This is a genomic window from Blastococcus tunisiensis (assembly GCF_900112815.1).
In the GTDB taxonomy this organism is placed as follows: domain Bacteria; phylum Actinomycetota; class Actinomycetes; order Mycobacteriales; family Geodermatophilaceae; genus Blastococcus_B; species Blastococcus_B tunisiensis.
In genome coordinates, this window is the sequence record NZ_FOND01000005.1 from 1 (window position 1) to 113,061 (window position 113,061).

Here is a 113,061-nt window from a genome sequence, read left to right on the forward strand (position 1 = left end):
CGCCCCAGCCGCCGGGCTATTTCTCGCACGCCCAGGCCGGCCGCCCGATCCAGGGCGATCTCCTCCCGCTCGGCGAACGACAGATAGCGGCCACGGGGCTCGACCAGACTCATCGGCGTCATGCCACCAGCCTCGGCGAACCACCTGCGACCGGTGGCACCAACCACGCCGACGGCAGCAGCGGCATTCTCGGTCGAGCTTCCAGCGGCGACCAGCCGCCAGAACCGACGATGAACCTGCTTCGGCACATGCACGGTTCCAGCCATCGAGGCCACCTCGTCTCATCGAGGTGTTGCGACGACCCCTAGAACCCAAGGTCCGGGAACTGCGCATCCGCGCACACCGTCGAGATCCGCAGTCCTCGCTGCCGGCGCTGGTGTCCCTGAGCGGCCCATTCAGGGACACGTGGCCAGAGGCTCAGCCGACTGGAGGTTGTCCGCCCGCTGTGGGTGGGTTGGGAACGTGGTCGACGGCAGCGGGCGGCGCGCCGTCCGGCTCAGGCTGCTGAAGCCGCTGGCGCAGGAAGTCCATCACCCGGTCCAGGGCGTCGCGGGTGGGATGCCCGGGCTCGTCGACGAGGTCGACGGTGAGCACCGCGTGCGCCTGGGAGCGAATGCCGTAGGGGTTGCCGGGCGAGGAGTCGATCTCGATGCCCTCGAAGGCCTCGCCCAGTTCCTGGCGCAAGGTCGCGAACCGTTCGGCGGGGCAGCCCTTGTCGGCGGTGAACCGTAGGCCGAGCACGCACAGGCCCTGTGCGGTTCTCTCCTGCACGCGGGCTAGGTCGTCGCCGTCGAGCCCGAGGGCGGCCCGCTTGCCAGCGTTCACCGGTGCGGGCAGGACGGGCTGGCTCAACACCGGCGCCAGCACGGCCGGGTCAACGGCCATCGCCAGCGCGAATCCGCCGGTCAGACACATGCCGACGGCCCCCACCCCTGGACCACCGCACTCGGCGTGCGCTCGAGCCGCCAGGGCGCGTAGCCACGATGCGACCGGGCTGGTGCGATCGGCCAGCACGGTGAACTCGCGAGAGACGCAGGTCCGCCCGATCGACCGCAGGATCGCTCCAGTGCTGGCCGGTGCGCCGGGGTGCCCGAACAACGACGGCAGGTACACCCGGTAGCCAGCGGCGATCAGTCGGCGCGCGAAGTCCAGCACGCCCGGATGGATGCCTGGCACCTCGTGCATGACAACGACCGCAGGACCGGCTCCGGCGGAGAAGACCTCATGCGATCGGCCGCCGTACTCGAACGTCGTCGCCTCGAACCCCTCGATGCCGTCCGTCTGATGTCCCCTGGGCATGACCCAATCGTCGCGCCGCGTCTCGTGGTCGTCGCAGGGGCGAAGGGCACCCGTCCAAGACCGCACAAGACCCCGACCGATCGACGAACCGCGTCCGCGCGCCCGGGCATGACGGTGGTCGACGTCGTGCCTCGCGCCTGTCCCTGAGGCCGCCTTCAGAGGCCGCTCCCGGTGCCGTCCTGACGAGCGAGCCTGTCGGCGGATCGTGCCATCGCCATCGTGACCGGGAGAGCCCGACGGCCCAGCGCATGCCGTTCGGGCCACGGCGACCCAGGATGCACTCCTCAGCTCGAGGCGATGCGGTCCAGGATCGCGCGGACCAGCTGCTCCGGGGCCTGCTCGGGGATCCAGTGGGTGATCCCGGCCAGCTCCACGAACCGGTAGTCGCCGGTCACGAAGTTCGCGCACGCCTCGGCGGCGGTGCGCCCGATCGCCATGTCCTCGTCGCTCCACACGTACGTCGTCGGCACACCCACCGGGTCGACCCGGGTGTCGGAGCTCATCGCCCGGTACCAGTTGAGCGCGGCGGTCAGCGCACCCGGCGCCGACAGCACGGCCACGTACTCGTCGATCGCTTCCGCCGGCACCCCGCTGGCCTGCTCGCCGCCGGACAGCATCCGGCGCAGCCGGCGCGCGTCGTCGGCCAGCAGCACCTCCTCGGCCTTGCCCGGCTGCCAGAACAGCCGGATGTAGGCGGACCGCTCCTTCTGCTCGGGATCGGCGCGGTAGGCCGCCGTGTAGGCGGCGGGGTGCGGCACCGAGACCGCCGTCAGCGAGCGGACCCGGTCGGCGTGCCAGGCGGCCAGGGTCCAGGCCACGTTCGCGCCCCAGTCGTGCGCGACCACGTCGGCCACCGGGATCTCCAGGGCCGTCATCAGATCGGCGGTCACCTGCGCCAGGTTCTGCATCGAGTAGGCCTCGACCTCGCCGGGCCGTGCGCCGGGGGAGTAGCCGAGCTGGTCGGGGGCGTAGGTCCGCAGTCCGGCCTGGGCCAGCAACGGGGACACGGCCCCCCACGACGCCGACGTCTCCGGGAAGCCGTGCAGCAGCAGCACCGGCCGCCCGTCCTCGGGGCCGTCGACGCGCACGTCGAAGGTCAGGTCGCCGACGTCGGTGCGCAGCAGCTCTCCGGACATGCCCAGGACGCTAACGCCTCGCCCGGGGGCGCCGCGCCGGCCGGGAACGGTGAGCCCACGTCGCCGCGTTGAACCACGCATGTCGCTGACCCGACGACAGTTCCTCGCCGCGGCCGCCGGCGTGGGCGGGGCGGCCCTCACCGGCGGGGTCCTCGCCGACCAGGTGTGGCCGCTGCTGAGCCGGGAGGACCTGGTCCCCGGCCGGACGCCCGAGCTCGTCCTGTCCCGGCAGGCCTGGACGACCACGCCCGACCGGCTGACCTTCGCCGCGGTCGGGGACACCGGCACCGGTGGCCGGCAGGCGGTGGCCGTGGCCGCGCGGATGGCCCAGGGCTACGAGCAGAACCCGTACGGGCTGATCACCCACCTCGGCGACATCTGCTACTACGGCAGGATCGAGGACCGTTTCGACGACGTCTTCCTCCGGCCCTACGGCCCGCTCGTCGAGGCGGGGGTCGACGTCGAGCTGGCGATCGGCAACCACGACGGCGAGGTGCACTTCAGCGACGCCCGGCTCGAGGAGATCGAGACCGAGCTCCGGCTGCTGGGGACACCGGCGCGCTACTACCGGACCACCCACGGCCCGGTGGACTTCTTCTACCTCGACTCCAGCACGCCCGGCCTGTTCGGCGACGACGCCTCCGCGCAGCTCGACTGGCTCGACGACGCGCTGAGCACCTCGGCGAGCCGGTGGAAGGTCGTCTGCCTGCACCACCCGCCGTACTCCTCGGGCCGGCACGGTGCGACGCCCGGCGCGGAGGAGATGCTCGTCCCGGTGCTGGAGCGGCACGCGGTCGACCTCGTGCTGGCCGGGCACGACCACAACTACGAGCGCACGCTGCCGCTGAACGGGATCACGTACGTGGTCAGCGGAGGGGGCGCCAAGCTGACCCCCGTGAACCGGACGCGGATCACCGCCGCCGCCGCATCGGTGCTGCAGTACCTGCACGTCGAGGTGGTCGGGGACCGGCTGACCGCCCGCTGCATCCGCCCCGACGGTGGCCTGGTCGACCGGTTCACCCTGCGGGCCCGCGAGGGCCGGTGAGCACGCGGCTGCGCGCGGTCCGTGCCGTTCGCGAGGGCGCGGCCGCGCTCTACGGGGCGGCGGCGGCCGCTGTCGTCGTCGCCCCCGCGCTCATCCTCGACTCGACGGCGACCGGGGGCGGGGTCGCCCCGTCGTGGCAGGCGCTGGACCTGCTGGCGGTCAGCGCGGTGGTCGGGCTCGGCTACGGGGTGGTCTGCTACCGGCGGCTGCGCCGGCAGTCGACGATGACCCGTTCCCGGCCGAACGTGTGGATCGCCGCCGTCCACGCCCTCGTGGCGCTGGCCCTGCTGTCCTCGGTGCTGCTGGCCGTGGTGCTGCACGAGCTCGGTTCGATGCAGGCGCCGCTGGCCGGTCAGGAATGGACGTTGCTGGCCCTGTGGGGCGGGGTTCAGCTGGTCGCGGTCGCGGTCGCGGAGGGCGTGGAGCGCGGCGTGTTCCGGTGGCTCACCAGCCCCGAGCGGCGGGCGCTCGCCGGACACGGCGAACGGCCGGTCCCGGCCCGCCACTACCGTCGGGGCCCGTGACCAGCAGTCCCGAACGCGAGTTCGTCCTCGACCACCTCGACGACCTGCACGCCGACCTCGAGGCGTGGGTGCGCATCCCGTCGATCTCGGCCGACCCGGCGCACGCGGGCGACGTCGCCGACAGCGCCGCCTGGCTGGCCGAGGCGCTGCGCCGCACCGGCTTCCCGACGGTCGAGATCTGGCCGACACCCGGCGCCCCCGCCGTCTACGCGGAGTGGCCGTCGGCCGACGCCGACGCACCGGTCGCGCTCGTCTACGGGCACCACGACGTCCAGCCGGTCGATCCGCCGGAGCTGTGGGAGCACCCGCCGTTCGAGCCGACCCGGGTCGACGGTCCGGACGGTCCCGAGTTGCACGGCCGCGGGGCCAGCGACGACAAGGGCGTCCTGATCGTGCACCTGCTGGGTCTGCGCGCCCACCTGGCCGCCACCGGCCGCGACACCCCCGCCGTCACGGTGAAGCTGCTGATCGAGGGCGAGGAGGAGTCCGGCTCGCCGCACTTCCCCGCGCTCCTGCAGCAGCGGCGGGACCGGCTCGGCTGCGACGTCGTCGTCGTCAGCGACACCGGCATGGCCGCACCGGACGTCCCGAGCGCGGTGACCGCCATGCGCGGGCTGGCCGACGCCGAGATCACGCTGCGCGGCCCGGCCGTCGACCTGCACTCCGGCTCCTTCGGCGGCGCCGTCCCCAATCCGCTGCACGCCATGGCCGAGCTGCTGGCGACGCTGCACGACGACCGGGGCCGGGTCACCCTGCCCGGGTTCTACGACAAGGTCCGACCGCTGTCCGACCGCGAGCGGGAGCTCATGAGCCGGGTGCCGTTCGACGAGCGGGCCTGGCTGGCCGGGCCCGCGGCCTCCCGCGCCACCTACGGCGAGGAGGGCTTCAGCACCCTGGAGCGCACCGGCGCCCGGCCGACCGCCGAGGTCAACGGCATGTGGGGCGGGTACACCGGCCCGGGCCACAAGACGATCATCCCGGCCGAGGCGCACGCCAAGGTCACCTTCCGGCTGGTCTCCGACCAGCGACCGGAGGACGTCGGACCGCAGCTCCGGGCGTGGGTGGCGGCGAACGTCCCGGCCGGCATCGAGGCCGAGGTGCACACCCCGCCCGGCGGGGTCTCGCCCTGCTCGAGCGACCTGGACTCCCCGGCGATGGAGGCCCTGCTGCGGGCCATCGGCCAGGCCTTCGACACCGCGCCCGAGGACGTGCTGCTCACCCGCGAGGGCGGCAGCGGACCGGAGGCCGATCTCGTCGAGGCGCTCGGTGCCCCGCTGCTGTTCCTCGGCGCCGGGCTGCCGACCGACCGCATCCACTCCCCGAACGAGCGCGTCCTGCTGCCGATGCTCTCCCGCGGGGCCGAGGCGGCGGCGCACCTGTGGCGCGAACTGGGCGCCATGCGGCTGCGCTGAGGAGCGGTCAGCGGGGGAGGGTCCCGACGACGACGGTGCCGCCGGTCCCGTCGTCGGTCGCCACCCGCGGGCGGAACCCCGCGTCGGCGAGCGCGCCCGTCGCGGTGCGGACCTGGGCCTCGCCGACCTCGAAGAGCAGCGAGCCACCGGGGGCCAGCCACACCCCGGCCTGGGCGACCACCCGGCGGGCGACGTCCAGCCCGTCGTCCCCGCCGTCGAGGGCGACGCGGGGCTCGTGCTCGCGGGCCTCCGGGGGCAGGAGCGCGATCGCCCGGCTCGGCACGTACGGCAGGTTCGCGACGAGGACGTCGACCCGGCCGCGCAGGTGGACGGGGAGGGCGTCGAACAGGTCGCCGGCGTGCACGTTTCCCCCGGGCAGGTTGCGCCGGGCGCACCGGACCGCGGCCGGATCGACGTCCGAGGCGTGCACCTCGGCGTCCCCCAGCACCGTCGTCAGCGCCGCGGCCACCGCCCCGGATCCGCAGCAGAGATCGACGACGACCGGGCGGCGGGGGGCGAGGGCCGCGGCCTCGGCGACGAGCAGCTCCGAACGGCGCCGAGGGACGAACACGCCCGGGGCGACCGCGATGCGCAGGCCGCAGAACTCCGCCCAGCCCAGCAGGTGCTCGAGGGGCTCGCCCAGGACGCGGCGACCGACCAGTTCCTCCAGGCGCCCCGTCGATCCCGCTCCCGCGAGGAGCAGGGCCGCCTCCTCCTCGGCGAAGACGCAGCCGGCGGCGCGCAGCCGGGCGACGACGGCGGTCGGTGGAGCAGCGGACACGGCACCTCCCGGCTGAGCGGGGAACGGTACCCGTCGTCCTAGGGTGGGCGGCGTGAGCGGACCTGGCCGGCAGGCCCCACCGCCCGGCTGGTACCCCGACCCGGACGGGACGCCGGGATTCGTGCGCTGGTGGGACGGCGGCACGTGGTCGGACGTCGCGACGCCGGCCGGTCCCGGGGTGGCGGTGCAGTCCTCACCGCTCCTGGCACCCCCCGAGCCGGAGCCCCCGTCGCTGCCGCCGGAGGAGGAGCCACGCACCGGCGGCGGGGCCCGCACCGCGTGGGTCATCGGCGTCTCGTTGCTGACGCTCGTGGCGGTGGTCGTCGCCGCGGTCCTGCTCGGCCGGCCCGGTACCGACCCGGTGGCCGGGACGCCGGCGCCCTCGGCCGCACCGCTGCCCCTGCCCGGCCCCGAGTTCCCGCCGGGCACCGTGCGGATCATCGACCAGGCCTCCGGCATCTCCTACCCCTACCTCGGCGAGAACTGGTACGAGTTCGACCTGGGCATGCAGGCCGAGGTCACCGCGATCGCCGGTCAGTACTTCATCACCCAGGACCTGACCCCCGAGGGCAGCACGTTCATCGCGCAGTGCACGTCGGGACCGCTGGCCGCGAACCTCGGGTGGGCCGGCCCCTCGACCCTGCAGAGCACCACCCGCACCGTGGCCGACAGCGTCCGCTTCAACTACTACCCCCGGCCCAACGAGCGGACGGTGCTGCGCGAGGAGCCCCGGACCGTCGACGGCCGGGCGGCGTACCTGTACGAGTTCCAGCTGGCCTGGGACGCGCCGGGGTACGACGCCAGCGGTGAGCGCGCGGCGCTGCTGCTCGTCGACGTCGGCCGCCCGGCCCCCGCGCTGCTCTACATCTCGATCCCGAACACCCACGCCGAGCTCTACGGCGTCATCGACCGCGTCGTCGACGCCGTCGAGGTGCTGTGAGCCCCGGCCACGATCAGCTCACCTGATCGTGGCGCGTCCTCCCGCACGGCAGACGGTGGGGGAGGACGCCGCGGGGTGGGGGAGGACGCCGCGGGGTGGGGGAGGACGCCGCGAGGTGGGGGAGGACGGCCCCGACGCCCCGACTGCCCTCCGGACGGCGGGGCGGGTCCGCCCGCCGTTACTGTCGGACGGGTGACGACTGCTGGTGCCGAACTGACCCTGCGGCACCCGGTGGAGCGGTTCACGCTCGACAACGGGTTGCGCGTGGTCCTCGCCCCCGACCGGAGCGTCCCCGTGGTGGCGGTGAGCGTCTTCTACGACGTCGGGATGCGCAACGAGCCGGAAGGCCGCACCGGGTTCGCCCACCTCTTCGAGCACCTGATGTTCCAGGGCTCGGCCAACGTCCCGAAGATGGAGCACGCCCGCCTGGTGCAGGCCGCGGGCGGCACCTTCAACGGGTCCACCCACCAGGACTACACCAACTACTTCGAGGCGCTGCCGGCCGAGGCGCTGGAGCGGGCGCTCTTCCTCGAGGCCGACCGCATGGCGGCGCCGGCGATCACCGAGGAGAACCTCCGCAACCAGATCGACGTGGTGAAGGAGGAGATCCGGGTCAACGTGCTCAACCGGCCCTACGGCGCCTTCCCCTGGCTGCAGCTGCCGCAGATCGCCTTCGAGAGCTTCGCCAACACCCACGACGGCTACGGCTCCTTCGTCGACCTGGAGTCCTCCACCGTGGACGACGCGGCCGATTTCTTCGCCCGCTACTACGCCCCGGGCAACGCCGTCCTCTGCATCGGCGGCGACCTCGACGTGGCCGAGACCGAGCGGCTGGTGCAGCGCTGGTTCGGTCCCGTGGCCGCCCGCGAGGTCCTCCCGCTCCCGCCCACCGGGGAGCCCCGGCCCACCACCGTGCGGTCGGCCGTCGTCGAGGACGCGCTCGCCCCGGCCCCGGCCCTGGCCCTCGGCTGGCGGGTGCCGGACCCGGTCGGCGACTTCGACCGCTACCTGGGCACGGTCCTGCTGGCCGAGCTGCTCAGCGAGGGCGACGCCTCCCGGCTGGAGCGCCGCCTGGTGCACGACGACCGCATCGCCATCGCGCAGAGCAGCTACGTCGGGCTGTTCGGTGACCCCTTCGACGTCCGGGACGCCACCCTGCTGACCACCCAGGTGCACCACCCCTCCGCCGTCCCGGCCGAGCGGGTGCAGGCCGCGGTGCACGAGGAGGTGCGGCGGATCGCCGAGGACGGCGTCCCGGCCGACGAGCTGCGCCGCGTGCAGGCCCGCACCGAGGCCCAGCTCCTGCGCCAGGCCGACTCGGTCCTCGGCCGCACCCTGGGCTTCGCCTCCGCCGAGCTCGTGCACGGCCGCGCCGAGCTGGCCGGTGAGCTGGCCGCGCGGCTCGCCGCGGTCACACCCGAACAGGTCCAGGCGGCCGCCGGCGATCTGGATCCCGGCACCGCCGCCGTCCTCGAGCTGCGCGCCACGGGAGGACGGCGATGACCCCCGACCTGTCGCTGATCCCGCCGCTGGGCGAGCCCCGGCCGCAGCCGGTGCCCACGGCGGTCGAGTCGACCCTGCCGAACGGGTTGCGTCTGGTCCTGGTGCCCCGGCCCGGCGTGCCGCTCGTCGAGCTGCGGCTCCGTGTGCCCTTCGCGGCGACGACGGCGACCGACGCCGCCCTGCACACCGCCCGGGGCGCGGTTCTCTCCGGGGCAGTGCTCCTGGGGACGACGTCGCACGACAAGACGGCCGTCGCGCAGCTGCTGCAGGGCCACGGCGCCGAGATCTCGGTCGCCACCGGCCCGGACCGCCTGCTGCTCGCCACCACGCTCCTCCCCGCCGGCCTCGCTCCCGTCCTGGGCGTGCTCGCCGAGCTGCTGACCGGCGCGACCTACCCCGACGGCGAGGTCGAGGGCGAGCGCGACCGGGTGGCCGAGCAGATCGCCATCGCGCTCTCCCAGCCGGGCGTCATCGCACGGGAGGCGCTGGCCGCCCGCCGCTACGGCGACCACCCGTACGCCATCACGCTCCCGGCGCCGGACCTGGTGTCGGCCGTCGACGGCGACGCCCTCCGCGACCTGCACCGCACCAGGGTGCTCCCGGCCGGCAGCACCCTGGTGCTGGTCGGGGACCTCGACCCCGACGCCGCGGCGGACGCCGTCGCGGCTGCGCTGGGGGAGTGGACCGGGGCCGGGCATGCCGTGGAGGCGCCGCCGGTCCCCGATCTGCGGCCGGCCGGCATCGAACTGGTGAACCGGCCGGGTGCCGTGCAGTCCAACATCCGGCTCGGCGGGCCCGCCCCCGGCCGCACCGATCCGGACCTCCCCGCGGTACGGCTGGCCAACATGATCTACGGCGGCTACTTCTCCTCCCGGCTGGTGGAGAACATCCGGGAGAACAAGGGCTACACCTACAGCCCCCGCAGCTCGGTGGACCACCAGGCGGCCGGCTCCTCGTTCCTGGTGGAGGCCGACGTCGCCACCGAGGTCACCGGGCCGGCGTTGCTGGAGACCTGGTACGAGCTGGGGCGCATGGCCCTGCTGCCGGTGACCGAGGCGGAGCTCGACGGAGCCCGCCGCTACGTCCTGGGCAGCATGGCGTTGTCGACCGCGACCCACGCCGGCCTGGCCAGCACCCTCTCGGCGCTGGTGGGTGCGGGCCTGCCGCCCGGCTGGCTGGCCGAGCACCAGCAGGCGCTCGCCGAGGTGACCGTCGAGCAGGTGCAGGAGGTGTCCCGCCGGTACCTGGCGTCGACCGCGCTCACCGCCGTCGTCGTCGGCGACGCCGACCGGGTCGCCGAGCCGCTGGGCGCCCTCGCGCCGGTCTCCGTGCGCCCCGGCGCCCCGCAGTGACGGTGCCGGGGTCGGCCTGGCCGGAGCACTCCGCGCCGTCCCGCGGCGACGTCCCGGTGCTGTCCCGCGTGGCGCACGACCGCGCCCACCTGGCGCGCTCCCTGCCCGACCCCGCCGGGGGCCGGCCGGTCCGCGTGCTGACCGTCGACCCGCGGCGCAGCGTGCCGGTGGTGGAGGGCGCGGACGGGCCGGAGCTGGTCTGGGACGAGCAGCCCGCGCTGCCGGTCGGGGCGGTCTACCTCGGGGAGGCGGACGGCGTCCCGTACGCCGCCGTCCGGGGTGAGCGCTCGCTGACCGTCAACGGCCGACCGGTCGACTCCTGGTCGGGGTTGCGCGAGGTGGGGGCGGACCTGCGCGATCTCGACGCCGGCCTGCTGGTCGAGGCCGTCGGCATCCTCGAGTGGCACGAGCGCAACCGGTTCAGCCCGCTGACCGGGGCGGCGACGACGATCGAGCGGTCGGGCTGGAGCCAGCGCGATCCCACCACCGGCACCGAGATCTTCCCGCGCACCGACCCGGCGGTGATCATGCTGGTGCACGACGGTGCCGACCGGCTGGTGCTGGGCCGGCAGGCGGTGTGGCCGCCGGGCCGGTTCTCCATCCTGGCCGGGTTCGTCGAGCCGGGGGAGTCGGCCGAGGCGGCCGTCGCCCGGGAGGTGGCCGAGGAGGTCGGCCTCGCGGTGACCGACATCCGGTACGTCGGCAGCCAGCCGTGGCCGTTCCCGCAGTCGCTGATGCTCGGCTTCGTGGCCCGCGCGGACGGCGGCGACGAGCTGGTCCTCGACCCGACCGAGATCGAGGAGGCCCGGTGGTTCACCCGGCAGGAGCTCCTCGGCGGCGGCGGTCCCGCCGCGCTGCCGCCGCCGGTGTCGATCGCCCGGCACATCATCGACCGGTGGTTGAAGGACGAGCTTCCCCCCACGCCTCGCTAGGAGAATGACCCGCCTGCCCCCCACCACTCGCACGCTCGCGGCGGGGCCCTGCAGGCGGGCCGTCAGGCGAAACGTCCGCCCAGCAGCAACGCCGGCCGGTCGGGGTGGTCGGCCAGCACCACGGCGTCCGCGAGGGCCGACGGGTCGACCTCCTCGTCGTAGCGGTCGAAGGCCGGTAGCTGCCACGCCTGGTCGGGGTCGGTCAGCCGCCGCCGTGCCGCCGGGGACATCCGGAGGTGCACCACGACGTCGAAGGACAGCCCCAGGCCCTGCAGCAGCGCCCCGGGCACGAGCAGCACGCCCTGCTCCGGAGCCGGGCGGCGCGGCGCCCGGGCCGCCCGGTCGCGCGCGACGTCCCACAGGACGGGCAGGTACTCCCCGGTGCCACCGGGGCCCACCGGCGCCAGGACCTCGCGGGTGAGGGCGCCGGCGTCCAGCCAGTCGGTGTAGCGGGCGTCGGGGTCGGTCCGCCCGCGCTCGAGCCGCAGGGAGGCCGGCCGGTAGAAGCCGCCGGCCGGAACGACGGCGGACGGGCGGCCCAGGGCGGGCAGGAGCCCGGCCACCGCGTCGGCCAGCCGGTCCGGGGCGGCCGCGGCCGGCCCGTCGACGGCCACCCGCAGCGCGGCGGCACCGGGTTCGGGGGCCAGCGGCGCGAGGAGGCCGGCGAGACGCCCGGCCAGCGCCTCCGGCGTCAGCGGCTCCGGACGGGTCAGCAGCCGCCGTCCCCGGCGACTACGGCGGCTGCGTCGAAGGTCGGCCGCGGGGTCGGCGGGGTCACGGGCACCACGAGCGTGTGCGGTCGGCGCAGGCCCGGGGCCGGTACCGCCCGGGGGGAGGAGCTGGTCGGCCCGGCGCCCGCCGGTTCGGGGGAGTCCGTCGGGAGCGCGTCGAGCACCTCGCGGGCGAGCTCGGCCACGGGGCGTCCCTGGGACCGGGCATCGCGGCGCAGCGTCTCGAACGCGGCCCGCGCGCTCGTGCCGCGCCGCTCGGCGAGCACGCCGATGGCCCGTTCGGTGGAGACCCGGGCGGCCAACGCGTGCTCGAGCTGGGCGACGGTCCGCTCCAGCTCCGCCATGCGCGCCTCCGCCGGGTCCAGGAGCACCTCGCCGGCACCTCCCGTCCCCCGCGCGGAGCGGCGGGCGGAGCGGCCGGGCTCGTTCAGCACACCCAGCTCCTCCGACACGAGGTCGGCGAGGGAGAGCCCCTCGACCAGGCCGCCGGCGACCTCCCTGCCGGCGGGGGACTGCACGCACCACCCGCGTTCGGTGCGGACGAGGGCCACCTGCACCGCACCGGGCGTGCCCGTGGCCGGGACGGGATCAGGCGTCGAACTCACCACAGCGGCCTCCACGAGCACGTCCGGTGCGGTGGGCCGGAGGACGTCCATGCCGCGGTCGCGGCCCGCTCCGGGGCGATTCTGCCCCTTCGGGGGCCGGGGACCGGGGATCACGGGCTGCTCATGCCTCCGGAACAGGGCCCAGCTGGGCCTTCACCTGGTCGATGGTCGGATTGGTGAGGGCGACACCGTCGGCGAACAGGAGGGTCGGCACGGTGCGGTTGCCACCGTTGGCCTTCATCACCAGCTCCGCCGCCTCGGCGTCGTGCTCGATGTTGACCTCGGAGAACGGGATCCCCTCGCGCTGCATGAGCTTCTTCAGCCGCACGCAGTACCCACACCAATCGGTGGTGTACATGGTCACGGCGGCCGTGGGGGTCGAGGTCATCGAGCGGGATCCTCCCTGGTAGTTCCGGACGGGTCCACCCCCCAGAGGGTGGCCCCGCGTGTCTCCACGGCAACGCAGCGTCGTTGGGGATGCTTCCCGGCGCCGTCCCCCCCGGCTGAGAGGATCAGGACACACGGCGGTGGTGATCCGGGGAGGGGGCGCAGATGTCGCAGTCGGAAGCGGTACGTGACGGTACCGGGTCGGGCTCCCGCGCGGACGCCGTCCTGGCCGCCCTGGACGAGGAGCAGCGCGAGGCCGCGCAGTCCGTCGTCGGGCCGGTGTGCATCCTCGCCGGTGCCGGGACGGGCAAGACCCGCACCATCACCCATCGGATCGCCTACGGCGTCCACACCGGGGTCTACGTGCCCGAGCAGGTCCTCGCGGTCACCTTCACCGCGCGCGCCGCAGGTGAGCTCCGTGGCCGGCTGGCCGCCCTGGACGTCGGCGGCGTGCAGGCCCGGACCTTCCACGCCGCGGCGATGCGCCAGCTGCGCTACTTCGCGCCGCGTGTCCTCGGCGGTCCCATGCCCTCGCTGGTCGAGAACAAGCTCCGCCTGGTGGCCACCGCCGCCTCGCGCGCCCGGCTGTCGACCGACCGCACCAGTCTGCGCGACCTGGCCAGCGAGATCGAGTGGGCGAAGACCACCCTCGCCACGCCGGACGACTACCCCGCACGAGCGCAGGCCGCCGGCCGGGAGCCACCGTTCGAGGCCGCCGCGGTGGCCTCGGTCTACGCCGGCTACGAGTCGGCGAAGCAGCGTGACGGCGTGCTCGACTTCGAGGACCTCCTGCTCGTCACCGCGTACGCGATCGAGGAGCACCAGCAGGTGGCACGCGAGGTGCGCGGGCAGTACCGCCACTTCGTCGTCGACGAGTACCAGGACGTCAACCCGCTGCAGCAGCGGCTGCTCGACGCCTGGCTCGGGGGGCGCGCCGAGGTGTGCGTCGTGGGCGACCCCAACCAGACGATCTACTCCTTCACCGGGGCCGATCCGGACTACCTGCTCGGTTTCGCCGACCGCTATCCCGACGCCGCGGTGGTGAAGCTGGAACGGGACTACCGCTCGACCCCGCAGGTGGTGGGCCTGGCGAACCGGCTGATCGGCCAGGCTCCCGTGCGCAAGGGGTTGCCGGGCCTGCGGCTGCTCGGCCAGCGTCCCGACGCGGGGGAGCCCACGTTCGTCGAGTACCCGGACGAACCCGCCGAGGCGGCCGCGGTCGCGGCGAGGTGCAAGGCGCTGATCGACTCGGGGCTGCCGGCGGCCGAGATCGCGGTGCTGTTCCGCATCAACGCGCAGTCCCAGGTCTACGAGGCCGCCCTGACCGAGGTCGGGGTGCCGTACGTGCTCAAGGGCGGCGAGCGGTTCTTCGAGCGGCCGGAGGTCCGCGAGGCGGTGCTGCTGCTGCACGGCGCGGCCGCCGGAGGCAGCGAGCCCGGTGCGCTGGTGCCGACCGTCCGCGACGTGCTCGCCTCCGTGGGGTGGGCCGAGCACCGGCCGCCGCCCGGTGGCGCGGCGCGCGACCGGTGGCAGTCCCTGGCCGCTCTGGTCGACCTGGCCGTCGACCTGGTGGCGGAGAACCCGGCCCTGGACCTCGCCGGATTCGTGGGGCACCTGGCCGAACGGGCCAACGCGCAGCACGCCCCCACCGTGCAAGGGGTGACCCTCGCGTCGATGCACGCCGCGAAGGGCCTGGAGTGGGACGCCGTCTTCGTCGTCGGCCTGGTCGACGGCGTGGTCCCGATCGCACAGTCGCTCAGCCGGCCCGTCGCGGTGGAGGAGGAGCGGCGGCTGCTCTACGTCGCGATCACCCGGGCCCGCGAGCACCTGTCGCTGTCGTGGTCGCTCGGCCGCAACCCGGGGGCCAAGCGTGCCCGTCCCCGCAGCCGCTTCCTGGACGGGCTCGCGCCCGGGTCGGGTCCGACGGCCCCGGCGGCGCGCCGATCCGTCAAGCGGCCCAAGGTGGTCCTCGAGGGGGAGGCGGGCGCGCTGTTCGAGCGGCTGCGCGCCTGGCGCAGCGAGACGGCGCAGTCCGCCTCGGTGCCGGCCTACGTCGTCTTCACCGATGCCACGCTCCAGGCGATCGCCGAGACCCGGCCCGCCACGCTGCGCGAGCTGGCCGCGCTCCCCGGGATCGGGTCGCGCAAGCTCGAGCTCTACGGCGCGGACGTGCTGGCCGCCGTCAGCGGGTGAGCGTGTGCGCCGGCGGGCCGGGTCGGTACCGAACGCGACGGCGGGCGGGAAGGAACGGCCGGCCGACCACCTCCGGAGGACGTCGGAGTTAATTCGATTGACCCGGTTCTCGCCCGGGTCCTAGTGTTCCGGCACACACGAACTGCGCCCCGTGCTGCTGGCCGTCCCGGCCCGCGCCGACCCCGAGGAAGGAGGGGCACTGATGATCAGCACGACCACGACCTGGGCCCCCGCCGATCTCCTCGGCCAGGGCGGCCTCGACGTGCGCCCGGTGTACGCCACCGGCCCGTGCGCGGGCCTCGCCGAGCGTGCGGTCGCGCCCATGACTGCGCCCACCGCCCCGTCGCGGGGGACCGGTCTGCCCACCGGCAGCGCCTCCGTCCGCCTCCGTCCCGACGCCCGCCAGGCCATCGGCCACGACGTCGTGACCACGAACGCCTTCGACAACAACGGCACCACCCTCGGGTACCACTCCTCGGGGAGACCGCAGAGCTAACCGCTCGACCGGTCCTCCTCGAGGCCGCGGAACCCGAACCCCGGGATCCGCGGCCTCTCTCTTTGTCCGCGGCGCCCCGGCACCGACTTCCGGTCGGCGGGCCTCCGCCGGCCGTCGCAGACGAGAGAACGAGGAGGAGCGGCAGTGCAGCAGACGATCGACCGCCCGACGTCCCACCGCCGACCCGGGCCCTGGACCGGGGGATTTCCACCGAGGCGCCCCACACCCCTGCCCCCCGCACCGGTGCGGCGGCCGCTGCCGTGCCGGGTGGAGGACCCGGAGCTGTGGTTCGCCGAGAGCCCGGGGCAGCTCGAGCAGGCCAAGAGCCTGTGCAGCCCCTGCCCCATCCGGGACGCCTGCCTCGCGGGCGCCCTCGACCGGGGCGAGCCGTGGGGGGTGTGGGGCGGCGAGATCTTCGAACGCGGCGCCGTCATCGCACGCAAGCGGCCGCGGGGACGCCCCCGCAAGGTCGTGGCCGCATGAGCGGCACCGAGAACGTCCCCCTGTCCGTCGGCAGGGGTCCGACCACCCATCGAGAAGGAACCGTCATGTACATGCTCGAACAGGAGCTGTCCCGCAGCCGGATGGGCGAGATGCAGGCCGAGGCCGCCGCGGCCTCCCGTGCCCGCCGCCTGTACCTGGCCCGCCGCACGGCCCGCCGGGCCGAGCGCGCGGTCCGCCGTGCCGCGCGGGCCAGCGCCGCCGTCTACTGAGGAAGGACCCCGTCCTCCTCACCCCTCGCTCCGCTCGGGGTGAGCCTCTGGACGGGGCCGCCGGAGCACACCGCGGCCAGGAGCTGTCCCCCGATGGCGCGGAGCCCACCGTCGCGCCATCGTGGGACCCTCCGGGCCGCACTCGACACGACACACCACGACGCCGTTCAGTCAGTCGCGGCTGCGCGGAACCCTCCGGGTCCCACTCGCCGCGATGCTCATTCCGCGAAGCCGGGCAGCCACTCCTCCAGGACGCTGCGGAAGTCACCGGCCGCGTCGAGCTGGCAGAGCACCCCGATCGAACCGATGGTCACCCGGTGGATCAGCAGGTAGGCCGGCGGCAGGTTCAGCTGCCGGCCGAGCCGGCTGGCCTCCGACCGGGGGTCGGCGATCCGGCCGGCCTGTTCCTGCATCCACGCGCGGGTGAAGTGGAAGTGCCGCTCGGCCACGGGGTCGAGCATCGGTCGCAGGAAGTCGTGCACCCCCTGGGCGTCGACCTCCATCGAGGGGCGCACGAAGCCCTCGGCCCGGAGGTCGGCGAGCACCTCCTCCGCCTTGCCGGCCAGCGCCCACCGCAGCAACCGCCCGATCGGCTCCGGATGGCCGTCCGGCAGCCGGGCGGTGGCCCCGAAGTCGATGACCCCGAGCCGGCCGTCGGGCAGCAGCCGGAAGTTGCCCGGGTGCGGGTCGGCGTGCAGCATCCCGGCCCGCTGCGGACCGGAGAAGTGCAGCACCGCGAGCAGGTGCCCGGCGCGGTCGCGCTGCTCGCGGCTGCCGTCGGCGATGATCCGGGAGAGGGGGGTGCCCTCCAGCCACTCGGAGACGATCACCTTCGGCGCGCTCGCGACGACGCGGGGGACGCGGATCTGGTGGTCCCCGGCGTAGGCGGTGGCGAATGCCCGCTGGGCGTCGGCCTCCAGCCCGTAGTCCAGTTCCTCCGCGACGCGCGCCTTGAGCTCGGCGATCAGCGGCTTGATGTCCATGCCCGGGAAGAGGGCGGCGAACAGCCGGGCGAACCGCGCCAGCTGGTTGAGGTCAGCCATGAGCGCGGTTGCGGCGCCGGGGTACTGGATCTTCACTGCCACGTCGCGGCCGTCCCGCCAGGTGGCGCGGTGGACCTGGCCGATGCTGGCGGCGGCCGCCGGCTGGTCGTCGAACTCGGCGAACCGGGTGCGCCAGGTGCCGCCGAGCTGCTGGGCGAGCACCGCGTGCACGGTGCGCACCGGCATGGGTGGCGCTTCCTCCTGAAGCTTGGTCAGGGCCTCGCGGTAGGGGGCCGCGACCTCGTCGGGGACCGCCGCCTCGAACACCGACAGGGTCTGGCCCAGCTTCATCGCCCCGCCCTTGAGCTGGCCCAGCACGGCGAACAGCTGCTCCGCCGTGCGCTGCTGCAGTTCGGCGGCGACGTCGTCGGCGTCCCGGCCGGAGAGCCGCTTGCCCAGACCCAGGGTGGCGCGGCCGGCGGCTCCGAGAGGGAGGGAGGCCAACCGGGCGCTCCGGGCGAGCGAGCCTCCCGGCATCACCGGTCCGTCGTCGCTCACGCATCCTCCTCGTCGCCGGGCGCCCCCGCGGGGCCCGTCGTCTCGTGCCGGTGAGCCCGCGAGCCCGGTCAGCCGCCCATTGTTCCCTCTCGGGGACGGTCCGCGCCCGCAGGTGCCGTCACCGCGTCCCCTGAACGGGCGGTGGGTCCACCGGCGGGGGTGGCCGTGGCTTCCTCCCGGGCCGCTCCGCACGAGCAGCCCGGGTGCACCGGCCAGCGTCGCAGCCGCGGTGCGAGATGAGGCGGGCGCAGCTCCACGGTGGCCTCGAGCACCCCGGGGGCGGCCGAGCCGTCGAGATAGGCGAGCGCCTGCAGCGCCGCGGTCGCCGCCGTGAGCAGGCAGGTGACCGTGGACCCGCTCGGCGGTGGCTCGCGGGCCGTCAGCTGCGCCGCGAGACGGGGCCAGCGTGGGTCGGCGTCCCGCCGGTGCAGGTCGGCGCAGTGCAGGCAGCTGGTCATCCCGGGGACGACCAGCGGCCCGACGACCCCGGTCTCGCCCCGGACGGTCGCCACCAGGTGCGGGACGCCGGAACGGTGGAAGCCGGCGACGAGCGGATCGCAGGCGGCCCACGGCCGGGCCAGCACGACCAGGTCGGCGTCGATGCCCGGCTCCAGCGGCCGCAGATCGGTGAGCGGGCTGGCGCGGCGCACCGCGTCCGCGGCGGCCAGGGCCCGGGGGCGCCCCTCGTCGGCGGCGGTGAGGCCACCGACGACGGCGTCCCCGGCCGTCGTGAGGCCGCTGTCGCGCACCGTCACCCGCCCGACGCCGCTCGCCGCCAGCATGGCGGCGAGCGGGGCGCCCACCCGCGTGGCGCCCTCCACGACCACCACCGACCTGCGTCGTGCGCGCCACCCGCCCGGGCGGCCCAGGGCGGCGGGCAGCTCCGGAGCGGTGCGGGCGGACGCTGCGGGCCCCGCCGTCGCCGACAGCAGGTCACCGGCGTCCAGATCGACGAGCAGTCCGCTGTCGCGCAGACCGTCCAGGACCTCGGCCACGTGCCGGGGATCGAGCCCCAGCCGGGCCGCGTCGCGGATCACCGCGCGCTGGCCCCGTCGCCCGTCCAGCCCGCGCAGGAGCGCGACCATGGCGGCGTCGTCCGCCTCGAGGAGCAGACCGGAGCCGCCGTCGACACCTCCCGCCTGCACGCCGGCGGCGGCGCCGGCCTGGAGCAGCGGGGTGGCGGCCGGCAGCAGGGGGTGGGCGGAGTCACTCACCCGGCCAGCGTCGCAGCGCGGCGAGGCGGCGGAGGCCTGCGTCCACAGGCCCGGGACGACGAACGGCGGCGCCCCTCATCAGGAGCGCCGCCGCATGGCCCCCTTCCGGGGCCCGCCCCGAGCGTGCGAGGGGTGGGGAGAAGGGGGTCCTTGTTCAGGCCTTGCCGAGGATCCGGTTCATCTTGGTGCCGCACACCGGGCAGGTGCCCTGGGCCATGCGGCGGCCGGACTCGCTGACCTTGACCTCGCCGTCGAAGTCGCGCTTCTCCTTGCACTTCACGCAGTAGCCGTTGTAGCTCTCCGCCACGGGATCTCCTCGGGATCGGGGTGCCTCGGCATGCATGCCGGACGCCGTTGCGCAGGCACGCTACCCGTGCCGACGAGCCGACGGGTCCGCGCGGGGACGACCTGGTGGCGCTGCTCCCCGGCCCGTGCTCCACAGCCTGTGGACAACCCTGTGGAGCGTGTGGGGACGGTTCGGCGTGTCCCTGTGCGCGGAGCGGGGACGGTCCCGGGACAACCCCGCCGGCGCGATCCCCGGCACGTTCCTCACCTGCGCGAACGCGGTCGTCGCGGCTGTGGAGCGGCCACCGGGCGCAACCCTTGTCACCGGGTGGAGCGGTGGGCCTGTCCACCGTCCGTGCGACCTGCACCCGAGTGGGTGCCTTCGCGGAGGCGCCGCGTGCACCGTGTGCCTTACGGTGCCTCCGTGCCCGGATGGACCCCAGACGCCCCCGCGTGCCCCGACGCGAGGGGCCCGTCGCTCGCTGCCCGCCCGGGTGAGCGCGCGGTGCCGGCTGCCCGCGCCCGCCGGGGTGCCGAGGACGCCGCCCCGGCGGACGGGGGCCTCCCGGACCTCGCCGGTGGTCCCGCGGCCCTGGGCGCGGTGGAGGTCCGCCGCAGCGCCCGCCGGCGCCGCACGGTGACCGCCTACCGGGAGAAGGGGCGGACCGTGGTGCTGATCCCGGCCGCCTTCAGCCCTGCCGAGGAGCGGCGCTGGGTGGCGCAGATGGTGGCGAAGCTGCAGACGCGCGAGGAGCGGCGCCGCCGCTCGCTCGGTGGGGACGACGAGCTGATGGCCCGCGCGCGAGCGCTGTCGGCGGCGCACCTCGACGGGCTGGCCGAACCCACGAGCGTGCGCTGGGTGGACAACCAGAACCGCCGGTGGGGCTCGTGCACCCCGGCCGACGGCAGCATCCGCCTGTCCAGCCGGCTGCGGGCAATGCCGGAGTACGTCGTGGACTACGTGCTCGTCCACGAGCTCGTGCACCTGCTCGAGCCGGGCCACGACGAGCGCTTCTGGGCGCACGTCGCCCGCTATCCCCGGGCGGAGCGGGCCCGCGGCTTCCTGGAGGGGGTCGAGCAGGCCGCCTCGGGCGCCGACGGGGCCGAGCCGGACCCCGCCGCCGACCTGGTCGACTGACGGAAGGACCCCGTCCTCCTCGCCGCTCGCGGGCTCGCGGCGGGGCCCTGCACCGGGGCCGCTCCAGCGCGTCACCGTGCTCGCACCGAGCCTCAGGGCGGGGCCGGGGAGCGGCCGCGGCGGCTAGTCCTTCCCGGGCTCCCGGTCCTCGTCGTCCCCGGAGTCGTCCCCTGAGCCGTCCCCTGAGCCGTCCCCTGAGCCGTCCCCTGAGCGGTCGCCGCTGGCGCCGGTCTCCTCGCGATCGGCGGCATCGTCGGCGGTGAGCGCCGCCAGCTCGTCGTCCAGACCCTGGCGCGCGACGAAGTCCAGCGGCTCGTCGAGGTCGTCCGACGTGGGCAGCAGGTCGGGGTGCGACCAGAGCCGGTCCCGGGCGTCCGCCCCGTGCTGCTGGGTCATGGCGCCCCACACCGTCGCAGCGTCGCGCAGCTGGCGCGGGCGGAGCTCCAGACCCACGAGCGTGGCGAACGTCTGCTCGGCCGGCCCGCCGGAGGCGCGCCGGCGGCGCATCGTCTCGGCCAGCGCGGAGTGGCCGGGCAGCCGGTCCTTCGCCGCCTCCGCGACGACGGTGTCCACCCACCCCTCGACCAGCGCGAGCAGGGTCTCCAGCCGGCGCAGCGCCATGTGCTGCTCGGGCGTCTCCTCCGGCTCGAGGACGCCGCTGCCCAGCAGCTGCTGGATGCTCTCCGGGTTGCTGGGGTCGATGCCCCCCTCCATCCCGGACATGGCCTCGGTGATGCCGCGCTCGATGGCCTCGCGGTCGATGGTGATGCCGCGGGCGTAGGCGTGCACCGCGTCCTGGAGCTGCTGGCGCAGCCACGGGACGTGCGCGAACAGCCGCTGGGAGGCCGCCTCGCGCAGCGCCAGGAACAGCCGCACCTCGTCGGCGGGCCGGTCGAGGCCGGCGGCGAACGCGGCCACGTTCTGCGGGACGAGCACGCCGGTGCCTGACGGAGCCAGCGGCAGCCCGACGTCGGTGCTGGTGACGACCTCGTCAGCGAGCTTGCCGAGGGCCTGGCCGACCTGGGCGCCGAACATGAGCCCGCCCATCCGGCCCATGATCCCGGCCACCGGCCCGAACGCCATGGCGGCCTCCTGCGGCAGGGCGCTGGTCATGGCCGCGACGACCTTCTCCGCCAGGGGGTCGATGAGGGCACCCCAGGCCGGCAGGGTCTGCTCGACCCACTCGACCCGCGACCAGGCGGCGGTCCGCTCGATGCCCGAGGGCAGCTCGGTCACCGGGTCCAGCCACAGGTCGGCCAGGCGCAGCGCCTCGGCGACCGCGGTGCGCTCGGCGTCGGAGGAGGGCTGGTGACCCGCCGCGAGCTGGCTGATGGCGCCCTGGCGGGCGAGGTCCCAGTTGACCGGGCCCCCGGACCAGTTCATCAGCTTCTGCAGCTCGGCGAACAGCGGCATCTTGCCCATCAGGTCCTCCGGCGAGCCGCCGCCGGCGATGCCGCCGAACAGGGCGCCGAGCCCGAACGGGTCGCCGGGGTTGCCTCCCTGGCCGGGCTCGCGGCGCTCGGGGTCGCGGTCGGACGGTCCGAAGCCGAAGGGGACGTCACTCATGCATCCACGGTAGACGTGTGATCTTCGTGGCGACGGCGGCGAGTTGCGCCATGGGCGGACGGGACGTCGTCGGCGCCGTCCGGTTCCGCCGCATAGGCTCGCCCGTCGTGACCCGCCGGATCGCCGTCCTGACCGCCGGTGTCGTGCTCCTGGTCCTCTTCGGGGTCCTGGGGACGACGCTGCCGGTGCCGTACGTCGCCCAGGTGCCGGGGCCCACCTACAACACCCTCGGGGACATCGACGGCGACCCGATCATCAGCATCGAGGGGCGGGACCGCAACGAGGTCGAGGGCAACCTGAACCTGACCACGGTCGGCGTGAGCCGGGGTGGTCTCAGCCTGGTGCAGGCGGTCCGCGGCTGGTTCGACGACGAGGTCAGCGTCGTCCCCGAGGAATCGGTGTACCCGCCGGACCGGTCACCGGAGGAGACCCGCGAGGCGAACCGGGCGGCCTTCCTGACCTCGGAGCAGGCGGCGGAGACCGTCGCGCTGGGCCGGCTGGGCTACCCGGTGAAGGTCGTCGTCCAGGGCGTCTCCGAGGACTCGCCGTCGGAGGGCGCCCTCGAGGAGGGGGACGCGCTCGAGGCGGTCGACGGCGTCCCCACGCCGGACACCGAGGCGCTCGACGAGGTCCTCGGCTCCATCCCCGGCGGTTCGACGGTCACCGTGTCCTACACCCGCCAGGGGGAGCCCGGTACGGCGACGATCACCACCGGGTCCGCCGAGGACCGCGGGGGATCGTTGCTCGGCATCACGATCCTGGAGCAGCCGTCGGCGCCCTTCGACGTGGACATCCAGGTCGAGGACGTCGGTGGTCCCTCGGCCGGCCTCATGCTGACCCTCGGGATCCTGGACCTGGTGGGGGAGGACGACCTGACCGGGGGAGCGGTGATCGCGGGCACCGGCACCATCAACGCCGACGGCGACGTCGGGGCGATCGGCGGGATCCCGCTGAAGATGGTCGCCGCCCGGGAGATCGGCGCGGAGCTGTTCCTGGTCCCGGCCGGCAACTGCGCCGAGGCCGCGGCGGCGCCCGACCCGGGATTCCCGCTCGCCCGGGTCGCCACCCTGGACGACGCGCTCGAGGCACTGGCCGACTTCGAGGCGGGGCGGACACCGGAGACCTGCTGACCGTCCGGACACGCAGGGAACCCCGTCGGCCCCCGTGCGTTGTGCTGGGATGACCGGGGTTTCCCACCCGGGGCCGGATCGAACCATCGACCGCCCCCGGACCCGGACCCGGCCGATCGCACATCTGCAACCGTTCGCAAACTGAAGGAGAGCGCTCGTGGCCATGCGGCCCCCCGTGCCGGTGCCGACCCTGTCGCGCCGCGCGAAGCTGGTCCTCGGCGCCGTCGCCGTCCTGCTGGTGCTGTTCACCGCCATCGGCACGCTGACCAACGTCTACGTCGACTACCTCTGGTTCGACGCGACCAACTACACCGAGGTCTTCTGGACCGAGCTCCAGACCCGGGTGCTGCTGTTCGCGGTCGCCGGGGTGGCCACCGGTGGTGCGGTCGCCGCGTCGATCCACTTCGCCTACCGCTTCCGGCCCACCTTCCGGCCGATGTCGCTCGAGCAGCAGAACCTCGAGCGCTACCGCCAGTCGCTGGAGCCCCGCCGCGGCCTGGTGCTCACCGCCGTCGCCGTCGTGCTCGGCCTGTTCGCCGGGTTCACCGCGCAGAGCAGCTGGCAGACCTGGCTGCAGTTCCGCAACAGCACCGACTTCGGGCGCACCGACCCGCAGTTCAACATGGACCTGTCGTTCTTCGTCTTCGACTACCCGTTCTACCGGCTGGCGCTCGGCTTCGGCTTCGCGATCGTGCTGCTCGCGCTGATCGGGGCGGTGCTGACGCACTACGTCTTCGGCGGGCTGCGGCTGCAGACGCCGGGGCAGAAGCTGACGGCGGCGGCCCGCGTGCACCTGTCGGTGCTCCTCGGCCTCTTCGTCGCGCTCAAGGCGGTGGCCTACTGGCTGGACCGCTACGGCCTCGTCTACTCCGACCGCGGTGACGTCTTCACCGGCGCGAGCTACACCGACGTCAACGCGTTGCTGGTGCCCAAGACGATCCTGGTCTTCGTCGCGATCATCTGCGCCGTCGCGTTCTTCGCGAACATCGTCGTGCGCAACTTCCTGCTGCCGGCGGCCGCTCTGGTCCTGCTGCTGCTCTCCAGCCTGGTGATCGGGGTGGCCTACCCGGCGATCGTCCAGCAGTTCGTGGTGAAGCCCAGCGCCAACGAGCGGGAGGCCCCCTACATCGAGCGGGCGATCGAGATGACCCGCGACGCCTACGGCCTGTCCGGCATCGAGTACATCGACTACGCGCAGGACACCACGGGCAACGAGGTGGACCCCGAGGTCGTGCTCGCCGAGCTGCGCAACGACACGGAGACCATCCCCAACGCCCGGTTGCTGGACCCCAACGTCCTGTCGGACACGTTCACCGCACGCCAGCAGATCCGCAACGTCTACGGGTTCCCGGAGAAGCTCGACATCGACCGGTACACGGTCGACGGCGAGACGGGCGACTACGTCGTGGCCGTGCGCGAGCTCGACAGCGCGGGCCTGTCGGAGAACCAGAGCACGTGGATCAACCGGCACACCGTCTACACGCACGGACACGGCTTCGTCGCGGCGCCGGCGAACGAGGTGGTGGCCGGCTCGGAGGGCGGGGAGCCGAACTTCACCACCCGCGACCTGCCCACCCGGGGCAACATCCCGGTCGAGGAGAGCCGCATCTACTACGGCGAGCTGATGCAGGACTACTCCGTCGTCGGGGCGCCGGAGGGGGCCGAGCCGCGGGAGTTCGACCTGCCCGAGGGCGGCTCGGACGAGCGGCAGATCAACAACACCTACCAGGGTGACGGCGGCGTCGAGATCGGCAGCTTCTTCCGGCGCCTGACCTACGCCATCTACTACCGGGAGCGGAACTTCCTGCTCTCCAGCGCGGTCAACGAGGAGTCGAAGGTGCTCTACGTCCGCGACCCGCGCGAGCGCGTGGAGAAGGCGGCGCCCTTCCTCGAGGTGGACGGCGACCCGTACCCGGCCGTGATCGACGGCCGCGTCACATGGATCCTGGACGGCTACACGACGTCGGACTCCTACCCCTACGCCGAGCAGATGCAGCTCGGCGAGGCGGCGGCCGACGCGCTCACCGGGACCGGCACCACGGCGCTGCCGAACGAGACCTTCAACTACATCCGCAACTCGGTGAAAGCCACGGTGGACGCCTACGACGGCACGGTGACGCTGTACGAGTGGGACCAGGAGGACCCGGTCCTCCAGACGTACATGAAGGCGTTCCCGGACGTCGTGGAGCCGCGGGAGTCGATGGACGACGAGCTGGTCGGCCACGTGCGGTACCCGGAGGACCTCTTCAAGGTGCAGCGGGACATCCTGACCCGCTACCACGTCGACGAGCCGATCGCCTTCTACGAGGGCAGCGACCGGTGGCAGATCCCGGACGACCCGACCCGGAACACCGACCAGGACCAGCCGCCGTACTACATCCTGGCCCAGCGGCCGGGGGACGACGAGGCCAGCTTCCAGCTGACCAGCGCGCTGAACGCCTTCCAGCGGGACAACCTCTCGGCGTTCATCTCCGCGTCGAGCGCCCCGGACACCTACGGCGAGATCCAGGTGCTGCAGCTCCCCGGGAACACGCCGTTCCGTGGCCCGGGGCAGGTGCAGAACGCGTTCACGACCAACAACCAGGTGCGACCGGACCTGACGTTGTTCGAGAGCGAGAGCTCCAACGCGGTGTTCGGCAACCTGCTGACCCTGCCGATCGGTGACGCGGGGCTGCTGTACGTCGAGCCGCTGTACGTGGAGGGGGCCGACGAGAGCGGCTTCCCGCTGCTGCAGCGGGTGCTGGTGAACTTCGGTGACCGGATCGGGTACGCCAACACCCTCTCCGAGGCCCTGGACCAGGTGTTCGGTGCCGGGGCGGGGGAGTCGGCGACCGACAGCGACGACATTGCCGACACCGTCGACGAGGACGCGACCCCGGAGGTCGTACCAGGGGGCGGAGACGGCGTCGATGCGCCCGGTGGCGGGGAGGCGCCGGTCACGCCGGACATGGAGCAGGCGGTGGTGGACATCAACGCCGCCCTCGCGGCGCTCGCGGCGGCCCAGCGCGCGGGCGACTTCGCCGGACAGGGGCAGGCGCTGGAGGACCTGCAGGCGGCGGTGGACGCCTACCAGGCCGCTCAGCAGGCCGGCGAGTGAGCACGGGGGAGGCCGCGGGAGCACCCCGCGGCCTCCCCGCCCGCCACGGCTGGTACTGTGGATCCTGCCGACGCGGGGTGGAGCAGCTCGGTAGCTCGCTGGGCTCATAACCCAGAGGTCGCAGGTTCGAATCCTGCCCCCGCTACAACGATGAGACGGCCCTCGCAGCCATTGCGGGGGCCGTTTCCGTCGGTGCAGGAGCTCGAGGCACGCGCGGCCGTCCGGTGAACGCTCTCGCCGAGCGGTCGGTGTCCCGGCCGTCGACGGCGGGACGGCGGGTCGCACCGATGTCGGGTCGTCGGGCGTGCAGGTGCCGGCCCTCGCCGGACGGAGTGCCGGCCGGCGCTCCGGACCGGCAGCCGGTGCCCGGCATCCGTCGCCTCGGCCCCGGGTCGTGTGCCGATGCGTGACAACGATGCGCGCCGTCGTGAAGGAGGAGTTCGTGGCTCGACGAGGGCAGTCCCCGACGGGCACCCGCCGCACCGCCCCGCGGAACCAGCGACGGACCCGTGACCGCGACGACGTGGTGTCGGTGCTGGCGCGGACCGTGCGCGAGGTCGAGACCGCCGCCCGGCGCGGTCCCGTGTCTCCCTCGGTGCGCACGAAGTTCCAGGTCGTCGCGCTGGTCCTGCGCGAGGAGCACGCGCGCGTCCGCGCCGACGAGTCCCTCACGGACGCACGTCGGGCCGACCGGCTCAAGCGGCTGGACGGCATCGCGACGATCCTCGCGAAGACGGCCGTGCGCGATCCCGCCCTGCTCGGCCTGCTGGCCGAGGACGCCGTCGTCTCCGACGAGGTCCGGTCCCGTTCCCGGGAGCTGCTGCGTTCCGTCGGCATCGAGGCGCCGGTCGAGGAGGCGCCGGCGCCGGAGCCCGAGGCCGCCCCGGCCGCTCCGGAGCGCCGGATCGTGCCGCAGTCGGTCGTCTCGCGGCAGCTGGCCAACCCCTTTCTCGCCCCCGACTTCTCCGCCGCCCCCGTGCGCGCGTCCCGCCCCCGCCGGCTGGCCGGCTGGGAGCTGCTGGGCCCGCTGCTGCGGTCCTTCGAACGCGCCGGCGACGGGGAGATCGCCTGCATGCCGCTACCCGCGCCGTCGTCGCTGCGCGCGCCCGGGGACCGGGAGCTCATGCCCCACCAGGCGCAGCTGGTCGCCGCCGCGGCGGCCGGGCACCGGACCTTCCTCCTGGCCGACGAGCCGGGGCTCGGCAAGACCGCGCAGGCGCTGCTCGCCGCCGAGGCGGCCGACGCCTATCCGCTGCTCGTGGTCGTGCCGAACGTCGTCAAGACCAACTGGGCCCGCGAGGCCGGGATCTGGACGCCGCACCGCACCGCGACGGTGGTGCAGGGCAACGGCGAGACCGTCGACGGCTTCGCCGACATCGTCGTCGTCAACTACGAGGTGCTGGACCGGCACGTCGGCTGGCTGGGGAACTTCGGCTTCCGCGGCATGGTGGTCGACGAGGCGCACTTCATCAAGAACAAGACGTCGCAGCGGTCCCAGCACGTCCTCGAGCTGTCCGAGCGGGTCCGCGCCCGGACGGTGCGGCCGCTGCTGATGGCCCTGACCGGCACCCCGCTGATCAACGACATCGAGGACTTCCTCGCCATCTGGCAGTTCCTCGGCTGGATCGACGACACCAAGCCGCTGGGCGAGCTGATCGACGCGCTGGAGGAGACCGGCCTGACGCCGGCCGACTTCGGCTTCTACGCGGCCGCGCGCAGGTGTGTCATCGAGCAGGGGGTCGTCCGCCGCCGGAAGGTCGACGTGGCCGCCGACATCCCGGCCCGCCGGATCGCCGACATCCCCGTCGAGCTGGACGGGGCGGCCGGCCGCTCGATCCGGGCGGCCGAACGGGATCTCGCCCGCCGGCTGGTCGCGCGCTACGAGACGGCGATGGCGAACCGCACCTCGCAGCCGGTCGACGGCATCGACGCCGAGCTGGTGCGCCGGGTCGCCCGGTCGGAGCTCAAGGAGGCCGCGGCCGGGGAGTCCGGCGAGAACGTCTTCAGCATGATGCGGCGCATCGGTCAGGCGAAGGCCGGGCTCGCCGCGGACTATGCGGCGCAGTTGGCGCGCAGTGCGGGCAAGGTCGTCTTCTTCGCCAAGCACGTCGACGTCATGGATGCGGCGCAGGAGTCGCTGACCCGGCAGGGTGTCCGGTTCTCCTCGATCCGGGGTGACCAGACGCCGTCGTCCCGGCAGAAGAACATCGACGCGTTCGTCAACGACCCCGAGGTCGCCGTCGCGGTGTGTTCCCTGACGGCGGCCGGCGTGGGCCTGAACCTGCAGGTCGCCTCGAACCTCGTGCTCGCCGAGCTGTCCTGGACCGACGCCGAGCAGACGCAGGCGATCGACCGCAGCCACCGGATCGGGCAGTCCGAGCCGGTCACCGCCTGGCGGATCATCGCCGCGCAGACGCTCGACGCCCGGATCGCCGAGCTGATCGACAGCAAGGCGGGACTGGCCGCCCGGGCCCTCGACGGATCGGACGAGGAGCTCCCCTCCTCGGCGGACGTGCAGCTCGAGGCGCTCGTCGCGCTGCTGACCGACGCCCTGACGGCCTAGCCCGGGCCGCCGCTGCCGCCACCGGGACGGCGGCGGTCAGGCGACGGCGAGGGAACGCTTCGACAGGCCCATCCAGAAGCCGTCGATCGTCGGCTCCCGCGGGGCCTCGGCGACGGTGGCCGCCCCGAGGGTGACGAAGAGCGGCACGAAGTGCTCCACCGTCGGGTGGGCGTACGGCATCCCCGGAGCCCGGTGCCGGTAGTCGGCCAGCGCGTCGACGTCACCGCGGGCGAGGGCCTCGGCGGCCCAGGCGTCGAACTCCGTCGACCAGCCCGGCACGGTCTGCCCGAGGACGTCCGACCGGCCGAGGAACGGCAGGCCGTGCGTCGTGAACCCCGAGCCGACCACCAGCACGCCCTCGTCGCGCAGGGCGCGCAGCCGGGCCCCCAGCCGCAGCAGCCGGTCGGGGTCCGACGTCGGCAGGCTGAGCTGCAGCACCGGGATGTCGGCCTCGGGGTACATCACCTTCAGCGGCACCCAGGCGCCGTGGTCGAGCCCGCGGCTCTGCTGCTGGTGCACCGGATCCCCGCCTCCGAGGGCGCCGAGCACCCGGGCGCCGAGCTCCGTGGCGTCCGGGGTGTCGTAGCGCATGCGGTAGTACATCGGGTCGAAGCCGCCGAAGTCGTAGACCGGCGTGACGTGGGGGTCGGTGCTGGACAGGCTCAGCGGTGCCGCCTCCCAGTGCGCGGAGACGATGAGGACCGCCGTCGGCCGCGGCATGGAGCGCGCCCACGTGAACAGCTGGGTCATCCAGTCGGTGTCCTCGAACAGCGGCGGCGCGCCGTGGCTCAGGTAGAGCGCGGGGAGGGCGCCGTCCTCGGGGCGCCAGGCGGCGTGCGGCGGCGCGGCGGCGGCGCGGGCAAGGTGGCCGGTGAACGGGTGGGTCGGGGGCTGGGTCATGCCGGGATCTCCAGACGGGGGCGGGCCACCCCATTGGTTGAAGCTTCAAGCGAACCCTAGGCCTACTTTGTTGAAGCGTCAATGAAATGGCCTAGGGTGGCGGCATGAGCACCCGGTGGCTGACCGACGAGGAGCGCGTGGCCTGGGTGCGGCTCGCCGCCGTCGTGGAGCTGCTGCCCGGCGTCCTGGACGCCCAGCTGCGGCGCGACTCCCGGCTGAGTCACTTCGAGTACTTCGTCCTCGCCATGCTCTCCGAGGCGCCTGAGCGCACCCTGCGGATGACGGCCCTGGCGGCACGGACCAACGCGACCCTGCCCCGGCTCTCCCACGTGGTGAGCCGGCTGGAGGACCGCGGGCTCGTCGCGCGGTCCCCGTGCCCGGAGGACGGGCGCGCCACGAACGCCCGGCTCACCGCCGGGGGCTGGGCGACGGTCGTCGACGCCGCGCCGGGTCACGTCGCCACCGTGCGGTCCCAGGTCCTCGACGCCCTCGATGACGCGCAGGTCCGGCAGCTGGCGCAGATCGCCGAGTCGATCCTCGGCCGGATCGATCCCGACGGCGTGGTCATGGCGCCGCAGCGTGACGCGGGTGCACCGACGGGCTGACCGTCCCGCCGACCCTGCGTCAGACGACGCTGAGGTAGGCCTCGTACTTGCGCAGGTACTGGTTGCGGCGCAGCGGGCGGGCCGGTTCCTGCTGCGACTCGGACGGCGGGACGGGCGCGGGCGGCTGCACGGCGTGCGCCGGCTTGGCCGCTCGGGTGTGCACGCCGGCCAGCAGGGGGTTGGGGCGTGTCGCGTCGTCCGCGTCCCAGCTCCCCGCGGGCACCGGGCGGTGCACCACGGCCGGGAACGGCTCCTTGTGCGGAGGGCGCGCGGGGTCCGGCAGGCGCAGGTCGGCGAGGTCCATCCACGCCGAGTGCCGCAGGCCGTCCACCCGGCACCGAACCCGGGCGGCGACCCGGCCGTTGCTCTCGTGCCGCCAGCCGATCAGCTCGCCGGAGTACCAGATGCCCCGGTGGTGGATCTCCACCGGCTGTGGCTGCCCGGCGAACATGCTCGCCGTCTCCTCGCCCGCCACGTAGCGGACTGTAAGCGGCTGCAGACGCACGGCATGGAAGGCGCGCGCGTGCCTGGGACCGGTGTGACGGAGTGGTACGGCGCCCCTCGGGGGGGGGCCGTGCGAGCGACCGCGGCCGGCGTGTACCGTGGTAGCTACCGACGCGGGGTGGAGCAGCTCGGTAGCTCGCTGGGCTCATAACCCAGAGGTCACAGGTTCGAATCCTGTCCCCGCTACGACGATGGGCCCGGTCACCTCGGTGACCGGGCCCTTGTCGTGTCCGTCCTGCCGCGTGTTGTGCATTCCCCGGTCCACTCTCTAGCGTCGCGGTCACCGTTGACCGTCACTGCCCGGAGGTCGCCCGATGGTCGTGGACGCCGCACCCGGATCCGTCGCGCGGATCCCCGACCTGGATGGCATCGACCTCTCCGACCGGGACTTCTGGCTGGAGCCGCCGGAGGTGCGGCACGCGGTCTTCGACCGGCTGCGGGCCGAGCGCCCGTTCGCGTTCTTCGCCGAGCCGGAGATCCCGGGGCTGCCGGCCGGCCCCGGCTACTACGCCGTGACCCGGCACGCCGACCTGGACGCGATCAGCTCGCGGCCGCAGGTCTTCTGCTCCGGCAAGGGGGCGGTGTCCATCCAGGACATCCCGGCCGACCTGCACGAGTTCTACGGCTCGATGATCAGCATGGACGACCCCCGGCACGCGCGGATCCGGCGGATCGTCTCGAAGACCTTCACCCCGCGGATGCTGGAGCGGGTGGTGGACTCGGTGCGCGGCATCGTCGAGGAGGTGCTGACCGAGGCCCGCCGCACCGCGGAGGCCGACGACGGGCGCCTGGACGTGGTCGCCGACATCGCCGCACCGATCCCGCTGCGGGTCATCTGCGACATGATGGGCGTGCCCGCCGAGGACCGGGAACAGGTGCTCGCGGCCTCCAACGTGATCCTCTCCGGCGGCGACCCGGAGCTCATCGAGGACCAGGACGAGCCGCTGACGGCGCTGTTCGAGGCGGGCATCGCCCTGGCCGGGATCATGGAGCGGCTGGCCGCCGAGCGGCTGGAGCGCCCGGCCGACGACCTGACGACGGCGCTGGTGACCACCGAGGTGGACGGCGAGAGACTGACCCACCAGGAGATCGCCTCCTTCTTCATCCTGCTGCTGGTGGCAGGGAACGAGACCACCCGCAACGCCATCTCCCAGGGCATCCTCGCGCTGTCCGAGCACCCCGGGCAGCGGGCCCGGTGGATGGCCGACCCGTCGATCGACAAGACGGCGGTGGAGGAGCTCGTGCGCTGGACCAGCCCGATCACCTGGATGCGCCGGACGGCGACGCAGGACGGCGAGGTGAACGGCCACCGGTTCGCCGCCGGTGACAAGTTCCTGCTGTTCTACGCAGCGGCCAACCGCGACCCGGAGCTGTTCTCCGACCCGCAGGTCTTCGACCTGACGCGGGACCCCAACCCGCACGTCGGCTTCGGCGGCCACGGCCCGCACTTCTGCCTCGGGGCGCACCTGGCCCGCCGGGAGATCGCGGTGACCTTCCGGCAGCTGTTCGACCAGCTGCCCGACCTGGAGGTGGCGGGCGAGCCGGCCCGCCTGCGGTCCTCCTTCGTCAACGGGCTCAAGCGGCTGCCCGGCCGGCTGACGGGCGCGGTGTGAGCCGGATCGAGGTCGACCGGGAGCGCTGCGTGGGGTCGGGCGCCTGCGAGGCCCTGGCGCCGGACGTCTTCGAGGTCGACGACGAGGGGTTGCTCGTCGTGCACCGGCCCGAGCCGGACACCGACGAGCTCGGGAACGTGCAGGACGCCGTCCAGGCCTGCCCCACCGGGGCCCTCTCGCTGGCGGAGTGATCGAAACGGCGGGGCCGGGGTAGGGGACCGGCATGGAGCCCACAGTTCAGGACGCCCCCGAGGCCAACCGCTACGAGATCCGCGACGGTGACCAGCTGCTCGGCCACGCCGACTACGAGCGCCGCGGCGACACCGTCGTGTTCACCCACACCGAGGTCGACCAGGACACCGGGCGCAAGGGCCTGGGCAGCACGCTGGTCCAGGCGGCACTGGACGACGTCCGGGCGAGGGGCGGCTCCGTCGTCCCGCAGTGCTCGTTCGTGCGCGGCTGGATCGACAAGCACGAGGAGTACCAGGACCTCGTCCAGCAGCGCTGAGCACGGCCCCTCTGCACGACGGGACCGTGCAGAGGGGCCCTCCTTCAGAGGACCTGGTGGCCGTACATCTCCCCGAGCGGATCGGCGATGAGCTCGATGCGGGCGCCGTCGGGGTCGCGGAAGTACACCGAGACGCCGCTGTGCACCTCGTGCTCGACGCCCGCCTCGGTGAGCCGCTCGACCAGCTTCTCCCAGCGCTCGGGGTCGACGCTGATGGCCATGTGGTGCAGGCCGCCGAGCACCTCGGCGTACGGGCCGACGTCCAGGCCCGGGAAGTCGAAGAAGGCCAGCAGGTTGCCGTTGCCGATGTCGAAGAAGAAGTGCGAGGAGCCCGGGTAGTCGCGGTTCTCGATCAGCTCGGTCAGCGGGAAGCCGAGGACGTCCTGGTAGAAGCGGACGGTCCGCTCGACGTCGGAGCTGATCAGCGCCGTGTGGTGCAGTCCGCGCGCGGTCGAGGCGGGGCGCTCCCCGGAGGGCCTGAGGTGGACGTCGCGGATGCGGGCGCGCTCCTGCTCGAGCGCGGTCACGTCGCGGGTGTTCTCGGTGGTGCTCACGCGCTGATCCTCCAGGGTCGGGCCGTCTGCCGGACGCAACCGCGACGCGGGGCATCTGCTTCCCACCCCTCACCGATGCCCGCCCCGAGCGGGCGGGGGGTCACGATCGGGGGGCCCTGGTGATGCGCGGACCGTCATGCCGGAAAGTGGAGGCGTGATCGAACTGCGCACACCTGGCGAGCTGGACGCGATGCGGGCGGCCGGGGCGGTGGTCGCGGACATGCACGCGGCCGTGCGCGCGGCGGCGGCGCCGGGAGTCCGGCTCACCGCACTGGACGCCATCGCCCGGGACGTCCTGGCCGACGCGGGAGCCACCTCGCCCTTCCTCGGCTACGCCCCGCTGGCCACCACGCCGCCGTTCCCGGGCGTGCTGTGCCTGTCGGTCAACGACGTCGCGCTGCACGGCATCCCGACCCCCTACGAGTTGGAGGACGGCGACCTGCTCAGCGTCGACGCGGGAGCCACGCTCGACGGGTGGGTCGGGGACGCGGCGATGACCTACCCCGTCGGCACGCCGCGCGCCGCGGACCTCCGGCTGGTCGAGACCACCGAGCAGGCGCTCGCCGCCGGCATCGCCGCGGCCGTCGTCGGCAACCGGGTGGGTGACATCTCCGCGGCCGTCGGCGCGGTCGGCCGGGCCGGCGGCTGCGGGATCAACACCGACCAGGGTGGCCACGGCGTGGGCCGGACCATGCACGAGGCGCCGTCCGTGCCCAACGAGGGCCGTCCGGGGCGGGGTCTGCCGCTGCGGCCGGGGCTGGTGATCGCCATCGAGCCGTGGTTCCTGGCCGGCGGGAGCGACGACTACCGGGTCGACGCCGACGGCTGGACCCTGCGCTCCGCCGACGGCAGCCGCGCCGCCCACGTCGAGCACACCGTCGCCGTCACCGCGGACGGCCCCAGGATCCTGACCGCGCCACGCTGACCGGCCTCGCCGGAGGGTCGCCGTCCTCGCGCTGCAGCACGAGGACGGCGGTCGCGCAGTGGGGATGGCGCTCGCCGGTCACCGCACTGCGCTGATCAGCCGACCTCGAGCCGAGCCCACAGCTCCTCTGCGATCGTCTGATACCGACCGGCCGGACCGGCGGTGTCGTCGTCGAACCAGTGGACGAACTCCTCGTGCACGATCCGCCGGACGTCCTCGACCGTCTCGACGTCCCGCAGCCGCGGCACGATCGAGCCGGCTTCGGGTGAGTACTCGTCGCGGTTGCCGCCGACCGCGATGCCGATCGGGTCGTGCCGGTACAACAGGGCCTCGAGGTCGGCCACCAGCCGCAGGTGGTCGGCCATCAGCCGCGAGCTCGGGGCGAGCCTCCGACCGTGGCCAGAGCCTGCTCGAGATCGGAGATCAGATCTTCTATGTCCTCGATGCCGACCGAGAGGCGCACCAGGTCGCTCGGCACCTCCAGCGGGGAGCCGGCGGCGCTGGCGTGGGTCATCCGGTGCGGGTGCTCGATGAGCGACTCCACGCCGCCGAGCGACTCTGCGAGGGTGAACAGCCGCGTGCGCTCGCAGACCGCCAGCGCCGCGTCCTCGCCGTCCCGGAGGCGGAAGGAGATCATCCCGCCGAAGCCGGACATCTGCCGCGCCGCGGTCTCGTGCCCGGGGTGGTCCGGCAGGCCCGGGTAGAGCACGGCGGTGACGTCGGACCGGCCGGCGAGGAACTCCGCCACCCGCGCCGCGTTGGCGCAGTGCCGGTCCATCCGGACGCCGAGCGTCTTGAGGCTGCGCAGCACCAGCCACGAGTCGAACGGGCTCGCGACCGCCCCCATCGCGTTGTGGTTGTAGGCCAGCCGCTCGCCGAGACCGGCGTCCCGCGTGACCAGGGCGCCCCCGACGACGTCGGAGTGCCCGCCCAGGTACTTCGTCGTCGAGTGCACGACGACGTCCGCGCCCAGGGTGAGCGGCCGCTGCAGGTAGGGCGAGGCGAAGGTGTTGTCGACGACGAGCAGCGCACCGGCCTCGTGCGCGACGGCCGCGGTGCGCTCGATGTCGGTGATGTTGAGCAGCGGGTTGCTGGGCGTCTCGCACCAGACCACCCGCGTCGTCGGGCGGATGGCGGCGCGCAGCGCGTCGGCGTCGTCGAGGTCGACGGGGGTGTGCTCCAGGCCCCACTCCGACAGCACGCGCGAGATCAGCCGGAACGTCCCGCCGTAGGCGTCCCCGCCCAGGACGACGTGGTCGCCGGACCGGCAGACGGTGCGCAGCAGGGTGTCCTCCGCGGCGAGCCCGGACGCGAAGGCCAGCGCCGTGGTGCCCTCCTCCAGCGCGGCCAGCGCCTCGTGCAGCGCGTTCCTCGTCGGGTTGCCGCTGCGGCTGTACTCGTAGCCGCCGCGCAGCCCCCCGACGCCGTCCTGCTTGTAGGTGGTCGTGAGGTGCATCGGCGGGATCACCGCGCCGGTGGCCGGGTCGGGTTCCTGCCCGGCGTGGATCGCCCGCGTGCTGAAGCCCTGTTCCATGGCTCGACTCCGCCCTCGTTCCGCTCCTCGCTCGCTCTGTGACAGGTCGCCTCCGCGGTCGTTCCGCTCCTCGCTCGCTGGCGCTCGCTGCGATGCTCGCTCCCTGTCGGCTCCGTCGCTCGCTGCGATGCTCGCTCGGGCGTCGTGCTCGCGGCTCATGCCCCGACCGTATGCGGCAGACCGGCGAGGTGCCCCAGCACGTCCTGGCGGGTGACCACGCCGGCCGGCTTGCCGTCGACGTGGACGAGCAGCGCGTCGGCCGAGCCGAGCGCCGCGACCGCCTCGGTGACCGGCTCCCCGGAGCCGATGATCGGCAGGGGCGGGCTCATGTGCTTCTCCACCCGGTCGGCGAGGGTGGCCCGCCCGGCGAACAGGGCGTCGAGCAGGGTCTTCTCGTCCACCGACCCGATCACCTCACCGGCGGTCACCGGCGGCTCGGCCCGGACCACGGGCAGCTGGCTGACGCCGTACTCGCGGAGGATGTCGATCGCGTCGCGCACCGTCTCGTTGGGGTGGGTGTGCACCAGCGTCGGGGTCTCGCCGCCCTTGGTGTGCAGCAGCTCGCCGACGGTCTCGCCCACCCCGGACTCGACGAAGCCGTAGTCGGCCATCCAGGTGTCGCTGAAGATCTTGCCCAGGTAGCCGCGGCCGCCGTCGGGCAGCAGCACCACCATGACGTCGTCCTTGGTGAGCGTCTCGGCGGCCCGCACCGCGGCGGCCACGGCCATGCCGCAGGAGCCGCCGACCAGCAGCCCCTCCTCGCGGGCCAGGCGGCGGGTCATGGCGAAGGAGTCGCCGTCGGAGACGGCGATGACCTCGTCGGCGATCTGCGGGTCGTAGGTGGACGGCCAGAAGTCCTCGCCCACGCCCTCGACGAGGTAGGGACGCCCCGTGCCACCCGAGTAGACCGAGCCCTCCGGGTCGGCGCCGATGATCCGGACCGTCCCGCCGGAGGCCTCCTTGAGGTAGCGGCCGGTGCCGCTGATCGTGCCGCCGGTGCCCATCCCGGTGACGAAGTGGGTGATCCGGCCCTCGGTCTGCGCCCAGATCTCCGGGCCGGTGGTCTCGTAGTGGCTCTGCGGGTTGGCCGGGTTGGAGTACTGGTCGGGCTTCCAGCCGCCGGGCGTCTCCCGGGCCAGCCGGTCGGACACCGAGTAGTAGCTGCGCGGATCCGCCGGGTCGACGGCGGTGGGGCAGACGACGACGTCGGCGCCGTAGGCCTTCAGCACGTTGATCTTGTCCTGGCTGACCTTGTCCGGGCAGATGAAGATGCACCGGTAGCCGCGCTGCTGGGCCACCAGGGCCAGGCCCACGCCCGTGTTGCCGCTGGTGGGTTCCACGATGGTCCCGCCGGGCTGCAGCGCGCCGCTGGCCTCCGCGGCGTCCACCATGCGCACGGCGATGCGGTCCTTCACCGACCCGCCCGGGTTGAAGTACTCGACCTTGGCCAGCACCAGCGGTGCGTCCGGCCCGAGGTGCCGGGTCACCGAGGTCAGCCGCACCAGCGGGGTGTTGCCGACCAGATCGATGACGTTCTCGGCGTACTGCACAGCGGCCTCCTCGCCAGGGCGCCGACCACCGGCGCCCTGCGGCGACCATTCCACCAGAGCGCTCCGTGGCCGGGCGGTGGCCGCCGTCCCGCCCCAGGGGCGAGGATGCGGGCATGACCTCTCCGGTGGGCACCCGCACGCTCGGCTCGACCGGGCCGGCCGTCTCCGCTCTCGGTCTCGGCTGCATGGGCATGAGCCAGATGTACGGCGCGGCCGACCGGCAGGAGTCGATCGCCACCATCCACCGCGCCCTGGACCTCGGCGTCACCTTCCTCGACACGTCCGACGTCTACGGGGAGGGGCACAACGAGGAACTGGTCGGCGAGGCGATCGCCGGCCGGCGGGACGAGGTGCAGCTGGCCACCAAGTTCTCCCTGCGGCACCGCCCCGGCGGCGGCATGACCATCGACGGCCGCCCGGAGAACGTCCGCGCCTGCGCCGAGGCGAGCCTGCGCCGGCTGGGCGTCGACGTCGTCGACCTCTACTACCAGCACCGGGTCGACCCGACAGTCCCGATCGAGGACACCGTGGGGGCGATGGCCGAGCTCGTGCAGCAGGGGAAGGTGCGCCACCTCGGCCTGTCCGAGGCCAGCGCCACCTCGATCCGGCGGGCGGTCGCGGTGCACCCGATCGCCGCCCTGCAGAGCGAGTGGTCGCTGTGGACCCGGGACCTGGAAGTGGCCGGGGGCGGTGGGGCGGGTGGAGACACCGTGCTGGGGGTGGCCCGCGAGCACGGCATCGGCATCGTGCCGTTCAGCCCGCTCGGCCGCGGCTTCCTCACCGGCGCCCTCACCAGCCCGGCCGACTTCGCCGAGGGCGACTGGCGGCGCACCCACCCGCGGTTCACCGGCGAGGCGTTCGCGGCCAACCTCCGGCTCGTGGACGCGGTCCGCGACCTGGCGGCGGAGAAGGGCGCGACGCCCGGCCAGCTCGCCCTGGCCTGGGTGCTCGCCCAGGGCCAGGACGTCGTCCCGATCCCCGGCACCAAGCGCCGGGCGTACCTGGAGGAGAACGTCGCCGCCCTGGACGTGGAGCTGACCGCCGACGACCTCGCCCGGCTCGACGCGCTCGCACCACCCGGCGTGGCGGTCGGCGGCCGGTACGCCGACAGCGGCTACGCCTACGGCGACAGCCCGGAGAAGGGCGCATGACCGCCGACCGCCTGCTGGTCGCGGTGTTCGCCTCGCCGGTGTCGGAGGTGCTGCTGCGGTGGGGCGCCGAACTGGGCTTCCGGACCGCGCTGGTCGAGCCGGACCCCGAGCGCGTTCCCGCGGGAACGCCCGACCTGCGCGTGCTCGCCTTCGCGGAGCTGGACGACGAGCTGGCCGCGGGCACGGCCGACGTCGTCGTCACCGACCACCACCGGGACGAGCTGGGCGAGCTGCTCCGCGACGCCCTGGCCCGGCCGGCCCGCTGGATCGGTGTCATGGGCAACCCGCGGCACGAGGGGCCGCACGTCGCCGCGCTCACGAGGCTCGGCGTGCCGCCGGAGGACATCGCACGGGTGCACCGGCCGATCGGGCTCGACATCGGCTCCCGGCAGCCCGCGGAGATCGCCCTCTCCACGCTGGCCGGGCTGCTCGCCGACCGCAACGGCCGGGCCGGCGGCGTCGCCCACGGGAGCTGACGGTCTCGTCGTGGACGTCCTGCTCGGCGCCGACCTCGGCACCTCCGGCCTCAAACTGGTGGCCCTGGACCCGGCGGGCACGGTGGTGGCCGAGGCCGAGAGCGGCTACGCGTACGACAAGCCGTCGCCGGGGTGGGCGCAGATCGACGTCCTGGCCTGGCGGACGGCCCTGGACTCGGCGCTCACCGCGATCGCTCCGCGGCTCGGCGCCGCACGGGTGCGCGGCCTCGGGTTCTCCGGGCAGATGCACGGCGCCGTCCTCGTGGGGGACGACGGCGCTCCGCTGCGGCCCGCCCTGCTGTGGCCCGACCGGCGGGCCACTGCGGAACTGGACAACTGGCGGATGCTGGGGCCCTGGGAGCGGGCCGCGCTCGCCAACCCGCTGGCGCCGGGCATGACCGGGCCGCTGCTCGCGTGGCTGGCCGTGCACGAGCCGGAGGTGCTCGGCCGCGCCGCAGCGGTGCTGCTGCCCAAGGATGCGCTGCGCGCGTCGCTGCTCCCGGGCGCGGCACCGGTCACCGACCGCAGCGACGCCTCGGCGACCCTGCTCTGGGACGTGGTCGCCGACGACTGGAGTGTCGCGGCGGTGCGGGCTGCCGGCATCGACGCGGGACTGCTGCCGGAGATCCGGCCCTCCGCCGAGGTGGTGGGCACCGCGCGGGTGCCGGTCGGGGAGGTGCCCGTGGTCGTCGGGGGAGCCGACACCCCGCTGGCGATGCTGACCGCGGGTGCGGTGGCCGGTGCGCAGGTCAACCTCGGCACCGGGGCCCAGTTGCTGCGCCCCCGGCGGGCACCGGTCCCGGACGCCGATCCGGTCGTGCACACCTATGCCGACACCGCGGACGGCTGGTACGCGATGGCGGCCCTGCAGAACGGCGGCTCCGCCTGGGAGTGGACCTGCGACGTCCTCGGGCTGTCCTTGGCGGAGTTCGTCGCCGCGGCGGCGTCGGTGCCGGCCGGCGCCGGGGGAGTGGCGTTCCGGCCCTTCCTCACCGGCGAGCGCGGCGGGGTGACCGGTCCCGACGACCGCGGTGGGTGGACGGGGCTGCAGGCCGGCACCACCCGCGCCGACCTGGCGCGGGCGGCGGCCGAGGGGGTCGTGTTCGCGATCCGGGCCGCGTTCGACCTGCTCGACCTCACCGACCGGGCGCCCGTCCTGCTCACCGGAGGGGCGACGCGGTCGGGTGTCCTCACGCAGCTGCTGGCCGACGCCCTCGGACGGCCGGTCCGGCCGCTCGGCCTTCGCAGCGCCTCGGCCGTCGGCGCAGCGCTCCTGGCGGGACGGGGCGTCGGCCTGGACGTCGACCCGGAACGCGACGCCGGACCGCTCGTGGAGCCCTGCGGCGACACCGCCCTCGAGGCGGCGTTCGCCCGCTGGTCGGCCGCCTGACGGGCCGGTTGCGTGCGCAGGCCGTCGGCGCCGCTGATCAGCCGGGCGGGACCGGCGGCACGGACTGCAGCGGGTTGACCGACTCGGGCAGCCGCACGTGCGCGAGAGCCGCGTCGTGCAGCGCGCCGTTCGTGGCGATGGCGTGCCCACCGGCCGGGCCCGGGGCGCCGGTGAGGTCGGTGAACCGGCCCCCGGCCTCCCGCACGATGATGTCCAGCGCCGCGAGGTCCCAGACCGACACCTCGGGTTCGCAGGCGATGTCGACGGCGCCCTCGGCCAGCAGGCAGTAGCTCCAGAAGTCGCCGTAGGCCCGCGTCCGCCAGACCGAGCGGGTCAGGTCGAGGAAGCCGTCGAGGATGCCCCGCTCCTCCCAGCCGGACAGGCTCGAGTAGGACAGGCTCGCGTCGCCGAGCTCGGTGACCTCGGAGACGGAGCAGCGCGTCGCGGTCTCCAGCCGGCGGCCGGTCCACGCGCCGACGTCCTTCGCCGCCCACCAGCGGCGGTTCAGCGCCGGAGCGGACACCAGGCCCACCACCGGCTCCTCGCCGTCGAACAGTGCGATGAGCGTGGCCCACACCGGCACGCCCCGGACGAAGTTCTTCGTCCCGTCGATGGGGTCGAGCACCCAGCGCCGGGGTCCGTGGCCGGTCGTGCCGAACTCCTCGCCCATCACCGCGTCCCGGGTGCGGGCGCGGCTGAGGGTGATCCGGAGCATCTCCTCGACCGCGCGGTCGGCGTCGGTCACCGGGGTCAGGTCCGGCTTGGTGTCGACGACCAGGTCCTGGGCCCTGAACCGGTCCAGGCTGATCGAGTCGGCCTGGTCGGCCAGCACGTGTGCCAGCCGCATGTCCTCCGCAAAGCCCCGAACCGACGTCATGGGCACCGAACCTAGCCGGGGATCAGTCGAAGACCGCTGAACTGACCCCGCTCGGCCCCTCGTACTCCCGGTCCTCGATCTTCTGGAGGGCCTGGACCACCTCGTCGTTCCCGCCCTGCTGCTGGGCGTGCCGGACGATGTCGTCCTTGCTCGCCGGGTAGTCCATGCCGGAGAGGGCCTTCTGGATGTCGATCGGGCTCACCATGCTGCTGGGCCTACCCAGGACCCGCGCAGCGATGCGTCGATACCGTCGGGGAGTGGACGCCGCGACGATCGCCGGGCTGCTCGCCGACCCGGCCCGGCTGAAGGTCGTGGCCGCCCTCGCGCTCGGTGCCGGGACGATCGAGGAGGTGGCCGCCGCGTCCGGGCTCCCGCTCAGGGACGTCGCCCTGGCCGCCCGCCGGCTGGCCCGTGGCGGCCTCGTCCACCGGGACGGGCACGCCCTCGCCCTGCGCACCGAGCGGTTCGGCGCCGCCGCGCGGGCGGCGGCGGAGTCCGCGCCGCCCCCGGAGCGCCTGTCGTCGGACCCGGCCGAGAACGCGGTGCTCAGCACCTTCGTCCGCGACAGCCGGCTGGTCTCGATCCCCGCCCAGCGCAGCAAGCGCCTGGTCGTGCTGGAGCACCTCGCGCGGGTGTTCGAGCCCGGGGTCCGCTATCCCGAGCGGGAGGTGAACGCGCTGCTCGCCGCCTGGCACCCCGACGTGGCCGCGCTGCGCCGCTACCTGGTGGACGAGGGGCTGCTGACGCGGGAGGCGGGCGTCTACTGGCGCAGCGGCGGCTACGTGGACGTCTGAGTCGGCTCGTCGACGTGTCGACACGTCGACGAATCGGTTCGACGACCGGGCGCGGAGGTCCGCACACTGCCGGGATGGCCCTGACCCCGTCCGCCGACTCCTTCGCCGCCCTGGCCCGCTCGTCGCCCTGGCGCTGGTCGACGCTGCGGTTCACCGTGCGCTGGACCGGCCCGCACCCGCCCTCCCGAGGGCCGGTGCGCGCCTGGCTGCGCCGCCCGGACGTGCTCCGCGTCGAGTCCGCCGAGGGCGGCCTCCTGCAGGTCGTCCGCGAGCGGGGTGCGGTGTGGCCGCGACCCCGGCCCCGGCTGCGCCCCGACGGACTGGTGGAGGACAGGCGCGAGTCCTGGGACCACTCGCTCGACGACCCGATGTTCCAGAACTACCACTGGGTCGCGATGCTCGATCCGGCCGAGCTGGCCGACGGGCGCGACCAGGACACCGGCGCGCTGGTCCCCGCGCTGGACGTCGACGACGTCGGCGAGGTCGGGCACGGCGGCCGCCCGGCGTGGGAGGCGGTCGTCCGGGCCCGGCCCGGCTACGAGCCGCGGTGCGGCTGCTGTTCGCTGCTGCGGACGCCGGAGGTGGATGCGGCGGAGTCGCTGCCGCAGGGGCTGCTCGATGCGTATCCCGAGGCCTACCGCGTGCGGCTGGACCGGCAGACCGGCGTCTGCGTGCTCCTCGAGGCGATCGGGGCGCCGGTGCCGGTGGCCGGGCACGACCTGCGGATCGAGGCGGTCGACGAGCCGATGCCCGACGAGCTGTTCACCGGGTGACGTACTGGAGCGGCCCCCTTGCAGCGGCCCGGCGCGAGCTTGCGAGTGCCGGGGGGTAAGGGGGTCCTTCTAATAGCCCGGGCCGACCTGGCCGACGGCGCCCAGCAGGACCCGCAGGGCGGCCAGCTGCTCCTGCCGGGCCGGGGGGCCGGCCGCCGCCCAGGCGTCGAGGGCGCAGCCGGGGTCCTCGGCCGTGTGCCCGCAGGCGGGCGGGCAGTCCACCGCCGCCTCGGCGATCTCGTCGAAGGCGGCCAGGACGTCGTCGGCGGTGACGTGCGCCAGGCCGAACGACCGGATGCCCGGGGTGTCGATGACGGTGCCGCCGCCCGGCAGGTCGAACAGCACCGCCGAGGACGACGTGTGCCGGCCCTTGCCGATCTTGCTGACGTCCCCGGTGGCGCGCAGGGCATCGGGCACGAGGCGGTTCACCAGGGTCGACTTGCCCACACCGGACTGCCCGACGAACACGCTCATCCGGTCGCGGATGCGGTCCACCAGCGGGTCGAGCGTGGTCTCCCGGCTCATGTGCACCGCGGCCAGCCCGAGGCCGGCGTACCGGTCGAGCAGCGGCTGCGGGCTGCCCAGGTCGGTCTTCGTCAGGCAGAGCAGCGGCTCGAGGCCACCGGCGTAGGCCGCGACCAGGCACCGGTCGAGGAAGCCGAGCGCCGGCTCGGGGTCGACGACGGCGGTCACGATCACCAGCAGGTCGGCGTTGGCCACCACGATCCGTTCCGTGGGATCGGTGTCGTCGGCCGTGCGGCGCAGCGAGGTGGCCCGTTCCTCGATGGCCACGATGCGGGCCAGGCTGTCGGTGCGGCCGCTGGTGTCGCCGACCACCCGGACGCGGTCCCCGACGACGACGCCGTGCTTGCCCAGCTCGCGGGCGCGCATCGTGGTCACGTCGACGGAGCCGTCGGGCCCGTCCACCCGCACGGTCATCCGGCCGCGGTCGACGGCGACGACCAGCCCGGGGACGGCGTCGGCGTGCACCGGCCGCGTGCGGGTCCGGGGGCGCGAGCCACGCCGGCTGGGCCGGACCCGGATGTCGTCCTCGTCCGAGCGGCTGTCGTGCCGCCGCCCGCTCAGCGGACGACTCCGGCAGGAGCACCCAGCAGCGCCGACCAGCGGTCGATGAAGTCGGGCAGCGTCTTGGTGACGGCGTCGGCACCGGTCACCCGGATGCCGTCGGCGGCCAGCCCGAGGACGGCGGCGGCGTGCACCATCCGGTGGTCGGCGTAGGAGTCCACCGTGGCGGCGCGCAGCGGGCCGGGCTCGATCACCAGGCCGTCGGGCAGCTGCTCGACCCGGGCGCCGACGGCGGTCAGCACCTCGTCGAGGGCCTGCAGCCGGTCGGTCTCGTGACCGCGCAGGTGCCCGATGCCGGTGAGCCGCGACGGGCCGTCGGCGAGCGCGCAGAGGGCGGCGAGCACTGGCGTCAGCTCGCCCACCTCGCCGAGGTCGGCCACCAGGGGGCGGATGCCGCCGGCGCCGGTGACCTGGAGTCCGTCGGGCGTGCGGGTGACCGCGGCGCCCATCTGCGTGAGCAGCCGGTCGAGCTGGGCGCCGGGTTGGGTGGTCAGCTCCGGCCAGTCGCGCACCGTCACCTGCCCCCCGGTGACCAGGGCGGCGGCGAGGAAGGGGGCGGCGTTGGAGAGGTCGGGTTCGACGACGACGTCGCGGGCGGCGATCGGTCCCGGGGAGACCCGCCAGCCCCGTTCCGTCGCCGTCACGTCCACGCCGTGCGCGCGCAACGTGGTGACGGTCATGTCCACGTGCGGCATCGACGGGACCTTGCCGGCCAGCGACAGGTCCAGACCGTCGTCGAAGCGGGCCGCGGCGAGCAGGAGCCCGGACACCACCTGGCTGGACTCGCTGGCGTCGACGGTGACCGCCCCGCCGCGCACCCGCCCGGTCCCGTGCACGGTGAAGGGGGCCCGCCCGCGGCCGCCGTCGTCGATCCGCACACCCGCGCCGCGCAGCCCGGCGATCAGCCCGGCGTTGGGGCGGTCGCGCAGCCGCGCGTCGCCGTCCAGGCGCACGTCGCCGTCGGCGAGCGCGGCCACCGGCGGCAGGAAACGCAGCACCGTGCCGGCGAGGCCGGCGTCGACCTCCGCCGGCCCGCGGAGCGGGCCGGGGACGACCAGCTGGTCGTCCCCGGCGTCGGCGATCTGCACCCCCAGCGCCCGGAGTCCCGCCGCCATCAGGTCGGTGTCGCGGGCGCGCAGCGGCCGGACCAGCCGGCTCGGCCCGTCGGCGATCGCCGCCAGCACCAGCGCCCGCGCGGTGATCGACTTCGAACCGGGGAGGCTGACGACGGCGTCCACGGGCGCCGGGCGGTGCGGCGTCGTCCAGACCGGTGGCATGGCTACATCCTGCCGGTTCGGAACGGTGCTGGAACGGCCCCCTCGCAGGGGCCCGCCGCGAGCGTGCGAGCGGTGGGGGGCGAGGGGGTCCTTTTTCAGCCGCCCGCCGGCTTCGACGCCTTCTTGGCGGGGAGCACCCGCACCAGGCGGCGGTTGGCGAACTCGAACATGCCCAGCTCGGACAGTTCGCGGCCGTAGCCCGAGCGCTTCACGCCACCGAAGGGCAGCTCCGGCGAAGATCCGGACGGCTGGTTGACCCAGACCATGCCCGATTCCAGGCGGTCGGCCACGGCCTTCGCCCGGTCGAGGTCGCCGCTGTAGACGACGGCGGACAGCCCGTAGTCGCTGTCGTTCGCCAGCGCGATCGCCTCGTCCTCGTCCTTGACGCGGTAGACCACGGCGGCCGGACCGAACAGCTCCTCGCGGTAGGCCCGCATCTCCGGGGTCACGTCGGCCAGGAGGGTCGGCTCGACGAAGGCGCCCGGGAGGTCGGGGCGGCCGCCGCCGGCCAGCACCGTGGCGCCCTTGTCGATGGCGTCCTGGATCTGGGCGTGCAGGTCCTTCGCGGCCCGCTCGGAGGACACCGGACCCAGGGTCGTCGCGGGGTCGGCCGGGTCGCCGGGGGAGAAGGAGGAGAACGCCTGCTGCAGGCCGGCGACGAAGTCGTCGTAGATGTCGTCCTTCACGATGATCCGCTTGGCGGCGATGCAGGCCTGGCCGGTGTTGGCCATGCGCCCCATGGTCGCGGCCTTCACCGTGCGGCCGAGGTCCTCGGCGTCGAGCACGATGAACGGATCGCTGCCGCCGAGCTCCAGCACCGACTTCTTCAGGTGGCGCCCGGCGATCTCGGCCACGCTGGCGCCGGCCTTCTCGCTGCCGGTCAGGGTGACGCCCTGGACGCGACGATCGGCGATGACCTGCTCGACGTCGGCGATCCGGAGGAAGACGTTGGTGTACACGCCCTCGGGGGCACCGGCGTCCCGGAAGAGCCGCTCCAGGGCCAGCGCGCACTGCGGGTTGTTCTCGGCGTGCTTGAGCAGGATGGTGTTGCCCAGCACCAGGTTCGGGGCGGCGACGCGGACGACCTGGTAGAGCGGGTAGTTCCACGGCTCGATCGCCAGCAGCACGCCGACCGGCTCGTTGACGACGACGGCCTCGCCCTGCATCACGTCGATCGGCCGGGGCTCGAGGAAGCCGGGCCCCTTCTCCGCGTAGTACTGCAGGATGCTGGCGGCCAGCATGACCTCGCCCGCCGCCTCCTGGATCCGCTTGCCCATCTCCCGGGTGATGAGCGCGGCGAACTCGTCCTTGCGCTCGAGCATCAGCTCGGCGGCCTTCGCCACCACGGCGGCCCGCTCCTCGACCGACCGGCGGCGCCAGGCGCCGAACGCGTCGTGCGCTCCCGCGATCACGCCCTCGATCTCACCGGTCTCGAGGAAGGGGAACTCCTTCTCGGTCTCCCCGGTGTAGGGGTTGACCGTCGCGTAGGGCCGGGCCCCGGCGTCGCTGGCGGTCTTCGGGTGGTCGGCCGGGGGGTGCTGTGTCGTGGTCACGCGGGATCCTCGTCTCTGGGGAACGTTCGTCCGACACGAGGTCTACCCCCGTCGTGGACACGCACGCACGGCGGGTCGTCACCGGCCGCCCCTACAGTCGGGGGCCGGAGCCCGAGCAGGAGGAATCGCCGATGTGCGGTCGTTACGCGGCCAGCCGCAACCCCGACGACCTCGTCGTCGAGTTCGAGGCCGTCCGTGCCGAGGGGCAGCCACCGCTGCCCGCCGACTACAACGTCGCCCCCACCAAGGACGTCTACGTCGTCCGGCACAAGAAGGAGCGCGACGCCGAGGGGGCGCCCACCGGTGGTGGCCACCGGGAGCTCCGCGCCGTGCGCTGGGGACTGGTCCCGTCGTGGGCGAAGGACGTGTCGGTCGGCAACCGGTTGCTCAACGCCCGCGTCGAGTCGCTGACCGAGAAGCCGGCCTTCCGCAAGGCGGCCGCCTCCCGCCGGTGCCTGGTGCCGGCCGACGGCTGGTACGAGTGGGCGAAGCGGCTGGACTCGCCGGCCAAGCAGCCCTACTTCGTCACCCCGCGCGACGGCTCGGTGCTCGCCTTCGCCGGGCTGTGGGAGGTCTGGGGCCGCGGTGAGGACCGGCTCTACACCTGCACGGTCGTCACCGCCCCCGCCGTCGGCGAGCTGACCGAGATCCACGAGCGCATGCCGCTGGTCCTGCCGCGCGACCGCTGGGCCGACTGGCTCGACCCGGCGCGGCAGGACGTCGGCGAGCTCGTGGCGCCGACGCCGCCCGAGCTGGTCGAGGCCCTGGAGCTTCGCCCGGTGAGCACCGCGGTCAACAACGTCGCCAACAACGGCCGCGAGCTGGTGGCCCGCGAGGAGTCGGTCAGCGCCCCCGCCGACCAGGCGGCCCTGTTCTGACGGTGAGCAGCCCTGCACCCCTCCCGCCCTCGGAACCGCTGCCCCGGTGGGTGGCCGCCGCCGTCACCTTCCTCTCCTCCGGCGCGGTGCTGGTTCTGGAGATCGTCGGGCTCCGGTTGATCGCGCCCTACGTCGGGGTCACGCTGCAGACCAGCACCGCGATCATCGGCTTCGCCCTCGCCGCGATCGCGATCGGCGCCTGGACCGGGGGCGCCACGGCCGACCGGACCGACCCGCGCCGGCTGCTGGCGCCGCTGATGGTCGCCGGTGGCGCCCTGGTGGCCGCCGTCCTGCCGCTCGTGCGGTTCACCGGTGAGGCGCTCAGCGGCGCCGACGCCGGCGGGGTGCTGCTGCTGGCCGCGGTCGCCGTCGTGGTGCCCGCGGCGCTGCTGTCGGCCGTCCCCCCGATGGTGGTGAAGCTGCAGCTGGCCAGTCTCGCCGAGACCGGGTCGGTCGTGGGCCGGCTCTCGGGCATCGGCACCCTGGGCGCGATCGCGGCGACCTTCGCCACCGGCTTCCTGCTCATCGCCGTCCTGCCCAGCAGCGTCATCCTGGTCGGCACCGGGGCGGTGACCGTCGCGGTGGGGCTCGCCCTCGGCGTCCTGCTCCGCCGCCGCACGCCCTCGGCCGGCCGGGTGCCGCCGGCGCTGCTGCTGCTCGCCGTGGCCGGCCTCGGCCTGGCCGCGGTCGCGCCGACGCCCTGCGAGGAGGAGACGGCCTACCACTGCGCCCGCGTCGTCGCCGATCCCGAGCGGGAGACGGGGCGGGCGCTGCTGCTGGACACCCTCCGCCACTCCTACGTCGACCTCGCCGACCCCACCTACCTGGAGTTCGAGTACGTCCGGGCGATCGCCGCGGTCACCGACGCGCTGGCGCCGGACGGCGAGCCGCTGTCGGCCCTGCACATCGGCGGCGGTGGCCTGACCCTGCCGCGCTACCTGGCCGCCGAGCGGCCCGGGACCGAGAGCCTGGTCGTGGAGGTCGATCCCGGGGTCGTGGCCATCGACCGGGAGCAGCTCGCGCTGGAGACGACCGAGGACCTGCGGGTGCGGGTGGCCGACGGGCGGGTGGCGCTGGCCGCGGAGGCGCCGGGGGAGCGGGACCTCGTCGTCGGCGACGCGTTCGGCGGTCTGTCGGTGCCGTGGCAGCTCACCACGCGGGAGGCGGTCGAGCTGGTCGACCGGGCGCTGGCCGACGACGGCGTCTACGCGATCAACCTGATCGACCACCCGCCGCTGGGCTTCGTCCGGGCGGAGCTGGCCACCCTGCGGGCGGTGTTCCCGCACGTGGCGCTGCTGGCGCGCATCCCGGTGCTGGCCGGCGAGGACGGCGGGAACGTCGTCGCCGTCGCCTCGCGCTCACCGATCCCCACCGACGAGATCGCCGCCGCGCTGAGCGACCGCGACCTGGTGTGGCAGGTGGCGCAGGGCGCCGAGCTGGACCGCTTCGTCGGGGACGCCGACGTGCTCACCGACGACTTCGCGCCGGTCGACCAGCTGCTCACCCCGTACGGCTGAGCCACCTCCCCGGCGGGCTCCCCACGATCATGGGGCCGTGGCCACGATCCGGGCGCGCCGGGTGGTCACGGCCGGCGTGATCGTCCCGTCGGGAGGATCAGCGGGCGATGGGGGCGGTCCGGGCCTTCGTCAGCCGCACCAGGTCGGCGGGGGGCAGCTCGACCTGCAGTCCGCGCCGGCCCGCGCTGACCATGACGGTCGGGAAGCCGAGCGCCGATTCGTCGACCACCGTCGGGAGCGACTTCTTCTGGCCCAGCGGGCTGATCCCGCCCAGCACGTACCCGGTGGCCCGTTCGGCGTCGGCGGGCTCGGCCATCGCGGCCTTCCGGCCACCGGCGGCCGCGGCCAGCGCCTTGAGGTCCAGGCTGCCCGCCACCGGGACGACGGCGACGGTCAGCGTGCCGTCCACGCGGGCGACGAGGGTCTTGAAGACCTGGTGCGGATCGGCTCCGAGCGCGGCGACCGCGGCCTCGCCGTGCCCCTGGTCGGAGGGGTGCTCCGGGTCGTAGGGGTGCAGCGTGTGCGCAGCCCCGTCCCGCTCGAGGACGCGCACCGCCGGAGTCGCCGCCACGGCGCAGGAGCGTAGCGAGCGTCTCGGCGATCCGGCCGGGACGGGGAATCGGCGCCCGTCCCGCTCGGTTGCACCGGCCGTGAGCAGCACCGTGTCCAGCACCCGCCCGAGGGTCGTGCGCCGGCGGCCCCCGGGCCGTCCCGACGTCGCGCGGCTAGGATCGACCGATGCGGCGCCCCGCATCCGGGGGCCCCAGAGAGGACGGTCGGTGCCTGAGCAGACCGCAGATCAGACCCCCGAGGTGACCGGCCCGGTGGAGACGCCCGAGGCCCGGGCGGACGGCAGCCGGGCGGAGGTGGCCGAGACGCGTGCCGAGCGGGACGCCCGCTTCGAGCGCGACGCGCTGCCCTACCTCGACCAGCTGTACCCGGCGGCCCTGCGCATGACGCGCAACCCCGCCGACGCCGAGGACCTGGTCCAGGAGACCTTCGTGAAGGCCTACTCGGCCTTCCACCAGTTCGCCGAGGGCACCAACCTCAAGGCGTGGCTGTACCGGATCCTGACCAACACCTACATCAACAGCTACCGCAAGAAGCAGCGGCAGCCGCAGCAGTACCCCACCGAGCAGGTGCAGGACTGGCAGCTCTACGCCGCCGAGGAGCACACCTCCAGCGGGCTGCGCTCGGCCGAGATCGAGGCACTGGACCACCTGCCCGACAACGACATCAAGGAAGCGCTGCAGCAGCTCCCGGAGGACTTCCGGCTGGCGGTGTACCTCGCCGACGTCGAGGGCTTCGCCTACAAGGAGATCGCCGAGATCATGGGCACGCCGATCGGCACCGTGATGTCGCGGCTGCACCGTGGCCGCCGGGGGCTGCAGAAGCTGCTGGCCGACTACGCCCGCGAGCGCGGCTTCGTCCGCGCCGGAGCCGGTGAGGAGGCGAGCCGGTCATGACCGACGACGTCCATGGCCCCGCCGGGCAGGGACACGGCGAGCCGATCCGGATCCACTCCTGCGACGACGTCCTCTCCCACGTGTTCGAGTTCCTCGACCACGAGACCGGGGACGAGCGCCGCGCGGTGATCGCCGAGCACCTCGAGGACTGCTCCTCGTGCCTGCGCGAGTTCGGCATCGAGCAGGAGTTCAAGGCCCTCGTGCGGCGCCGCTGCGGCGGGGACGCCCCGCCCGCCGGCCTCCGCGAGCGGATCAAGGTCCAGCTGACGTCCGTCTCGTTCGAGGAGGACGGCACGCAGGTCACCGTCCAGCAGATCACCACCGAGCGGTCGGGCCCGGCCTAGACGAAGGACCCCGTCCACCTCTCACTCGCACGCTCGTGGCGGTGCCCTGGACGAGGCCGAACGACGAAGCGCCCCCACACTCGCAGTTGCGAGGTAGGGGCGCTTCGTCGTTCTCAGGCGTCCTGCACGGCCTGATTCCGCGGCCCGGTCCGCTCCTCGCTCGAAGCCGTACGCCGCCTCCGCGGTCGCTCCGCTCCTCGCTCGTTCCTCGCTGCGATGCTCGCTCCCTGTCGGCGGCGGCCTCGCTGCGATGCTCCCGGGCCTGTCATCAGGCGTTGGGGCGCTTGCCGTGGTTGGCCTTGCTCCCCTTGCGGGAGCGACGCTTGCGTCCGCGCTTGGACATCGCTGCCCTCCTCTCGCTACCGGTGTGGTCCGCAGACCCGTGTTCTCGCGGACCGGGGGTGATCGGGCACGTATCGTGCGCGGCGCCGCCTGAACCGCCAAGCTGACGAGGCAAGCCTCTCACGGGGCGCTCCGGCGGCACGCCGGACGGGGGATTGCCGAGGGGGCAGTGGTGGCGCAGTTGGAGATCGACAGCGTCCTCGTGGCGGGCCGGGGCCCGGCCGCCTGCGCGGTCGTGTCCGCCTGCACCCGGCTGGGGGTGAAGGCCGTCGCCGTGCACTCGGAGTCCGAGCGCTCCGCGCGGCACGTCCGGCTGGCTGACGACGCCGTGCTCCTCGGGCCCGCTCCCGCGAGCGAGTCCTACCTGGCGGTGGACCGCATCGTGGAGGCCGCGCGGCGCAGCGGCGTACGGGCCGTCCTGCCCGTGCCCCCGGCGCTCGCCGGCAACGCCCGGCTGGCCGCCGCGGTGGCCGCGGCCGGGCTGCTCTGGGTCGGCCCCGACCCGGACGTGCTCGAGCGCCTCGGTGGCGACGGGGTGGAACCGGCCAGCGAGCGCGGGCTGCTGGCGTGGGTCACCGCCGACGGGCTGCGGTTCGCCACCCCGGTGGCCCGGGACCGTGCGGCGGGCATCGCCCGGGTGTCGTGGACCCCGCAGGACTGGACCGCCGAGGGCGTGCTGGCGCTGGCGCCGACCGCGCGGCGGCTGGCCGAGGTGGGCTGGCGCGGCCTGGTGACGGTCGGGATCGCACCGCACGGCGAGCTCGCGGAGGTCGCGGCCGGGTTCTCCCTCGACATCGCCGTCCTGGAGCGTGCGCACGGCGTCGATGCCGTGGAACTCGCCCTGTCCAGCGCCGGTGGCGGGGAACGGGAGCCGGCGGGCAGGGACCCGCGGGCGGCGGTGGCCGCCCAGCTGCGGTCGACGCTGCCGCCCGGGACGGCCGGCCGCGTCACCGGCCGGCTGCCGGGCAGCGACGGCGGCCCCGACGCGGACGGGGTCGAACTGGTGGCGGTCAGCGGCTACGCGCCGGGGGACCGGCTGGACGGCTGGTACGACGCGTTGCTGGCCACGGTGAGCGCCGCCGGCCCGGACCCGCAGGCGGTCGCGGGCGCCCTGTCCGGCGTGCTGTCGGGGCTGCCGGACATGGGGCTGCCGCACGACGGTGCGGAGGTCTCGGCCGTCCTGGAGCGGCTCGCCGCCGGGAGCAGCGTCCCCGCTCCCTGACCGCCGTGCTTGGATGACTGCGCCGGGAGCGGCGCACGCTGACGAGGAGGCACGGTGGCGGTCGAGGAGATCCACGCGGAGATGGTCTCCAGCGTCTGGAAGGTCCTCGTGCAGCCGGGTGCGCCGGTCGCCGCGGGCGACACGCTGGTCATCCTGGAGTCCATGAAGATGGAGATCCCCGTCCTCACCGAACGCTCCGGCGTCGTGCAGGAGCTGCACGTCGTCGAGGGCGAGGTGCTGCAGGAGGGCGACCTCATCGCCACCGTCGCGGACGGCTGAGGAGACCCTCGGGCCGCGCTACAGGTCCAGCGCGTAGACCATGAGCTCGATGCCGGGCACCGGGCTCCAGTCCCGTTCCGGCAACCGCCGGAAGCCCAGCCGTTCGTAGAGGCGGTGGGCCGCGGTCATCTCCGGCCCGGTCGAGAGCACCATGCGGCGCTTGCCGGCCGCCCGGGCGAGGTCCGTGCAGGTCGTGACCAGCAGCTCGCCGAGGCCCCGGCCACGCTGCGACGGGTCGACGACGAGCATCCGGAAGGCGGCCTCGTCCTCGGACCGGGTCACCTCCCCGAAGTCACCGCTGAGGACCAGCGCGACGCTGCCGACCACGTGGTCGTCCCCGTCGCGCACCACCAGCAGGTCGGCGCGTGCCGCGCGGCCGGCCACGTCGGCGAGCTCGGCGGCGTAGTCGGGCGGGGCGAGGCCGCCGTCGGCGTAGACGCGCACGGTCAGCTCGGCGATGTCGCCGAACTCCTCCGGTCGGGCGGGCTGCACGGACAGGGAGGAGGCGCGCTGGACCACCCGGTCAGCGTAGTGAAAGGACCCTGTCCCTCTCCTCCCTCGCACGCTCGGCTGAGCGCCTCCGGACAGGGCCTCTAGGCTCGGAGCACCATGGACACCACCGGCCGGGCATGAGCAGCCTCTCCGAGCGACTGACCCGCGGCTCGGCGTCGAGCCCCTCGCAGGTCGACCACGCGCGCCGGCTGGTGGCCGACTGGCAGCTGCTCGCGGATCTCGCCTTCGCCGACCTGACCCTCTGGGTGCCCCTGCCGTCCGGCGCCTGGTGGTGCGTGGCGCAGGTCCGCCCGCTGACCGCGCCCACGAGCCGGCCCGAGGACCTGGTCGGCAGCGAGGTCTCCGGGGAGCCCGCCGAGCCCTTCCTGACGGCCCACCGCGAGGGGCGACCGGTCACCGAGGGCGAGCCCGACTGGTCCGGCCCGGCCCCGCGCCGCCGCGAGGTGATCCCGGTCCGACACGACGGCGTGCCGGTCGCGGTGCTGGCGAAGGACACCAACCTGGCGGTGACCCGCTCCCCGTCCACGCTGGAGCTGACCTACCTCGACATCGCCGCGGAACTCTGCCTCATGGTGTCGGCGGGGACCTTCCCGCCGCAGAAGCCGCAGGACGCCGAGATGAGCCCTCGCGTGGGCGACGGCCTCGTGCGCCTCGACGGGAGCGGACGGGCCACCTACGCCAGCCCCAACGCGCTGTCGGCCTACCGCCGGATCGGGGTGCCGGGCGACGTCGTGGGCGCCGACCTCGCCGAGCTCACGCGGGGTGCCTCCGCCGACCGGGTGGCCGGCGAGGCGCTGGCCGCGGGGATCGCCGCCGCCGTCGCCGGCCGGTTCCCCGACCCCATGGACGTCGAGGGCCCGACCGCCACGATGCTGGTCCGCGCGCTGCCGCTGCAGGCGCCGGGTGGCGAGGCCGGTGCGCTGGTGCTGGTACGGGACGTCACCGACGTGCGGCGGCGGGACCGCGCGCTGCTCACCAAGGACGCCACCATCCGGGAGATCCACCACCGGGTGAAGAACAACCTGCAGACCGTCGCCGCGCTGCTGCGGCTCCAGGCGCGCCGGATGACGGAGCCGGCGGCGCGGGCGGCGCTGGAGGAGTCGGTGCGGCGGGTGTCCTCCATCGCGGTGGTCCACGAGACGCTGGCCGGCAGCCGGGAGGACGTCGTCGACGTGGACGACGTCCTCGACCAGGTCCTGCCCATGCTCGGGGACCTCACCTCGGTCGGGCCGGCCGCCCGGACGCGCCGCACCGGCTCGTTCGGCGAGCTGCCGGCGGCCGCGGCGACCCCGCTGGTCCTCGCGGTGACCGAGCTGCTGCACAACGCCGCCGAGCACGCGTTCCCCGAGGGGCCGGGCACCATCGAGCTGGTCGTCGAGCGCAACGGGAACGACCTGGTGGTCCGGGTCCGGGACGACGGCCAGGGACTCCCGGAGGGGTTCGATCCCGCGGGCAGCGACAGGCTCGGGCTGCAGATCGTCCGCACGCTGGTCACCAGCGAGCTCGGGGGCACGCTCTCGATGGGCGCACCCGACGGCCGGCCCGGCACGGAGGCCGTCCTGGACCTCCCGGGCGCCGGGCTTCCCCGCCGCTGAGACGCGCCGAGGCCGGTCCGGGGAGATCCCGGACCGGCCTCGAGGCGATCAATGGTCGTGCACGCGCCGCGGACGGGTCCGCGGGCGGGTGGTGCTCCGGCTCAGGCGGTGTGCACCCGGGTGCGAGCCTGACGGCGCTTGAGGGCGCGTCGCTCGTCCTCGGACAGCCCACCCCAGACGCCGGAGTCCTGACCGGACCGCAGGGCCCAGTCCAGGCACGACTGCGTCACGGGGCAGCGGCGGCACACGGCCTTGGCCTGCTCGATCTGCACGACTGCCGGGCCGGTCGTCCCGATCGGGAAGAACAGCTCCGGATCCTCGTCCCGGCAGAGCGCGCGGTGGCGCCAGTCCATGGCGGTGTTCTCCTCGGTGTCGTCTACGGTTGGTCCATCAGTCGCCGGCCTCGGACCGCGGTGCAGGGCCGACACCGGTTGCCCAGCGCTTTGGCTCAGCGACTACTTGCTTTGTTACCGGCAAGTTGCGTTCTCACGCGATGTTTTCACGAGAAAGACGCCTGTCAAGCAGATCGAGGCCGTCGTTCGACCCCTCGTGAGCAAGCTCACCACGGGCGTGGTAGGCCCGCCACTCGACGGAACCACTCGCCGGTGCCGATCGTTGACAACACCTGCCCGCCGTGCGTGAGTGGGCCACCCCTCGGAGGCCCGCGCCGAGCATGCGAGGCGAGGGGGTGCTCCTCCGTCAGGAGACGACGCGCAGCGCCCCGGGCACGTGCCGGAGCCGCAGCCCGATCGCCGTCCCGAGGTGGTCGCCGTCGACCTGCCAGCCCTGCGGGCGGACGGCGGTCAGCGAGAGCTCCTCGAGGTCGTGCCACCGGTGCACGCCGCGGCCGCGGGCATCGGGCTCGCGGGAGAGGGCCTGGCGCAGGGTGTGCAGCATCCGCAGCGGACCCATGCGGCCCAGCGCGAAGACGTCCAGCCCGGTGTCGAACGACGCCTCCGGCGACGGGTTCACCGGGCGGGCGCCGAGGTAGGTCCACGGGCTCACGTTCGACACCAGGCAGAGGAAGAGCTCCTCGAGGTCCGGGTGCCCGGGCAGCTGCAGGGTCACGGCCGGACGACGCCGCTCCCGGCCGACCAGGAAGGCGGTGGTCGCCTCCTTCACGTACAGCGCGCCGGTGGAGCGGCGACCGGCCGCCCGCCGGGCCTCCACCCGGGCGAGCACCTCGGCGTCGAAGCCCAGGCCGGCGGTGAAGACGAACCAGCGCGGATCGGTCCAGTCCTGGTGTGCGCCGGCGTCGGCCGTGGCCACCGCAGCGGCGTGCTCCGGCCGGACGCCGCTGACCGGGGCGGTGCTGGTGCCGGTGGCGCTGGCGGTGCCCAGGGAGACCAGGCGGGTCCGCCCGGCCCGCAGTGACGCCAGGATCTCCGCCGTCGCCTCCACCGGGTCGCGGGAACGGCCGAGGGCGCGGGAGAAGACGTTGGTCGAGCCGCCGGGGACGACGGCGAGCACCGGCAGGTGCGGCGCCGGACCGTCCGTGAGCAGGCCGTTGACCACCTCGTTCACCGTGCCGTCCCCGCCCACGGAGACGACCACGTCCATGCCGTCGGCCACCGCCTCGCGGCCGAGCTCGCGGGCGTGCCCGCGGTGGGCGGTCTCCACGATGTCGAGCTTGAGCTCGCTGGCGAGGGCGCCGACCAGGACGTCGCGCATCTTGGCGCTGGTGGTCGTCGCCGCCGGGTTGACCACCACGAGCGCACGCATGCCCGCCAGGCTAGCCACGGGCGGCGCGGACCCGAGGGAGGACCGGTTCCCGGCGGCCGTGGACGGGCGGGGCGGGCGCGTAATCTCGCGGCCGTGACCGAGCCGAGCGGTGTGCCGCCCCAGCCCTCCCGCCGCGGGCTCGACCGGCTCTTCGGCGCCGCCGCCGAGCCGTCGGCCCCGAGGCCGCCACGCCCCGTGGTCGAGGCGCCGCAGGCCCTCCGCTGGGCCGCGCTGGTGGTCGGTGTCCAGGCGGCCGCCGTCGGGATCGGTGCCGTGGCCTGGCTGTGGCTGACCCTGACCAGTTCCCCGGACAGCGTGCCCCGCGCGCTCGCCGAGGTGGTTCTCCTCGCCCTCGTGGCCGTCGGGCTGGGCGCCGCGGCGCGCGGGCTGTCGCGGGTCGCGGGCTGGGCGCGCGGCCCGGTGATCGCGGCCCAGATCTTCTTCGGCCTCTCGGGGTTCGTGGCGGCGTTCGAGGCGGAGCGCCCGCTGATCGGCGTCCCGGTCCTGCTGCTGGTCGCGACCGAGCTCTACCTGCTCGCCACCCCCGAGGCCCGGCTGGCCTACCTCGAGCGCTGAGGAGGAGGACCCCGTCAGGCCCCGCCCCCTGCAGGCCTCCGGCCCCCTTCAGGGTCCCGCCCGGCCCCCTGCAGGGGGCCGCCACGAGCGTGCGGGTGGTGGGGGGCAGGGGGTTTTTCTCAGATCAGGTCGATGACGTCGGCGATCGAGTCGAGGATCCGGCCGGGGCGGAACGGGAAGCGCGCGACGTCGGACGCCGCGGTGGAGCCCGACAGCACCAGCACGGTCTCGAGCCCCGCCTCGATGCCGGCCACGACGTCGGTGTCCATCCGGTCACCGATCATGATCGTGGACTCCGAGTGCGCGTCGATCCGGTTCATCGCGCTGCGGAACATCATCGGGTTCGGCTTGCCGACGAAGTAGGGCTCCGCACCGGTCGCCCGGGTGATCATGGCCGCGACCGACCCGGTCGCCGGGAGGGGACCCTCGGGCGAGGGGCCGGTGACGTCGGGGTTGGTGGCGATGAAGCGCGCGCCCCGGCCGACCAGCCGGATCGCCCGGGTGATGGCCTCGAAGGAGTAGGTGCGCGTCTCGCCGAGGACCACGTAGTCGGGGTCGGTGTCGGTCATGACGTAGCCGACCTCGTGCAGCGCGGTGGTCAGGCCCGCCTCGCCGATGACGAAGGCGGAGCCGCCCGGGAGCTGCGTCCGCAGGAAGTCCGCCGTCGCCAGCGCGGAGGTCCAGATCGCCTCCTCCGGCACGTGCAGGCCGGTGCGGGCCAGCCGGGCGGCGAGGTCGCGCGGGGTGAAGATGGAGTTGTTCGTGAGCACCAGGAAGCGCCGCTGCTTGGCGACCAGCCGCTCCAGGAACTCCGCGGCGCCGGGCAGCGCCTTCTCCTCGTGGACGAGCACGCCGTCCATGTCGGTGAGCCAGCACTCGGCGGGGGCGCGTTCGATCGTCACGGCGATCACGCTAGTGGTCGCGGGCGGCTTCCCACGGCGGGACGGGGGGAGGACCGGCGATTCCGCTACCGGGCGGCGAAGGAGGTCAGGGCGTCGTCGGTGAGCCGGAAGACGCTCCACCCGTCCATGGGGACGGCGCCGGCCGCCCGGTAGAACTCGATCGACGGGGTGTTCCAGTCGAGCACCGACCACTCCAGCCGCGAGTAGCCGCGCTCGACGCAGACCGCGGCCAGGGTCTGCAGCAGCTCCTTGCCGAGCCCGTGCCCGCGGTGCTGCGGCCGGACGTAGAGGTCCTCGAGGTAGATGCCGTGGGTGCCCCGCCAGGTGGAGAAGTTCAGGAACCACAGGGCGATCCCGACCACCTGCCCCTCGCGCTCGGCCACGTGCCCGAACAGGGCGGGGGAGTCGCCGAACAGGCATGCGGTGAGCTGGTCCTCGGTCAGCCGGACCTCGTTCAGCGCCTTCTCGTACTCGGCGAGCTCCCGGACGAGCCCGACCGCGGCGGGGACGTCGTCGGGCCGGGCGGGGCGCACGCTCACGAGAGGGTCTCCTTCAGCCGGTCGGGCAGGAGCCTGCCCAGCGGGGCCACGATCGGGACGAGGATCGGGGCGAACAGGTACCCGTAGGCCAGGAACATGCCGGTGAGGACCGGCCACAGCGCGAACCCGACCACGAGCAGCAGCGCCGTGGCGACGAGCCCGTAGGGCCGGCCGCTCTTCGGGCTGACCAGGGACCGGAACGAGCGGAACCGGATGTTGGTGACCATGAGCACGGCGGGCACCAGCACGATGAGCAGCACCCACAGCCGGTCCCGGCCCTGCATGGAGTCGCCGAAGGCGAAGACCGATGCCAGCACGACGCCGGCCGCCCCGGGGCTGGGCAGGCCGATGAAGTACCGCTTGTCGGCGGTCGGGTCGATGGTGGTGTTGAACCTGGCCAGGCGGATCGCCGCGCAGGCCACCCAGACGAAGCAGACCACCCAGCCCAGCGGGTCCCACTGGTCCTGCCCCTGGGAGAAGAGGGTGAACGCCAGCAGTGCCGGCGCCAGGCCGAAGGACACCAGGTCGGCGAGGGAGTCGAACTGCAGGCCGAAGGGGGTGACGGCGCCCACCAGCCGGGCCACGGCGCCGTCGGTGATGTCGAAGACCACCGACAGCCCGAGCAGCACGGCGGCGAGCTCGTACTGCCCGCGGATCGACACCAGGATGGCGAAGAAGCCGCAGAACATGTTGCCGAGCGTGAAGAGGCTGGGCAGCGTCGCGAGGGCCCGTCGGCGGGTGCCGCGGACCGAGCCGCGGACGAACTCCACGGTCACGGTGCGCCGTGTCGGTGGCATGGCGTGGCCCGCTCAGCCGGCCGCGGGCCAGCGCGCGATGACGGTCTCGCCGCCCCGCACCCGCTGTCCCTTCGACACCGTCACCGTGCACTCCGGTGGTACGAACACGTCCATCCGCGAGCCGAACTTCATCAGACCCATGCGCTCACCGGTGGCCAGGCGCTGCCCGGGGCCGGTGCGCGTCACGATGCGCCGGGCGAGCACGCCCACGATCTGCCGGAAGACCACGGTGCGGGGCTCGGGACCGTCGGTGTCGCGCAGCCAGAGCTCGCTGCGCTCGTTCCGGTGCGCGGACTCCTTGCGGTAGGCGGCCAGGAAGCTGCCCTTGCGGTAGGAGCTCTCCACGACCTCCCCACGGTACGGCGAGCGGTTCACGTGCACGTCCACGACGGAGAGGAAGACGCTCACCTGCTGCCACTCGCCCCCAGGCGCGACCCCCTCCTGCGGCGCCCCGGCGACCATCACCACGCCGTCGGCGGGGGAGAGGACGTCGTCCGGATCGGGCGGCACGACGTCGCACCGCCGGTCGGGGTCGCGGAAGAAGAGGGCCATGTAGGCGGAGAGGGCCAGGAACGGCCAGACCGCCCACCGGCGTCGGGCCGCGCCCAGAGCGGCCGCGGGGAGCAGGGGTCCGGTGATGAAAGGCCACCCGGCCCGGTCGATGCGCATGGTGTCCGAACGGTACCGGCCCGCGTGCGGAGGCCTCCGCACGTCCGGGGTCAGGCGGGTGCCGAGGCGCGGTCGGGGTCGGCACCGAACTCGGTGCTGCGCCCACGCGGCGGGCCGCCGTACCAGTCGAGGCAGACCATCGTGGCGTCGTCCTTCAGGTCGCCCCCGGTGGCCCTGAGGACCGCCGCACCCAGCTCGTGGACGACCTCCCGGGGGTGCAGGTCGGCGCTGGCGGCCAGGGCGGCGGCGACGTCCAGGGCGGCGGCATTGCGCTCGAGCATGCCGTCGGTGAGGAACACGATCCGGTCCCCGGGTTCGAGTGGGAACGGCTGCACCTGGAAGTCCTTGCCCGGGAGGACGCCGAACGGCGCCTCGACCGCCAGTTCGATCTCCTCGACCTTTCCGTTGCGCAGCCGCAGGGGAAGGGTGTGGCCGGCGTTGACGATCTGCGCGACGCCGGTGCTCAGTTCGAGCCGGAGGAGCTGCCCGGTCACGAACTGACCGATGGTGCTGCTCTCGGCGAGCGAGTCGTTGGCGTACTGGGCCTGAGCGGCCAGGTCGAGCCCCTTCCGGCGCCCGTTCCGGAGCGCGCCGACCAGGAGGGTGGCCAGGAGCGCCGCCTCGACCTGGTGCCCCACGGCATCGGTGATCGACACCTGCAGGCAGTCGCGGTCCAGCGTGTAGTCGAAGGTGTCGCCGCCGACCGAGCTGGCCGGCTCCAGCCAGCCGGCCAGGGTGAACTGCCCCGCCTCGCAGGTGTAGGAGGCGGGTAGGAGACGCCGCTGGATCTCGGCCGCGAGCTCGAAGGGTGCCGAGCGCTGTCCCCATTCGAAGACGTCGGTGTGCCGGCGGGCGGCGATGACGACGTACGCGAGCGCGTGCGCGGCGCTGCTGATGTCGATGACCTCGTCGGCGGAGGGATAGCGCGGCAGCACCAGTTCGAGCAGGCCGATCGCGTCGCCGCGGTCGGTCACCGGCACGATCATCCGGGCGCCGTCGCCGACGGCCTCGACGTCCGCCTGCTGGGTGCGGAGGACCTGCTCGTAGGAGGTCCCGGGCAGTGGCACCGTCTCCGCCTGCTCCACGCCGTGGCCGCGTGCTCCCTCGACCTGACCGGCCGAGGTCAGGCGGACCACGGCCCGCCCGCTGAAATCCGCGATGAGGAGCGTCACCGCCGACGCGTCCACCATGTCGCCCAGCTCGGCCGCGACGGCCTCCACGGCGTCGATCGGGGCCGCCGCCTCCACCGTGTGGAGCAGCGCGCCGACGTCGATCACGGGGACTCCTGCCTGCCGCGTCGGGACGACCTCGTTCGTCCTCGGTGCGTGCTCCATGCCCTGCCCCTCCCGGTAAAGAACGTGCCGTTCACCACGGGGCTCCGCCGGTCCGGCAGCTGCCACGGGGCAGCCGCCGGACGGGCGGACGGCGCCGGCCGACGAGGTGTCGACCGGCGCCGTCCGAGGGCGTGCAGGGGATCAGGCGGCGGCCTTGGTCTCCCAGAAGATCTTGTCGATCTCCGCGATGAGGTCCAGCAGCTTCTGGCCCTCGGCCGGGTCCATGCTGCCCTTGCCACCGGCCGCGCCGGCCTGCTTGGTGGCCTTGTTGAACAGCTCGTGCAGCTGCGGGTACTTCTCGAAGTGCGGCGGCTTGAAGTAGTCGGTCCACAGCACCCACAGGTGGTGCTTGACCAGCTCCGCCCGCTGCTCCTTGATCAGGATCGCGCGGGTCCGGAAGACCGGGTCCTCGTTGCCCTGGTACTTCTCCTGGATGGCCTTGACCGACTCCGCTTCGATGCGGGCCTGGGCCGGGTCGTACACGCCGCAGGGGAGGTCGCAGTGCGCGGTGGCCTCCACGGCGGAGAACATGCGGGTGAGACGCATGGATGTGCCTCCGGATCTCGTGGGGTTGTGTCCTCTGCGACCCTACTCGCGGTGATCGACGACGACAGTGCGAGCGGCGGGCCGCCCGTGGCCGCCCTCCCCAGCCGCTGGGCGATGGCCCGGGTGAGCGGTCCGTCGATGTCGCCCACCGTGCGGCACGGGGACCGGCTGCTCGTCCGCCGCGTCCGGCACGGGGCCGGGGTCGCCCCCGGGACCGTCGTCCTCGCCCGGTTCCCGTCCCGGCCGGAGCTGCTCGTGGTCAAGCGGGTGCGCCGGGCGGTCCCCGGCGGGCACTGGGTGGAGGGCGACAACGCGTTCGTGGCGGACGACAGCCGGGCCTTCGGGCCGGCGACCGTGGTGGGCCGCGTCGTCGCACGGATGTGGCCTCGTCCGGGGCGCCTGCCGGGTCCGCCGCCCGGCTGAGCGGAACGCCCTGACCGAGGAGCCGGCCGAGGCCGCCGTTTACCCTCGGCGCCCATGGGTGGCAACTCCACGGGTGCGCACACGGCCGACCGCTTCGCCGACGACCCGGCCTTCGCCGTCCACGAGGGCGGCAAGCTCTCGGTGACGCCGACCCGGTCGATCGACTCCATCGCCGACCTGGCCCTCACCTACACGCCCGGGGTGGCCCGCGTCTCCAGCGCCATCGCCGCGGAGCCCGAGCTCGCCCGGCGGTTCACCTGGGCGCCCCGTGTGGTCGCGGTGGTCTCCGACGGCACGGCGGTGCTCGGTCTGGGGAACATCGGCCCGGTCGCCTCCCTGCCGGTCATGGAGGGGAAGGCCTGCCTGTTCAAGGACTTCGGCGGGCTGGACGCCGTCCCGATCGTGCTGGGCACCACCGACGTCGACGCGATCGTCGAGACCGTGGTCGCCATGGCGCCGTCCTTCGGCGGCATCAACCTCGAGGACATCAGCGCGCCGCGGTGCTTCGAGGTCGAGGCCCGGCTGCGCGAGCGGCTGACCATCCCGGTCATGCACGACGACCAGCACGGGACGGCGATCGTCGTCCTGGCCGCGCTGCGCAACGCGGCCCGGGTGGTCGGCCGCCCGCTCGCGGACCTGCGGGTGGTCGTCGCCGGGGCCGGCGCGGCGGGCGTGGCGTGCACGAAGATCCTGCTCGAGGCGGGGGTCGGTGACATCGCCGTCGCCGACTCGCAGGCCGTCCTGCACGGCGGCCGCACCGGCCTGACGCCGACCAAGCAGTGGCTGGTCGAGCAGACGAACAGCGCCGGGTACGCGGGCACGATGATCGGGGCCCTGGAGGGCGCCGACGTCTACATCGGACTGTCGGGCGGGTCGGTGCCGGAGTCTGCGATCGCCTCGATGGCACCCGGCTGCATCGTCTTCTCCCTGGCCAACCCCACGCCGGAGGTCGACCCGGAGATGGCCGCGCGGTACGCCGCCGTGGTGGCCACCGGCCGCAGCGACCTGGCCAACCAGATCAACAACGTGCTCGCCTTCCCGGGCATCTTCCGGGGCGCCATCGACGCCGGCGCCACGGCCATCACCGAGGGGATGAAGCTGGCCGCGGCCGCGGCGATCGCCGGTGTGGTCGGCGACGAGGTCCGGGCCGACTACATCGTCCCCAGCCCGCTCGACCGCCGGGTGGCCACCGCCGTCGCCGAGGCCGTCGCGGCCCGCGCCCGGGACGAGGGCATCACCCGCTGAGGAAGGACCCCCTCCTTCCCACCCCTCGCTGGCTCGGGGCGGTGCCCTGGAGGGGCCCCGGGAACGGATCAGGGCCGGTAGACGAGGTCCAGGACCCCGGCGAGCAGGCGTTCGGCGACCGGCCGGGGCAGCGCGGCCACCAGGGCGTGCACCGGCGCCATCCGCCCGGGCAGCCGCCCGCCGCCCACCCCGGCCAGCTCCAGCAGCCCGTCCACCTCGGCGACCGTGAGCGCCCGGGGGTCGATCGCCGCCGCGGCCGCCACCAGCCCGGGGTCGGCGACCGGCCGGGGGAGCGCCTCGGCGGCGCGGGCCGCGTCGGCGAGGTCGGCCAGCAGCGCGTCCACGCGCCCCGCGGTCGCGCCGGTGACCGTCAGGTGCAGCGTGGCGGGCAGGTCGCCCCCGTCCTGGGCGAACGGCGGCTGGGGCTGCAGCAGCCAGCCGCGGGCGGCCATCTCGTCGGCCAGGTTCAGCACGTCGACGCCGGCCGGCCCGTCCTGGGCGACCGCGACCAGGGTGCTGACCGGATCGCCGACCACCCGCAGGCCCTCGATCCGGCCGATCCCCGCGGCCAGTGCGCGCGTGGCCTCGTGCGCCTGCCGGGCCAGCTGCCGGTAACCGTCGGTGCCGAGCCAGCGGTGCACCGCCCAGGCCGCGGCCATGGGGCCGGCCGGCCGGGTGCCGGCCAGCGTCGGGTTCACCACCGGGTAGCCCGGCCAGCCGGCGGTGGCGAACCAGTGCTCCTGGCGCAGCTCCGGGTCACCGGTGAGCAGCACCGAGACCCCCTTGGGTGCGTAGCCGTACTTGTGCAGGTCGACCGAGAGCGACGTGACCCCGGGCACGGACAGGTCGAAGGGCTCCGGGACGTCGTCCAGGAACGGCAGGACCCAGCCCCCGATGCACGCGTCGACGTGGCAGGGCACCCCGGCGGCCGCGGCCAGAGCGGCCACCTCGCCGATCGGGTCGAGGACGCCGTGCGGATAGGACGGTGCGCTGGCCACCACCAGCGCCGTCCGCTCGTCCAGCAGGCCGGCCACGGCGGAGGGGGCGGCCCGGCAGGTGACCGGGTCCACCGGGACGTCGGCGATCTCGAGGTCGAAGAGGTGGGCGGCCTTGCGGAAGGCGGCGTGCGCGGTGACCGGGAGGAGCAGCCGGGGGCGGCCGGCCCCGCCCCGCCTCCGCCACCGCTCCCGGGCGGCGAGCACCGCCAGCAGGCAGCTCTCGGTGCCGCCGCTGGTCAGCGTGCCCACGGTCGTGCCGTCGCCACCCAGGAGCGCGGCGGCGGCGCCCACCAGGTCGTTCTCGATCCGGGCGACGCTGGGGAAGGCGGTCGGGTCGAGGGCGTTGGTCCACTGGAAGGCGCCCTGCGCGGCCGCCGCGAGCTGCTCGATCTCCGCGCGGCCGGAGTCGTAGACGTAGGCCATCGTGGCGCCGCCGTGGGTGGGCAGGTCACCGGCCTGCAGCGCGGTGAGCTCGGTGAGGACGTCGTCGGGGGTCACGCGCGGATCGTCTCCTGGTCGGCGGGCTCGAGCCGGTAGCGGGCCAGCACGGGCAGGCTGGCGAGCACGAACAGCGCCGGGAGGACGCTGAACCCCAGCCGGACGGCGAGGACGGCAGGGTCGGACTGGGCGACGACCACGTCGCCGGTGGACGAGACGTACCCGGCGACGGCGAGCAACAGGCCGAGCAGACCCGGCCCGATCGCCAGGCCCAGGGTCTCGGCCGCCGTCCAGACGCCGGTGAAGACACCTGCGCGGCGTTCCCCCGAGGAGCCTTCGTCCGCGGCGATCACGTCGGGGAGCATGGACAGCGGGAACATCTGCATCCCCGCGTACCCCAGGCCGACGAGGACCACCAGCGGCAGCGCGACCGCCGTGCCACCCGAGGGCACCACCACCAGCAGCGCGGCGCCCGCGACGAACAGCGCCGAGGCGGCGAGCAGCCCGGTCCGCTTGCCGAGCCGGCGGCTGACCCGCAGCCACAGCGGCATGACCAGGATGGCCGGCCCGACGAGGGCGCCGAACAGCAGCGTGCCGGCGGCCTCGTCGCCGAGCACCTGGCGGGAGTAGTAGGGGACCCCGGCCAGCATCACGCCGATGCCCAGTGCCTGGACGACGAAGCCGACCAGGAGCACGCGGAACGGCCGCGACGCCCACGCCAGGCGCAGGGTGGCCCCGAGGCGCCCTTCGCTGCGCACCCGCGTCAGCGTCGGCGCCCGCCGGGTGCCGGCGACCGCGCCGAGCATGCCCAGCGCCAGCAGCACCGCCACGAAGACCGCCATCGCCAGGTAGCCGCTGCGGCCGTCCCCGAACGCATCGACGACGGCCGGTGCGCCCGCGCCGGCCAGCAGGATGCCGAGGGCGAGCGCGGCCACCCGCCAGGACATCAGGGTCGACCGCTCGCCGGGGTCGTCGGTGATCTCGGCGGGCTGGGCCACGTAGGGCACCTGGAAGCAGCCGTACGCCGTGGCGGCCAGCAGGAAGGTGACGGCGACCCACACCGCCGCCAGGCCCGGGGGAGCGCCGGGGCCGGCGAAGACCAGCACGAACAGCAGCGGCAGGGTGAGCCCACCGGCCAGCATCCACGGACGGCGGGGACCCCAGCGGCTCTGCGTGCGGTCCGAGCGGCTGCCGATCCACGGGTTGAGGACGACGTCCCACGCCTTGGGCAGGAACACCACGAGCCCGGCGATCCCGGCGGCCACTCCCAGCACGTCGGTCAGGTAGTAGAGGAGCAGCAGGCCGGGCACCGTGCCGAAGGCCGCCGTCCCGATGGAGCCCATGGCGTAGCCGACGTGCGTGCCCCGGGTGAGCCGGGGGCCTGGCGAGACGGCGGTCACAAGATCGGCACCGTACCGGCGCGCTTCGCGCCGCGTCACGTCGATCGGCCGGCGGGTCAGCGTCCCGGAGCGCCCAAGCTGTCGACGCCCGGGCCCGAGAGTCGATGGAGCCAGGCCGTCCGCCCGGTCAGCAGGAGGAGCAGCGCCTCCACCGGCCCCTCCACGACGGCGCCGTCGCCGGCCGTCCACCCGGTGTCGGTGGCGACCAGGCGCAGCCCGCGCAGCCGCCGGCGGGCGTGGAAGGCCGTGGACAGCGGCCACCCCATGGTCCACACCCGGGCGGCGGCCACGGTCGCCGAATCGGGCGGCATGGTCCGGACGCGCCCCAGTGGGACGGCGATGTCCTGGCCGTGCACCAGGACGTCGAGCAACGGTTCCAGGGGAGTGACGGCGGGCGCGTGCCGGCGCGAGCCCGCCATCGATCGGATCTGCTGGGTGATGTGCCGGCGTGGGAGGCTCGCGTGCCGCACCGCCGAGTCCCGGATCATCCGGTCGACGTTCCCGCGGGCCCGTGCCAGGTCCACGGCAGCCCGGCCCCATCCCGTCCGGGCGAGGGCCAGATGCGCCGCCACATCTCCGATCCGCCATCCGCTGCACAGCGAGGGACGGCCCCACTCGTCGTCGGTGAGGTCGTCGAGCAGGTCGGCCAGCTCCAACCGCTCGCGGTCGATCGCGGCCCAGACCGCGTCCTCGGTCATCAGGGGGGGTGCGTCGGCCATGGCGGGCTCCGAGGCTGAACCAGTACGATGCTCGAATCAAGTTAGTTCGAGATGCTGACCATCGTCAAGGGGTGTCGTGACCGGGGGGACCGTGGACGAGCTGAACGTCGGCCTCCTGCTGTTCATCCCCTACCGGGCGATGGAGGCGCGGGTGTTCGCCGCGCTGGCGGACGAGGGGTTCGACGATTTCACCCCCGCCCAGGCCAGGGTCATGCAGCGGATCGGCCCCGAGGGCACCCGGATGACCGAGCTGGCGGAGGCCGCCCAGGTGACCAAGCAGACGGCCAGCTTCCTCGTCGACCAGCTCGAGCGGTCCGGGTACGTCACCCGGACCCCGGACCCCTCGGACGCCCGGGCCCGGTTGGTCCGGATCGCCGATCGCGGCCGGGCGGCGCAGCCCGTCGCGGCCGCGGCGGTGGCCGAGGTCGAGTCCGAGTGGCGGGCGCATCTGGGGGTGCGGGACTGGGAGCGGTTGCGCGGCGCGCTGTCCTCCCTGCGCGAGATCACCGATCCCTACCGATGAACGGCGAACCTCAGCCGAGACTCAGGAGCCGCGCCACGAGCGGATCCACCGAGCCTCGGAGTTCGGTGTTGAGGAAGACGAACACCGCGATAGCGACGAGGAACACCGGGACGAGGACGGCCCGTTCGACGAAGGCACCGGTCCTCAGGTGGATCGGCGCCAGCCGGCTGCGACGGAGCAGCCAGAAGACCGGGACGGGGACGCCCTCCTTGGTGAGGAAGTCGCCGGCGATGTGCGTGAGCACCCCGACGCCCACGGCGTAGGGCAGCCACGCCGGGGCCGGGCTGTGCTCCAGCAGGAGGTAGGCCCCGCCCCAGGACAGCACGAGGTTGCCGATGACGGTGTTCTCCGCCCGGCCGGGGATCACGAAGTGCAGCGCCCGCAGGGCGAGCCCGATCGCCAGGGCCAGCAGGAGGAGGCTGGACCAGTAGGCGCCCGCGGCGAGGAAGGCCAGGAAACCGAGGACGAGCGGCCCGAGGACGGCGTCGTGGGTGCCCCAGCGGTGGCCCCGGGCCACGGTCCCGACCAGGCCGGAGGGGATGTCGGTGGCCGGACCCCACATCCGCGAGATGGTCGACCCCCGCTGGTCGAGGTCCGGCAGCATCGCGAAGCCGCCGGCCGCGGAGATCCACGCGACCTGGGCCACGGTGCCCTGCACGGGTGCCCACGGCAGCGTCGCGGCACCGGCGGCGAGGCCGGAGAGGGCATGCGAGTGACCGAGCACGCACACAGGGTCGCCCCCGGGTGGCCCGTGCCGAGGAAGGCGCGCGGGACAGCGGGGCCGCCGGCTACTCGTCCAGGTCCTCGTCCGGGTCGGCGCCGCCACGGGCCAGCCAGGTGGCCAGCCGCTCGACCGGGACCTCGAAGTCGGGGAACTGGTCCACGAACGCCTGCATCTGGTCGGCCAGCCAGGCGAGGGTCACCTGCTCCTCGCCCCGCCGCTCCGACAGCTCCTCCAGCCCCCGGTCGGTGAAGTACATGCCGGCCCGTCAGTCCGCGAAGGCCTCGGCGACCAGCTGCCGCTGCTCGACCTCGTGCACCTTCGCCGACCCCACCGCGGGGCTGGCCGACGCCCGCCGGCTGACGCGGCGGAAGGTGCGGCCCTCGGGCAGGTGCTCGGGGAGGTTGACGGCCATGAACTGCCAGGCGCCCATGTTCATCGGCTCCTCCTGCACCCACACGACGTCCGTCGCCCCGGGGTAGCGCTCGAGCTCGGCCCGGATCTGCTCGGCCGGCAGCGGGTAGAGCTGCTCGACCCGCACGATGGCGGTGTCCGCAGTGCCGTCGCTCTCCCGCTGCGCCATGAGGTCGTAGGCCACCTTGCCGCTGCAGAGCAGCACCCGGCGCACCGCGGAGGCGTCCAGGGGCTCGCCACCGACACCGGTGTCGGGCAGCACCGAGCGGAAGTTCTGCTCGGTGAAGTCCTCGACCGCGCTGACCGCGGCCTTGGCCCGCAGCAGCGACTTCGGCGTGAAGACGACCAGCGGGCGGTGCACGTCGGAGAGCGCCTGGCGGCGGAGCAGGTGGAAGTAGTTGCTCGGGGTGCTGCAGTTGGCGACCGTCATGTTGTTCTCGGCGCACAGCTGCAGGAAGCGCTCGGGGCGGCCGCTGGAGTGGTCGGGGCCCTGCCCCTCCATGCCGTGCGGCAGCAGCATGACGACGCCGGAGCGCTGCCCCCACTTCGCCTCGCCGGAGCTGATGAACTCGTCGATGACCATCTGGGCCCCGTCGACGAAGTCGCCGAACTGGGCCTCCCAGAGCACCAGCGCCTTCGGGTTGGCCACCGAGTAGCCGTACTCGAAGCCGACGGCGGCGTACTCGCTCAGCAGCGAGTCGTAGACGAAGAACTTCGCCTGGTCCTCGGTGAGGTTGGCCAGCGGCGTGTACTCGGCGCCGTCCTCCCGGTCGATGAGCACCGAGTGCCGCTGCACGAAGGTGCCGCGGCGCGAGTCCTGGCCGGCCAGCCGGACCGGGACGCCGTCCATGAGCAGCGAGCCGAAGGCGAGCAGCTCGCCCATGGCCCAGTCGATGCCGCCCTCGCTGGCCATCGCCGCGCGCTTCTCGAGCATCTTCTGCAGCTTCGGGTGCGGGGTGAAGTCCGGCGGGAAGGACACGTGGGCGTCGCCGACGGCCTTGAGCACCTCGCGCGTGATCGCGGTCGTGACCTGCGATTCCTGCGGGGTGCGCGGGTCCATGACCGGCTCGGGCTTGGAGGAGTCCTGGGCGTCGTGGGTCTCGGCGAAGGCCCGCTCCAGCTGGCCGCGGTAGTCCTTGAGCGCCTCCTCGGCCTCCTGGAGCGTGATGTCCCCACGGCCGACGAGCGCCTCGGTGTAGAGCTTCCGGACCGAGCGCTTGCGGTCGATGATGTCGTACATCTGCGGCTGGGTCATCGACGGGTCGTCGCCCTCGTTGTGGCCGCGCCGGCGGTAGCAGACCAGGTCGACGACGACGTCCTTCTTGAACGCCTGGCGGTACTCGACGGCCAGCCGGGCGACCCGCACGCAGGCCTCCGGGTCGTCCCCGTTCACGTGGAAGATCGGCGCGTTCACCATCCGGGCGACGTCGGTCGAGTAGAGGCTCGAGCGGGCCGCGGTCGGGCTGGTGGTGAAGCCGACCTGGTTGTTGATGACCACGTGCACGGTGCCGCCGGTGCGGTAGCCGCGCAGCTGCGAGAGGTTCAGCGTCTCGGCGACCACGCCCTGGCCGGCGAACGCGGAGTCACCGTGCAGCAGGACCGGCAGCACGGTGAAGCCCTGCTCGCCCTTGTCGATCATGTCCTGCTTGGCCCGCACGATGCCCTCGAGCACCGGGTTGACGGTCTCCAGGTGCGAGGGGTTGCTCGCCAGCGAGACGGCGATCTCGGCGTCGGGCTGGAACGGGTTGCGGAACTTCCCGGTGGCCCCGAGGTGGTACTTCACGTCGCCGGAGCCCTGCACGGTGCCCGGGTCGATGTTGCCCTCGAACTCGCCGAAGATCTTCGCGTAGCTCTTGCCCAGCACGTTGGCCAGGACGTTGAGCCGCCCCCGGTGGGCCATCCCGATCGCGACCTCGTCGAGGCCGTGATCGGTACCGGCGATCAGCACCTCGTCGAGGATCGGGATGACCGACTCGCCGCCCTCGAGGCTGAACCGCTTCTGCCCGACGTACTTCGTCTGCAGGAACGTCTCGAACGCCTCGGCGGCGTTCAGCCGGCCGAGGATGTGCTTCTGCTTCTCCCGCTCGGGCTGGTCGTGCTTGACCTCGATCCGCTCCTGGAGCCACTCGCGCTCCTCGGGGTCGGTGATGTGCATGTACTCCACGCCCACGGTGCGGCAGTAGGAGTTGCGCAGCACGCCGAGGATGTCGCGCAGGGCCATCAGCCGCTCGCCGGCGAAGCCACCGACCGGGAACCTCCGGTCGAGGTCCCAGAGGGTCAGCCCGTGCTCGAGGATGTCGAGGTCGGGGTGCGTGCGGACCTTGAACTCGAGCGGATCGGTGTCGGCCATGAGGTGGCCGTTGCGCCGGTAGGACTCGATGACCTCGATGACCCGGGCTTCCTTGTCGATCTGCCCCTCGCGCGTGATCCGCACGTCCGGCATCCAGCGCACCGGCTCGTAGGGGATCCGCAGCGAGCGGAAGACCTCGTCGTAGAAGCCGTCCTCACCCAGGAGCAGGGCGTGCAGCCGGCGCAGGAAGTCGCCCGACTCCGCGCCCTGGATGATCCGGTGGTCGTAGGTCGAGGTCAGCGTGATGATCTTCGACACGGCCATCTCGGTGAGCGCGTCGGGGTTCATCCCCTGGAACTCGGCCGGGTACTCCATGGCCCCGACGCCGATGATCGCGCCCTGGCCGGCGGTCAGCCGCGGCACCGAGTGGTTGGTCCCGATCGTGCCCGGGTTCGTCAGGCTGATGGTCGTCCCGGAGAAGTCCTCCATCGTCAGCTTGTTGGCGCGGGCCCGCCGGATGATGTCCTCGTAGGCGGCCCAGAAGCCGGCGAAGTCCATCTCCTCGGCGGCCTTGATCGAGGCCACGACGAGGGAGCGCGAGCCGTCGGACTTCGGCAGGTCGATGGCCAGCCCGAAGTTCACGTGCTCGGGCTGCACCAGCACCGGCTTGCCGTCGACCTCGGCGTAGGCGTTGTTCATGTTCGGGAAGTCGTCCAGCGCCCGGACCAGCGCATAACCGATCAGGTGGGTGAAGGAGATCTTCCCGCCCCGGGAGCGGGCGAGGTGGTTGTTGATGACGATGCGGTTGTCGGCCAGCAGCTTCGCCGGCACCGCCCGCACGCTCGTGGCCGTGGGCACGGTCAGCGAGACGTTCATGTTCTTGACCACGGCGGCGGCGGCACCGCGCAGCGGCGACTGCGAGCCGGCGGCCACCGGGGGAGCGGGGACCTTCGCGGCGGGCTTGTCCGCGGGCTTGTCGGTGGCCTTGCCCGCGGTGGTGTCGGCCGGCTTCTCCGCGGGCTTGCCGGCCGGCTTCTCGGCGGCCTTCCGGGCCGGTGCGGCCGGAGCGGCCGGAGCGGCCTCGCGGGCCGGGGCCGGAGCGCTCGACCGGTCCGCCGGCCGGGCCGCCGGAGCGCCGTTCCCGGTGGCGGCCGGCTCCTCCCGGTCGGCGCCGCCGGCCGGGCCGCCGGGGCGGTAGTCGGCGAAGAACTCGTGCCAGGCCTGGTCCACGCTCGAGGGGTCGGCCAGGTACTGCTGGTACATCTCCTCGACCAGCCACTCGTTGGTGCCGAATCCCGCGACCGGGGAGGAGGACGCGGAGGAGGGCCGGGATGAACTCACGCTTGACACGGGGTCGAGTGCCTTCTTCGTCTGTGGGCGGCGGCGTCTGGTGCAGTCGTCTCGGCCGCGGCGTGGCCGCAGGCCCGTGGTGCGGAGCCTGTGGACACGGCTGGACCAGGTGTCGAGTCTACGCCCGGTCGTCACTGCCGACCGGGTGCGACGGTCCTAGTCGGTGGCGCCGTGCGCGACCAGCAACTGGACCAGGGCGTCGTCCGCGGTGGCGCGGACGGAGTCGTCCTGCCGGTGCCGCGCGGCGGAGACCCGGCTGATGTCCAGCGCGCTGGCGCCGTCGTTCGTCGTGGCGTTGACGTCGGCACCGGCGGCGAGCAGCACCCGGACGATCTCCAGGGTCTCCTCCGTGCCGCCGGACACGGCGGCGTGCAGGGGGGCCCGCCCCGTGTCGGGATCGCGGCGGTGGACGTCGGCCCCGGCGTCCAGGAGCAGCTGCACGAGCTCGAGCCGCGCCCCTCCGGCCGCCGCGTGCAGCGCCCCGCGGTCGGCGTCCGCGCCGCGCTCGAGGAGCAGCCGCGCGGTGGCGGCGGCTCCGCCGAGGGCGGCCCAGGAGAGCAGGTCCAGGCCGGAGCCCGCGTCGTCGAGCGTCGCGCCGTCGTCCAGGTGGGCGGAGAGCTCGTCGAGCCGGCCGAGGTAGGCCGCGGTCGGGGCGTCCAGGGTCGCGCCCAGCTCCAGGAGCACCGGCACCAGCGGGGGGCAGAACTCCAGGGCCACGTGCAGCGGCGTCCGGTCGTGCTCGGTCCGCGCACCGAGCTCCGCGCCGGCTGCCACGAGCAGGCGCACGAGGTCGTGCCGGCCCGCCGCGACGGCGACGTGCAGCGGTGTCCAGCCGCCCTGCCCGTCGCGCTCCACGGTGCTGCCGAGCAGGCGCGGGGTGGACTCGATCGCGGTCCGGACGGCGTCGGTGTCGCCCTCCTCGATCAGCCGGCCCAGTCGCTGGGCGGTCATGCGAGTGGTCACACGTGTCCTTCGGGGTCGGGAACGGGCGAGCGGCCCTCCCCGCGGCGCCGCCGGCAGCGGGCAGCGGGGAGGACCCCGTCCCGCCCACCCTTCCACGTGCGGGCGGGCTCCCGGGAGGGGGCGAGGGTGTGCTCCTGCCGCTAGACGACGTCGCGCCGCACGGCCAGCAGCGTGCCGAGGAGGGCGGCGAGGAGTCCGTATCCGAGAAGCAGGAGGGCGCCCTGCCAGGCGCCGAGCAGCTCCGGGCCCTCGAAGGTGGCGGTCAGCGCCTCCAGGCCGCCACCCGGCATCCACTTGTAGGCCCCCGAGGTCGCGGGGATCGAGCGGATGACCGGCTCGACCACGAACAGGTACACCAGCCCGCCGACGATGGCCCCGACCTGGTTGCGCAGCAGCGCCCCCAGGCCCACCCCGATGACGGCGTAGATGACCAGGGCGAGCAGCGAGCTGCCCAGCACCTCGAGGTTCTCCGCGTTCAGCGACGGCGCCGCGCCCCGGGCGCCGGCGTGGATCAGGACCGTCACGTAGTTCACCGCGACGACGACCAGTGCGAACGCGACCGAGACCAGCGCGTAGGCCACCAGCTTGGCCACGACGACCTGCCAGCGGCGGGGCGTCGTGAGGAAGGTCGGCGTGGCGGTGCGGTGCCGGTACTCCTGGGTCATCCCGATGATGCCGAGGATGAGGAACAGGATGTTCGCGTTCGCCCCGGTCGCCAGCGCGAGCTGCTCGTAGAGCGGGGTGCCCACGTCGGGGATGCCGCTCTCGGCGTTGCCGGCGAAGGAGGTGAACAGGATAGAGAACCCGATGACCAGGACGACGGCGCCGAGCAGCAGCCCGAGCCAGACCTTGGTGGTGAACAGCTTGGTCCACTCGGCACGCACCAGGCGGATCATCGGGTGGCCTCCTGACCGGTGGTCGACGGCGCGGCGAACTGCTCGGAGCCGCTGGTGAGCTGGAAGTAGATCTCCTCGAGGCCGCTGGTGCGGCTGCGCAGCTCGTGCAGCTCGATCCCGGCGGCGAACGCGGTCCGCCCCACGTCGGCGGGAGTGGAACCGTGCACGGTGAGGGTGCCGTCCTCCTGGACCGCCGCGACGCCGTCGGCGCGCAGCACGTCGGCCAGCCGGGTGATCTCGGGGCTGCGCACCAGCACCGTCCCGGCGCCGTCGGCCCCGGAGCGCAGCTGCTCCATGGACCCCTCGCGGACCAGCCGCCCGGCCCCGACGATCACCACCCGGTCGACGGTCTGCTCGACCTCCGACAGCAGGTGGCTCGAGACCAGCACGGTCCGCCCCTGGTCGTGCGCGAGGTGGCGGAGGAAGCCGCGCAGCCACTGGATGCCTTCGGGGTCCAGCCCGTTGGCCGGCTCGTCGAGGACGAGGACGCCGGGATCGCCGAGCAGGGCGGTGGCGAGGGCCAGCCGCTGCCGCATGCCGAGGGAGTAGCCCCCCGCCCGGCGGTTGCCGGCGTCGGCCAGGCCGACCTGGACCAGGACCTCGTCGGCCCGGGACAGCGGGAAGCCGGCGGCCCGGCAGTAGACCCGCAGGTGGTTGCGCCCGGAGCGCGCGGGGTGGAAGGCGGTCTCCAGCACCGCGCCCACGGTCCGCAGCGGAGTGGGGAGGGCGGTGTAGGGGGCGCCGTTGAAGGTCGCCGTCCCGGAGTCGGGCTGCATGAGGCCGAGCAGCATCCGCAGCGTGGTCGTCTTGCCGGCGCCGTTCGGCCCGAGGAAGCCGGTGACCGTCCCCGGCTCCACGGTGAAGCCGAGGTCGGACACGGCTCGCACCTGCCCGAAGGACTTGCTGAGGCCGCGCACCTCGACCCGGACAGGGTCGACCGTCGCGGTGCTTGCGATGGAAATGATGTCTCCTCGTCGTGGGGCGCGGGTCCCCGCCATCCAAGCGCACCAGGGGTTGCTCCCGGGAGCCCCGGCGCCTCCGGGCGCGCCGCCGGGCGTGCGCCGGCCCCGAGATCATCTCGGCGTGACCCCTGGCACAGGCCTCACATAGAGTGCCCGCCGTGAGCGAGACCTCGAACGCCTACCGCACGGTCGTCGTCGGGACCGACGGGTCGGAGTCCTCCCTGCGCGCCGTCGCGCGCGCCGGTGCCCTGGCCGGCGCCTGCGGGGCCACGCTGGTCATCGCGTGCGCCTACCTGCCGACCGAGGCCGACGACCGGGAGCTCGCCCGCGCGCAGGACCTGCTGGGCGACGAGGCCTACCAGGTGGTCGGCTCCCATCCCGCCGAGGACACCGTGCGGACGGCCGCCGAGCGGGCCGGCGCCGCCGGGGCCACGAGGGTGAAGACGGTGGCCGTGCAGGGCTCGCCGGTGGAGACGCTGCTGGACGTGGTCCGCCGGGAGGACGCCGACCTGCTCGTGGTCGGCAACCGCGGGCTGGCCGGGATCAAGGGCCGCCTGCTGGGCTCGGTGCCGGCCGACGCCACCCGCCGCTCCGAGTGCGACGTGCTCGTCGTCCACACGACCGGCTGAGCCCCGGCCGCGGATGGACACCCCGGGGGAGCGGCCCGGCGTGGACGCCCGGGCGGCGCTCGAGCAGCTGCTGCTCGACGGTCCGCGGCGCTACACCCGCCTGCAGGTCGCCGCGCTGGCCGGCATGGCCCCGGAGCGCACCCAGCGGCTGTGGCGGGCGCTCGGCTTCCCGGACGCCGCCGACGACGACCCGGCGTTCACCGACGCCGACGTCGCGGTCCTGGGCGTGCTGTCCACCCTGATCGACTCCGGCTTCGTCGGTCCGGAGACCGAGGCGTCGATCGCGCGGGCCATGGGCCAGTCGCTGTCCCGCCTGGCGGACTGGCAGACCGACATGCTCGCCGACGCCCTCTTCCGGGCCGGCGCACACGGCGACCGGCCGGACGCCACCGCGGCGGAGGCCGTCGAGGCAGCCCGGACGCTGCTGCCCAGGCTGCGCGAGGTCCAGGACTACGTGTGGCGTCGGCACCTCGCGGCGAACGCCGACCGGCTGCTGACCGTGACCGCGCCGGGTGACCGCCGGCAGCTCGCCGTGGGTTTCGCCGACCTCGTCGGCTACACCTCCCGCACGCGGGGCATGGGCGGGCGCGAGCTCGGCGTCATGGTGGAGGACTTCGAGAGCATCGCCGCCGAGGTCATCGCGCGGCACCACGGCCGCGTCGTGAAGACGGTGGGGGACGGCGTCCTGTTCACCGCGGGCAGCGCACTCGACGCCGTCGAGATCGGGCTGCAGCTCCCCGTCGCCTGGGCCGCCGACGACCGGCCACCGCTCCGGGTGGGCGCCGCCTACGGCGCGGTGCTGACCAGGCTCGGCGACGTCTACTCACCGGTCGTCAACCTCGCCAGCCGGCTGACCTCGCTGGCCCGCCCCGGGACGATGCTCGTCGACCGGGACCTGGCCGACCACGTGCGCCAGCACCCGGCCTACCGCGTCCGGCCGCTGCGCCGGGTGTCGGTCCGCGGCTACGACCACCTCCAGCCGTGGCTGGTCCGCCGCCGGCCCGCGGGGGACGCCGCGGCCACGCCGGACGGCGGCGACGAGCACACCCACGACGAGCACGGCTACGACGAGGAGGCCTTCGCCGAGGACGACGGGCGGGACGACGGCGAAACCGTGTGACCGCCACGCGGCGCTCGGCTATCGTCGGGCCGTGCTCTCGCTGCGGTAGCCGCCGTCCTTCCCGGCCCTCTCGTACCGCCCTAGGAGCACCCGTCATGAGCGCCACCCTCGTCGCGCGCGGCCTGGCCGCCGGCCACGGCGCCCGCGTGCTGTTCTCCGGCCTGGACCTGGTCGTCGCCCCCGGTGACGTCGTCGGGCTCGTCGGCGTGAACGGCGCCGGGAAGTCCACCCTCCTGCGGACCCTCGCCGGGGAGCTCCCGGCCGAGGCCGGGTCCGTCGTGGTCAGCCCGCCCACGGCCACGCTGGGCTACCTGCCCCAGGAGCACGAGCGCCGCGAGGGCGAGACCGTGCTGGCCGCGCTGGAGCGGCGGACCGGCGTGTCCGCCGCCCAGGCGGCGCTGGACACCGCGACCGACGACCTTGCCGCGGGCCGCCCGGGCGCCGACGACGACTACGGGCACGCGCTCGAGCACTGGCTCGCACTGGGCGGGGCCGACCTGGAGGAGCGGGCCGGGGAGGTCGTCGCGCAGGTGGCGCCCGGCGTGGCCCTGGACGCGCCCACCCGGGGCCTCTCCGGTGGTCAGGCCGCCCGCGTCGGACTGGCCGCCCTGATGCTCTCCCGCTACGACGTGCTCCTGCTCGACGAGCCGACCAACGACCTCGACCTGGCCGGGCTGGACCAGCTCGAGCGGTTCGTCGCCGGGTCGCGGTCCGGCATCGTGGTCGTCAGCCACGACCGGGAGTTCCTCTCCCGCACCGTGACCCGGGTGGTCGAGCTCGACCTCGCGCAGCAGCTGGTGCGGGTCCACGACGTGGGGTACGACGCCTACCTGGTGGAGCGCGACGTCGCCCGGCGGCACGCCCGGGAGGAGTACGAGGAGTACGCCGGCACGAAGGCATCGCTGGAGGCCCGGGCGCGGATGCAGCGCAACTGGATGGCCAAGGGCGTCCGCGACTCGATCAAGAAGTCCAGGGACGGCGACAAGCACATCAAGGCGCACAACCGGGCCTCCTCGGAGAAGCAGGCGGCCAAGGCCAAGCAGACCGACCGGCGGATCGAGCGGCTCGAGGTGGTGGAGGAACCGCGCAAGGAGTGGGAGCTGCGGCTGGAGATCGCCGCCGCGCCGCGGGCCGGCGCGGTCGTGGCCACGCTGCGCGGTGCCGTCGTCCACCGGGGCGGGTTCACCCTGGGCCCGGTCGACCTGCAGGTCGACTGGGGCGACCGGGTGGCCATCACCGGCGGCAACGGCTCGGGCAAGTCCACCCTCCTGGCGGCGCTGCTCGGGCGCGTGCCGCTGGACGAGGGCGCCGGGTCCGTGGGGCCGGCGGTCCGGCTCGGCGAGATCGACCAGGCCCGCGGACGCTTCCTCGGCGAGCAGCGGCTGCTCGACGCGTTCTCCTCGGAGGTGCCCGACTGGCCCACCGCCGAGGTGCGGACGCTGCTGGCGAAGTTCGGGCTCGTCGCCGACCACGTCGTCCGGCCGGCGGGAACGCTGTCGCCCGGCGAGCGGACCCGCGCGGCGCTGGCGCTGCTGCAGGCCCGCGGGGTGAACGTGCTCGTGCTGGACGAACCCACCAACCACCTCGACCTGCCCGCGATCGAGCAGCTCGAGGAGGCGCTGGCCGCCTACGAGGGCACCCTGCTGCTGGTGACCCACGACCGCCGCATGCTGGAGTCCGTCGCCACCACCCGCCGCCTCGAGGTCACCGAGGGGCGCGTCGCCGAGCGGTAGCTCAGCCGGCGGGGGCGTCCAGCTCGTCGGCGATGCCGACGGTGTCCATGCCCGCCCACGTCTCCTGCACGTGGTGCGCGAGCACCATGAGGTCGCGCAGCCGGCCGTCGCGGTCGCGGATGTGGTCGCGCAGCAGGGCCTCGCCGCTGAAGCCCAGGTCGGTGAAGAGCGCGAGCGCGGAGCCCTGCTCCGCGACGATCTCGACGACCAGCTTCGACAGCCCCGCGGACACGGCGCCCACGAGGGCCTGGCGGGCCAGCTCGCGCCCGAGCCCCGTCCCGCGCCGGGACGGCGCGACGACCAGGCGCACCTCGCCGACGTGGTCGGACCAGCCGGGCAACCGGCGCACGGCGACGTAGCCGGTCACCTCGTTCCCACCGGCGTCGACGGACACCCACCGGCGGCCGGGGGAGTCGCCGGCCGCCCACGACCGGACCGTCGCCGGGTCGGTGACCTCCTCCTCGATGAAGGTCAGGTCGCCCTCGGGCAGCGCCGTGAAGAACCGCAGCAGCGCGTCGCAGTGCCCGGGGCCCAGTTCCACCACCGGCATGTCAGGCCTCCTGTGCCGAGTCGGCGCCGTCGAGCGGGTCGCTGCGGCGCCGGACGAAGTCGATGATCGTGGGCACCGTCGTCTTCGCGGCCGTGCGGCCGACGACCAGCCCCATGTGCCCGGCGTCCAGCGGGAGCTCGTGCTTGTCCGGCGAGCCGACGAGGTCGATCAGCGGGGCCGTCGCGTCCGGCGGGACGATGTGGTCGCGGTTGGCCCGGACCGTCAGGAACGGCACCCGGATGTCGCCCAGGTGCACCGGGTCCCCGCCGACGGTGAGCCGGTCGGTGACCATGCCGTTGCGCCGGACTAGCATCTCCGCGGTCTCCCGGGCGGCCGCACCGGGGAAGGGCACGTGGTCGTCCGACCAGCCGGTCATCGCCTGGTAGGAGGCCACGTACTCGTCGTTCCAGAGCCGTTCCCACAGGGTGACGTAGCGGGTCACCTCCGCGGTCGGCGTCAGTGCCCGGAAGCCCTGGACGACGATCGACGGCGGCACGTTGCCGTCGTCGCCGATCACGGAGTCGACGTCCATCCCGCCGACGGCGAAGACGTCGGCGAGCGGACCCATGTGCCGGAAGTCCACCGGGGTGGCCAGCACGGTCAGGCTGCGCAACGGCGCATCGGGATGGTGCGCGGCGTAGAGCAGCGTCAGGTTCCCGCCGAAGCAGTAGCCGAACAGGTTGACCTCGTCGGCGCCGGAGAGCTCGAGCACGCGGTCGATCCCGGCCGGGATGTAGTCGTCGACGTAGTCCTCCAGCCGGTTCTCGGCGTCCCGCTCGTCGGGCTCCCCCCAGTCGAGCAGGTACACGTCGAACCCGGCCTTCAGCAGCTGCTCCACGAAGCTGTTGCCCGGTGTCAGGTCGAGGATGTAGCTGCGGCTCACCAGGCTGAACACGATCAGCAGGGGCGGTCCGTAGCGCACGCCCCCGTAGGTGTCGAGGTCGTTGCGGTAGTGCCAGAGCTGGGTCCGGCCCCGCTGCCAGACGACGTCCTTGGGGGTCTGGCCGACGCCGGGGCGGTCGACGCCGGCGACGAGCTTGACGCCGTTACGGGCGCGCAGGGCGTTGCGCTCGACGTCGCGCCGGACGCGGTCGAGCACCGTCTGCGGGCTGGGCACCGTCGGCATCGCTGTCCTCCGTGGTCGGGGTGGTCGTCGGGCGGGGTGAGCCGGCGCGGCCGGCGGCCCGCCGCCGCTCCTGCTCCAGCGCGATGGTCAGCCGGCGCACCTCGCGGTCCAGCGAGCCGATCTGGGCGCGCAGCCGGCTGATGTCGCTGCCGGCGGGGAGGTTGACCAGGTGCCAGGCGCGCGCCGACAACCCCTGGACCGAGCGGCCGGCGACGGTCCGCGCCCGGCGGACGACGGCCGTGGCCAGCGAGAAGTACTCGCTGCGCACCAGGTCCTCGGCGCGCGGGGCGACGGCGCGCTCGGCGGCGTCGAAGGCCTGCCGCCACAGGGGTCCGGTCACCGCCGGCCCACCTCCTGCGGAACCTCCACCGACCGGCGGAGGATCTTCCCGGTCGGGCCCTTCGGGAGGGCGTCGACCAGCCAGACGTGCCGCGGGTACTTGTACGCGGCGACGCGCGCCTTGACGAACTCGCGCAGCTCGTCGGCGTCGGCGTCGGCGCCGGGCTTCAGCGCGACGGCGGCGGCCACCTCCTCGCCGAGTTCCGGGTGGGAGATCCCGATGCAGGCGGCCTCGGCCACGGCCGGGTGCTCGTACAGCGCCTCCTCGATCTCCCGCGGGTAGACGTTGTAGCCGCCGCGGATGATCATCTCCTTCTTCCGGTCGACGATGAAGAAGTAGCCGTCCTCGTCCTTCCGCGCCAGGTCACCGGTCCGGAACCAGCCGTTGGGGATGGACTTCGCCGTCTCCTCGGGGCGCTGCCAGTAGCCCCGCATGACGTTCTCGCCGCGGATCGCGATCTCGCCGACCTCGCCCGCCGCGACGTCCGTGCCGTCGTCGTCGACCAGCCGCATCTGCACCCCGGCGATGGGGGTGCCGATGGAGCCGGGCTTGCGCTCGGCGTGCGGGTGGTTGAACGAGGCGACCGGCGAGGTCTCGCTGAGCCCGTAGCCCTCGAGCACGATGCAGCCGAACGTCTCCTCGAACGACCGCATGACCTCCACCGGCATGGCGGAGCCGCCGGAGACGCACGACCGCAGGCTGGAGACGTCGCGCCCGGCGGCGCCCTCGGAGTGCAGCATCCCGGCGAACATGGTCGGCACGCCCTCGAAGATCGTCACCCGGTCCCGCTCGATGACCGACAGCGCCTTCGCGCCGTCGAAGCGCGGCACCAGCGTCAGCAGCGAGCCGCTCAGGACGGCGGTGTTGAGCCCGCAGGTGAGGCCGAAGACGTGGAACAGCGGCAGGCAGCCCATGATCACGTCGTCCGGGGTGCTCTCGGTCAGGGTCTCCGCGGTGGTCCGGCAGTTGCCCGCCAGGTTGGCGTGGGTGAGCTCCGCGCCCTTCGGCTGCCCGGTGGTGCCGGAGGTGTAGAGGATGACGGCCAGGTCGTCGCCGGACCGCTCCACCGCGGCCGCCGGCGGGTCGGTCCCCAGCAGGGCGTCGGGGGAGACGGGGCCCACGGTCACCGCGTCGACGCCGACGGCCGCGGCCGCCTCCACGACCGGCTCGGCCGGTTCGAGCGCGACCACCAGCCGGGCGCCGGAGTCGCGCAGGTAGTACTCGACCTCGCGCGCTTTGAGCAGCGGGTTCATCGGGACGACGACGGCTCCGGCCAGCAGTGCCCCGTAGAAGACGACCGGGAAGGACAGCACGTTCGGCAGCACCAGGCCGATGCGGTCGCCGGGCGCCACCCCGCGCGCCTGCAGCGATCCGGCGACGCGCAGTGCCGCGTCGCGGAAGTCGCCGTAGCCGAGGACGGCGTCGTCCATGCGCAGCGCCGGGTGCGCCGGATCCGCGGCCGCGGTGTCGAGCAGGTTCTGGGCCAGGTTCGTCATTGTCGAGATGCCTCCCCGTCGAGGTCGCCGGACAGCGCCCTACCCGCCCGGGAGGTGGCCTACCCCACATCGCGGTTACGGTCGCCGGGACGCACGGACGACCCCGGCGGACACGGCACGGTGAAGGGAACCCCGACCATGGCAGAGCGCACGATCCTGGAGATGTTCCGGCTGGACGGCCGGGTGGCGATCGTGACGGGGGCGTCCTCGGGGCTGGGCGCCGTCTTCGCGCGGACGCTGGCCGAGGCGGGGGCGGACGTCGTCCTGGGTGCCCGGCGGGTCGAGCGGCTCGCGGACACCCAGCGGGCGGTGGAGGCGGCCGGCCGGCGGGCGATCGCCGTGCGCACCGACGTCTCCTCGCCCGAGGACTGCCAGGGCCTGGTCGACGCCGCGATGGCGGAGTTCGGCAGGGTGGACATCCTGGTCAACAACGCCGGTGTCGGGACGGCCGCGCCGGCGACCCGCGAGACGCCGGAGCAGTTCCGGTCGGTCATCGACGTGAACCTCAACGGCTGCTACTGGATGGCGCAGGCGTGCGGGCGGGTCATGCAGCCCGGCAGCTCGATCGTCAACATCTCCAGCGTGCTGGGCCTGACCACCGCCGGGCTCCCGCAGGCCGCCTACGCCGCGAGCAAGGCCGGGCTGATCGGGCTGACCCGTGACCTCGCCCAGCAGTGGACCGGCCGCAAGGGCATCCGGGTGAACGCCCTGGCCCCGGGGTTCTTCACCTCCGAGATGACCGACCAGTACCCCGAGGGCTACATCGAGTCGCAGCTGGCGCGGGTGCTGGTCGGCCGCAAGGGGGAGCCGGAGGAGCTCGCGGCCGCCCTGGTCTTCCTGGTCAGCGACGCCGGCGGCTACGTCACCGGCACGACCATCCCGGTCGAGGGCGGGATGCTGACCAGCTGAGGAGCCGCTCTTCTCCGCGGGCCGTCAGCCGGCCCGCGCGACCAGCGCGGTGATCCGCTCGGTGATCTCCTGCCACACCTCGCGCGGCAGGTCGTGCCCCATGCCGTCGACCACGAGGAGCTCCGCGCCGGGGATCGCCGCTGCCGTCGCCCGCCCGCCGCTGACGTTCACGAGCGCGTCGTCGGCCCCGTGGATCACCAGCGTCGGCACGTCGATCGACTTCAGATCGCGGGTGCGGTCGTGGGTGGTCAGGATCGCCGCCAGCTGCCGGGCGACACCGGCCGGGTCGTACGCGCGGTCGAAGGAGAGGCCGGCGCGGTCGCGCAGCGCCGGCTCGTCGAACTCGAAACCGGGGGAGCCGATCACCCGGTAGGTGTCGACGACCCGCTGCACCGCTCCCTCCCGGTCGATCGCCGGCGCGGCCAGGAGGACGCCCAGTGCCGCCTCGTTCGGTGCGCCCACCGAGGGGTCGCCCGTCGTGGACATGATCGAGGTGAGGCTGCGGACGCGCTCCGGCGCCCGCAGCGCGACGAGCTGGGCGATCATCCCGCCCATCGAGGCGCCGACCACGTGCGCGGAGTCGATCCCGAGCGCGTCCAGCAGGCCCACCGTGTCGTCGGCCAGGTCGGTCAGTGCGTACGGGACGGCGGAGGTGTCGCCGCCCATGACGGTGAGGACGTCGGGGGCCCCCGCGGCGTGCAGGTGCGTGGAGAGGCCGATGTCGCGGTTGTCGAACCGGATGACGAAGTGGCCGCGGCCGGCCAGGCCGGCGCAGAACTCGTCGGGCCAGCCGATCATCTGGGTGGCCAGCCCCATGACCAGGAGGACCGGCGGGTCGCCCGCGTCCCCGAAGGTCTCGTAGGCGATCTCGACGTCGCCCGCCCGTGCCCGCTGGATGCCGCTGCTCTGCATGCGCCGGACGGTAACCCGGGCGCCGGGACGCCCGTCAGCCCCCCATCGGCAGCCGTATCCCTGCCGTGGACGGACGAACGCCCGGACCCGTGGTGCCATGGGTCCGGGCGTTCGTCGATGTCGTGGAACTGCAGACGTTGGTGCCCCCGGCAGGATTCGAACCTGCGCCCCTGCCTCCGGAGGGCAGTGCTCTATCCCCTGAGCTACGGGGGCTCGTCCGTTCGTACGGGGACGACGCTATCAGCCGCCGGCCGGCCGCCGGACGCAGGCCCTCAGGGCGCCGGCAGCGGGGTGCCGCCGCGGGCGGCGAGCATGTCCGTCATCGTCCCGGTCTCGGCCGACTGGGTCTGCGCCATCGTGTCGGCCAGTTGGGCGACGGTGGTGATCTCCGCGTGCTCGGCGGCGTACTGCGCCATGTCCAGGCCGCCCTGGTGGTGCCGGATCATCAGGCGGAGGAACTCCACGTCGAACGCGGTCCCGCGCAGCTCGCGCAGCGCGGCCAGCTCCTCCTCGGTCGCCATGCCGGGCATCGGGACGCCGGCCGGGGTGTCGTGCGCCGAGTGGCCCGCGTCCCCCGACATCCACGCCATGGGCTCCCCGCCGCTCTGCGGCACCCCCCACAGCGACAGCCAGCCCTGCATCCGGCCGGCCTGGTTCTGCTGCGTCTCGGCGATGTCGAAGGCGAGCTGCTCGACCTCCGGATCGGTGCTGCGCTCGTCGACGAGGTTGGCCATCTCCACCCCCTGCAGGTGGTGGCGGGACATGTCGCGGGAGAAGCCGGCGTCCACCGAGCCGGCGGACGGTTCCTCGGTGCGGCCGATGCCCAGCGCGACCGCCAGGCCGCCGCCGAGGAGCACGAGGCCGACCGCGATGACCGCCAGGAGGGTGATCCGCAGCGGGCGCTGCCGGTCGCCTGCGGGGTCGGTCACGTCGTCCTCCGGTGCTGGTGCGGGCCGGTCGCCGGGTGCGGTGGTCAGGGCGCGCCGGTCTCGGTGGGCTCGGCGTCCGTCGGCTCGGCGCCCTCGGTCGTCGGCATGTCGCTGGGGCCGATCGGTGTGCTGGCGTCCTCGGCGGTCAGCGGGTCGGCGGCGAACGCCGGGTTCTCGCAGCTCGCGCCCGGCTCGGGGTAGGCGCCGGCCTTGGTGGTCATCAGGTCGGCGAACTGCTCGATGCGGACGTCGTCGGCGCTGTCGACCTTCAGCTGGTGGTTCCAGGACTGCAGGCTGATCGGGGAGTCCAGGCCCGCGTACGGGGAGAGCATCCGGTAGGACTCGCCCTCCACCTGCTCGGCGAGCGTGGCGATCTCGTCCTCGCTCAGCGCGTCGGGGTCGTAGGTGATCCACACCGCGCCGTGCTCGAGGCTGTGCACGGCGTTCTCGTGCCGGATGTCGACGTCGTAGACGGTGCCGGTGCAGTCGGCCCAGTTCCCGTCGTGCGGGCCACCGACGGGCGGCGACTGCTCGTAGGAGACGGGGGTGGTCACGTGGTCCTGACCGGCCGCGTAGTCGAAGACCTCGGCACCGTCGATCTCGTCGATCGACTCCACCTGGTTGGCGTTGGACTCGTTCACCTGGATCACGGCGTAGGTGATGACGGCGGCGGCGAACACCACGACGGCCATCGCACCGGCGATCAGGCCCCAGGGCCGCTGCGGCGCGACGACGTTGGCCGCGGGGCGGGTCCGGCCTCCCTTGGCGGTGGCACCACCCCTGCCGGCAGGCCTGCCGTTCGCGCCTGCGGGCTTGCGGTCCTTGGCCAAGGCCTCTCCTCGATGCTGTGCGGGTGGATGGGGTGGCCCGGGGGGCCGGCGACCGAGTCTAGGTCGACTTCCTGGACGTCCTCTGGGAGCGCGTGGTCCGTGGGGCCAGGCGGGCCGGCGGGGCCCGGGAGGCCGGTCAGTACGCTCGTGCGGTGACACCTGAGCAGCTGCGGACCGTCGTCCGGACCGTCGTGGCCGCGGCCGTCGACCGCGGCGCGCTCGCCGTCGAGGTGCCCGACGAGGTCGTGGTCGAGCGCCCGAAGAACCGGGCGCACGGCGACTACGCGACCAACATCGCCCTCCGGCTGGCCAAGGCCGCCGGCCGGCCGCCGCGCGAGGTCGCCGGGCTGCTGGCCGCCGACCTCGCCGCGCAGCCGGGCATCGCGACCGTCGACGTCGCCGGGCCCGGGTTCCTCAACATCACCCTCGCCCAGGGCGCACTCGGTCAGATCGCCGTCCAGGCGGTGACGGCCGGTGCCGGGTACGGCCGCACCCAGGTCCTGGCCGGGCAGAAGCTGAACCTGGAGTTCGTCTCGGCCAACCCCACCGGGCCGGTCACGCTCGGCTCGACCCGCTGGGCGGCCGTCGGCGACGCGCTGGCCCGGCTGCTGGAGGCCAGCGGCGCCGAGGTCAGCCGCGAGTACTACGTCAACGACGCCGGGGCGCAGATCGAGCGCTTCGGCCGCAGCCTCCAGGCGGTGGCGGCCGGGCGCCCCGTCCCCGAGGACGGCTACCAGGGCGACTACGTCGAGACCGTCGCCCAGCAGGTTCTCGCCGAGGTCCCGGGTGTGCTGGAGCTGCCGGAGGACGACCAGGTCCCGGTGTTCGCCGCGCGCGGCGTGGCCGCCATGGTCGCCGACATCCGGAGCACGCTCGACGGTTTCGGCGTGCACTTCGACACGTTCTTCTCCGAGCGGACGCTGCACGAGTCGGGCGCCCTGGACAAGGCCGTGGCCACGCTGCGCGACCAGGGGCACGTCTTCGAGGCCGACGGCGCCGTCTGGCTTCGGACGACGGACTTCGGTGACGACAAGGACCGGGTCCTGGTCAAGGCCGGCGGCGAGCCGACCTACTTCGCCGCCGACTGCGCCTACTACCTGGACAAGCGGGCGCGCGGTTTCGACCGGGTCGTGATCATGCTGGGCGCCGACCACTCGGGCTACGTCGGCCGCTACAAGGCGCTCGTCGCCGCGGCCGGTGACGACCCGGCGACGCACCTGGAGATCCTCATCGGCCAGCTGGTGAACCTGGTCAAGGACGGCGAACCGGTCCGGATGAGCAAGCGCAAGGGCAACTTCGTGCTGCTCACCGACCTGGTCGACGCGGTCGGCATCGACGCGGCGCGCTACGCGCTGGCCCGCGCGTCGGTGGACCAGCAGATCGACATCGACGCCGACCTGTGGAGCCGGCGGACCAACGACAACCCGGTCTTCTACGTCCAGTACGCGCACGCCCGGATCTCCTCGGTGCTGCGCAACGCCGCCGACCTGGGCCTCGCCCTGGGCGAGGCCGCGGACGTCGACGTCACGCAGCTGGCGCACGAGCGGGAGAGCGACCTGCTCCGGGCGATCGGTGAGTTCCCGCGGGTGCTGACCGCGGCCGCCGAGCTGCGGGCACCGCACCGGGTCGCCCGGTACCTGGAGGAGCTGGCCGGCACCTACCACCGGTTCTACGACTCCTGCCGCGTCCTGCCCCGGGGCGACGAGGAGGCCACCGCGCAGACCACCGCCCGGCTGTGGCTCTGCGCCGCCACCGCGACCGTGCTGCGCAACGGCCTCGACGTGCTCGGCGTGAGCGCCCCGGAGCGGATGTGAGGGCGCACCCGGCCGGCCCGCTGCACGGCAACCTCCAGCAGCCGACCGCCGCGGGGGCGCCACCGAGCGACCTCGGCGTCCTGGACCCGCACGTCTGGCCGCGGTCGGCGGAGCGGGTCGGCGGCGAGCTGCACCTCGGCGGCCGTGCGGTCACCGACCTGGCCCGCGAGCACGGCACCCCGCTGTTCGTCCTCGACGAGGGGGACTTCCGCGGGCGGGCGGCGGACTTCGCGGACGCGTTCGCCGACGCCGACGTGCACTACGCCTCGAAGGCGTTCCTGTGCGGCCAGGTGGCGCGGTGGATCGCCGAGGACGGTCTGCACCTGGACGCCTGCAGCGGCAACGAGCTGGCCCTGGCCCTGGCCGCCGGCTTCCCGGCCGAGCGGATCGCGCTGCACGGCAACAACAAGTCGCTGGTCGAGCTGCGGCTGGCCGTCGACTCGGGGATCGGGCACATCGTGCTCGACTCCTTCGACGAGATCGACCGGCTGGTGCCGCTGGCCGAGGCGCGGGTCGCCGCGGGCGGACCGCCGGTCCCGGTGCTGATCCGCGCGACGGTCGGCATCGAGGCGCACACCCACGAGTTCATCGCCACCGCGCACGAGGACCAGAAGTTCGGCTTCTCCCTGGCCACCGGGGACGCGCTCACCGCTGCGGTCCGCGTGATCCGGGAGCCGGCGCTGCAGCTCACCGGGCTGCACAGCCACATCGGCTCGCAGATCTTCGACACCGCGGGCTTCGAGGCCGCCGCGCACCGGGTCGTCGGCCTGCTCGGCCAGGTGCACCAGGCCACCGGTGAACTGCTGGCCGAGCTCAACCTCGGCGGCGGCTTCGGCATCGCCTACCTGGCCGAGGACGACCCGGTGACCCCGGCGGACGTCGCCGTCCGGCTGCGGGCGGTCGTCGCCGCCGAGTGCGCCGCCCTCGGGCTGCCGGTGCCGCGCCTGGCCGTCGAGCCGGGCCGGGCCGTCGCCGGCCCCGGCACGGTCACGCTGTACGAGATCGGCACCATCAAGCCGGTCCGGCTGGGTGCCAGCGGCGCCCCGGGCACCCCCCTGGTGCGCAACTACGTCTCCGTCGACGGTGGCATGAGCGACAACATCCGCACCGCCCTCTACGACGCGAGCTACACCTGCGTCCTGGCCAACCGGACGTCGGAGGCGCCGCCCGCGCTCTGCCGCGTCGTGGGCAAGCACTGCGAGAGCGGCGACATCCTGGTGCGCGACCTCTGGCTGCCGTCGGACGTGCAGCCCGGCGACCTGCTGGCGGTCGCGGCCACCGGTGCCTACTGCTGGTCGATGGCCAGCAACTACAACTACCTGCTCAAGCCTCCGGTGGTCGCCGTCCGGGACGGCGTGGCCACCGAGATCGTGCGGCGTCAGACACTGTCCGACGTGTTCGCCCTCGACGCCGTCCTCGCCGACGTGCCCGCGCCCTCGCCCGCCATCGACCAGCCCGCGCCCGAGCACGCCGCGGGAGCGCGGTCGTGAGCGCTCCGGAGACCCGGCCGCTGCGGGTCGCCCTGCTCGGCTGCGGCACCGTCGGCAGCGCCGTCCTGCGGCTGATCGACGAGCAGGCCGACGACCTCACCGCGCGGGTCGGGCGTCCGGTGGAGGTCGCCGGCATCGCCGTGCGGCGACCGGCCCACCACCCCGACGTGCCGCAGCACCTGCTCACCACCGACGCCGAGGCCCTCGTCACCCGTGCGGACGTGGACCTCGTCGTCGAGGTGATCGGGGGCATCGAGCCGGCCCGGACGCTGATGCTGGCCGCCTTCGCGGCGGGCAAGTCGGTGGTCAGCGCCAACAAGGCGCTGCTGGCCGACGACGGGCCGGCCCTGCACGCCGCCGCCGCGGCGTCCGGCGTCGACCTCTACTACGAGGCCGCCGTGGCCGGTGCCATCCCGCTGCTGCGCCCGCTGCGCGAGTCGCTGGCCGGCGACCAGATCCGGCGCGTGGTCGGCATCGTCAACGGCACCACCAACTACATCCTGTCCCGGATGGCCGAGACCGGCGCCGGCTTCGCCGAGGCCCTCGCCGAGGCCACCGACCTCGGGTACGCCGAGGCCGACCCGACCGCCGACGTCGACGGCTTCGACGCCGCGGCCAAGGCCGCGATCCTCGCCTCGCTGTCCTTCCACACCCCGGTGTCGGCCGCGGACGTCTACCGCGAGGGCATCTCGGCGGTCTCGGCCACCGACGTCGCCCGGGCCGCCGAGATCGGCTGCACGGTGAAGCTGCTGGCCATCTGCGAGCGGGTGGTCAACGGCTCTCCCGGCCACCCGGGGGACACCGTCGCCGTCCGCGTGCACCCGGCGATGATCCCCACCACGCACCCGCTGGCGGCGGTCGGCGGGGCCTTCAACGCCGTCTTCGTCGAGGCGGAGGCGGCCGGCCAGCTGATGTTCTACGGCCAGGGCGCCGGGGGAGAGCCGACGGCCAGCGCCGTGCTGGGCGACCTCGTCGCGGTCGCGCGCAACCGGCTCGCCGGGGCGTCGGGCCAGGGGCCGACCGGGTACGCCGGCCTCGCCGTCCGGCCGATCGCCGACACCCCCACCCGCTACCACGTCAGCCTCGACGTGGCGGACAAGCCCGGCGTCCTGGCGACCGTCGCGCAGGAGTTCGCGCGCCAGGAGGTGAGCATCGCGACCGTCCGGCAGGACGGGCACGGCGACGCCGCCACCCTGGTGATCGTCACCCACAGCGCACCGGACGCGGCGCTGTCTGCCACCATCTCCGCGCTGCGGGACATGCCCGCGGTCCGGGGGGTCACGAGCGTGCTGCGTGTGGAGGGATTGTCGTGAGCGTCCCGTCGACGACCGTGTCGCCCGGCTGGCCCGGCCTGATCGAGGCCTACCGCTCACGGCTGCCGGTGAGCGCCGACACCCCGGTGGTCACCCTCCAGGAGGGCGCCACCCCGCTGCTGCCGGCCCCCGAGCTGTCCCGCCGCACCGGCTGCGAGGTGTTCCTCAAGGTCGAGGGCGCCAACCCGACCGGGTCCTTCAAGGACCGGGGCATGACGATGGCCATCACCAAGGCCGTCGAGGAGGGGGCGAAGGCGGTCATCTGCGCGTCGACCGGCAACACCAGCGCCAGCGCCGCCGCCTACGCAGCCCGGGCCGGGCTCACCTGCGCGGTCCTCGTGCCGCAGGGCAAGATCGCCATGGGCAAGCTGGCCCAGGCGCTGGTGCACGGCGCCCAGCTGCTGCAGGTCGAGGGCAACTTCGACGACTGCCTCGCGCTGGCCAGCAAGCTCGCCATCGACTACCCGGTCAGCCTCGTCAACAGCGTCAACCAGTACCGCATCGAGGGGCAGAAGACCGCCTCCTTCGAGATCGTCGACGTCCTGGGCGACGCCCCCGACATCCACTGCCTGCCGGTCGGCAACGCCGGCAACATCACCGCCTACTGGCAGGGCTACCGCGAGTACGCGGACGACGGCATCGCCACCCGGACCCCGAGGATGTGGGGCTTCCAGGCGGCCGGCGCCGCGCCGATCGTCAGCGGCGCGGTCGTCGAGAACCCGAGCACGATCGCCACCGCCATCCGGATCGGCAACCCGGCCTCCTGGACGAAGGCGCTGGCCGCCCGCGACGAGTCCGGCGGCCGCATCGACGCCGTGACCGACCGCGCGATCCTCGCCGCCTACCGGCTGCTGGCCCGCAGCGTCGCCGTCTTCGTCGAGCCCGCGTCGGCGGCGTCGGTCGCCGGGCTGCTGCAGGTGGCCGCCGCGGGGGAGCTGGAACCGGGGCAGCGGGTGGTCTGCACGGTGACCGGCAACGGGCTCAAGGACCCGGAGTGGGCGATCTCCGGCGCGCCCGCCCCGGTGACCATCCCGGTCGACGCCGCGGCCGCGGCCGTCCAGCTCGGATTGTGAGCGGGCAGGGGCGTGAGCATCGCAGCGAGGCGGCCGGTGACAGGGAGAGAGCATCGCAGCGAGGGACGAGCGAGGCGCGGATCGACCACGGAACCGGCCTGGACATCGGAGCGAGGAGCGGAGCGTCCCGCGGCAGCGACGGCGGCGTTGTGACGTCGGTCCGGGTCCGCGTCCCCGCCACCAGCGCCAACCTCGGGCCCGCGTTCGACTGCGCCGGCCTGGCGCTGGGCCTGCACGACGACGTCGAGTTCACGGTCACCGGCGGTGGGCTCGAGGTGGTGGTGCGTGGTGAAGGCGCCGACGGGCTGCCGACCGACGAGTCGCACCTGGTCGTACGTGCGTTCCGCACCGCCTGCGCCCGGCTCGGCTGGACCCCGCCGGGCCTGCGCGTCGTGGCGGAGAACGGGATCCCGCAGGGGCGGGGCATGGGCTCTTCGGCCGCCGCCGTCGTCGCGGGGGTCCTCGGCGCCTGGACGCTGTGCCCGGACGTGGCGACCGTCGACGTCGAGGCCGTCCTGCGGCTGACCACCGAGCTCGAGGGCCATCCCGACAACGTCGCCGCCTGCCTGCTCGGCGGCGCGACGCTGTCCTGGATGTCGGCCGACGGCGCACGCGCGGTCCGGCTCGAGGTGGAGCCGTCCGTGGCGCCGATCGTGCTCGTCCCCGGGGACACCCTGTCGACGCACGCCGCCCGCGGACTGCTCCCCGAGGCCGTTCCGCACGGGGACGCCGCCCACGCCGCCGGACGCGGGGCGCTGCTGGTGCACGCCCTCACGCAGGATCCCGGCCTGCTGCTCGACGCCACCGAGGACCGGTTGCACCAGCGCCAGCGGGCCGGGGCCATGCCTGCGTCGCTGGCGCTGGTCGACCGGCTGCGCGCCGCCGGGTACGCCGCGGTGGTCTCCGGCGCCGGTCCGAGCGTCCTCGTGCTGGCCCGGCGGAACGGGGACGGCGCGGCGTCCGACCCGGCCGCCGGGTCGGACGTGCGCGGGGTGACGGCGCTCGTGCCCGCGGGTTGGCGGGTGCTGCCCCTGGCGGTGGACGTGCTCGGGGCGCGAGTGGTCGATGGGGACCTGCAGGTATCGTCTCGGTAACGAGGAACACACTGGAACCCACCGGTGTTGTCACGTCCGTGAGCTGCATCTAGGCTCACGGCGTAGCCGCCCACTCGGGCGAGCCTCGCGCGGGGCCGAAGCAGACGATCTCTCTTCGCCGCTGATCCGCCTCGCATCTCTCGACCCGTTCCCTTCTGCGTTCCCGCTCCCGAGCCGGACCTCCAGGGGCCGGGGCACCCCCTGCGCTGCAACGCGCAGGTCACCGCAGGGAAGGACCTGTACGTGAGTGAATCCACCGACCTCGACGTGACCGGTACGCAGGACGCTGCCGGCCCGACCGAGGCACCTGCCGCTTCTGGGACGACGGGCAGCCCCCGTCGCCGCGGCAACGGCCTGTCCGGGATGCTGCTGCCCGAGCTGCAGCGGCTCGCCGGCGAGCTGGGCATCTCCGGCACCGGCCGGATGCGCAAGGGCGACCTCGTGGCCGCCATCTCCGCCCGCCAGGTGGGCGGCGGCGCGGACGCTCCGGCCGACAACGGCGCCGCCGCTCCCGCCGAGAGCGCCGGGACCCCCGGCACCGCCACCTCCGCGGCGCCCCTCGAGGCCCCCGTCAGCGGTGGCGCCAACGGCGGCCCGCTGACCGACAGCACCCCGCCCGCCCGGCCGACCCGCTCGCGCCGCGGCGCGAGCCGCCCGGCCGGCTCCCCGTCGGTCGACGTCGCACCGTCCACCTCGGCGGCTCCGGGCGACGGCACGACCACCGGCGACCGGGGGCAGGCGCCGGCCGAGACGGCTGCGCCGTCCACCGACACCACACCGGCCGAGGGTGACCAGCAGACCGACGGCGAGCGCCCGCAGCGCAGCCGCGACCGCAGCCGCACCCGCGGCGACCGTGACGGTGCCAACCGGGACGGCGGCGGCAACCGCGACGGTGCCCCGCGCGACGGCGGCAACCGGGACGGCGGCAGCAGCCGCGACAGCGGCGACCGGGGCGGCAACCGGGACGGCGGCAGCGACCGGGGCAGCAACCGCGACGGCGCCGGTAACCGTGACGGTGGCAGCAACCGCGACGGCAACCGCGGGCCCGACCGGGGCGACCGCAACGACCGCGGCGGCCGGCCGGACAACCGCAACGACAACCGCACCGACGGTGGCCGCGGCAACGCCAACGACGACGACGACGACGACTTCGAGGGCGGCCGCGGTCGCCGGGGCCGTCGGTACCGGGACCGGAACAAGCGCGGCGGCAACTCCGGCGGCCGCGACCGCTTCGACCAGGGTGAGCCGACCGTCAGCGAGGACGACGTGCTGCTGCCCGTCGCGGGCATCCTCGACGTCCTCGACAACTACGCGTTCGTCCGGACCTCGGGGTACCTGACCGGCCCGAACGACGTCTACGTGTCCCTCTCGCAGGTCCGCCGCTACGGCCTGCGCCGCGGTGACGCCATCACCGGCGCCGTCCGGCAGCCCCGCGAGGGCGAGCGCAAGGACAAGTACAACGCGCTGGTCCGGCTCGACACGGTCAACGGCCTGGACCCCGAGCAGGCGAAGAGCCGGCCGGAGTTCACCAAGCTGACGCCGCTCTACCCGCAGGAGCGGCTGCGGCTGGAGACCGAGCCGCACCTGCTCACCACCCGGGTGATCGACCTCGTCATGCCGATCGGCAAGGGGCAGCGCGCGCTGATCGTGTCGCCCCCGAAGGCCGGCAAGACGATGGTGCTGCAGTCGCTGGCCAACGCCATCACGACGAACAACCCGGAGTGCCACCTCATGGTGGTGCTGGTCGACGAGCGGCCCGAAGAGGTCACCGACATGCAGCGCTCGGTGAAGGGCGAGGTCATCGCCTCGACCTTCGACCGGCCGCCGTCGGACCACACCACGGTCGCCGAGCTGTCCATCGAGCGGGCCAAGCGCCTGGTCGAGATGGGCCACGACGTGGTCGTCCTGCTGGACTCGATCACCCGCCTGGGCCGCGCCTACAACCTGGCGGCCCCCGCCAGCGGGCGGATCCTCTCCGGCGGCGTCGACTCCACGGCGCTGTACCCGCCGAAGCGCTTCCTGGGTGCCGCCCGGAACATCGAGAACGGCGGCTCGCTGACGATCATCGCCTCGGCGCTGGTCGAGACCGGCTCCACGATGGACACGGTCATCTTCGAGGAGTTCAAGGGCACCGGGAACGCCGAGATCAAGCTCGACCGCCGGCTGGCGGACAAGCGGGTCTTCCCGGCGGTCGACGTGAACGCGTCGGGCACCCGCAAGGAAGAGATCCTGATGAACCCCGACGAGCTGGCCATCGTCATCAAGCTGCGCCGGGTGCTGGCCGCGCTCGAGCCCCAGCAGGCGCTGGAGCTGCTCCTGGACAAGCTGAAGAAGACGCGCAACAACGTCGAGTTCCTCATGCAGATCCAGAAGACGACGCTGGGCCCGGACAAGGACTGACGAAGGACCCCCGTCCTCCCCACCCTTCGCGAGCTCAGGGTGGGCCCCTGGACGGGGGCCGTTCCAGCACCTCCCGGTCGATCTGGGAGACTGGTCGGCCGAGCCCCGATGCGCGGCCGGAATACCACCCGCCCGCAGGCGTTCCACCCCACGAACACCGCAGACTTTCTCGGAAGAGGCGCCAGCCATGAAGAGCGACATCCACCCGGCCTACAACGTCACCACGGTGACCTGCGGCTGCGGCAACACGTTCCAGACGCGCAGCACGTCCCCGACCGGTCAGCTGACCGTCGAGGTCTGCTCGGCGTGCCACCCCTTCTACACCGGCAAGCAGAAGATCCTGGACACCGGTGGCCGCGTCGCCCGCTTCGAGAAGCGGTTCGGCAAGCGCGCCGCTGCCGGGGCCGACGCCGGCAAGTAGCTCTCCCGACGGCGCCCGTGCCGCCCCTTCCCGGGGCGGGACGGGCGCCGTCGTCATGTCCGCACCGACCCCTGCGTGCTCCCTCGCGATGGAGCACGCGGTCCTCCCCGAGGTGATCGTCGTGAGCAGCAGCACCGATGCCGCGCCCGAGCGGCTGTCGGACCTGCTCGACGAGCACGCCTCCCTGGAACGCGAGCTCGCCGACCCGTCCGTGCACGCCGACCAGTCCCGTGCCCGCCGGCTGAGTCGTCGCTACGCCCAGCTCGCGCCGCTGGTCGAGACGTCGCGGGCGCTGGAGGAGGCCCGCGGCGACCTCGGTACGGCTCGCGAGCTCGCCCGCGACGACGCCTCGTTCGCCGCCGAGGCGCGCACCCTCGAGGCCCAGGTGGAGGAGCTCTCCGCCCGGCTGCGCGAGCAGCTGCTGCCGAAGGACCCCGACGACGACAAGGACGTCATCCTCGAGGTCAAGGCGGGGGAGGGCGGCGCGGAGTCGGCGCTGTTCGCCGGCGACCTGCTGCGCATGTACCTGCGCTACGCCGAGCGCCGCGGCTGGTCCACCGAGGTGCTCGACGCCGTCGAGGCCGACCTCGGTGGCTACAAGGACGTGGCGGTGGCCATCAAGTCCCGCGGCGACGAGGGCATCTGGTCCCGGCTGAAGTTCGAGGGCGGCGTGCACCGCGTGCAGCGCGTCCCGGTCACCGAGAGCCAGGGGCGCATCCACACGTCGGCCGCCGGCGTGCTGGTGCTGCCCGAGGCGGAGGAGGTCGACGTCACCGTCGACCCGAACGACCTGCGGATCGACGTGTTCCGGTCCTCCGGTCCCGGTGGGCAGAGCGTCAACACCACCGACTCCGCCGTGCGGATCACCCACCTGCCCAGCGGCATCGTGGTCAGCTCGCAGAACGAGAAGAGCCAGCTGCAGAACCGCGAGTCCGCGCTGCGCGTGCTGCGCGCGCGGCTGCTGGCCGCCGCGCGGGAGGAGGCCGCGGCCACGGCCAGCGACCAGCGGCGCAGCCAGGTGCGGACCATGGACCGCAGCGAGCGGGTGCGCACCTACAACTTCCCGGAGAACCGGATCGCCGACCACCGGGTGGGCTACAAGGCGCACAACCTCGACCAGGTGATCGACGGCGACCTCGACGCGGTCATCGACGCGCTGGTGGCCGCGCACACCGCCGAGCTGCTGGCGGCCGGCTCCTGAACGCCCGGTCCCTGCTCGCCGATGCGTCCCGGCGGCTGACCGAGGCCGGGGTCGCGTCGCCCCGGGTGGACGCCGAGCTGCTCCTGGCCGCCGTCCTCGACGTGCCCCGGAGCGGCCTGCTCACCCTCGACACCGTGCCGGAGGGCGCCGCCACCCGGTTCGCCGCCCTGCTCGACCAGCGGGCCGACCGCGTGCCGTTGCAGCACCTGACCGGACGGGCGCCGTTCCGGTTCCTCGAGCTGGCGGTGGGTCCCGGGGTCTTCGTCCCGCGGCCGGAGACCGAGCAGCTGACCGGCTGGGCCCTGGAACGCCTGGCCGGCCTCGACGGGCCGATCGTGGTCGACCTGGGCAGCGGCTCGGGGGCGATCGCGCTGTCCATCGCGCACGAGCACCCCGGCGCACGGGTCACCGCCGTCGAGCGCGACCCGGGCGCCCTCGCCTGGACGCGGCACAACGCCATGGCCCGGGTGGCCGCCGGGGACACGCCCGTGGGCGTCGTCCAGGGCGACATGACCGATCCCACCCTGCTGGCGGAGCTCGACGGGCGGGTCGCCGTCGTGGTGTCGAACCCGCCCTACGTGCCCGACGGTGCCGTGCTGCCGCGCGAGGTGGCCGACCACGACCCGCCCCTGGCCCTGTGGGGCGGGCCCGACGGGCTCGACGTCGTCCGCGGGATGCTGGCCGTCGCCGCGCGGCTGCTGCATCCCGGTGGATGGCTCGGCATCGAGCACGCCGACCAGCAGGGGGGCGCGCTGCCCGCCGTGGTGCGCGCGCACGGCGGCTTCACCGACGTCGAGGACCACCCCGACCTCGCCGGCCGCCCCCGCTTCACCACCGCCCGCCGCGCATGAGCCGGTCGTGGGGAAGACTTCCGGTCCGTGGCTGATCTCTTCGACTGCTCCGACCCGGAGGCGCGCGCTGCCGGACTGGACGCCGCGGCGGCGGCGATCGGCCGGGGCGAGCTGGTGCTGATCCCGACCGACACCGTCTACGGCGTCGCCGCCGATGCCTTCACCCCGGCGGCCGTGACCGGTCTGCTGGCGGCCAAGAACCGCGGCCGGACGATGCCGGTACCGGTGCTGATCGGCGAGGCCTCCACCCTGGCCGGGCTGGTGGTGAACCTCCCGCCGACCGCCACCGAGCTGGCCCAGGCGTTCTGGCCGGGCGGGCTGACCCTCGTCCTGGAGCACGCGCCGTCGCTCGCCTGGGACCTCGGCGACGCCGAGGGGACCGTGGCCGTCCGCCTTCCCGACGACGACGTCGCCCGGGACCTGCTGCGGCGGACCGGGCCGCTCGCGGTGTCCAGCGCCAACCGTTCCGGCCGGCCGGCCGCGACGACGGCGGCACAGGCGGTGGACCAGCTCGGCGACCACGCGGCCGTCGTCCTGGACGGCGGCGCGCGCGAGGGATCGGCCGCCAGCACCATCGTCGACTGCACCGGTCCGGTGCCGCGCGTGCTGCGGATCGGTGCGATCGACGTCGACCGGCTGCGCGCCGTCGTCCCCGACGTCACCGACTGAGCGGTGCGCACCGTCCCAGGCGATACCGTGGGGGATCGCCGCGCGCCCGGACCGGGCGCCGCGGGCAGCCACAGCGGGTACGACGGACGGGGGAGCGAGATGTGCACCCCGTCCCGCCCCCGTCCGGACAGCGCCACCTGATCCCGTGCGCGAGTACGCCGTCGTCCTCCTCACCGCCGCGCTGGTCACCTTCCTGACCACCCCGGTGGTGCGGATGGTCGCCATCCGGGCGCGGATGATGGCCGCCCCGCGGGAACGGGACGTGCACGTCATCCCGACGCCCCGGGGCGGCGGTGTCGCGATGTACCTGGGGGTGGCCGCGGCGATCATGGTCGCCACGCGGCTGCCGGCGCTGCAGCGGACGTTCCAGGACTCCCAGACCATCGCGGTCCTGGTCGCCGGTGGGCTGATCTGCCTGCTCGGCGTCCTCGACGACCGCTGGGGCCTGGACGCCCTGACGAAGCTCACCGGACAGATCGCCGCCGCCGGGGTGCTGGTCCTGCTCGGCGTGCAGCTGGCCTACCTGTTCCTGCCGGTCGCCGACATCGGCACGATCTCGCTGGGGCCCGACATCGGGGTGCCCCTGACGGTCCTGCTCACCGTCGCCACCGTGAACGCGCTGAACTTCATCGACGGCCTCGACGGCCTCGCGGCCGGCGTCTCCGCGATCGCCGCCCTGGCCTTCTTCGCCTACAGCTACCACCTGGGGCTCGTCGGGTACGACGACGTCGCCAGCGCGCCGGCGCTGATCACCGCCGTGCTGGCCGGTGCCTGCCTGGGCTTCCTGCCGCACAACTTCAGCCCGGCCCGGATCTTCATGGGTGACTCCGGCTCGATGCTGGTCGGCCTGATGCTGTCGGCGGCGGCGGTCACGGCGACCGGGAACGTCGACCCCCAGTCCTTCGACTCCGCGGCGTCGCTGCTCCCGCTGGCGCTGCCGCTGCTGGTGCCGATCGCGATCCTGTTCATCCCGTTCGTCGACCTGCTGATGGCGGTCGTGCGGCGCACCCGCAAGGGCCAGTCGCCGTTCTCGCCGGACAAGATGCACCTGCACCACCGGCTGCTCTCCATCGGTCACTCGCACCGGCGGGCGGTGCTGGTCATGTACTTCTGGGCCGCCCTGCTGTCCTTCGGCGCGGTGGGCCTGTCGATCACCGGCGGGCAGGCCGAGCTGGTCGTGGCCATCGCCGTCCTCCTCGTGGTGGGCGTCGTCGTGGTCCTCGGCCCGCGCGCCCGCCGGGCCGCGCGGGAGGCGCGGGCCGCCGAGCTGGCCGCGCAACGCGAGCGCAGCCGGGCGGAGCACCCGACCGCGCGGGCGCTGCGGACGCACGCGGACGCACGGGGGTCCCGTCCGAAGTCCGGGAAGCACCCGGCCGGGCGGGTGCTCCGGTGAGCGCGGTCCAGCCGGGAGCGCCGCGCCCCTCGGCGCCCTGGGACATCTCCTTCCTGCGGCCGGGCGTCCTGGTCACGGCCGCCGCGGCGGCCGTCGCCGCTCCGGTGGCCGGGGTCCTCGGGGGGTGGGGGAGCGCCGCCGGGGTGCTGGCCGGCGCCGTCACGGTGGCGGGGTTCTTCTGCGTGTCCGCCGTGGTGATCGCCCGGGCGGGCCGGATCGACGACGCGCTCTCCCTCCCCGCGGCGCTGGGAACCTTCCTGGTCAAGGCGCTGGTGCTGTTCGGCGTGCTGGGTGCGGTGCCCGAGGACGGCTGGCTGGACCGGCTCACCCTGGCCTGGACGGTCATCGCCGCCACCCTGCTGTGGGGGGCGGTCCAGGCCCGCTGGGTGTGGACCCGGCAGATGTACTACGTGCCCCCGCCCGCACCGCCCGCCACGGCGGAGGACGGCGCGACGCCCGAGCCCCCGGAGGGTGCGTCGGAGAGCCCTCGGCCGGACCCGGAAAAGCCCGCGTCACACGGCTGAGATAGTGTCCCGACCGATGGCCGAGGACAGCCCTGCTCGCGGGGACGCTCGACCTCGGACCACCGAACCGACCGACCGTCAGCCCAGCGGGGCCGACATCGGCTGGGGGATCACCGGGACACTGCTCTCGGGGATCATCGTGTGGGGCGGGGCCGGAGTGCTGCTCGACCGCTGGCTGGAGACCCGCGTCTTCGCCTTGGTCGGTCTCCTCCTCGGTCTGGGAGTGGCCATCTACCTGGTGGTCGTCAAGTACGGGGCCGTCGATCCGCCTGCGGGAGGTCGGCCCACCAGCACGACCCGGGGCGGGCAGCGGAGCCGGCCACCGGAGTACCGCAAGACGCAGAAGGGACGACGGTGACCTCCAGCGCCTCAGCGCTCGGCAGCGTGCTCGCGGCCGAAGGATCCGGCGGGGACGGCTTCCAGGCTCCGACCATCGCGGAGTTCTACCCGGAGCCCATCGCGGAGTTCTCCATCCTCGGGGTGGCCTTCGAGATCACCCGCATCACGATCATCTCCTGGATCGCGACCGCGGCGATCCTCGCCCTGCTGGTCCTGGCGGTGCGCAAGCCGTCGATCGTGCCAGGGAAGATGCAGTACCTCGGGGAGAGCGGCTACTCGCTCATCCGCGACGGCATCGCCCGCGACGTGATCGGCCCCAAGGGCCTGCCGTTCGCGCCGTTCCTCGCCTCGCTGTTCTTCTTCATCCTGGCGAACAACGCGATGAGCATCGTGCCGTTCTTCCAGATCTCCCCGAACTCGAAGTTCGCCTGGCCGCTGGTCCTCGCCGTGATCGTGTGGGTCATGTACAACTGGGTCGGCATCCGCGAGCAGGGTGCGGGGCGCTACTTCAAGGACGCCGCCGTCCCCCCGGGTGTGCCGGCCGCCGCGCTGATCCTGGTGACGCCGATCGAGCTGCTGCAGGTCTTCGTGATCCGGCCGTTCACCCTCGCCGTCCGGCTCTTCGCGAACATGTTCGCCGGGCACATGCTGCTGGTCGTCTTCTCCCTCGGCACCGTCTACCTGCTCACGGTGGGCAACTTCTCGGTGATCTTCAGCCCGTTCGCGTTCGCCATGGCGCTGGCCATGACGTTCTTCGAGGTGCTGGTGATCATCCTGCAGGCCTACGTCTTCACGGTGCTGACCGCGACCTACCTCAACGGCGCCGTCGAGCCCGCCCACTGACCGCTCCACCCCCGCCAGCCACCCGGGACGACCCGGGTGACCGACACAGGAGGAAGACCCCCCAATGACGACAGAGGTTCTCGCAGCGCTCGAGGGCAACATCGGCACGGTCGGCTACGGCCTCGCCGCCATCGGCCCCGGCATCGGTGTGGGCATCGTGTGGGCCGCCTACATCCAGGCGACCGCCCGCCAGCCCGAGTCCGCCGGCCTGACCCGGACCTACGCCTTCCTCGGTGCCGCCCTCTCCGAGGCGCTGGCGCTGATCGGCCTGGTCGTGCCCTTCATCTACTGATCGACCATCCGGTCCGGTCCAGCTGACTTAGGGACGTGCACAGCATGAACATCCTGGCTGCGGAGAGCGCCAACCCGCTCCTGCCCCCGGTGGGCGAGATCATCGTCGGCCTGATCACCTTCGGGATCCTGGTCTTCGTGGTGATCAAGTTCGTCGTGCCGCGCTTCGAGCAGGTCTTCCAGGCCCGCCGCGAGGCGATCGAGGGCGGCATCGAGCGGGCCGAGGCCATGCAGGCCGAGGCCAAGGCCGCGCTGGAGCAGTACAAGGCGCAGCTGGCCGAGGCCCGGAACGAGGCCGCCTCGATCCGCGACCAGGCCCGGGCCGAGGGGCAGCAGATCCTCGAGGAGCTGCGGGCGCAGGCGCAGGCCGAGTCCGAGCGCATCGTGGCCCGCGGCGAGGAGCAGCTGGCCACCGCCCGCCAGCAGGTGGTCAACGAGCTGCGTGGGCAGATCGGCACGCTCGCCGTCCAGCTGGCGGGTCAGGTGGTGGGCGAGTCGCTCGCCGACGACGCCCGGCGCAGCGGCACGGTCGACCGCTTCCTGGCCGAGCTCGACGGCATGGCGGCCGGTAGTCCGGACGGGCGTACCGGCGGGGCGACGAGCGTCTCCGGGAGCACCCGTTGATGGAGGCCTCCAGCCGGGCGGCGCTGGTCGAGGCGCGCGAGCGCCTGGACCAGCTGAGTCGTCCTGCCTCCGGCGTCATCGAGCGGGCCAAGGACCGGCTGACCGGTCAGCCCGCCCGGGCGGCGACCGGTCCGGAGCTGCTCGCCCTGGCCGACGAGCTCTTCGCCGTCGGCCGGCTGCTCAACGGCCAGCTCTCGCTGCGCCGGGCGCTGTCGGACCCCGCCGGCCGTCCCGAGGACCGGGCCGGTCTGGCCCAGCGGCTGTTCGGATCGAAGATCTCGGCGACGGCCCTGGACCTGGTCGAGACGGTCGCCCGCCAGCGCTGGTCGCAACCGATCGACCTGGTCGACGCCTTCAGCGCCCTCGCGACCGAGGCGTCCCTGGACGCCGCCGACGCGCGTGGTGAGCTCGACACCGTCGAGGACGAGCTGTTCCGGTTCGGCCGCATCGTGTCCGGGGACCGGGAGCTGGGCCGCATCCTCAGCGATCGCAAGGCGCCGGCCGAGGGCAAGAGCGCGCTGTTGGACCGGTTGCTGTCCGGCCGGGTCAGCCCGGTCACCGAGCAGCTGCTCCGCAACGTGCTCACCGGCCCGCACGTCGGCACCGCGGAGAACGCCGTCGAACGCCTCTCCGAGGTGGCCAGCCGCCGCCGCGGCCAGTCCGTCGCCCGTGTCACGACCGCCGTGCCGCTCACCGACGCCCAGGAGCAGCGGCTGGCCGACGTGCTCCGCCGGATCTACGGGCGCACCGTCAATCTGCAGGTCACCGTCGACCCGGGCGTGCTCGGCGGCCTGATCGTCCAGGTGGGCGACGAGGTCATCGACGGCAGCATCGCCCACCGCCTGGAAGCCGCCGAACGGCGGCTGGCCGGCTGACGCACCCCACCGACCGACCACCCAGACACCACCCGCAGGGAAGAGGACGACCCATGGCCGAGCTGACGATCTCCGCGGACGAGATCCGCAGTGCCATCCAGAGCTACGTCACCGAGTACAGCCCCGACATCTCCCGCGAGGAGGTCGGCACGGTCACCGAGGCCGGCGACGGCATCGCCCGTGTCGAGGGACTGCCCTCGGTCATGACCAACGAGCTGCTCGAGTTCGAGAGCGGTGTCCGTGGCCTGGCGCTGAACCTCGACGTGCGCGAGGTCGGCGTCGTGGTCCTGGGTGACTTCTCCGGCATCGAGGAGGGCCAGCAGGTCCGCCGCACCGGCGAGGTGCTCTCGGTGCCGGTCGGTGACGGCTACCTCGGCCGCGTCGTCGACCCGCTGGGCAACCCGATCGACGGCGGTGGCCCGATCGAGACCACCGGCCGTCGCGCCTTGGAGCTGCAGGCCCCCACCGTGGTCCAGCGCCAGTCGGTGCACGAGCCGATGCAGACCGGCATCAAGGCCATCGACGCGATGACCCCGATCGGCCGCGGCCAGCGCCAGCTGGTCATCGGCGACCGCCAGACCGGCAAGACGGCGATCGTCACGGACACGATCATCAACCAGAAGGAAGCCTGGGCCACCGGCGACCCGGCCCAGCAGGTGCGCTGCATCTACGTCGCCGTCGGCCAGAAGGGCTCGACGATCGCGGCGATCCGCTCCGCCCTCGAGGAGGCCGGCGCGATGGAGTACACGACCATCGTCGCCGCCCCGGCGTCGGAGGCCGCGGGCTTCAAGTACATCGCCCCCTACGCCGGCTCGGCCATCGGCCAGCACTGGATGTACGAGGGCAAGCACGTCCTGATCGTGTTCGACGACCTGTCGAAGCAGGCCGAGGCCTACCGCGCCGTGTCGCTGCTGCTGCGCCGCCCGCCGGGCCGCGAGGCCTACCCCGGCGACGTCTTCTACCTGCACTCCCGCCTGCTGGAGCGCTGCGCGAAGCTCAACGACGAGCTCGGTGCCGGGTCCATGACCGGGCTGCCGCTGGTCGAGACCAAGGGCAACGACGTGTCGGCCTACATCCCGACCAACGTCATCTCGATCACCGACGGGCAGATCTTCCTCGAGACCGGTCTGTTCAACTCCGGCGTCCGCCCGGCCATCAACGTCGGCATCTCGGTGTCCCGCGTCGGCGGTTCGGCCCAGATCAAGGCGATGAAGTCGGTCGCCGGCCGGCTGCGGCTGGACCTCGCGCAGTACCGCGAGCTGGAGGCCTTCGCGTCCTTCTCCTCCGACCTGGACGCGTCCAGCCGGGCGACCCTGGACCGCGGCATGCGCCTGGTCGAGCTGCTCAAGCAGGGCCAGTACTCCCCGTACCCGGTCGAGCGGGAGGTCGTCTCGCTGTGGCTGGGCACCACCGGCAAGCTCGACGTCGTGCCGGTGAGCGACGTGCGGCGCTTCGAGTCCGAGTTCCTCGACTTCATCGCCCGCAACCACGAGGGCGTCTTCGACACCATCCGGACGTCGAAGAAGCTCGAGGACGACACCGTGCGGAACCTGGAGCAGGCGGTGGAGGCCTTCTACGGGCAGTTCACCACCGGCGAGGGCGAGTCGCTGAAGGTCAACGAGCCCGAGGCCGAGGCGATGGACGCGTCCGAGCGTGGCCAGGAGCGCGTCCAGGTCAAGAAGAAGGCCTGACCGATGGCCGCCTCTCTCCGCGCGCTGCGGCGCCGCATCCGCTCCACCCAGTCGACGAAGAAGATCTTCTCGGCCCAGGAGCTGATCGCCGGTGCCCGCATCGTGCGCGCCCAGGCCCGGGTCGAGGCGTCCAAGCCGTACGCCCGGGAGATCACGCGGGTGCTGTCGGCCCTGGCGTCGTCGGCCTCGCTGGACCACCCGCTGCTGACCGAGCGGGAGAACCCCAAGCGGGCGGCGGTCCTCGTGATCACCTCCGACCGCGGGTTCGCCGGTTCGTACAACGTCAACGTGCTGCGGCGCACCGAGGAGCTGCTCGCGCTGCTGCGCCAGGAGGGCAAGGAGCCGGTCCTCTACGTCGTCGGCCGCAAGGGGGAGACCTACTACTCCTTCCGCGACCGCGAGATGGCGGCGACGTTCACGGGCTTCTCCGAGCAGCCGGGCTACGAGGACGCGCAGGCCGTCGGCTCCGAGCTGATCGACGTCTTCACCGCCGGTGAGGACGACGAGGACGGCGACGCGGGTGCCGACGGCATCCTCGGCGTCGACGAGCTGCACATCGTCTACACCGAGTTCCGCTCGCTGCTCTCGCAGGTCCCGGTCGCCAAGCGGATGGCTCCGCTGGAGGTCGAGGAGGTCGAGGAGTTCGACTACGAGCGGGAGGACCGCGAGTCCGGGCAGACCGGTGACTCCGGCGTCCCGACGTCCTACGAGTTCGAGCCGTCCGCCGAGGGGCTCCTCGACGCGCTGCTGCCGAAGTACGTCACCACCCGCATCTACGCGGCCATGCTCGAGGCGGCGGCGTCGGAGTCGGCCTCGCGCCGGCGCGCGATGAAGTCGGCCTCGGACAACGCCGAGGAGCTGGCGAAGAATCTGTCGAGGCAGGCCAACCAGGCCCGCCAGGCCGAGATCACCCAGGAGATCAGCGAGATCGTCGGTGGGTCCGACGCGCTGGTCTCGGCCGGTGCCGGCGACTGACGTGAACCACCTGAACACGCGAGACCACCGCAGCCCGAGGGCAGGAGAGCAGTACAGATGACCGTCACCGAGGACCGTCCGACCAACCAGCAGACGCAGGCCGCGGGCCGTGTCGTGCGGGTCACCGGGCCGGTCGTCGACGTCGAGTTCCCGCGCGACGCGATGCCCGACCTGTTCAACGCCCTGAAGGTCGAGGTGACCCTCGCCGACCTGGGCAAGACCCTGACCCTCGAGGTCGCCCAGCACCTCGGCGAGGGTGTCGTCCGCACCATCTCGATGGCGCCGACCGACGGCCTCGTGCGTGGCGCCGAGGTGCGCGACACGGGGGAGTCCATCACCGTCCCCGTCGGTGACGTGACCAAGGGCCACGTCTGGAACACCCTCGGCGAGTGCCTGGACGAGCCCGGCTACGGCTCGGACGCCACCCGCTGGTCGATCCACCGGCACGCGCCGCGGTTCGACCAGCTCGAGGGCCGCACCGAGCTGCTCGAGACCGGCATCAAGGTCATCGACCTGCTGACCCCGTACGTGGCCGGCGGCAAGATCGGCCTGTTCGGCGGTGCCGGCGTGGGCAAGACCGTGCTGATCCAGGAGATGATCCGCCGCGTCGCCCAGGAGTTCGGTGGTGTGTCGGTGTTCGCCGGTGTCGGCGAGCGCACCCGTGAGGGCAACGACCTCATCACGGAGATGACCGAGTCCGGCGTCATCGAGTCCACCGCCCTGGTGTTCGGCCAGATGGACGAGCCGCCGGGCACGCGTCTGCGGGTCGCCCTCTCGGCGCTGACCATGGCCGAGTACTTCCGCGACGAGCAGAACCAGGACGTGCTGCTCTTCATCGACAACATCTTCCGGTTCACCCAGGCCGGGTCCGAGGTCTCCACCCTGCTCGGCCGCATGCCCTCCGCCGTGGGTTACCAGCCCACCCTGGCCGACGAGATGGGCGAGCTGCAGGAGCGGATCACCTCCACCCGTGGTCGGTCCATCACCTCGCTGCAGGCCATCTACGTGCCCGCCGACGACATCACCGACCCGGCGCCGCACACCACGTTCGCCCACCTCGACGCGACGACCGTGCTCTCCCGGCCGATCTCGGAGAAGGGCATCTACCCGGCCGTGGACCCGCTGGACTCCACCAGCCGGATCCTCGACCCGCAGTACGTGGGCGAGGAGCACTACCAGATCGCCCAGACCGTGAAGCGGATCCTGCAGCGCTACCAGGAGCTGCAGGACATCATCGCCATCCTCGGTATCGACGAGCTCGGCGAGGAGGACAAGGTCACGGTCAACCGGGCCCGGCGGATCGAGCGCTTCCTCTCGCAGAACATGTTCGTGGCCGAGGCGTTCACCGGGCAGCCCGGCTCCTTCGTGCCGCTGTCGGAGACGCTGGAGGCCTTCAAGGCGCTCACCGAGGGGACCTACGACCACCTCCCGGAGCAGGCGTTCTTCATGCAGGGTGGGCTCGAGGACCTCGAGAAGAACGCGGAGCGCCTGAAGAAGGCGTAAGCGGCAGGACACCACCGCCCCGTTCGGCGGGGCCGTCGGCGGCCGGGCACCTCCCTCGGAGGGCCCGGCCGTTCGCCGTCCGGGACGGGCATACCTGACGCGCACCGGGGTAGCGATCTCACGACAGGGGGACCGCGGGTCACCCGTACGGGTGGAACGGGGCTACCCTCCCTCGTGGCCGGCCCCGCGGATGCCGACCATTCGACCGAAGCGCTCGAACCCCCGGGCGCCATGACGAGGACCGACGTGGACCAGGACGACGACCGACCTTCGAACCGCCAGCCCGGCACCGCCGAGCCCGGCTGGACCTGGCCGCCCTACGGCCCGATGGAGTCGGTGGACGGCGCGCCCTTCGGCGTCGAGGAGTGGGCGCCGGCATCGACCGTGCGCCGCCCGTGGGTCCGCCTCGGCCGCTGGACCCTGCTCTACCGCCGCTCCGCCTGAATAAGGACCCTCCTGCCCCCCACTCCTCGCTGACGCTCGGAGCGGGCCCCTGCAGGAGGGCCGTTCCAGCACGTTCCGGGCTCGGGGTGGTGCCCTGGACGGGGCCACTGCCCCCACTCCTCGCTGACGCTCGGAGCGGGCCCCTGCAGGAGGGCCGTTCCAGCACGTTCCGGGCTCGGGGTGGTGCCCTGGACGGGGCCACTGCGCCGGTTCCGGCTGGCCCCCTGCGGGCGGGCTGGGGGCGACACGCCGCTACAGTGGGGGGCGACCCGTCGCCGTGTCCCGTGGGCCGGCGAACCCCGAACCGCACCGCACCGGCTCCCGGCCGGTGGTGGATCCCCGAGGAGTGTCGTGGCGACCCTGCAGGTCGAGTTGGTGGCCGTCGAGCGGAAGATCTGGTCCGGCGAGGCGACGATGGTCATCGCCCGCACGACCGAGGGCGAACTGGGCATCCTGCCCGGCCACGCGCCGCTGCTGGGTGAGCTCGCCGGCGGCGGTGTGGTCACCATCCGCACCGACTCCGGTGAGGACGTCGTCGTCGCGGCGCACGGCGGGTTCCTGTCGGTGACCGAGCGTGGGGTGTCCATCCTCGCCGAGACGGCGGAGATCGCCGGTGAGATCGACGTCGAGCGGGCCCGCGAGGCGCTGCGTCGCGCCGAGGGGGACGGGGACGACCCGGAGGCGGTCGACGCAGCCCGCCGCGCCCAGTCGCGTCTCCGGGCGGCCGGCCAGAGCGCCTGATCCACCCCGATCGACACGCCGCCCTGAGCCCGGCCGCGCCGTGACCACGGTCCTGCTGGTCCTGCTCGGGGTGCTCGTCGTCGTGCTGGCGGTCGCCTTCCTGCTGCGCCGCCGCTTCCTGCTGTCCGGTCTCGGAGCCGTCACCATGTGGCTGCGCCGGGCGGGATCGCCCCGCTGGTCGGTGGGCGTGGCCTGGTACGGCGGCGACATGCTCCTCTGGTACCGCGGTCTCTCCCTCGCCGTCCGGCCGCACGAGCGGCTGCACCGCGCCGGCCTGGACGTGGCGTCCCGCCGTCGCGCGGGGCGCGAGGACCTCGCCCTGCCCTCGGACGTCGTCGTCCTGACCCTCGCCACCCCGGAGGGGCCCCGGGAGCTCGCCATGGACAGCTCGACGGTGACCGGGTTCCTGTCCTGGATGGAGTCTGCCCCGCCCCGCAGCTGATGACGGGGTCGGCTACCCCCGCGCCTCCCGCTGGGCGTGGGCACCGCTGTGCGCCCCCGGTTCCCAGAGGATGTCGCCGTCGGGGTTGGCGACCCGGGACAGGATGAACAGCAGGTCCGACAGCCGGTTGAGGTAGCGGGCGGTCTCGGCGTTCGTGCGCTCGGCGTCGACCTCGAGCAGGGCCCACACGCTGCGCTCGGCCCGGCGTGCCACCACCCGGGCCTGGTGGAGCAGCGCGGCCGCGGGCGTGCCGCCCGGGAGGATGAAGCTGTTCAGCTTCGGCAGGGCCTCGTTGTACTCGTCGCAGGCGGCCTCGAGCCGCTCGGTGTAGGCGGCGGTCACCCGCAGCGGCGGGTACTCCGGGTCCGGCGTGATCGGCGTGCAGAGGTCCGCGCCGATGTCGAACAGGTCGTTCTGGATGCTGCGCAGCAGCTCGGCCACCGCGGGCTCCGGGGCACCCAGTGCGAGCGCCGTTCCGATCACGCTGTTGGTCTCGTCCACGTCGGCGTAGGCGATCAGCCGGGGGTCGGTCTTGGCCACCCGGCTCATGTCGCCGAGGTGGGTCTGGCCGGCGTCGCCGGTCTTCGTGTAGATGCGGGTCAGCCGGACGGTCATGCCCGCAGCCTAGGAGGAGACGGAACCCCCCTGCCCCCCGCTCCTCGCCGGCGCTCGGAGCCGGCCCCCGCAGGAGGGCCGTGCCAGCACGTCGCCGAGCCGGCGGCGGAGGCATGCGGCGGGCCATAGGGTGGCTGCGTGGAGTGCTTCGAGGTGACCGGTGGCGCCGCGCTGACCGGGCGCGTGCGGGTGACCGGCGCCAAGAACAGCGCGCTCAAGCTCATGGCGGCCGCCCTGCTGGCGCCCGGGCGCACCACGATCGACGAGGTCCCCGACATCCTCGACGTCGCGATCATGAGCGAGGTGCTGCGCCGGCTGGGGTGCGGCGTCGACTACCAGCGCACCCCCGGTGGTGGCGGCGGGGGGCGGGTGCTCATCGACGTCCCCGAGCAGCCCTCCACCGAGACCGACTACGACCTGGTGCGCAAGATGCGGGCCTCGATCAGCGTCCTGGGGCCGCTGGTGGCCCGCTGCGGGAGCGCCCGCGTCGCGCTGCCCGGCGGCGACGCCATCGGCTCGCGCGGGCTCGACATGCACATCGCCGGCCTGGAGCGGCTGGGCGCCACGATCGTCAGCGAGCACGGCTTCCTGGTGGCCACCGCCCCACGGCTGTCCGGGACGTCGATCTGGCTGGACTTCCCGTCGGTGGGGGCCACCGAGAACCTCGTCATGGCGGCGGTACTCGCCGAGGGGACCACGGTCATCGACAACGCCGCGCGGGAGCCGGAGATCGTCGACCTCTGCACGATGCTGTGCGCGATGGGCGCCCGGATCGACGGTCCGGGTACCTCCACCATCACCGTCGAGGGGGTCGAGGCGCTCGCCCCGGTGAGCTACGCGACCGTGCCCGACCGCATCGTGGCGGGCACCTGGGCGATCGGCGCGGTGATGACCCGCGGCGACGTGGTCATCGAGCGGGCCGTGGCAGGCCATCTCGCGGTGGCGCTGGACAAGCTCGCCGACGCCGGGGCGACCGTCGAGGCGCTGCCCGACGGCATCCACGTCGCGATGACCGAGCGCCCCCGCTGCGTCGACATCGTGACGCTGCCCTTCCCCGGCTTCCCGACCGACCTGCAGCCGATGGCGGTCGCTCTCGCCGCGGTCTCCACCGGGACGGCGCTGATCACCGAGAACGTCTTCGAGGGCCGGTTCATGTTCGTCAACGAGCTGGTGCGGCTGGGCGCCGCCGTGCGGATCGACGGCCACCACGCGGTCGTCCGCGGGCGGGAGCGGCTCTCCAGCGCGCCGGTCGTGGCGACCGACATCCGGGCCGGTGCCGGCCTGATCCTCGCCGGCCTGGTCTCCGACGGTGTCACCGAGGTGCAGGAGGTGCACCACGTCGACCGCGGCTACCCCGACTTCGTGCAGCAGCTGCAGGGGCTCGGAGCCCAGGTGCGGCGCACGCAGCGCGACGGCTGAGCTGCCCTCTGCCCTAGCCGCTCAGCCGTCCACCGCCCGGCCACCCGGGAAGACGGCGGCCAGCGACCGGGCGCGGGCGGCGTCCTCCGGGAAGACGAGCACGTCGGCGCGGTGCGGTGCCGGGAAGCGGACGGTCGAGCGGATCCCGGCGTCGGAGAGCACCGCCCGCAGCGCCAGTGCCGACTCCCGGCGGGAGAGCGTGGCGACCAGGGTGAGCAGCCCCTCCCCGGCCGGTGGCTCCGGCGTCCCGCGCCCGTACCCCGTGCCGAACGCCCAGCGCAGGAAGAGCACGAGCAGGGCCAGGGCGAGGAACGCGATCGCCGGCCCCACCAGGAAGTGCAGACTGCTCCCGGCTCCGATCGGCACGGTCGACCTCCCTCCGGCCCTCGTGCTGGAGCCCGATCCGAGCGGAGCGAGGGCTGGGGGGCACGAGGGTCCTTCCGCCGATCGAGTGTGCCACCCGTCACGGTCCCCGGCCGGGGCTGCTACCGGCGGGTAACCGCCCTAGACTCCGCCGGTATGCCGTTCCCTTCAACGCCGAAGGAGCGCGACCGCCCCTGGGTCATGCGCACCTACGCCGGACACTCCTCGCCGGCCGAGTCCAACGCCCTGTACCGCCGCAATCTGGCGAAGGGGCAGACCGGCCTGTCGGTCGCCTTCGACCTGCCGACGCAGACCGGCTACGACCCGGACGACGAGCTCGCGGTCGGTGAGGTCGGCAAGGTCGGCGTGCCGGTCACCCACATCGGCGACATGCGCGCCCTCTTCGACGGCATCCCGCTCGACGAGATGAACACGTCGATGACGATCAACGCCACGGCGATGTGGCTGCTCGCGCTCTACCAGGCGGTGGCCGAGGAGCACGGCCACGACGTCAGCAAGCTCGCCGGGACGACGCAGAACGACATCATCAAGGAGTACCTGTCGCGGGGGACGTACGTCTTCCCGCCGGCCCCGTCGATGCGGCTGATCACGGACATGGTCGCCTACACGGTGACGACGATGCCGAAGTGGAACCCGATCAACATCTGCAGCTACCACCTGCAGGAGGCCGGGGCGACACCGGAGCAGGAGATCGCCTACGCGATCGGCACCGCCATCGCCGTCCTCGACTCGGTGCGTGACTCGGGGCAGGTCCCGCAGGAGAAGTTCGGCGAGGTCGTCGCCCGGATCTCCTTCTTCGTCAACGCGGGCGTCCGCTTCGTCGAGGAGATGTGCAAGATGCGCGCCTTCACCCAGCTCTGGGACGAGCTGACGGAGGAACGCTACGGCGTGCAGGACCCCAAGCACCGCCGCTTCCGCTACGGCGTGCAGGTCAACTCGCTGGGGCTGACCGAGGCGCAGCCGGAGAACAACGTCCAGCGGATCGTGCTGGAGATGCTCGCCGTCACGCTGTCCCGCGACTCCCGCGCCCGCGCGGTGCAGTTGCCGGCCTGGAACGAGGCGCTCGGCCTGCCCCGGCCGTGGGACCAGCAGTGGTCGCTGCGGCTCCAGCAGGTGCTGGCCTACGAGACCGACCTGCTCGAGTACGAGGACCTGTTCACCGGCTCGGTCGTCGTCGAGAAGAAGGTCGCCGAGCTGGTCGAGGGCGCCAAGGCGGAGATGGCCCGCGTCGAGGAGCTGGGCGGCGCCGTCGCGGCGGTCGAGTCCGGCTACATGAAGAGCGCGATGGTCGGCTCGCTGGCCGAGCGCCGGCGCCGGATCGAGAGCGGCGAGGACGTCGTCGTCGGCGTGAACAGGTTCGAGACCACCGAGCCCAACCCGCTCACCGCCGACCTCGACACGGCCATCATGACGGTCGACCCGGCCGTGGAGGCCTCCGCCCAGGAGGCGGTGCAGAAGTGGCGCGCCGAGCGCGACCAGGCCGCCGCCGACGCGGCGCTCGACGCCCTGCGTGCGGCGGCTGCCTCCGAGGTGAACCTGATGGCCGCCACCCTCGACTGCGCCCGCGCGGGCGTGACGACGGGGGAGTGGGCCGGGGTGCTGCGCGAGGTGTTCGGCGAGTACCGGGCGCCGACCGGGGTCGCGGCCGCGACCGGTGGTGGCGAGGCCGACGACACCCTGCGCGAGATCCGGGAGCGGGTCCGTGCCACGGGCGAGGAGCTCGGCGGGCGGCTGCGGTTCCTGGTCGGCAAGCCGGGCCTGGACGGGCACTCCAACGGTGCCGAGCAGATCGCCGTCCGGGCCCGCGACGCCGGCTTCGAGG

General features: G+C 73.9%; 116 protein-coding genes and 3 tRNA genes (1 of these 119 only partly in view). 67 read left to right on the top strand and 52 right to left on the bottom strand.

Annotation, left to right across the window (positions count from 1 at the left end):
• The 3 genes from BM142_RS25630 to BM142_RS07695 form a co-directional block, all read right to left on the bottom strand.
• Positions 1-266, bottom strand: a 266-nt coding sequence (locus BM142_RS25630) for a helix-turn-helix domain-containing protein (RefSeq protein WP_417852085.1), incomplete at its 3' end; no start/stop codon positions are given.
• Between the two features lie 151 nt (positions 267-417).
• Positions 418-1,299: a dienelactone hydrolase family protein gene (locus tag BM142_RS07690; protein ID WP_092196448.1), complete on the bottom strand. Its 882-nt coding sequence runs from the start codon at positions 1,297-1,299 to the stop codon at positions 418-420.
• Positions 1,300-1,583: 284 nt separating this feature from the next.
• The gene (locus tag BM142_RS07695) at positions 1,584-2,435 is read right to left on the bottom strand and encodes an alpha/beta fold hydrolase (RefSeq protein WP_092196208.1); all 852 of its coding nucleotides are present in this window, start codon (positions 2,433-2,435) and stop codon (positions 1,584-1,586) included.
• 79 nt (positions 2,436-2,514) lie between these two features.
• Here BM142_RS07695 and BM142_RS07700 point away from each other — a divergent pair, with 79 nt between their 5' ends.
• The 3 genes from BM142_RS07700 to BM142_RS07705 are packed head-to-tail and all read left to right on the top strand — an operon-like array spanning position 2,515 to position 5,416.
• A complete protein-coding gene (locus BM142_RS07700) occupies positions 2,515-3,480 on the top strand; it encodes a metallophosphoesterase family protein (protein ID WP_175527157.1) in 966 nt (321 codons plus the stop codon).
• Positions 3,477-4,004 (top strand): hypothetical protein, encoded by a 528-nt coding sequence (locus tag BM142_RS25130; RefSeq protein WP_175527158.1) that lies wholly within the window; start codon positions 3,477-3,479, stop codon positions 4,002-4,004. Before BM142_RS07700 ends, BM142_RS25130 begins: the two co-directional genes overlap by 4 nt.
• Positions 4,001-5,416: a M20/M25/M40 family metallo-hydrolase gene (locus BM142_RS07705; RefSeq protein WP_175527159.1), complete on the top strand. Its 1,416-nt coding sequence runs from the start codon at positions 4,001-4,003 to the stop codon at positions 5,414-5,416. The genes BM142_RS25130 and BM142_RS07705 overlap by 4 nt, the downstream gene beginning before the upstream one ends.
• Positions 5,417-5,423: 7 nt before the next feature.
• Here the strand turns inward: BM142_RS07705 and BM142_RS07710 are convergent, their stop codons facing one another.
• Positions 5,424-6,197: a putative protein N(5)-glutamine methyltransferase gene (locus BM142_RS07710; protein ID WP_092196211.1), complete on the bottom strand. Its 774-nt coding sequence runs from the start codon at positions 6,195-6,197 to the stop codon at positions 5,424-5,426.
• 52 nt (positions 6,198-6,249) lie between these two features.
• Between BM142_RS07710 and BM142_RS07715 the strand changes: the two genes are divergently transcribed.
• The 4 genes from BM142_RS07715 (at position 6,250) to nudC (ending at position 10,924) form a co-directional block, all read left to right on the top strand.
• Entirely contained in the window at positions 6,250-7,137 is an 888-nt protein-coding gene (locus BM142_RS07715) for a DUF2510 domain-containing protein (RefSeq protein WP_092196212.1), read from the top strand.
• 192 nt (positions 7,138-7,329) lie between these two features.
• Positions 7,330-8,640 carry a M16 family metallopeptidase gene (locus BM142_RS07720; RefSeq protein WP_092196213.1) on the top strand — a complete coding sequence of 437 codons (1,311 nt, stop codon included), beginning with the start codon at positions 7,330-7,332 and terminating at the stop codon, positions 8,638-8,640.
• Positions 8,637-9,992, top strand: coding sequence for a M16 family metallopeptidase (locus tag BM142_RS07725; RefSeq protein WP_092196214.1), 1,356 nt, complete (start codon positions 8,637-8,639; stop codon positions 9,990-9,992). Before BM142_RS07720 ends, BM142_RS07725 begins: the two co-directional genes overlap by 4 nt.
• A 2-nt stretch (positions 9,993-9,994) precedes the next feature.
• Entirely contained in the window at positions 9,995-10,924 is a 930-nt protein-coding gene (nudC, locus tag BM142_RS07730) for an NAD(+) diphosphatase (RefSeq protein ID WP_254790637.1), read from the top strand.
• 62 nt (positions 10,925-10,986) lie between these two features.
• Here nudC and BM142_RS07735 read toward each other — a convergent pair whose 3' ends face one another.
• From BM142_RS07735 to BM142_RS07745, 3 genes are all read right to left on the bottom strand, one after another.
• Positions 10,987-11,538, bottom strand: a complete 552-nt coding sequence (locus BM142_RS07735; RefSeq protein WP_254790638.1) for a nucleoside/nucleotide kinase family protein — start codon at positions 11,536-11,538, stop codon at positions 10,987-10,989.
• 95 nt (positions 11,539-11,633) lie between these two features.
• A complete protein-coding gene (locus BM142_RS07740) occupies positions 11,634-12,260 on the bottom strand; it encodes an ANTAR domain-containing protein (protein ID WP_254790640.1) in 627 nt (208 codons plus the stop codon).
• A 121-nt stretch (positions 12,261-12,381) separates the two neighbouring features.
• Complete coding sequence (locus tag BM142_RS07745; protein WP_092196217.1) at positions 12,382-12,648, bottom strand: mycoredoxin; 267 nt, start codon at positions 12,646-12,648, stop codon at positions 12,382-12,384.
• A 164-nt stretch (positions 12,649-12,812) separates the two neighbouring features.
• Between BM142_RS07745 and BM142_RS07750 the strand changes: the two genes are divergently transcribed.
• The 4 genes from BM142_RS07750 (at position 12,813) to BM142_RS24130 (ending at position 16,049) form a co-directional block, all read left to right on the top strand.
• Positions 12,813-14,840: an ATP-dependent helicase gene (locus BM142_RS07750; RefSeq protein WP_092196218.1), complete on the top strand. Its 2,028-nt coding sequence runs from the start codon at positions 12,813-12,815 to the stop codon at positions 14,838-14,840.
• Between the two features lie 202 nt (positions 14,841-15,042).
• Positions 15,043-15,336, top strand: a complete 294-nt coding sequence (locus BM142_RS07755) for a hypothetical protein (protein ID WP_139228806.1) — start codon at positions 15,043-15,045, stop codon at positions 15,334-15,336.
• A 144-nt stretch (positions 15,337-15,480) separates the two neighbouring features.
• The gene (locus BM142_RS07760) at positions 15,481-15,819 is read left to right on the top strand and encodes a WhiB family transcriptional regulator (protein ID WP_470277981.1); all 339 of its coding nucleotides are present in this window, start codon (positions 15,481-15,483) and stop codon (positions 15,817-15,819) included.
• Positions 15,816-16,049, top strand: a complete 234-nt coding sequence (locus BM142_RS24130; RefSeq protein ID WP_139228807.1) for a hypothetical protein — start codon at positions 15,816-15,818, stop codon at positions 16,047-16,049. Before BM142_RS07760 ends, BM142_RS24130 begins: the two co-directional genes overlap by 4 nt.
• 218 nt (positions 16,050-16,267) lie before the next feature.
• On the opposite strand, the gene BM142_RS07765 is transcribed toward BM142_RS24130, so the two are convergent.
• The 3 genes from BM142_RS07765 to BM142_RS24450 all read right to left on the bottom strand — a co-directional run bounded on the left by BM142_RS07765 (position 16,268) and on the right by BM142_RS24450 (position 19,111).
• Positions 16,268-17,590, bottom strand: a complete 1,323-nt coding sequence (locus BM142_RS07765) for an ABC1 kinase family protein (protein ID WP_217640632.1) — start codon at positions 17,588-17,590, stop codon at positions 16,268-16,270.
• A gap of 68 nt (positions 17,591-17,658) precedes the next feature.
• The gene (locus BM142_RS07770) at positions 17,659-18,804 is read right to left on the bottom strand and encodes a ThiF family adenylyltransferase (protein ID WP_092196220.1); all 1,146 of its coding nucleotides are present in this window, start codon (positions 18,802-18,804) and stop codon (positions 17,659-17,661) included.
• 154 nt (positions 18,805-18,958) lie between these two features.
• The gene (locus BM142_RS24450) at positions 18,959-19,111 is read right to left on the bottom strand and encodes a DUF5679 domain-containing protein (RefSeq protein WP_012950213.1); all 153 of its coding nucleotides are present in this window, start codon (positions 19,109-19,111) and stop codon (positions 18,959-18,961) included.
• 483 nt (positions 19,112-19,594) lie between these two features.
• Between BM142_RS24450 and BM142_RS07775 the strand changes: the two genes are divergently transcribed.
• Positions 19,595-20,227 (top strand): M48 metallopeptidase family protein, encoded by a 633-nt coding sequence (locus tag BM142_RS07775; protein ID WP_092196221.1) that lies wholly within the window; start codon positions 19,595-19,597, stop codon positions 20,225-20,227.
• Between the two features lie 123 nt (positions 20,228-20,350).
• On the opposite strand, the gene BM142_RS07780 is transcribed toward BM142_RS07775, so the two are convergent.
• Positions 20,351-21,793 (bottom strand): zinc-dependent metalloprotease, encoded by a 1,443-nt coding sequence (locus tag BM142_RS07780; protein ID WP_092196222.1) that lies wholly within the window; start codon positions 21,791-21,793, stop codon positions 20,351-20,353.
• 17 nt (positions 21,794-21,810) lie between these two features.
• Here BM142_RS07780 and BM142_RS07785 point away from each other — a divergent pair, with 17 nt between their 5' ends.
• The 4 genes from BM142_RS07785 (at position 21,811) to BM142_RS07800 (ending at position 28,583) form a co-directional block, all read left to right on the top strand.
• The gene (locus BM142_RS07785) at positions 21,811-22,923 is read left to right on the top strand and encodes a YlbL family protein (protein ID WP_254790641.1); all 1,113 of its coding nucleotides are present in this window, start codon (positions 21,811-21,813) and stop codon (positions 22,921-22,923) included.
• A 163-nt stretch (positions 22,924-23,086) separates the two neighbouring features.
• Positions 23,087-26,020 carry a UPF0182 family membrane protein gene (locus BM142_RS07790; RefSeq protein ID WP_254790701.1) on the top strand — a complete coding sequence of 978 codons (2,934 nt, stop codon included), beginning with the start codon at positions 23,087-23,089 and terminating at the stop codon, positions 26,018-26,020.
• Positions 26,021-26,091: 71 nt separating this feature from the next.
• Positions 26,092-26,165 (top strand) — tRNA-Met (locus BM142_RS07795).
• A gap of 297 nt (positions 26,166-26,462) precedes the next feature.
• Complete coding sequence (locus BM142_RS07800) at positions 26,463-28,583, top strand: DEAD/DEAH box helicase (protein WP_092196452.1); 2,121 nt, start codon at positions 26,463-26,465, stop codon at positions 28,581-28,583.
• 36 nt (positions 28,584-28,619) lie between these two features.
• Here BM142_RS07800 and BM142_RS07805 read toward each other — a convergent pair whose 3' ends face one another.
• Positions 28,620-29,483 carry a dioxygenase family protein gene (locus BM142_RS07805; RefSeq protein WP_092196225.1) on the bottom strand — a complete coding sequence of 288 codons (864 nt, stop codon included), beginning with the start codon at positions 29,481-29,483 and terminating at the stop codon, positions 28,620-28,622.
• A 104-nt stretch (positions 29,484-29,587) separates the two neighbouring features.
• On the opposite strand from BM142_RS07805, the gene BM142_RS07810 reads away from it, so the two are divergent.
• A complete protein-coding gene (locus tag BM142_RS07810) occupies positions 29,588-30,088 on the top strand; it encodes a MarR family winged helix-turn-helix transcriptional regulator (protein ID WP_092196226.1) in 501 nt (166 codons plus the stop codon).
• Between the two features lie 19 nt (positions 30,089-30,107).
• On the opposite strand, the gene BM142_RS07815 is transcribed toward BM142_RS07810, so the two are convergent.
• On the bottom strand, positions 30,108-30,563 hold the full coding sequence (locus BM142_RS07815; RefSeq protein WP_139228808.1) for a hypothetical protein: 456 nt from the start codon (positions 30,561-30,563) through the stop codon (positions 30,108-30,110).
• A gap of 141 nt (positions 30,564-30,704) precedes the next feature.
• On the opposite strand from BM142_RS07815, the gene BM142_RS07820 reads away from it, so the two are divergent.
• From BM142_RS07820 to BM142_RS07835, 4 genes are all read left to right on the top strand, one after another.
• Positions 30,705-30,778: transfer RNA gene (locus BM142_RS07820), tRNA-Met, on the top strand.
• Between the two features lie 128 nt (positions 30,779-30,906).
• Complete coding sequence (locus tag BM142_RS07825; protein WP_092196228.1) at positions 30,907-32,205, top strand: cytochrome P450; 1,299 nt, start codon at positions 30,907-30,909, stop codon at positions 32,203-32,205.
• Positions 32,202-32,396 (top strand): ferredoxin, encoded by a 195-nt coding sequence (locus BM142_RS07830; RefSeq protein ID WP_092196229.1) that lies wholly within the window; start codon positions 32,202-32,204, stop codon positions 32,394-32,396. Before BM142_RS07825 ends, BM142_RS07830 begins: the two co-directional genes overlap by 4 nt.
• Positions 32,397-32,428: 32 nt before the next feature.
• Complete coding sequence (locus BM142_RS07835; RefSeq protein ID WP_092196230.1) at positions 32,429-32,713, top strand: GNAT family N-acetyltransferase; 285 nt, start codon at positions 32,429-32,431, stop codon at positions 32,711-32,713.
• 44 nt (positions 32,714-32,757) lie between these two features.
• Here the strand turns inward: BM142_RS07835 and BM142_RS07840 are convergent, their stop codons facing one another.
• Positions 32,758-33,267: a VOC family protein gene (locus BM142_RS07840; protein WP_092196231.1), complete on the bottom strand. Its 510-nt coding sequence runs from the start codon at positions 33,265-33,267 to the stop codon at positions 32,758-32,760.
• Positions 33,268-33,421: 154 nt separating this feature from the next.
• Between BM142_RS07840 and map the strand changes: the two genes are divergently transcribed.
• Complete coding sequence (gene map, locus BM142_RS07845; protein ID WP_092196232.1) at positions 33,422-34,192, top strand: type I methionyl aminopeptidase; 771 nt, start codon at positions 33,422-33,424, stop codon at positions 34,190-34,192.
• 95 nt (positions 34,193-34,287) lie between these two features.
• Here the strand turns inward: map and BM142_RS07850 are convergent, their stop codons facing one another.
• The 3 genes from BM142_RS07850 to BM142_RS07860 all read right to left on the bottom strand — a co-directional run bounded on the left by BM142_RS07850 (position 34,288) and on the right by BM142_RS07860 (position 37,276).
• Entirely contained in the window at positions 34,288-34,557 is a 270-nt protein-coding gene (locus BM142_RS07850) for a hypothetical protein (protein ID WP_092196233.1), read from the bottom strand.
• Complete coding sequence (locus tag BM142_RS07855; protein WP_092196234.1) at positions 34,557-35,726, bottom strand: cystathionine gamma-synthase; 1,170 nt, start codon at positions 35,724-35,726, stop codon at positions 34,557-34,559. Before BM142_RS07855 ends, BM142_RS07850 begins: the two co-directional genes overlap by 1 nt.
• Before the next feature lie 155 nt (positions 35,727-35,881).
• Entirely contained in the window at positions 35,882-37,276 is a 1,395-nt protein-coding gene (locus tag BM142_RS07860) for a cystathionine beta-synthase (RefSeq protein ID WP_092196235.1), read from the bottom strand.
• Positions 37,277-37,389: 113 nt separating this feature from the next.
• On the opposite strand from BM142_RS07860, the gene BM142_RS07865 reads away from it, so the two are divergent.
• From BM142_RS07865 to BM142_RS07875, 3 genes are read left to right on the top strand one after another with little or no spacing between them, the layout of a single operon-like run.
• Complete coding sequence (locus BM142_RS07865) at positions 37,390-38,427, top strand: aldo/keto reductase (RefSeq protein WP_092196236.1); 1,038 nt, start codon at positions 37,390-37,392, stop codon at positions 38,425-38,427.
• Positions 38,424-38,903: an XdhC family protein gene (locus BM142_RS07870; protein ID WP_092196237.1), complete on the top strand. Its 480-nt coding sequence runs from the start codon at positions 38,424-38,426 to the stop codon at positions 38,901-38,903. Before BM142_RS07865 ends, BM142_RS07870 begins: the two co-directional genes overlap by 4 nt.
• 10 nt (positions 38,904-38,913) lie before the next feature.
• Complete coding sequence (locus BM142_RS07875) at positions 38,914-40,293, top strand: FGGY family carbohydrate kinase (RefSeq protein ID WP_092196238.1); 1,380 nt, start codon at positions 38,914-38,916, stop codon at positions 40,291-40,293.
• Positions 40,294-40,330: 37 nt separating this feature from the next.
• Here BM142_RS07875 and hisN read toward each other — a convergent pair whose 3' ends face one another.
• Together hisN and BM142_RS07885 are read right to left on the bottom strand one after the other, a co-directional pair.
• Entirely contained in the window at positions 40,331-41,170 is an 840-nt protein-coding gene (gene hisN, locus BM142_RS07880) for a histidinol-phosphatase (RefSeq protein WP_092196239.1), read from the bottom strand.
• A 22-nt stretch (positions 41,171-41,192) separates the two neighbouring features.
• Positions 41,193-41,375: a DUF2795 domain-containing protein gene (locus BM142_RS07885; RefSeq protein ID WP_092196240.1), complete on the bottom strand. Its 183-nt coding sequence runs from the start codon at positions 41,373-41,375 to the stop codon at positions 41,193-41,195.
• A 52-nt stretch (positions 41,376-41,427) separates the two neighbouring features.
• Between BM142_RS07885 and BM142_RS07890 the strand changes: the two genes are divergently transcribed.
• Entirely contained in the window at positions 41,428-41,964 is a 537-nt protein-coding gene (locus BM142_RS07890; RefSeq protein WP_092196241.1) for a DUF2087 domain-containing protein, read from the top strand.
• A 74-nt stretch (positions 41,965-42,038) separates the two neighbouring features.
• Positions 42,039-42,737 (top strand): hypothetical protein, encoded by a 699-nt coding sequence (locus BM142_RS07895; RefSeq protein WP_092196242.1) that lies wholly within the window; start codon positions 42,039-42,041, stop codon positions 42,735-42,737.
• A gap of 69 nt (positions 42,738-42,806) precedes the next feature.
• Here BM142_RS07895 and rsgA read toward each other — a convergent pair whose 3' ends face one another.
• The 3 genes from rsgA to BM142_RS07910 form a co-directional block, all read right to left on the bottom strand.
• Positions 42,807-43,727, bottom strand: coding sequence for a ribosome small subunit-dependent GTPase A (gene rsgA / locus BM142_RS07900; protein WP_254790643.1), 921 nt, complete (start codon positions 43,725-43,727; stop codon positions 42,807-42,809).
• A 92-nt stretch (positions 43,728-43,819) separates the two neighbouring features.
• Positions 43,820-45,100: a 3-phosphoshikimate 1-carboxyvinyltransferase gene (aroA, locus tag BM142_RS07905; protein ID WP_092196244.1), complete on the bottom strand. Its 1,281-nt coding sequence runs from the start codon at positions 45,098-45,100 to the stop codon at positions 43,820-43,822.
• Between the two features lie 95 nt (positions 45,101-45,195).
• Complete coding sequence (locus BM142_RS07910; protein WP_092196245.1) at positions 45,196-46,653, bottom strand: NAD-dependent succinate-semialdehyde dehydrogenase; 1,458 nt, start codon at positions 46,651-46,653, stop codon at positions 45,196-45,198.
• A gap of 131 nt (positions 46,654-46,784) precedes the next feature.
• On the opposite strand from BM142_RS07910, the gene BM142_RS07915 reads away from it, so the two are divergent.
• Together BM142_RS07915 and BM142_RS07920 are read left to right on the top strand one after the other, a co-directional pair.
• On the top strand, positions 46,785-47,531 hold the full coding sequence (locus BM142_RS07915; protein WP_092196453.1) for an SOS response-associated peptidase: 747 nt from the start codon (positions 46,785-46,787) through the stop codon (positions 47,529-47,531).
• A 2-nt stretch (positions 47,532-47,533) separates the two neighbouring features.
• On the top strand, positions 47,534-49,048 hold the full coding sequence (locus BM142_RS07920; RefSeq protein ID WP_092196246.1) for a fused MFS/spermidine synthase: 1,515 nt from the start codon (positions 47,534-47,536) through the stop codon (positions 49,046-49,048).
• A 97-nt stretch (positions 49,049-49,145) separates the two neighbouring features.
• Here BM142_RS07920 and ybaK read toward each other — a convergent pair whose 3' ends face one another.
• Positions 49,146-49,619 (bottom strand): Cys-tRNA(Pro) deacylase, encoded by a 474-nt coding sequence (gene ybaK / locus BM142_RS07925; protein ID WP_092196454.1) that lies wholly within the window; start codon positions 49,617-49,619, stop codon positions 49,146-49,148.
• Positions 49,620-49,827: 208 nt separating this feature from the next.
• Between ybaK and BM142_RS07930 the strand changes: the two genes are divergently transcribed.
• Both BM142_RS07930 and rsrA read left to right on the top strand, forming a co-directional pair.
• Entirely contained in the window at positions 49,828-50,514 is a 687-nt protein-coding gene (locus tag BM142_RS07930) for a sigma-70 family RNA polymerase sigma factor (protein ID WP_092196247.1), read from the top strand.
• On the top strand, positions 50,511-50,858 hold the full coding sequence (gene rsrA / locus BM142_RS07935) for a mycothiol system anti-sigma-R factor (protein ID WP_092196248.1): 348 nt from the start codon (positions 50,511-50,513) through the stop codon (positions 50,856-50,858). The genes BM142_RS07930 and rsrA overlap by 4 nt, the downstream gene beginning before the upstream one ends.
• A gap of 268 nt (positions 50,859-51,126) precedes the next feature.
• Here the strand turns inward: rsrA and BM142_RS25635 are convergent, their stop codons facing one another.
• A complete protein-coding gene (locus BM142_RS25635) occupies positions 51,127-51,201 on the bottom strand; it encodes a 50S ribosomal protein bL37 (protein ID WP_099459150.1) in 75 nt (24 codons plus the stop codon).
• A gap of 171 nt (positions 51,202-51,372) precedes the next feature.
• Between BM142_RS25635 and BM142_RS07945 the strand changes: the two genes are divergently transcribed.
• On the top strand, positions 51,373-52,422 hold the full coding sequence (locus BM142_RS07945; RefSeq protein ID WP_092196455.1) for a biotin carboxylase N-terminal domain-containing protein: 1,050 nt from the start codon (positions 51,373-51,375) through the stop codon (positions 52,420-52,422).
• Positions 52,423-52,476: 54 nt separating this feature from the next.
• Positions 52,477-52,701 carry a biotin/lipoyl-binding carrier protein gene (locus BM142_RS07950; protein WP_092196250.1) on the top strand — a complete coding sequence of 75 codons (225 nt, stop codon included), beginning with the start codon at positions 52,477-52,479 and terminating at the stop codon, positions 52,699-52,701.
• 18 nt (positions 52,702-52,719) lie between these two features.
• On the opposite strand, the gene BM142_RS07955 is transcribed toward BM142_RS07950, so the two are convergent.
• Entirely contained in the window at positions 52,720-53,220 is a 501-nt protein-coding gene (locus tag BM142_RS07955; protein WP_092196251.1) for a GNAT family N-acetyltransferase, read from the bottom strand.
• Between the two features lie 110 nt (positions 53,221-53,330).
• Here BM142_RS07955 and BM142_RS07960 point away from each other — a divergent pair, with 110 nt between their 5' ends.
• Positions 53,331-54,809 (top strand): sensor histidine kinase, encoded by a 1,479-nt coding sequence (locus BM142_RS07960; protein WP_092196252.1) that lies wholly within the window; start codon positions 53,331-53,333, stop codon positions 54,807-54,809.
• Positions 54,810-54,910: 101 nt separating this feature from the next.
• On the opposite strand, the gene BM142_RS07965 is transcribed toward BM142_RS07960, so the two are convergent.
• Together BM142_RS07965 and BM142_RS07970 are read right to left on the bottom strand one after the other, a co-directional pair.
• Positions 54,911-55,162, bottom strand: a complete 252-nt coding sequence (locus BM142_RS07965; protein WP_092196253.1) for a WhiB family transcriptional regulator — start codon at positions 55,160-55,162, stop codon at positions 54,911-54,913.
• 346 nt (positions 55,163-55,508) lie between these two features.
• Positions 55,509-56,531: a diacylglycerol/lipid kinase family protein gene (locus tag BM142_RS07970; protein WP_092196254.1), complete on the bottom strand. Its 1,023-nt coding sequence runs from the start codon at positions 56,529-56,531 to the stop codon at positions 55,509-55,511.
• Between the two features lie 93 nt (positions 56,532-56,624).
• On the opposite strand from BM142_RS07970, the gene BM142_RS07975 reads away from it, so the two are divergent.
• Entirely contained in the window at positions 56,625-57,107 is a 483-nt protein-coding gene (locus BM142_RS07975; protein ID WP_092196255.1) for a hypothetical protein, read from the top strand.
• Positions 57,108-57,226: 119 nt separating this feature from the next.
• Here the strand turns inward: BM142_RS07975 and BM142_RS07980 are convergent, their stop codons facing one another.
• The 6 genes from BM142_RS07980 to sodN form a co-directional block, all read right to left on the bottom strand.
• Entirely contained in the window at positions 57,227-58,009 is a 783-nt protein-coding gene (locus BM142_RS07980; RefSeq protein WP_254790645.1) for an HAD-IIA family hydrolase, read from the bottom strand.
• 65 nt (positions 58,010-58,074) lie between these two features.
• Complete coding sequence (locus BM142_RS07985; RefSeq protein ID WP_092196256.1) at positions 58,075-58,548, bottom strand: GNAT family N-acetyltransferase; 474 nt, start codon at positions 58,546-58,548, stop codon at positions 58,075-58,077.
• Positions 58,545-59,324: a CDP-diacylglycerol--serine O-phosphatidyltransferase gene (gene pssA, locus BM142_RS07990; protein WP_254790646.1), complete on the bottom strand. Its 780-nt coding sequence runs from the start codon at positions 59,322-59,324 to the stop codon at positions 58,545-58,547. Before pssA ends, BM142_RS07985 begins: the two co-directional genes overlap by 4 nt.
• Before the next feature lie 33 nt (positions 59,325-59,357).
• Positions 59,358-60,014 (bottom strand): phosphatidylserine decarboxylase, encoded by a 657-nt coding sequence (locus tag BM142_RS07995; protein ID WP_092196258.1) that lies wholly within the window; start codon positions 60,012-60,014, stop codon positions 59,358-59,360.
• 50 nt (positions 60,015-60,064) lie between these two features.
• Positions 60,065-61,291 carry a PP2C family protein-serine/threonine phosphatase gene (locus tag BM142_RS08000; RefSeq protein ID WP_254790648.1) on the bottom strand — a complete coding sequence of 409 codons (1,227 nt, stop codon included), beginning with the start codon at positions 61,289-61,291 and terminating at the stop codon, positions 60,065-60,067.
• Positions 61,292-61,489: 198 nt separating this feature from the next.
• Complete coding sequence (sodN, locus tag BM142_RS08005; RefSeq protein WP_092196260.1) at positions 61,490-61,894, bottom strand: superoxide dismutase, Ni; 405 nt, start codon at positions 61,892-61,894, stop codon at positions 61,490-61,492.
• Positions 61,895-61,945: 51 nt separating this feature from the next.
• On the opposite strand from sodN, the gene BM142_RS08010 reads away from it, so the two are divergent.
• On the top strand, positions 61,946-62,317 hold the full coding sequence (locus BM142_RS08010) for a S26 family signal peptidase (RefSeq protein WP_254790649.1): 372 nt from the start codon (positions 61,946-61,948) through the stop codon (positions 62,315-62,317).
• Between the two features lie 54 nt (positions 62,318-62,371).
• Positions 62,372-63,562: an NAD(P)-dependent malic enzyme gene (locus BM142_RS08015; RefSeq protein WP_092196261.1), complete on the top strand. Its 1,191-nt coding sequence runs from the start codon at positions 62,372-62,374 to the stop codon at positions 63,560-63,562.
• A 68-nt stretch (positions 63,563-63,630) separates the two neighbouring features.
• Here the strand turns inward: BM142_RS08015 and BM142_RS08020 are convergent, their stop codons facing one another.
• The 3 genes from BM142_RS08020 to BM142_RS08030 are packed head-to-tail and all read right to left on the bottom strand — an operon-like array spanning position 63,631 to position 67,117.
• Entirely contained in the window at positions 63,631-65,058 is a 1,428-nt protein-coding gene (locus BM142_RS08020) for a pyridoxal phosphate-dependent decarboxylase family protein (RefSeq protein WP_092196262.1), read from the bottom strand.
• Positions 65,055-66,398 (bottom strand): MFS transporter, encoded by a 1,344-nt coding sequence (locus tag BM142_RS08025; protein WP_092196263.1) that lies wholly within the window; start codon positions 66,396-66,398, stop codon positions 65,055-65,057. Before BM142_RS08025 ends, BM142_RS08020 begins: the two co-directional genes overlap by 4 nt.
• Before the next feature lie 56 nt (positions 66,399-66,454).
• Positions 66,455-67,117, bottom strand: a complete 663-nt coding sequence (locus tag BM142_RS08030; RefSeq protein ID WP_217640634.1) for a maleylpyruvate isomerase family mycothiol-dependent enzyme — start codon at positions 67,115-67,117, stop codon at positions 66,455-66,457.
• A gap of 76 nt (positions 67,118-67,193) precedes the next feature.
• Between BM142_RS08030 and BM142_RS08035 the strand changes: the two genes are divergently transcribed.
• Positions 67,194-67,640, top strand: coding sequence for a MarR family winged helix-turn-helix transcriptional regulator (locus BM142_RS08035; RefSeq protein ID WP_254790651.1), 447 nt, complete (start codon positions 67,194-67,196; stop codon positions 67,638-67,640).
• Positions 67,641-67,650: 10 nt separating this feature from the next.
• On the opposite strand, the gene BM142_RS08040 is transcribed toward BM142_RS08035, so the two are convergent.
• The 6 genes from BM142_RS08040 to BM142_RS08065 all read right to left on the bottom strand — a co-directional run bounded on the left by BM142_RS08040 (position 67,651) and on the right by BM142_RS08065 (position 75,152).
• Complete coding sequence (locus BM142_RS08040) at positions 67,651-68,364, bottom strand: metal-dependent hydrolase (RefSeq protein WP_092196264.1); 714 nt, start codon at positions 68,362-68,364, stop codon at positions 67,651-67,653.
• A 64-nt stretch (positions 68,365-68,428) separates the two neighbouring features.
• Positions 68,429-68,620, bottom strand: a complete 192-nt coding sequence (locus BM142_RS08045; RefSeq protein WP_092196265.1) for a DUF6104 family protein — start codon at positions 68,618-68,620, stop codon at positions 68,429-68,431.
• Positions 68,621-68,629: 9 nt separating this feature from the next.
• Positions 68,630-72,406 carry a multifunctional oxoglutarate decarboxylase/oxoglutarate dehydrogenase thiamine pyrophosphate-binding subunit/dihydrolipoyllysine-residue succinyltransferase subunit gene (locus tag BM142_RS08050; RefSeq protein WP_254790654.1) on the bottom strand — a complete coding sequence of 1,259 codons (3,777 nt, stop codon included), beginning with the start codon at positions 72,404-72,406 and terminating at the stop codon, positions 68,630-68,632.
• Between the two features lie 165 nt (positions 72,407-72,571).
• Positions 72,572-73,378: an ankyrin repeat domain-containing protein gene (locus BM142_RS08055; protein ID WP_092196267.1), complete on the bottom strand. Its 807-nt coding sequence runs from the start codon at positions 73,376-73,378 to the stop codon at positions 72,572-72,574.
• Between the two features lie 140 nt (positions 73,379-73,518).
• Positions 73,519-74,274 (bottom strand): ABC transporter permease, encoded by a 756-nt coding sequence (locus tag BM142_RS08060; protein WP_092196268.1) that lies wholly within the window; start codon positions 74,272-74,274, stop codon positions 73,519-73,521.
• Positions 74,271-75,152 (bottom strand): ATP-binding cassette domain-containing protein, encoded by an 882-nt coding sequence (locus BM142_RS08065; protein ID WP_335340773.1) that lies wholly within the window; start codon positions 75,150-75,152, stop codon positions 74,271-74,273. The genes BM142_RS08060 and BM142_RS08065 overlap by 4 nt, the downstream gene beginning before the upstream one ends.
• A 242-nt stretch (positions 75,153-75,394) precedes the next feature.
• On the opposite strand from BM142_RS08065, the gene BM142_RS08070 reads away from it, so the two are divergent.
• From BM142_RS08070 to BM142_RS08080, 3 genes are all read left to right on the top strand, one after another.
• Positions 75,395-75,865 carry a universal stress protein gene (locus BM142_RS08070; RefSeq protein ID WP_092196269.1) on the top strand — a complete coding sequence of 157 codons (471 nt, stop codon included), beginning with the start codon at positions 75,395-75,397 and terminating at the stop codon, positions 75,863-75,865.
• Between the two features lie 40 nt (positions 75,866-75,905).
• On the top strand, positions 75,906-76,985 hold the full coding sequence (locus tag BM142_RS08075; protein WP_254790657.1) for an adenylate/guanylate cyclase domain-containing protein: 1,080 nt from the start codon (positions 75,906-75,908) through the stop codon (positions 76,983-76,985).
• 95 nt (positions 76,986-77,080) lie between these two features.
• Complete coding sequence (locus BM142_RS08080) at positions 77,081-78,718, top strand: ABC-F family ATP-binding cassette domain-containing protein (protein ID WP_092196271.1); 1,638 nt, start codon at positions 77,081-77,083, stop codon at positions 78,716-78,718.
• A gap of 1 nt (position 78,719) precedes the next feature.
• On the opposite strand, the gene BM142_RS08085 is transcribed toward BM142_RS08080, so the two are convergent.
• Genes BM142_RS08085 through BM142_RS08100 form a run of 4 tightly spaced genes read right to left on the bottom strand, consistent with a single transcriptional unit; the run spans position 78,720 to position 82,230 of the window.
• Complete coding sequence (locus BM142_RS08085) at positions 78,720-79,268, bottom strand: GNAT family N-acetyltransferase (protein WP_092196272.1); 549 nt, start codon at positions 79,266-79,268, stop codon at positions 78,720-78,722.
• 1 nt (position 79,269) lies between these two features.
• On the bottom strand, positions 79,270-80,394 hold the full coding sequence (locus BM142_RS08090; RefSeq protein ID WP_092196273.1) for an alpha/beta fold hydrolase: 1,125 nt from the start codon (positions 80,392-80,394) through the stop codon (positions 79,270-79,272).
• Entirely contained in the window at positions 80,315-80,734 is a 420-nt protein-coding gene (locus BM142_RS08095) for a hypothetical protein (RefSeq protein ID WP_092196274.1), read from the bottom strand. The genes BM142_RS08090 and BM142_RS08095 overlap by 80 nt, the downstream gene beginning before the upstream one ends.
• The gene (locus BM142_RS08100; protein ID WP_092196275.1) at positions 80,731-82,230 is read right to left on the bottom strand and encodes a long-chain-fatty-acid--CoA ligase; all 1,500 of its coding nucleotides are present in this window, start codon (positions 82,228-82,230) and stop codon (positions 80,731-80,733) included. Before BM142_RS08100 ends, BM142_RS08095 begins: the two co-directional genes overlap by 4 nt.
• 138 nt (positions 82,231-82,368) lie before the next feature.
• Between BM142_RS08100 and BM142_RS08105 the strand changes: the two genes are divergently transcribed.
• The gene (locus BM142_RS08105; protein WP_092196276.1) at positions 82,369-83,139 is read left to right on the top strand and encodes an SDR family NAD(P)-dependent oxidoreductase; all 771 of its coding nucleotides are present in this window, start codon (positions 82,369-82,371) and stop codon (positions 83,137-83,139) included.
• Positions 83,140-83,163: 24 nt separating this feature from the next.
• Here BM142_RS08105 and BM142_RS08110 read toward each other — a convergent pair whose 3' ends face one another.
• From BM142_RS08110 to BM142_RS08125, 4 genes are all read right to left on the bottom strand, one after another.
• Positions 83,164-84,051 carry an alpha/beta fold hydrolase gene (locus BM142_RS08110; RefSeq protein ID WP_217640635.1) on the bottom strand — a complete coding sequence of 296 codons (888 nt, stop codon included), beginning with the start codon at positions 84,049-84,051 and terminating at the stop codon, positions 83,164-83,166.
• A gap of 138 nt (positions 84,052-84,189) precedes the next feature.
• A tRNA-Arg gene (locus tag BM142_RS08115) sits at positions 84,190-84,264 on the bottom strand.
• 59 nt (positions 84,265-84,323) lie between these two features.
• Positions 84,324-84,980 carry a DUF305 domain-containing protein gene (locus BM142_RS08120; protein WP_092196277.1) on the bottom strand — a complete coding sequence of 219 codons (657 nt, stop codon included), beginning with the start codon at positions 84,978-84,980 and terminating at the stop codon, positions 84,324-84,326.
• A gap of 44 nt (positions 84,981-85,024) precedes the next feature.
• Positions 85,025-85,810 carry a DUF3105 domain-containing protein gene (locus tag BM142_RS08125; RefSeq protein WP_217640636.1) on the bottom strand — a complete coding sequence of 262 codons (786 nt, stop codon included), beginning with the start codon at positions 85,808-85,810 and terminating at the stop codon, positions 85,025-85,027.
• A gap of 152 nt (positions 85,811-85,962) precedes the next feature.
• Here BM142_RS08125 and argS point away from each other — a divergent pair, with 152 nt between their 5' ends.
• The 23 genes from argS (at position 85,963) to BM142_RS08240 (ending at position 108,821) form a co-directional block, all read left to right on the top strand.
• Complete coding sequence (gene argS / locus BM142_RS08130; RefSeq protein WP_092196278.1) at positions 85,963-87,624, top strand: arginine--tRNA ligase; 1,662 nt, start codon at positions 85,963-85,965, stop codon at positions 87,622-87,624.
• Positions 87,621-89,114, top strand: a complete 1,494-nt coding sequence (lysA, locus tag BM142_RS08135; RefSeq protein ID WP_092196279.1) for a diaminopimelate decarboxylase — start codon at positions 87,621-87,623, stop codon at positions 89,112-89,114. The genes argS and lysA overlap by 4 nt, the downstream gene beginning before the upstream one ends.
• Positions 89,111-90,427, top strand: coding sequence for a homoserine dehydrogenase (locus tag BM142_RS08140; protein ID WP_092196280.1), 1,317 nt, complete (start codon positions 89,111-89,113; stop codon positions 90,425-90,427). Before lysA ends, BM142_RS08140 begins: the two co-directional genes overlap by 4 nt.
• The gene (gene thrC / locus BM142_RS08145) at positions 90,424-91,500 is read left to right on the top strand and encodes a threonine synthase (protein WP_092196281.1); all 1,077 of its coding nucleotides are present in this window, start codon (positions 90,424-90,426) and stop codon (positions 91,498-91,500) included. Before BM142_RS08140 ends, thrC begins: the two co-directional genes overlap by 4 nt.
• 149 nt (positions 91,501-91,649) lie before the next feature.
• Positions 91,650-92,594: a homoserine kinase gene (thrB, locus tag BM142_RS08150; protein WP_092196282.1), complete on the top strand. Its 945-nt coding sequence runs from the start codon at positions 91,650-91,652 to the stop codon at positions 92,592-92,594.
• Positions 92,595-92,837: 243 nt separating this feature from the next.
• Complete coding sequence (gene rho / locus BM142_RS08155) at positions 92,838-94,994, top strand: transcription termination factor Rho (RefSeq protein ID WP_092196283.1); 2,157 nt, start codon at positions 92,838-92,840, stop codon at positions 94,992-94,994.
• Between the two features lie 187 nt (positions 94,995-95,181).
• Positions 95,182-95,415: a 50S ribosomal protein L31 gene (rpmE, locus tag BM142_RS08160; protein ID WP_092196284.1), complete on the top strand. Its 234-nt coding sequence runs from the start codon at positions 95,182-95,184 to the stop codon at positions 95,413-95,415.
• A gap of 121 nt (positions 95,416-95,536) precedes the next feature.
• A complete protein-coding gene (gene prfA / locus BM142_RS08165; protein ID WP_254790659.1) occupies positions 95,537-96,616 on the top strand; it encodes a peptide chain release factor 1 in 1,080 nt (359 codons plus the stop codon).
• Between the two features lie 11 nt (positions 96,617-96,627).
• Entirely contained in the window at positions 96,628-97,467 is an 840-nt protein-coding gene (gene prmC, locus BM142_RS08170) for a peptide chain release factor N(5)-glutamine methyltransferase (protein WP_256381283.1), read from the top strand.
• Between the two features lie 27 nt (positions 97,468-97,494).
• Positions 97,495-98,136, top strand: coding sequence for an L-threonylcarbamoyladenylate synthase (locus BM142_RS08175; protein ID WP_092196286.1), 642 nt, complete (start codon positions 97,495-97,497; stop codon positions 98,134-98,136).
• Positions 98,137-98,281: 145 nt separating this feature from the next.
• Positions 98,282-99,529 (top strand): glycosyltransferase family 4 protein, encoded by a 1,248-nt coding sequence (locus BM142_RS08180; protein ID WP_092196287.1) that lies wholly within the window; start codon positions 98,282-98,284, stop codon positions 99,527-99,529.
• Positions 99,526-100,053 (top strand): hypothetical protein, encoded by a 528-nt coding sequence (locus BM142_RS08185; RefSeq protein ID WP_175527161.1) that lies wholly within the window; start codon positions 99,526-99,528, stop codon positions 100,051-100,053. The genes BM142_RS08180 and BM142_RS08185 overlap by 4 nt, the downstream gene beginning before the upstream one ends.
• Positions 100,054-100,069: 16 nt before the next feature.
• A complete protein-coding gene (locus BM142_RS08190) occupies positions 100,070-100,411 on the top strand; it encodes a hypothetical protein (RefSeq protein ID WP_092196288.1) in 342 nt (113 codons plus the stop codon).
• Entirely contained in the window at positions 100,408-101,235 is an 828-nt protein-coding gene (gene atpB / locus BM142_RS08195; protein ID WP_092196289.1) for a F0F1 ATP synthase subunit A, read from the top strand. The genes BM142_RS08190 and atpB overlap by 4 nt, the downstream gene beginning before the upstream one ends.
• 64 nt (positions 101,236-101,299) lie before the next feature.
• Entirely contained in the window at positions 101,300-101,527 is a 228-nt protein-coding gene (gene atpE, locus BM142_RS08200) for an ATP synthase F0 subunit C (protein WP_092196290.1), read from the top strand.
• Positions 101,528-101,571: 44 nt separating this feature from the next.
• On the top strand, positions 101,572-102,150 hold the full coding sequence (locus BM142_RS08205; protein ID WP_092196291.1) for a F0F1 ATP synthase subunit B: 579 nt from the start codon (positions 101,572-101,574) through the stop codon (positions 102,148-102,150).
• Positions 102,150-103,025, top strand: a complete 876-nt coding sequence (locus BM142_RS08210; RefSeq protein WP_092196292.1) for a F0F1 ATP synthase subunit delta — start codon at positions 102,150-102,152, stop codon at positions 103,023-103,025. Before BM142_RS08205 ends, BM142_RS08210 begins: the two co-directional genes overlap by 1 nt.
• A 53-nt stretch (positions 103,026-103,078) precedes the next feature.
• On the top strand, positions 103,079-104,716 hold the full coding sequence (gene atpA, locus BM142_RS08215) for a F0F1 ATP synthase subunit alpha (protein WP_092196293.1): 1,638 nt from the start codon (positions 103,079-103,081) through the stop codon (positions 104,714-104,716).
• A 3-nt stretch (positions 104,717-104,719) separates the two neighbouring features.
• Positions 104,720-105,691, top strand: a complete 972-nt coding sequence (locus BM142_RS08220) for a F0F1 ATP synthase subunit gamma (RefSeq protein WP_092196294.1) — start codon at positions 104,720-104,722, stop codon at positions 105,689-105,691.
• 57 nt (positions 105,692-105,748) lie between these two features.
• Positions 105,749-107,194, top strand: coding sequence for a F0F1 ATP synthase subunit beta (gene atpD / locus BM142_RS08225; RefSeq protein ID WP_092196295.1), 1,446 nt, complete (start codon positions 105,749-105,751; stop codon positions 107,192-107,194).
• A 246-nt stretch (positions 107,195-107,440) separates the two neighbouring features.
• Positions 107,441-107,638: a hypothetical protein gene (locus BM142_RS08230; protein ID WP_092196296.1), complete on the top strand. Its 198-nt coding sequence runs from the start codon at positions 107,441-107,443 to the stop codon at positions 107,636-107,638.
• 351 nt (positions 107,639-107,989) lie between these two features.
• Positions 107,990-108,379: a F0F1 ATP synthase subunit epsilon gene (locus BM142_RS08235; protein WP_092196297.1), complete on the top strand. Its 390-nt coding sequence runs from the start codon at positions 107,990-107,992 to the stop codon at positions 108,377-108,379.
• A 40-nt stretch (positions 108,380-108,419) separates the two neighbouring features.
• Positions 108,420-108,821 (top strand): DUF2550 domain-containing protein, encoded by a 402-nt coding sequence (locus tag BM142_RS08240; protein WP_092196298.1) that lies wholly within the window; start codon positions 108,420-108,422, stop codon positions 108,819-108,821.
• 12 nt (positions 108,822-108,833) lie between these two features.
• Here BM142_RS08240 and BM142_RS08245 read toward each other — a convergent pair whose 3' ends face one another.
• Complete coding sequence (locus BM142_RS08245; RefSeq protein WP_092196299.1) at positions 108,834-109,436, bottom strand: cob(I)yrinic acid a,c-diamide adenosyltransferase; 603 nt, start codon at positions 109,434-109,436, stop codon at positions 108,834-108,836.
• A 138-nt stretch (positions 109,437-109,574) separates the two neighbouring features.
• Between BM142_RS08245 and murA the strand changes: the two genes are divergently transcribed.
• Positions 109,575-110,855: a UDP-N-acetylglucosamine 1-carboxyvinyltransferase gene (gene murA, locus BM142_RS08250; protein ID WP_092196300.1), complete on the top strand. Its 1,281-nt coding sequence runs from the start codon at positions 109,575-109,577 to the stop codon at positions 110,853-110,855.
• 21 nt (positions 110,856-110,876) lie between these two features.
• On the opposite strand, the gene BM142_RS08255 is transcribed toward murA, so the two are convergent.
• Positions 110,877-111,221, bottom strand: a complete 345-nt coding sequence (locus BM142_RS08255; RefSeq protein ID WP_092196301.1) for a hypothetical protein — start codon at positions 111,219-111,221, stop codon at positions 110,877-110,879.
• A gap of 153 nt (positions 111,222-111,374) precedes the next feature.
• Here BM142_RS08255 and BM142_RS08260 point away from each other — a divergent pair, with 153 nt between their 5' ends.
• Positions 111,375-113,061, top strand: partial view of a protein meaA gene (locus tag BM142_RS08260; RefSeq protein WP_092196302.1) — the 5' portion only. Its footprint extends 329 nt past the window's final position; the window shows 1,687 of its 2,016 coding nt (coding positions 1-1,687); it begins with the start codon at positions 111,375-111,377; the stop codon falls past the right edge of the window.

Bases quoted from the DNA above. Each gene is read 5' to 3' on its own strand.
- BM142_RS07690 (WP_092196448.1), bottom strand. From the start codon at position 1,299: ATGCCCAGGGGACATCAGACGGACGGCATCGAGGGGTTCGAGGCGACG.
- BM142_RS07695 (WP_092196208.1), bottom strand. From the start codon at position 2,435: ATGTCCGGAGAGCTGCTGCGCACCGACGTCGGCGACCTGACCTTCGAC.
- BM142_RS07700 (WP_175527157.1), top strand. From the start codon at position 2,515: ATGTCGCTGACCCGACGACAGTTCCTCGCCGCGGCCGCCGGCGTGGGC.
- BM142_RS07725 (WP_092196214.1), top strand. From the start codon at position 8,637: ATGACCCCCGACCTGTCGCTGATCCCGCCGCTGGGCGAGCCCCGGCCG.
- BM142_RS07745 (WP_092196217.1), bottom strand. From the start codon at position 12,648: ATGACCTCGACCCCCACGGCCGCCGTGACCATGTACACCACCGATTGG.
- BM142_RS07750 (WP_092196218.1), top strand. From the start codon at position 12,813: ATGTCGCAGTCGGAAGCGGTACGTGACGGTACCGGGTCGGGCTCCCGC.
- BM142_RS07755 (WP_139228806.1), top strand. From the start codon at position 15,043: ATGATCAGCACGACCACGACCTGGGCCCCCGCCGATCTCCTCGGCCAG.
- BM142_RS24130 (WP_139228807.1), top strand. From the start codon at position 15,816: ATGAGCGGCACCGAGAACGTCCCCCTGTCCGTCGGCAGGGGTCCGACC.
- BM142_RS07780 (WP_092196222.1), bottom strand. From the start codon at position 21,793: ATGAGTGACGTCCCCTTCGGCTTCGGACCGTCCGACCGCGACCCCGAG.
- BM142_RS07790 (WP_254790701.1), top strand. From the start codon at position 23,087: ATGCGGCCCCCCGTGCCGGTGCCGACCCTGTCGCGCCGCGCGAAGCTG.
- BM142_RS07805 (WP_092196225.1), bottom strand. From the start codon at position 29,483: ATGACCCAGCCCCCGACCCACCCGTTCACCGGCCACCTTGCCCGCGCC.
- BM142_RS07810 (WP_092196226.1), top strand. From the start codon at position 29,588: ATGAGCACCCGGTGGCTGACCGACGAGGAGCGCGTGGCCTGGGTGCGG.
- BM142_RS07825 (WP_092196228.1), top strand. From the start codon at position 30,907: ATGGTCGTGGACGCCGCACCCGGATCCGTCGCGCGGATCCCCGACCTG.
- BM142_RS07835 (WP_092196230.1), top strand. From the start codon at position 32,429: ATGGAGCCCACAGTTCAGGACGCCCCCGAGGCCAACCGCTACGAGATC.
- BM142_RS07850 (WP_092196233.1), bottom strand. From the start codon at position 34,557: ATGGCCGACCACCTGCGGCTGGTGGCCGACCTCGAGGCCCTGTTGTAC.
- BM142_RS07855 (WP_092196234.1), bottom strand. From the start codon at position 35,726: ATGGAACAGGGCTTCAGCACGCGGGCGATCCACGCCGGGCAGGAACCC.
- BM142_RS07865 (WP_092196236.1), top strand. From the start codon at position 37,390: ATGACCTCTCCGGTGGGCACCCGCACGCTCGGCTCGACCGGGCCGGCC.
- BM142_RS07870 (WP_092196237.1), top strand. From the start codon at position 38,424: ATGACCGCCGACCGCCTGCTGGTCGCGGTGTTCGCCTCGCCGGTGTCG.
- hisN (WP_092196239.1), bottom strand. From the start codon at position 41,170: ATGACGTCGGTTCGGGGCTTTGCGGAGGACATGCGGCTGGCACACGTG.
- BM142_RS07885 (WP_092196240.1), bottom strand. From the start codon at position 41,375: ATGGTGAGCCCGATCGACATCCAGAAGGCCCTCTCCGGCATGGACTAC.
- BM142_RS07895 (WP_092196242.1), top strand. From the start codon at position 42,039: ATGGCCCTGACCCCGTCCGCCGACTCCTTCGCCGCCCTGGCCCGCTCG.
- aroA (WP_092196244.1), bottom strand. From the start codon at position 45,100: ATGCCACCGGTCTGGACGACGCCGCACCGCCCGGCGCCCGTGGACGCC.
- BM142_RS07915 (WP_092196453.1), top strand. From the start codon at position 46,785: ATGTGCGGTCGTTACGCGGCCAGCCGCAACCCCGACGACCTCGTCGTC.
- rsrA (WP_092196248.1), top strand. From the start codon at position 50,511: ATGACCGACGACGTCCATGGCCCCGCCGGGCAGGGACACGGCGAGCCG.
- BM142_RS07960 (WP_092196252.1), top strand. From the start codon at position 53,331: ATGAGCAGCCTCTCCGAGCGACTGACCCGCGGCTCGGCGTCGAGCCCC.
- BM142_RS07965 (WP_092196253.1), bottom strand. From the start codon at position 55,162: ATGGACTGGCGCCACCGCGCGCTCTGCCGGGACGAGGATCCGGAGCTG.
- BM142_RS07970 (WP_092196254.1), bottom strand. From the start codon at position 56,531: ATGCGTGCGCTCGTGGTGGTCAACCCGGCGGCGACGACCACCAGCGCC.
- BM142_RS07995 (WP_092196258.1), bottom strand. From the start codon at position 60,014: ATGCGCATCGACCGGGCCGGGTGGCCTTTCATCACCGGACCCCTGCTC.
- sodN (WP_092196260.1), bottom strand. From the start codon at position 61,894: ATGCGTCTCACCCGCATGTTCTCCGCCGTGGAGGCCACCGCGCACTGC.
- BM142_RS08015 (WP_092196261.1), top strand. From the start codon at position 62,372: ATGGGTGGCAACTCCACGGGTGCGCACACGGCCGACCGCTTCGCCGAC.
- BM142_RS08030 (WP_217640634.1), bottom strand. From the start codon at position 67,117: ATGGCCGACGCACCCCCCCTGATGACCGAGGACGCGGTCTGGGCCGCG.
- BM142_RS08045 (WP_092196265.1), bottom strand. From the start codon at position 68,620: ATGTACTTCACCGACCGGGGGCTGGAGGAGCTGTCGGAGCGGCGGGGC.
- BM142_RS08060 (WP_092196268.1), bottom strand. From the start codon at position 74,274: ATGATCCGCCTGGTGCGTGCCGAGTGGACCAAGCTGTTCACCACCAAG.
- BM142_RS08080 (WP_092196271.1), top strand. From the start codon at position 77,081: ATGAGCGCCACCCTCGTCGCGCGCGGCCTGGCCGCCGGCCACGGCGCC.
- BM142_RS08085 (WP_092196272.1), bottom strand. From the start codon at position 79,268: ATGCCGGTGGTGGAACTGGGCCCCGGGCACTGCGACGCGCTGCTGCGG.
- BM142_RS08090 (WP_092196273.1), bottom strand. From the start codon at position 80,394: ATGCCGACGGTGCCCAGCCCGCAGACGGTGCTCGACCGCGTCCGGCGC.
- BM142_RS08100 (WP_092196275.1), bottom strand. From the start codon at position 82,230: ATGACGAACCTGGCCCAGAACCTGCTCGACACCGCGGCCGCGGATCCG.
- BM142_RS08105 (WP_092196276.1), top strand. From the start codon at position 82,369: ATGGCAGAGCGCACGATCCTGGAGATGTTCCGGCTGGACGGCCGGGTG.
- BM142_RS08110 (WP_217640635.1), bottom strand. From the start codon at position 84,051: ATGCAGAGCAGCGGCATCCAGCGGGCACGGGCGGGCGACGTCGAGATC.
- rpmE (WP_092196284.1), top strand. From the start codon at position 95,182: ATGAAGAGCGACATCCACCCGGCCTACAACGTCACCACGGTGACCTGC.
- BM142_RS08190 (WP_092196288.1), top strand. From the start codon at position 100,070: ATGGCCGAGGACAGCCCTGCTCGCGGGGACGCTCGACCTCGGACCACC.
- atpE (WP_092196290.1), top strand. From the start codon at position 101,300: ATGACGACAGAGGTTCTCGCAGCGCTCGAGGGCAACATCGGCACGGTC.
- BM142_RS08205 (WP_092196291.1), top strand. From the start codon at position 101,572: ATGAACATCCTGGCTGCGGAGAGCGCCAACCCGCTCCTGCCCCCGGTG.
- BM142_RS08210 (WP_092196292.1), top strand. From the start codon at position 102,150: ATGGAGGCCTCCAGCCGGGCGGCGCTGGTCGAGGCGCGCGAGCGCCTG.
- atpA (WP_092196293.1), top strand. From the start codon at position 103,079: ATGGCCGAGCTGACGATCTCCGCGGACGAGATCCGCAGTGCCATCCAG.
- BM142_RS08220 (WP_092196294.1), top strand. From the start codon at position 104,720: ATGGCCGCCTCTCTCCGCGCGCTGCGGCGCCGCATCCGCTCCACCCAG.
- atpD (WP_092196295.1), top strand. From the start codon at position 105,749: ATGACCGTCACCGAGGACCGTCCGACCAACCAGCAGACGCAGGCCGCG.
- BM142_RS08245 (WP_092196299.1), bottom strand. From the start codon at position 109,436: ATGACCGTCCGGCTGACCCGCATCTACACGAAGACCGGCGACGCCGGC.